102 protein-coding genes and 3 pseudogenes (1 of these 105 running past the window's edge) are annotated in these 112,871 nt (G+C 71.5%); 67 read left to right on the top strand and 38 right to left on the bottom strand.

What is annotated here, in order from left to right:
- Positions 1-329 precede the first annotated feature (329 nt).
- A complete protein-coding gene (locus tag AMY39116_RS46155; protein WP_020418839.1) occupies positions 330-491 on the top strand; it encodes a hypothetical protein in 162 nt (53 codons plus the stop codon).
- 7 nt (positions 492-498) lie between these two features.
- Here the strand turns inward: AMY39116_RS46155 and AMY39116_RS0317050 are convergent, their stop codons facing one another.
- Entirely contained in the window at positions 499-945 is a 447-nt protein-coding gene (locus AMY39116_RS0317050) for a sigma factor-like helix-turn-helix DNA-binding protein (RefSeq protein WP_020418840.1), read from the bottom strand.
- Positions 946-1,009: 64 nt separating this feature from the next.
- Between AMY39116_RS0317050 and AMY39116_RS0317055 the strand changes: the two genes are divergently transcribed.
- Entirely contained in the window at positions 1,010-1,837 is an 828-nt protein-coding gene (locus AMY39116_RS0317055; protein ID WP_020418841.1) for an endonuclease/exonuclease/phosphatase family protein, read from the top strand.
- Positions 1,838-2,287: 450 nt separating this feature from the next.
- Here the strand turns inward: AMY39116_RS0317055 and AMY39116_RS0317070 are convergent, their stop codons facing one another.
- Positions 2,288-2,965: an HAD family phosphatase gene (locus tag AMY39116_RS0317070; protein WP_020418844.1), complete on the bottom strand. Its 678-nt coding sequence runs from the start codon at positions 2,963-2,965 to the stop codon at positions 2,288-2,290.
- A gap of 161 nt (positions 2,966-3,126) precedes the next feature.
- On the opposite strand from AMY39116_RS0317070, the gene AMY39116_RS43030 reads away from it, so the two are divergent.
- The 8 genes from AMY39116_RS43030 to AMY39116_RS0317110 all read left to right on the top strand — a co-directional run bounded on the left by AMY39116_RS43030 (position 3,127) and on the right by AMY39116_RS0317110 (position 12,249).
- Complete coding sequence (locus AMY39116_RS43030) at positions 3,127-4,485, top strand: MFS transporter (protein ID WP_020418845.1); 1,359 nt, start codon at positions 3,127-3,129, stop codon at positions 4,483-4,485.
- A gap of 673 nt (positions 4,486-5,158) precedes the next feature.
- Complete coding sequence (locus tag AMY39116_RS43035) at positions 5,159-7,528, top strand: PEP-utilizing enzyme (RefSeq protein WP_020418846.1); 2,370 nt, start codon at positions 5,159-5,161, stop codon at positions 7,526-7,528.
- Positions 7,525-8,031, top strand: a complete 507-nt coding sequence (locus AMY39116_RS43040; protein ID WP_020418847.1) for an adenylyl-sulfate kinase — start codon at positions 7,525-7,527, stop codon at positions 8,029-8,031. Before AMY39116_RS43035 ends, AMY39116_RS43040 begins: the two co-directional genes overlap by 4 nt.
- 2 nt (positions 8,032-8,033) lie before the next feature.
- The gene (locus AMY39116_RS45490) at positions 8,034-8,726 is read left to right on the top strand and encodes a gamma-glutamyl-gamma-aminobutyrate hydrolase family protein (protein ID WP_084506111.1); all 693 of its coding nucleotides are present in this window, start codon (positions 8,034-8,036) and stop codon (positions 8,724-8,726) included.
- The gene (locus tag AMY39116_RS43050; RefSeq protein ID WP_020418849.1) at positions 8,662-9,369 is read left to right on the top strand and encodes an NTP transferase domain-containing protein; all 708 of its coding nucleotides are present in this window, start codon (positions 8,662-8,664) and stop codon (positions 9,367-9,369) included. The genes AMY39116_RS45490 and AMY39116_RS43050 overlap by 65 nt, the downstream gene beginning before the upstream one ends.
- Entirely contained in the window at positions 9,366-10,628 is a 1,263-nt protein-coding gene (locus AMY39116_RS0317100) for an MFS transporter (RefSeq protein ID WP_020418850.1), read from the top strand. The genes AMY39116_RS43050 and AMY39116_RS0317100 overlap by 4 nt, the downstream gene beginning before the upstream one ends.
- Positions 10,625-11,476 (top strand): sulfotransferase domain-containing protein, encoded by an 852-nt coding sequence (locus AMY39116_RS0317105; protein ID WP_157358582.1) that lies wholly within the window; start codon positions 10,625-10,627, stop codon positions 11,474-11,476. Before AMY39116_RS0317100 ends, AMY39116_RS0317105 begins: the two co-directional genes overlap by 4 nt.
- Positions 11,473-12,249: a class I SAM-dependent methyltransferase gene (locus AMY39116_RS0317110; protein WP_020418852.1), complete on the top strand. Its 777-nt coding sequence runs from the start codon at positions 11,473-11,475 to the stop codon at positions 12,247-12,249. Before AMY39116_RS0317105 ends, AMY39116_RS0317110 begins: the two co-directional genes overlap by 4 nt.
- Here AMY39116_RS0317110 and AMY39116_RS0317115 read toward each other — a convergent pair.
- Entirely contained in the window at positions 12,246-12,977 is a 732-nt protein-coding gene (locus AMY39116_RS0317115) for an Asp/Glu racemase (RefSeq protein WP_020418853.1), read from the bottom strand. The genes AMY39116_RS0317110 and AMY39116_RS0317115 overlap by 4 nt on opposite strands.
- Positions 12,978-13,015: 38 nt before the next feature.
- On the opposite strand from AMY39116_RS0317115, the gene AMY39116_RS0317120 reads away from it, so the two are divergent.
- Positions 13,016-13,894: a MurR/RpiR family transcriptional regulator gene (locus tag AMY39116_RS0317120; RefSeq protein ID WP_020418854.1), complete on the top strand. Its 879-nt coding sequence runs from the start codon at positions 13,016-13,018 to the stop codon at positions 13,892-13,894.
- 270 nt (positions 13,895-14,164) lie between these two features.
- Here AMY39116_RS0317120 and AMY39116_RS0317130 read toward each other — a convergent pair whose 3' ends face one another.
- Positions 14,165-15,166: a LacI family DNA-binding transcriptional regulator gene (locus AMY39116_RS0317130; RefSeq protein ID WP_027935995.1), complete on the bottom strand. Its 1,002-nt coding sequence runs from the start codon at positions 15,164-15,166 to the stop codon at positions 14,165-14,167.
- A 215-nt stretch (positions 15,167-15,381) separates the two neighbouring features.
- Between AMY39116_RS0317130 and AMY39116_RS0317135 the strand changes: the two genes are divergently transcribed.
- Genes AMY39116_RS0317135 through AMY39116_RS0317195 form a run of 13 tightly spaced genes read left to right on the top strand, consistent with a single transcriptional unit; the run spans position 15,382 to position 29,498 of the window.
- The gene (locus AMY39116_RS0317135; protein ID WP_027935996.1) at positions 15,382-16,899 is read left to right on the top strand and encodes a sugar ABC transporter ATP-binding protein; all 1,518 of its coding nucleotides are present in this window, start codon (positions 15,382-15,384) and stop codon (positions 16,897-16,899) included.
- Entirely contained in the window at positions 16,896-17,936 is a 1,041-nt protein-coding gene (locus AMY39116_RS0317140; protein WP_020418858.1) for an ATPase, read from the top strand. The genes AMY39116_RS0317135 and AMY39116_RS0317140 overlap by 4 nt, the downstream gene beginning before the upstream one ends.
- Entirely contained in the window at positions 17,929-18,915 is a 987-nt protein-coding gene (locus tag AMY39116_RS0317145) for an ABC transporter permease (protein WP_020418859.1), read from the top strand. Before AMY39116_RS0317140 ends, AMY39116_RS0317145 begins: the two co-directional genes overlap by 8 nt.
- 15 nt (positions 18,916-18,930) lie before the next feature.
- Positions 18,931-19,998, top strand: coding sequence for a rhamnose ABC transporter substrate-binding protein (gene rhaS, locus AMY39116_RS0317150; RefSeq protein WP_027931380.1), 1,068 nt, complete (start codon positions 18,931-18,933; stop codon positions 19,996-19,998).
- A gap of 57 nt (positions 19,999-20,055) precedes the next feature.
- Positions 20,056-20,382, top strand: coding sequence for an L-rhamnose mutarotase (locus AMY39116_RS0317155; protein ID WP_027935997.1), 327 nt, complete (start codon positions 20,056-20,058; stop codon positions 20,380-20,382).
- Positions 20,379-21,554, top strand: coding sequence for an L-rhamnose isomerase (gene rhaI / locus AMY39116_RS0317160; protein ID WP_020418862.1), 1,176 nt, complete (start codon positions 20,379-20,381; stop codon positions 21,552-21,554). Before AMY39116_RS0317155 ends, rhaI begins: the two co-directional genes overlap by 4 nt.
- A 6-nt stretch (positions 21,555-21,560) precedes the next feature.
- The gene (locus tag AMY39116_RS0317165; protein WP_020418863.1) at positions 21,561-23,597 is read left to right on the top strand and encodes a bifunctional rhamnulose-1-phosphate aldolase/short-chain dehydrogenase; all 2,037 of its coding nucleotides are present in this window, start codon (positions 21,561-21,563) and stop codon (positions 23,595-23,597) included.
- Positions 23,598-23,617: 20 nt separating this feature from the next.
- A complete protein-coding gene (locus AMY39116_RS0317170) occupies positions 23,618-25,039 on the top strand; it encodes an L-fucose/L-arabinose isomerase family protein (RefSeq protein WP_020418864.1) in 1,422 nt (473 codons plus the stop codon).
- Positions 25,039-26,508, top strand: a complete 1,470-nt coding sequence (locus AMY39116_RS0317175) for a rhamnulokinase family protein (RefSeq protein WP_020418865.1) — start codon at positions 25,039-25,041, stop codon at positions 26,506-26,508. The genes AMY39116_RS0317170 and AMY39116_RS0317175 overlap by 1 nt, the downstream gene beginning before the upstream one ends.
- Complete coding sequence (locus AMY39116_RS0317180) at positions 26,505-27,239, top strand: (Fe-S)-binding protein (RefSeq protein WP_020418866.1); 735 nt, start codon at positions 26,505-26,507, stop codon at positions 27,237-27,239. The genes AMY39116_RS0317175 and AMY39116_RS0317180 overlap by 4 nt, the downstream gene beginning before the upstream one ends.
- Complete coding sequence (locus AMY39116_RS0317185; protein WP_027935999.1) at positions 27,236-28,696, top strand: lactate utilization protein B; 1,461 nt, start codon at positions 27,236-27,238, stop codon at positions 28,694-28,696. The genes AMY39116_RS0317180 and AMY39116_RS0317185 overlap by 4 nt, the downstream gene beginning before the upstream one ends.
- Entirely contained in the window at positions 28,693-29,289 is a 597-nt protein-coding gene (locus tag AMY39116_RS0317190; RefSeq protein WP_027936000.1) for a lactate utilization protein C, read from the top strand. The genes AMY39116_RS0317185 and AMY39116_RS0317190 overlap by 4 nt, the downstream gene beginning before the upstream one ends.
- Positions 29,286-29,498: a LuxR C-terminal-related transcriptional regulator gene (locus tag AMY39116_RS0317195; protein ID WP_020418869.1), complete on the top strand. Its 213-nt coding sequence runs from the start codon at positions 29,286-29,288 to the stop codon at positions 29,496-29,498. The genes AMY39116_RS0317190 and AMY39116_RS0317195 overlap by 4 nt, the downstream gene beginning before the upstream one ends.
- Before the next feature lie 22 nt (positions 29,499-29,520).
- Here AMY39116_RS0317195 and AMY39116_RS0317200 read toward each other — a convergent pair whose 3' ends face one another.
- The gene (locus tag AMY39116_RS0317200; protein ID WP_157358583.1) at positions 29,521-29,802 is read right to left on the bottom strand and encodes a hypothetical protein; all 282 of its coding nucleotides are present in this window, start codon (positions 29,800-29,802) and stop codon (positions 29,521-29,523) included.
- 256 nt (positions 29,803-30,058) lie between these two features.
- Between AMY39116_RS0317200 and AMY39116_RS0317205 the strand changes: the two genes are divergently transcribed.
- The 16 genes and pseudogenes from AMY39116_RS0317205 (at position 30,059) to AMY39116_RS0317275 (ending at position 51,581) form a co-directional block, all read left to right on the top strand.
- A complete protein-coding gene (locus AMY39116_RS0317205) occupies positions 30,059-33,340 on the top strand; it encodes a family 78 glycoside hydrolase catalytic domain (RefSeq protein WP_020418871.1) in 3,282 nt (1,093 codons plus the stop codon).
- A 12-nt stretch (positions 33,341-33,352) separates the two neighbouring features.
- Positions 33,353-36,676 carry a glycosyl hydrolase gene (locus AMY39116_RS0317210; protein ID WP_027936001.1) on the top strand — a complete coding sequence of 1,108 codons (3,324 nt, stop codon included), beginning with the start codon at positions 33,353-33,355 and terminating at the stop codon, positions 36,674-36,676.
- A gap of 302 nt (positions 36,677-36,978) precedes the next feature.
- Positions 36,979-39,888: a glycosyl hydrolase gene (locus AMY39116_RS0317215; protein WP_020418873.1), complete on the top strand. Its 2,910-nt coding sequence runs from the start codon at positions 36,979-36,981 to the stop codon at positions 39,886-39,888.
- Positions 39,885-41,456, top strand: a pseudogene (locus tag AMY39116_RS48135) (beta-L-arabinofuranosidase domain-containing protein); the annotation flags it as partial. The gene AMY39116_RS0317215 and the pseudogene AMY39116_RS48135, both read left to right, overlap by 4 nt.
- 646 nt (positions 41,457-42,102) lie before the next feature.
- Positions 42,103-42,327 carry a LamG-like jellyroll fold domain-containing protein gene (locus tag AMY39116_RS48140; protein WP_369794323.1) on the top strand — a complete coding sequence of 75 codons (225 nt, stop codon included), beginning with the start codon at positions 42,103-42,105 and terminating at the stop codon, positions 42,325-42,327.
- A gap of 135 nt (positions 42,328-42,462) precedes the next feature.
- Entirely contained in the window at positions 42,463-42,864 is a 402-nt protein-coding gene (locus tag AMY39116_RS0317225) for a DUF1203 domain-containing protein (RefSeq protein ID WP_235716157.1), read from the top strand.
- A 39-nt stretch (positions 42,865-42,903) separates the two neighbouring features.
- Positions 42,904-43,698 carry an SDR family NAD(P)-dependent oxidoreductase gene (locus AMY39116_RS0317230; protein WP_020418875.1) on the top strand — a complete coding sequence of 265 codons (795 nt, stop codon included), beginning with the start codon at positions 42,904-42,906 and terminating at the stop codon, positions 43,696-43,698.
- An 18-nt stretch (positions 43,699-43,716) separates the two neighbouring features.
- A complete protein-coding gene (locus AMY39116_RS0317235; protein ID WP_020418876.1) occupies positions 43,717-45,006 on the top strand; it encodes an NAD(P)/FAD-dependent oxidoreductase in 1,290 nt (429 codons plus the stop codon).
- A gap of 88 nt (positions 45,007-45,094) precedes the next feature.
- Positions 45,095-45,798: pseudogene (locus tag AMY39116_RS43060) on the top strand (restriction endonuclease); the annotation flags it as partial.
- A gap of 177 nt (positions 45,799-45,975) precedes the next feature.
- On the top strand, positions 45,976-46,485 hold the full coding sequence (locus tag AMY39116_RS0317245; RefSeq protein WP_020418877.1) for a DoxX family protein: 510 nt from the start codon (positions 45,976-45,978) through the stop codon (positions 46,483-46,485).
- A 3-nt stretch (positions 46,486-46,488) separates the two neighbouring features.
- A complete protein-coding gene (locus AMY39116_RS0317250) occupies positions 46,489-47,928 on the top strand; it encodes an amidohydrolase family protein (RefSeq protein ID WP_020418878.1) in 1,440 nt (479 codons plus the stop codon).
- Positions 47,929-47,933: 5 nt separating this feature from the next.
- A complete protein-coding gene (locus AMY39116_RS0317255) occupies positions 47,934-49,076 on the top strand; it encodes a CaiB/BaiF CoA-transferase family protein (protein WP_039791590.1) in 1,143 nt (380 codons plus the stop codon).
- Positions 49,069-49,863, top strand: a complete 795-nt coding sequence (locus AMY39116_RS0317260) for a citryl-CoA lyase (RefSeq protein ID WP_020418880.1) — start codon at positions 49,069-49,071, stop codon at positions 49,861-49,863. The genes AMY39116_RS0317255 and AMY39116_RS0317260 overlap by 8 nt, the downstream gene beginning before the upstream one ends.
- The gene (locus AMY39116_RS0317265; RefSeq protein ID WP_020418881.1) at positions 49,856-50,716 is read left to right on the top strand and encodes an extradiol ring-cleavage dioxygenase; all 861 of its coding nucleotides are present in this window, start codon (positions 49,856-49,858) and stop codon (positions 50,714-50,716) included. The genes AMY39116_RS0317260 and AMY39116_RS0317265 overlap by 8 nt, the downstream gene beginning before the upstream one ends.
- Complete coding sequence (locus AMY39116_RS0317270; RefSeq protein WP_020418882.1) at positions 50,713-51,072, top strand: hypothetical protein; 360 nt, start codon at positions 50,713-50,715, stop codon at positions 51,070-51,072. Before AMY39116_RS0317265 ends, AMY39116_RS0317270 begins: the two co-directional genes overlap by 4 nt.
- A 134-nt stretch (positions 51,073-51,206) precedes the next feature.
- On the top strand, positions 51,207-51,581 hold the full coding sequence (locus AMY39116_RS0317275) for a VOC family protein (RefSeq protein ID WP_020418883.1): 375 nt from the start codon (positions 51,207-51,209) through the stop codon (positions 51,579-51,581).
- A 36-nt stretch (positions 51,582-51,617) separates the two neighbouring features.
- Here the strand turns inward: AMY39116_RS0317275 and AMY39116_RS0317280 are convergent, their stop codons facing one another.
- Complete coding sequence (locus AMY39116_RS0317280) at positions 51,618-52,415, bottom strand: IclR family transcriptional regulator C-terminal domain-containing protein (RefSeq protein ID WP_020418884.1); 798 nt, start codon at positions 52,413-52,415, stop codon at positions 51,618-51,620.
- A 47-nt stretch (positions 52,416-52,462) separates the two neighbouring features.
- On the opposite strand from AMY39116_RS0317280, the gene AMY39116_RS0317285 reads away from it, so the two are divergent.
- Positions 52,463-53,077, top strand: coding sequence for a class I SAM-dependent methyltransferase (locus AMY39116_RS0317285; RefSeq protein WP_027936003.1), 615 nt, complete (start codon positions 52,463-52,465; stop codon positions 53,075-53,077).
- Here AMY39116_RS0317285 and AMY39116_RS0317290 read toward each other — a convergent pair.
- Entirely contained in the window at positions 53,074-53,949 is an 876-nt protein-coding gene (locus AMY39116_RS0317290; RefSeq protein ID WP_020418886.1) for an NAD-dependent protein deacetylase, read from the bottom strand. The genes AMY39116_RS0317285 and AMY39116_RS0317290 overlap by 4 nt on opposite strands.
- A 63-nt stretch (positions 53,950-54,012) precedes the next feature.
- Between AMY39116_RS0317290 and AMY39116_RS0317295 the strand changes: the two genes are divergently transcribed.
- The gene (locus AMY39116_RS0317295) at positions 54,013-54,519 is read left to right on the top strand and encodes a DinB family protein (protein ID WP_039791591.1); all 507 of its coding nucleotides are present in this window, start codon (positions 54,013-54,015) and stop codon (positions 54,517-54,519) included.
- Here AMY39116_RS0317295 and AMY39116_RS0317300 read toward each other — a convergent pair.
- Positions 54,501-54,878 carry a MerR family transcriptional regulator gene (locus AMY39116_RS0317300; protein ID WP_020418888.1) on the bottom strand — a complete coding sequence of 126 codons (378 nt, stop codon included), beginning with the start codon at positions 54,876-54,878 and terminating at the stop codon, positions 54,501-54,503. The two genes, AMY39116_RS0317295 and AMY39116_RS0317300, sit on opposite strands and share 19 nt — an antisense overlap.
- A 59-nt stretch (positions 54,879-54,937) precedes the next feature.
- Between AMY39116_RS0317300 and AMY39116_RS0317305 the strand changes: the two genes are divergently transcribed.
- Entirely contained in the window at positions 54,938-56,098 is a 1,161-nt protein-coding gene (locus AMY39116_RS0317305; protein ID WP_020418889.1) for an MFS transporter, read from the top strand.
- Here the strand turns inward: AMY39116_RS0317305 and AMY39116_RS0317310 are convergent.
- Together AMY39116_RS0317310 and mftD are read right to left on the bottom strand one after the other, a co-directional pair.
- On the bottom strand, positions 56,088-57,956 hold the full coding sequence (locus AMY39116_RS0317310) for an MFS transporter (RefSeq protein ID WP_020418890.1): 1,869 nt from the start codon (positions 57,954-57,956) through the stop codon (positions 56,088-56,090). The genes AMY39116_RS0317305 and AMY39116_RS0317310 overlap by 11 nt on opposite strands.
- A 138-nt stretch (positions 57,957-58,094) precedes the next feature.
- Positions 58,095-59,276: a pre-mycofactocin synthase MftD gene (mftD, locus tag AMY39116_RS0317315; protein ID WP_020418891.1), complete on the bottom strand. Its 1,182-nt coding sequence runs from the start codon at positions 59,274-59,276 to the stop codon at positions 58,095-58,097.
- A gap of 123 nt (positions 59,277-59,399) precedes the next feature.
- Between mftD and AMY39116_RS0317320 the strand changes: the two genes are divergently transcribed.
- Complete coding sequence (locus AMY39116_RS0317320; RefSeq protein ID WP_020418892.1) at positions 59,400-59,759, top strand: STAS domain-containing protein; 360 nt, start codon at positions 59,400-59,402, stop codon at positions 59,757-59,759.
- On the opposite strand, the gene AMY39116_RS0317325 is transcribed toward AMY39116_RS0317320, so the two are convergent.
- Together AMY39116_RS0317325 and AMY39116_RS0317330 are read right to left on the bottom strand one after the other, a co-directional pair.
- Positions 59,728-60,138 (bottom strand): DUF6463 family protein, encoded by a 411-nt coding sequence (locus AMY39116_RS0317325; RefSeq protein WP_020418893.1) that lies wholly within the window; start codon positions 60,136-60,138, stop codon positions 59,728-59,730. The genes AMY39116_RS0317320 and AMY39116_RS0317325 overlap by 32 nt on opposite strands.
- Positions 60,123-60,704, bottom strand: a complete 582-nt coding sequence (locus AMY39116_RS0317330) for a DUF2867 domain-containing protein (RefSeq protein ID WP_020418894.1) — start codon at positions 60,702-60,704, stop codon at positions 60,123-60,125. Before AMY39116_RS0317330 ends, AMY39116_RS0317325 begins: the two co-directional genes overlap by 16 nt.
- 166 nt (positions 60,705-60,870) lie before the next feature.
- Here AMY39116_RS0317330 and AMY39116_RS0317335 point away from each other — a divergent pair, with 166 nt between their 5' ends.
- Positions 60,871-61,323 (top strand): TetR/AcrR family transcriptional regulator, encoded by a 453-nt coding sequence (locus AMY39116_RS0317335; RefSeq protein ID WP_020418895.1) that lies wholly within the window; start codon positions 60,871-60,873, stop codon positions 61,321-61,323.
- 234 nt (positions 61,324-61,557) lie between these two features.
- Here AMY39116_RS0317335 and AMY39116_RS0317340 read toward each other — a convergent pair whose 3' ends face one another.
- Both AMY39116_RS0317340 and tsrT read right to left on the bottom strand, forming a co-directional pair.
- Complete coding sequence (locus tag AMY39116_RS0317340) at positions 61,558-61,839, bottom strand: DUF6191 domain-containing protein (RefSeq protein WP_020418896.1); 282 nt, start codon at positions 61,837-61,839, stop codon at positions 61,558-61,560.
- A gap of 36 nt (positions 61,840-61,875) precedes the next feature.
- Positions 61,876-63,528, bottom strand: a complete 1,653-nt coding sequence (gene tsrT, locus AMY39116_RS0317345) for a tryptophan 2-C-methyltransferase (RefSeq protein WP_020418897.1) — start codon at positions 63,526-63,528, stop codon at positions 61,876-61,878.
- Between the two features lie 53 nt (positions 63,529-63,581).
- On the opposite strand from tsrT, the gene AMY39116_RS0317350 reads away from it, so the two are divergent.
- Positions 63,582-64,802, top strand: coding sequence for an AraC family transcriptional regulator (locus tag AMY39116_RS0317350; RefSeq protein WP_084506109.1), 1,221 nt, complete (start codon positions 63,582-63,584; stop codon positions 64,800-64,802).
- Between the two features lie 36 nt (positions 64,803-64,838).
- Positions 64,839-65,018: pseudogene (locus tag AMY39116_RS47835) on the top strand (hypothetical protein); the annotation flags it as partial.
- Between the two features lie 144 nt (positions 65,019-65,162).
- Here the strand turns inward: AMY39116_RS47835 and AMY39116_RS0317355 are convergent.
- Positions 65,163-65,498 (bottom strand): helix-turn-helix transcriptional regulator, encoded by a 336-nt coding sequence (locus tag AMY39116_RS0317355; RefSeq protein ID WP_020418899.1) that lies wholly within the window; start codon positions 65,496-65,498, stop codon positions 65,163-65,165.
- Positions 65,482-66,822, bottom strand: coding sequence for a hypothetical protein (locus tag AMY39116_RS0317360; protein ID WP_020418900.1), 1,341 nt, complete (start codon positions 66,820-66,822; stop codon positions 65,482-65,484). The genes AMY39116_RS0317355 and AMY39116_RS0317360 overlap by 17 nt, the downstream gene beginning before the upstream one ends.
- A gap of 368 nt (positions 66,823-67,190) precedes the next feature.
- On the opposite strand from AMY39116_RS0317360, the gene AMY39116_RS0317365 reads away from it, so the two are divergent.
- The 7 genes from AMY39116_RS0317365 to AMY39116_RS0317395 all read left to right on the top strand — a co-directional run bounded on the left by AMY39116_RS0317365 (position 67,191) and on the right by AMY39116_RS0317395 (position 72,357).
- Positions 67,191-67,901: a hypothetical protein gene (locus AMY39116_RS0317365; RefSeq protein ID WP_020418901.1), complete on the top strand. Its 711-nt coding sequence runs from the start codon at positions 67,191-67,193 to the stop codon at positions 67,899-67,901.
- A complete protein-coding gene (locus tag AMY39116_RS0317370) occupies positions 67,898-68,344 on the top strand; it encodes a thioesterase family protein (protein WP_020418902.1) in 447 nt (148 codons plus the stop codon). The genes AMY39116_RS0317365 and AMY39116_RS0317370 overlap by 4 nt, the downstream gene beginning before the upstream one ends.
- A gap of 99 nt (positions 68,345-68,443) precedes the next feature.
- Positions 68,444-69,157, top strand: coding sequence for an SDR family NAD(P)-dependent oxidoreductase (locus tag AMY39116_RS0317375; RefSeq protein WP_027936006.1), 714 nt, complete (start codon positions 68,444-68,446; stop codon positions 69,155-69,157).
- 29 nt (positions 69,158-69,186) lie between these two features.
- The gene (locus AMY39116_RS0317380) at positions 69,187-69,963 is read left to right on the top strand and encodes an enoyl-CoA hydratase/isomerase family protein (protein ID WP_027936007.1); all 777 of its coding nucleotides are present in this window, start codon (positions 69,187-69,189) and stop codon (positions 69,961-69,963) included.
- A complete protein-coding gene (locus tag AMY39116_RS0317385; protein ID WP_020418905.1) occupies positions 69,960-71,012 on the top strand; it encodes a 3-oxoacyl-ACP synthase III family protein in 1,053 nt (350 codons plus the stop codon). The genes AMY39116_RS0317380 and AMY39116_RS0317385 overlap by 4 nt, the downstream gene beginning before the upstream one ends.
- Positions 71,012-72,103: a beta-ketoacyl-ACP synthase 3 gene (locus AMY39116_RS43065; protein ID WP_084506110.1), complete on the top strand. Its 1,092-nt coding sequence runs from the start codon at positions 71,012-71,014 to the stop codon at positions 72,101-72,103. The genes AMY39116_RS0317385 and AMY39116_RS43065 overlap by 1 nt, the downstream gene beginning before the upstream one ends.
- A gap of 23 nt (positions 72,104-72,126) precedes the next feature.
- Positions 72,127-72,357, top strand: coding sequence for an acyl carrier protein (locus AMY39116_RS0317395; RefSeq protein WP_020418907.1), 231 nt, complete (start codon positions 72,127-72,129; stop codon positions 72,355-72,357).
- A gap of 23 nt (positions 72,358-72,380) precedes the next feature.
- On the opposite strand, the gene AMY39116_RS0317400 is transcribed toward AMY39116_RS0317395, so the two are convergent.
- From AMY39116_RS0317400 to AMY39116_RS0317425, 6 genes are read right to left on the bottom strand one after another with little or no spacing between them, the layout of a single operon-like run.
- A complete protein-coding gene (locus AMY39116_RS0317400; protein ID WP_020418908.1) occupies positions 72,381-73,049 on the bottom strand; it encodes a TetR/AcrR family transcriptional regulator in 669 nt (222 codons plus the stop codon).
- A 55-nt stretch (positions 73,050-73,104) separates the two neighbouring features.
- Positions 73,105-74,652: a sugar ABC transporter ATP-binding protein gene (locus tag AMY39116_RS0317405; protein ID WP_020418909.1), complete on the bottom strand. Its 1,548-nt coding sequence runs from the start codon at positions 74,650-74,652 to the stop codon at positions 73,105-73,107.
- Positions 74,649-75,770: an SMP-30/gluconolactonase/LRE family protein gene (locus tag AMY39116_RS0317410; protein WP_020418910.1), complete on the bottom strand. Its 1,122-nt coding sequence runs from the start codon at positions 75,768-75,770 to the stop codon at positions 74,649-74,651. Before AMY39116_RS0317410 ends, AMY39116_RS0317405 begins: the two co-directional genes overlap by 4 nt.
- A gap of 9 nt (positions 75,771-75,779) precedes the next feature.
- Entirely contained in the window at positions 75,780-77,981 is a 2,202-nt protein-coding gene (locus AMY39116_RS0317415) for an SMP-30/gluconolactonase/LRE family protein (protein WP_157358584.1), read from the bottom strand.
- Between the two features lie 25 nt (positions 77,982-78,006).
- Positions 78,007-79,083, bottom strand: coding sequence for a sugar ABC transporter substrate-binding protein (locus AMY39116_RS43070; protein ID WP_020418912.1), 1,077 nt, complete (start codon positions 79,081-79,083; stop codon positions 78,007-78,009).
- Between the two features lie 40 nt (positions 79,084-79,123).
- Positions 79,124-80,062, bottom strand: a complete 939-nt coding sequence (locus AMY39116_RS0317425; protein ID WP_020418913.1) for an ABC transporter permease — start codon at positions 80,060-80,062, stop codon at positions 79,124-79,126.
- A gap of 541 nt (positions 80,063-80,603) precedes the next feature.
- Between AMY39116_RS0317425 and AMY39116_RS43075 the strand changes: the two genes are divergently transcribed.
- Complete coding sequence (locus tag AMY39116_RS43075; protein ID WP_020418914.1) at positions 80,604-81,545, top strand: nitronate monooxygenase family protein; 942 nt, start codon at positions 80,604-80,606, stop codon at positions 81,543-81,545.
- On the top strand, positions 81,545-83,110 hold the full coding sequence (locus tag AMY39116_RS0317435) for an AMP-binding protein (RefSeq protein WP_020418915.1): 1,566 nt from the start codon (positions 81,545-81,547) through the stop codon (positions 83,108-83,110). Before AMY39116_RS43075 ends, AMY39116_RS0317435 begins: the two co-directional genes overlap by 1 nt.
- 4 nt (positions 83,111-83,114) lie before the next feature.
- Here the strand turns inward: AMY39116_RS0317435 and AMY39116_RS0317440 are convergent, their stop codons facing one another.
- Positions 83,115-83,999 carry a hypothetical protein gene (locus tag AMY39116_RS0317440; RefSeq protein WP_020418916.1) on the bottom strand — a complete coding sequence of 295 codons (885 nt, stop codon included), beginning with the start codon at positions 83,997-83,999 and terminating at the stop codon, positions 83,115-83,117.
- On the bottom strand, positions 83,992-84,477 hold the full coding sequence (locus AMY39116_RS0317445; protein ID WP_027936012.1) for a hypothetical protein: 486 nt from the start codon (positions 84,475-84,477) through the stop codon (positions 83,992-83,994). The genes AMY39116_RS0317440 and AMY39116_RS0317445 overlap by 8 nt, the downstream gene beginning before the upstream one ends.
- Before the next feature lie 552 nt (positions 84,478-85,029).
- Here AMY39116_RS0317445 and AMY39116_RS0317450 point away from each other — a divergent pair.
- Both AMY39116_RS0317450 and AMY39116_RS0317455 read left to right on the top strand, forming a co-directional pair.
- Positions 85,030-86,367: an MFS transporter gene (locus AMY39116_RS0317450; protein WP_020418918.1), complete on the top strand. Its 1,338-nt coding sequence runs from the start codon at positions 85,030-85,032 to the stop codon at positions 86,365-86,367.
- Complete coding sequence (locus AMY39116_RS0317455) at positions 86,364-87,110, top strand: N-acyl homoserine lactonase family protein (RefSeq protein WP_020418919.1); 747 nt, start codon at positions 86,364-86,366, stop codon at positions 87,108-87,110. Before AMY39116_RS0317450 ends, AMY39116_RS0317455 begins: the two co-directional genes overlap by 4 nt.
- A gap of 20 nt (positions 87,111-87,130) precedes the next feature.
- Here the strand turns inward: AMY39116_RS0317455 and AMY39116_RS0317460 are convergent, their stop codons facing one another.
- Positions 87,131-88,306: an NAD(P)/FAD-dependent oxidoreductase gene (locus tag AMY39116_RS0317460; protein WP_020418920.1), complete on the bottom strand. Its 1,176-nt coding sequence runs from the start codon at positions 88,304-88,306 to the stop codon at positions 87,131-87,133.
- A 239-nt stretch (positions 88,307-88,545) separates the two neighbouring features.
- Positions 88,546-88,668: a hypothetical protein gene (locus AMY39116_RS47840; RefSeq protein WP_020418921.1), complete on the bottom strand. Its 123-nt coding sequence runs from the start codon at positions 88,666-88,668 to the stop codon at positions 88,546-88,548.
- A gap of 98 nt (positions 88,669-88,766) precedes the next feature.
- On the opposite strand from AMY39116_RS47840, the gene AMY39116_RS0317470 reads away from it, so the two are divergent.
- Both AMY39116_RS0317470 and AMY39116_RS43080 read left to right on the top strand, forming a co-directional pair.
- On the top strand, positions 88,767-89,690 hold the full coding sequence (locus AMY39116_RS0317470; protein ID WP_020418922.1) for an alpha/beta hydrolase: 924 nt from the start codon (positions 88,767-88,769) through the stop codon (positions 89,688-89,690).
- The gene (locus tag AMY39116_RS43080; protein ID WP_039791581.1) at positions 89,687-91,009 is read left to right on the top strand and encodes a S9 family peptidase; all 1,323 of its coding nucleotides are present in this window, start codon (positions 89,687-89,689) and stop codon (positions 91,007-91,009) included. The genes AMY39116_RS0317470 and AMY39116_RS43080 overlap by 4 nt, the downstream gene beginning before the upstream one ends.
- Here AMY39116_RS43080 and AMY39116_RS0317480 read toward each other — a convergent pair.
- From AMY39116_RS0317480 to AMY39116_RS0317515, 8 genes are all read right to left on the bottom strand, one after another.
- Positions 90,981-92,426, bottom strand: a complete 1,446-nt coding sequence (locus tag AMY39116_RS0317480; RefSeq protein ID WP_235716158.1) for an MDR family MFS transporter — start codon at positions 92,424-92,426, stop codon at positions 90,981-90,983. The genes AMY39116_RS43080 and AMY39116_RS0317480 overlap by 29 nt on opposite strands.
- 289 nt (positions 92,427-92,715) lie before the next feature.
- Positions 92,716-93,945: a 2-hydroxyacyl-CoA dehydratase family protein gene (locus tag AMY39116_RS0317485; RefSeq protein WP_020418925.1), complete on the bottom strand. Its 1,230-nt coding sequence runs from the start codon at positions 93,943-93,945 to the stop codon at positions 92,716-92,718.
- Complete coding sequence (locus AMY39116_RS0317490) at positions 93,942-94,955, bottom strand: 2-hydroxyacyl-CoA dehydratase family protein (RefSeq protein ID WP_020418926.1); 1,014 nt, start codon at positions 94,953-94,955, stop codon at positions 93,942-93,944. Before AMY39116_RS0317490 ends, AMY39116_RS0317485 begins: the two co-directional genes overlap by 4 nt.
- The gene (locus AMY39116_RS0317495; RefSeq protein ID WP_020418927.1) at positions 94,955-96,193 is read right to left on the bottom strand and encodes a CaiB/BaiF CoA-transferase family protein; all 1,239 of its coding nucleotides are present in this window, start codon (positions 96,191-96,193) and stop codon (positions 94,955-94,957) included. The genes AMY39116_RS0317490 and AMY39116_RS0317495 overlap by 1 nt, the downstream gene beginning before the upstream one ends.
- Positions 96,190-97,329 carry a CapA family protein gene (locus AMY39116_RS0317500; RefSeq protein ID WP_020418928.1) on the bottom strand — a complete coding sequence of 380 codons (1,140 nt, stop codon included), beginning with the start codon at positions 97,327-97,329 and terminating at the stop codon, positions 96,190-96,192. Before AMY39116_RS0317500 ends, AMY39116_RS0317495 begins: the two co-directional genes overlap by 4 nt.
- The gene (locus AMY39116_RS0317505; protein ID WP_020418929.1) at positions 97,326-98,111 is read right to left on the bottom strand and encodes an amino acid ABC transporter ATP-binding protein; all 786 of its coding nucleotides are present in this window, start codon (positions 98,109-98,111) and stop codon (positions 97,326-97,328) included. Before AMY39116_RS0317505 ends, AMY39116_RS0317500 begins: the two co-directional genes overlap by 4 nt.
- Positions 98,108-98,968: an amino acid ABC transporter permease gene (locus AMY39116_RS0317510; RefSeq protein ID WP_020418930.1), complete on the bottom strand. Its 861-nt coding sequence runs from the start codon at positions 98,966-98,968 to the stop codon at positions 98,108-98,110. The genes AMY39116_RS0317505 and AMY39116_RS0317510 overlap by 4 nt, the downstream gene beginning before the upstream one ends.
- 13 nt (positions 98,969-98,981) lie before the next feature.
- On the bottom strand, positions 98,982-99,884 hold the full coding sequence (locus AMY39116_RS0317515) for a transporter substrate-binding domain-containing protein (protein ID WP_020418931.1): 903 nt from the start codon (positions 99,882-99,884) through the stop codon (positions 98,982-98,984).
- 117 nt (positions 99,885-100,001) lie between these two features.
- On the opposite strand from AMY39116_RS0317515, the gene AMY39116_RS0317520 reads away from it, so the two are divergent.
- The 3 genes from AMY39116_RS0317520 to AMY39116_RS0317535 all read left to right on the top strand — a co-directional run bounded on the left by AMY39116_RS0317520 (position 100,002) and on the right by AMY39116_RS0317535 (position 103,768).
- The gene (locus AMY39116_RS0317520) at positions 100,002-100,997 is read left to right on the top strand and encodes a PaaX family transcriptional regulator C-terminal domain-containing protein (protein ID WP_020418932.1); all 996 of its coding nucleotides are present in this window, start codon (positions 100,002-100,004) and stop codon (positions 100,995-100,997) included.
- 545 nt (positions 100,998-101,542) lie between these two features.
- Entirely contained in the window at positions 101,543-102,307 is a 765-nt protein-coding gene (locus AMY39116_RS0317530; protein WP_020418934.1) for an SDR family oxidoreductase, read from the top strand.
- Positions 102,308-102,400: 93 nt separating this feature from the next.
- Positions 102,401-103,768 carry a M14 family zinc carboxypeptidase gene (locus AMY39116_RS0317535; protein ID WP_020418935.1) on the top strand — a complete coding sequence of 456 codons (1,368 nt, stop codon included), beginning with the start codon at positions 102,401-102,403 and terminating at the stop codon, positions 103,766-103,768.
- 24 nt (positions 103,769-103,792) lie between these two features.
- Here the strand turns inward: AMY39116_RS0317535 and catC are convergent, their stop codons facing one another.
- The 4 genes from catC to AMY39116_RS0317555 are packed head-to-tail and all read right to left on the bottom strand — an operon-like array spanning position 103,793 to position 106,980.
- Positions 103,793-104,074, bottom strand: coding sequence for a muconolactone Delta-isomerase (gene catC, locus AMY39116_RS0317540; RefSeq protein WP_020418936.1), 282 nt, complete (start codon positions 104,072-104,074; stop codon positions 103,793-103,795).
- 21 nt (positions 104,075-104,095) lie between these two features.
- Positions 104,096-104,941, bottom strand: a complete 846-nt coding sequence (gene catA / locus AMY39116_RS0317545; protein ID WP_020418937.1) for a catechol 1,2-dioxygenase — start codon at positions 104,939-104,941, stop codon at positions 104,096-104,098.
- Positions 104,942-104,977: 36 nt separating this feature from the next.
- A complete protein-coding gene (locus tag AMY39116_RS0317550) occupies positions 104,978-106,081 on the bottom strand; it encodes an enolase C-terminal domain-like protein (RefSeq protein ID WP_020418938.1) in 1,104 nt (367 codons plus the stop codon).
- A complete protein-coding gene (locus tag AMY39116_RS0317555) occupies positions 106,078-106,980 on the bottom strand; it encodes a LysR substrate-binding domain-containing protein (protein ID WP_020418939.1) in 903 nt (300 codons plus the stop codon). The genes AMY39116_RS0317550 and AMY39116_RS0317555 overlap by 4 nt, the downstream gene beginning before the upstream one ends.
- Before the next feature lie 222 nt (positions 106,981-107,202).
- Between AMY39116_RS0317555 and benA the strand changes: the two genes are divergently transcribed.
- The 4 genes in view from benA to AMY39116_RS0317575 are tightly spaced (at most 58 nt apart) and all read left to right on the top strand, a layout consistent with a single transcriptional unit that may run on beyond the window.
- Entirely contained in the window at positions 107,203-108,552 is a 1,350-nt protein-coding gene (gene benA, locus AMY39116_RS0317560) for a benzoate 1,2-dioxygenase large subunit (RefSeq protein ID WP_020418940.1), read from the top strand.
- Positions 108,549-109,055 (top strand): benzoate 1,2-dioxygenase small subunit, encoded by a 507-nt coding sequence (gene benB / locus AMY39116_RS0317565; RefSeq protein ID WP_020418941.1) that lies wholly within the window; start codon positions 108,549-108,551, stop codon positions 109,053-109,055. The genes benA and benB overlap by 4 nt, the downstream gene beginning before the upstream one ends.
- Before the next feature lie 10 nt (positions 109,056-109,065).
- Positions 109,066-111,756: a benzoate 1,2-dioxygenase electron transfer component BenC gene (gene benC / locus AMY39116_RS0317570; protein ID WP_020418942.1), complete on the top strand. Its 2,691-nt coding sequence runs from the start codon at positions 109,066-109,068 to the stop codon at positions 111,754-111,756.
- Positions 111,757-111,814: 58 nt separating this feature from the next.
- Positions 111,815-112,871, top strand: the 5' portion of a protein-coding gene (locus AMY39116_RS0317575; RefSeq protein WP_020418943.1) for an MFS transporter. 254 nt of this gene lie beyond the right edge of the window; only the first 1,057 of its 1,311 coding nucleotides appear in the window; it begins with the start codon at positions 111,815-111,817; the stop codon falls past the right edge of the window.

A 112,871-nucleotide genomic window follows, 5' to 3' on the forward strand; every position in this document is an offset into this window, starting at 1 on the left:
GCCGCGCCTGCCGCTGCGGGCCGCCGTTCTCGGCAGCAGCCAGCTCGCCGTGCGCACCGCCGCTCCCGGCGGCGCGGTCCGCCGCCGTGCGCACCGCCCTGCCGCCGCCACCCGCTACGCCGTCCCGATCGCCCCGCCGCCGTGCGCACCGCCCTGCCGCCGCAGCCCGCTACGCCGTCCCCATCACCCCGCCGCCGTGCGCACCACCCCGGGGAGCATTCCCTCACCCCCCACGCAGGGGCCGGGCACGTCACCCGCCGGTTGCACTTCGAGGGTGATTCCTCCTCTCCGTGGTGCGGCGCGCGCCACCGAGGAGGATGGTGGAACCCATGGCGGAGCCGAACGTGACGGGATGGGCCGCGGCCGGCGGCGTCCTCATCCTGGCGATCATCGCGTCCGCCGCCCTCGGTGACGCGTGGTACTTCCTCGCCGGTGTGATGGCGGGCCTCGGCCTGCTGGCCGGCATGCGGTCGAGCACGCCCTCGAACTGAGGCGGCATCACCCGAGCGTCGCCCGGAGGCGGTTGAGCGCTCGGTGCTGCACCACGCGCACCTGGTTCACCGACAAGCCCAGCGCCGCCGCGGTCTCCTCCGCCGTCAGACCCGCCGCCACGCGCAGCAGCACGATCTCCCGCTCCACGCCGGGCAGCACCAGCACCGGTGAATCGGCCTCGGGGGAGCGTGCCCCGGCCACTGTCTGCGCCGTCAGTTCGTACACGAGCGCGGGGAAGGAGCCCGTCCAGCCGGGCAGCGCGTGCAGGATCGCGAGGCACGCTTCCTGCGCCACCTCGTCCGCGCCCCGGCTCAGTCGCGCCCGGCAGTACCGCACCACGACGGGCGTCACCGCGGCGACCAGTTCCCCGATCGCCCCCGTCTCGCCACCGGCGGCGGCCGCCACCAGGTCCGCGCCGGGAAGCCGCGCGCTCATCACGTCCTGCGCCGCCATCGCGCTCCCCCTCCTCGACAACTCCCACGCGCGAACCGCCCGCCTGGTTGCCTCCGCCGCTAAGGTGATCATCATGCGGCTCGCAGTGGCGGTCATCGCGGCGGTTCTGGCCCTCGGCGCGGCTCCGGCTGCCGCGGCGCCCCGGCCGCTCACCGTCGCCAGCTACAACATCCACGCGGGCGCCGGGCAGGACGGCGTCTTCGACCTCGCCCGCACCGCCGCCGCGATCCGCGACCTGCACGCGGACGTCGTGGGGCTGCAGGAGGTCGACGTCCACTGGGACGCGCGCAGCGAGTACCGCGACGAGGCCACCGAACTCGCACGCGCTCTGAAGATGCACGTGTTCTTCGCGCCGATCTACGACCTCGACCCGCCCGCCCCCGGTGCGCCGCGCCGCCAGTACGGCGTCGCCGTGCTGAGCCGCTTCCCGATCGTCGCCGCGCGGAACCTCGAGATCACCCGGTTGTCGACGCTCACCCCGGACGCCGCCCCAGCCCCCGCGCCGGGTTTCGCGGAGGTCACCGTCGCCGCGCACGGCGGGCCGGTCCGCGTCTACGCCACCCACCTGGACTACCGCGCCGATCCGTCGGTGCGGCAGGCGCAGGTCGCCGACATGCTCGCGGTCCTCGACCGGCTGCCCGGCCCGGAGATCCTCACCGGCGACTTCAACGCCGAACCCGCCGCACCCGAACTCGCTCCACTGTGGACCGGCCTGGCCGACGCCGACCCGCGCGCGGGGACCTACCCGGCCGCGGAACCGGTGAAGCGCATCGACTTCGTGACCGCGTCCCCGCACTTCGGGATCCGTTCCGCGCGGGCGGTCGCGACGACGGCGTCCGACCACCGGCCGGTGGTCGCCGAGCTGGACCGGATGCGGCCGGTCTCGTCGTAGCGCGCAGCGGTCACGGGGAGTTCACCCGCGGGCAACCCGAGTGCTGCCCGCGTCTCATCCGCGGAAGCGACGGTGCCTGGGTGTCCCCGGAAAGCTAGGAGTTCCCGATGGCCGAGTTCTTCGCCGCCGTGATCGCCAAGATCGGCGTCAGCCTGCTCGAGTCCCTCATCGCGCGGATCGCGCAGGCGCTGTTCACGGACTCGTTCGCGCCCGCCAACGCCTGATCACGCGTGCAGGAGGTGCGGCAGGACGGCGGGGTCGTCCAGCGCTGTCACGTAGAGTGCCGACCGGCCGGAAACCGGCCAGCGCAATGGTGTGCGGCCGGGCCACGCGCTGTTCGTCACCACGACCACCGACAGTCCGGCTGCCTGTGCCGCCGGCCATGGCCTCAGATCACGGGCCGGTGGTGGCCGAGCTGGAACGGGTTCGTTCGCGCCCGCCAACGCCTGATCACGCGTGCAGGAGGTGTGGCAGGACGGCGGGGTCGTTCAGCGCTGTCACGTAGAGCGCCGACCGGCCCGAAAGCGGCCAGCGCAACGGTGTTCGGCCGGGCCAGGCGCTGTTCGTCACCACGACCACTGACAGTCCGGCCGCCTGCGCTGCCGTCGCGCCTGCTGCTGAGTCTTCCAGCGCGACCGAGCTCCGCGGGTCGGCCCCGAGTCTTCGGCAGGCGGCCCGGTAGACGTCCGGCGCCGGTTTGGGCGCCGCCACCTCGTCGGCGCTGACGACCGCCCGGAACGCCGGCCGCAGACCGGCCCCGCTCAGCACCTCCGACAGCACCCCGGCCGGCGCGTTCGACGCCACCGCCAGCGGAACCCGCCCGGCCAGCGTGGAAACGAGTTCCAGCGCCCCCGGCAGTGCGGCGGGCGGTCGGAGCTCCACCGCTGTCCGCAGCGCCTCGTCCAGCATCTTCGCGACCCGGCCGGTCTCCCCGGACTGGCCGGCCCACAGGGCGATCCGCGCGGCCGCCGCCCCCACCGACGCCCCGGCCAGCGTCGCGAACTGCCGGTCGCTCAGCTCCAGCTCCAGGGCCTGCGCCCCGGTCCGGAACGCGGTGTACCAGGCCGCCGCCGTGTCCAGCAGCAGGCCGTCGCAGTCGAAGACCACGGCACGGCGGATCGCGGACATGGGCACCTGACCCTTCCCGTGGTCGGAACATCTTTCCGAAGTGTAGGGCGAAACCGAACTGTTTTCCAGAGTTCATCCGGAAGAGGTCCCATCCGGAGGTTTGAGCGCCTATCCTTCACCTGTTGAATCCCTGCTTCCGCACAATGAAACGGACAGCGATCATGACGGAAACCTCCGCAGCCCCACCCGACGAGCGCACCGTCCGCCGTGCCGTGGCCGGCGCGGCCATGGGCAACGCCGTGGAATGGTTCGACTACGGCATCTACGCCTACCTCGCGACGAGCATCGGCCTGAACTTCTTCCCGGACGCCGACGAGACCGCCCGGTTGCTGCTGGTCTTCGCCGGGATCGCGATCCCGTTCGTGCTGCGGCCGTTCGGCGGCATCATCCTGGGCCCGCTGGGCGACCGGTTCGGCCGTCGTCGCGTGCTGTCGTTCACGATCATCATGATGTCGGCCGCGACGTTCGTCATCGGGCTCATCCCGAACTACCAGACGATCGGGGTGGCGGCGCCGATCCTGCTGCTGCTGGCCAGGCTGGCGCAGGGCTTCTCGACTGGCGGCGAATACGGTGGGGCGGCGACGTTCATCGCCGAGTACGCGCCGGACAAGCGGCGCGGGTTCTACGGTTCGTTCCTGGAGTTCGGCACGCTGATCGGCAACGTCGCGGGCGCCCTGCTCGCCACGGCTGTCCAGTTGGGACTGTCGGAGGCGGCGCTGAACAGCTGGGGCTGGCGCATCCCGTTCCTCGTGGCGGGTCCGTTGGGGCTGGTCGGCTGGTACCTGCGCACGAAGTTGGCCGACACGCCCGCGTTCGAGAAGGCGGAACGGGCCGGCGCCACGTCGCGGGTACCGTTGAAGGAGACGTTCACCAAGATGTGGCCGCAGCTGCTCAACCTGATCGGGTTCGTGATCCTGCTCAACGTGGCGATGTACACGCTGATCGCCTACATGCCGACGTATTTGACGGAGGTGCTCGAACTCGGCGACACGGCGTCGCTGCTGATCCCGCTCGGGCTCATGATCGGGATGCTGTTCGTCATCAACGCGGTGGGAGCGTTGTCGGACCGGGTGGGCCGCAAGCCGCTGTTGCTGACGGCCGCGATCGGTTTCCTGGTGGTGAGCTGGCCGGCGATCGCCCTGCTGGAGAGCCGTTCGGTGCTCGGTGCGGTGGCGGGCATGGCGATGCTTTCGGTGCTGCTGGTGCTGATGCTCGGCACGATCGGCTCGGCGCTGCCCGCGATGTTCCCCACCCGCAACCGGTACAGCGGCTTCGCCATCGGCTATTCGACCTCCACCGCGGCGTTCGGCAGCACGGCGCCACTGGTGATCACCGCGCTGATCGACGGCACCGGCAACACGGCGATCCCGGCGTTCTACCTGATGGCCGCCGCCGCGATCGCCATCGTGCCCATCATGCTGATGCCGGAGACCGCCGGAGTACCCATCAACCACCCGACGCGCATCCCCGGCAGGACGCCGGTCGCCAACGCAGAGGAAGAGGCACTAGCCCCCTCCTGACCAAAAAGCAGGGCCGGGCCGACGCGAAAGCGAGGCCCGGCCCTGTCTTCTTTTTCCAGCAACCGTCGCCCGGCAACGAAAAGCAGGCGACTACCCCAACCAGACCTCCCCCGCCCCCGATCCACAGCCGATCTTTAGTCGCCGACCAGCGGGGTCAAGGCACGCTTTCCCGCCTTGACGCCGTTGCTCGGCGACTGAAACACAATCAGCCATCGGGGGCGGGGGTGGTCGGAAGGTGACCGTTCGAGCGCCGTGAGGCGCATTTTCCGCGCGTCAGCGCGGGTTTTAAAGATCAAAAGAGTCCTCGCCGGACGGGCAGGCTCCGGGATGACCAGGGGGTGGGTGCCTCGTCCCACCTTCTCGAGGTGGTCGCTGGGTGGTCATCCCGTCGCCTTCCGGTTTGTGCATATCACCTTGAGCCAGGGCCGCAAGGTTGGCATGTTCGGCCGCCGGAAAGCACGCAGGTTGCGGCCCTGGCTCAAGGTGATCGTCACGTGTCAGGCGACGGGATGACCACCCAGCTACTTTGGGTTCAAAGATCAAGTGCATGCTCTTTGCGCTCCCTGGCAAAGATCGCCCCCGATGGTTCGGCTTCTTCCGGCGTTACCTTGGCGGGTACGTCGCGGCGAGGTCGGTGTCGCGGCGTTGTCATCGAACCGTGAGGGAGCGGCCCATGCACGCGCCTGTTTCCGCGGCGACGGAGCCCTTCGCGTTCGGCACCAAGGCCGAAACGCTCGCCAGGCTCGCGCCGTTGGTCCGGTCGGCCGTTGTGCTGCCGATGGAGGCCTTCACCGTCGACCGGTGGCGGGCTGATCCGCTGGGCGTGCTGGACCGGGTGCGCGGGCACAGCTGGTCGAGTGCGCCGCTGATCGTGCGCAGCAGCAGCCGGGACGAGGACCAGGCCGGCTTTTCCAACGCGGGGCGCTACCTGTCACTGTCCGATGTGCACGGTTGGCAGGAGCTGAGGCGCGCGATCGACATCGTGGTCCGGTCCTTCGACGACCACCCGGACAACCAGGTGCTGGTCCAGCCGCAGCTGCGCGATCCGGTGGCGAGCGGCGTCGTCTCCTCGTGCGAGCCCAGCGGTGGCGCGCCCTACCGCGTGGTGAACTGGACCGAGAGCGCCGACACCGCCGAGGTCACCTCCGGCCGGGCCGGGGTGCGCACCTGGTACTTCCTGCCCGGCCCCGACCCGCTGCCCCCGACGCCGCTGCTCGCCGGGCTGCCCGCGTTGATCGCCGAGCTCGAACAGCTCAGCGGGGACGAGCCGTTCGAGTTCGAGTTCGGCGTCGCCGGGGACGGGCGGCTCGTGTTGTTCCAGGTCCGGCCACTGGCGACCGCCCGGCTGCCGCTGTCCCGGCGACGGCACCGGGCCGCCGTCGCCGCATGCCAGGCCCAGGTCGCGACCCTGCAGAGCGCCGGCCCGCCCGCGCTGAGCCGCGACACCGTCCTCGGCGTCATGCCCGACTGGAACCCCGCCGAGATGATCGGCGTCCGGCCCCGCCCGCTCGCGCTGTCGCTCTACCGCCGCCTCATCACCGACCGCATCTGGGCCGACTCCCGGTTCCGCTACGGCTACCGCGACCTGCGCGGCACCCCGCTGCTGGTCGACCTCGGCGGGCTCGCCTACATCGACACCCGCGCCAGCTTCAGCTCACTCGTGCCCGCCGCGCTCGACGACCGCACCGCCACCCGGCTGGTCCGCCACTACCTGACGCGGCTGCGGGCGAACCCGCGGCTGCACGACAAGGTCGAGTTCGAGATCGCCCTGTCGTCGTTCCACTTCGGCACCCCCGGCGACGCGGCCCGGCTGTGCGAGGCGAACGTGCTCGACCACGCCGAGGCCGCCGCGCTGGTGCGGGCCCTGCGCGTGCTGACCGTGCGCATGATGAGCCCATCCGGCCCGTTCACCCGCGACCTGGCGGAACTGGACCAGCTGTCCCGGTGGCAGGTGCGGCGCCCGCCCCGCTGGTCGCCGGACCGCATCGGCGAGCTCGTCCGCCTCTGCCGCACCCAGGGCACCCTGCCCTTCGCCGGCGCCGCCCGCGCCGCGTTCGCCGCGACGGCGCTGGTGCGCAGCCTGGTCGACGCCGGCGCGCTGTCCCCGGCGGACGCCGACGCCCTGCTCGGCAGCGCCACCACGGTCAGCGCCGAGATGCAGCGCGACTTCTGCACCGTCGACCGCCGCACCTTCCTCGACCGCTACGGCCACCTCCGCCCCGGCACCTACGACATCCTCTCCGCCCGCTACGACGAAGAGCCCGACCGCTACTTCGACTGGTCGGTCCGCGACGCCCCGCCGCGCCCGCCGGTCTTCCACCCCACCGCGGCGCAGGCGCGGGACGTGCGCGAACTGCTGGCCGCCCACCGCATGCCCGGCACCGAGCGCGACCTGTTCCGCTTCGTCACCGCCGCGGTGTCCGCCCGCGAGTACGGCAAACTCCAGTTCTCCCGCGTCCTCAGCGAAATCCTGGTCGAGGCGCGCCGCGCGGGCGAGCGGCTCGGGTTCACCCCCGACGACCTGTCCTACGCCACCGTCGACGCACTGTCCCAGCTCACCGGCTCGGCGCGGACCGACTCGGCCGTCCTGCACGAGGCCATCGAACGCGGCAGCTTCCGGCACGCGCTGACCGAATCGCTGTGCGCGCCCGCGGTGATCACCGGCGCGGCCGAGCTGGCGTCGTTCGTCGCGCTGCCCGGCGAAGCGAACTTCGTGACCCAGTCCCGGGTCGCGGCGCGTGTCGCGGACGTGGGCGCCGGGGACGACCCCACCGGGGCGATCGCGATGATCATGGCGGCCGACCCCGGCTACGACTGGATCTTCACCAAGGGCATCGCCGGGCTGGTCACCGCGTTCGGCGGGGCCAACTCGCACATGGCGATCCGCGCGCTGGAACTCGGCATCCCGGCCGCGATCGGCGTCGGCGAGACCCAGTTCCGCGACTGGCTGCGCGCCGGGGCGCTGGAAGTCGACGCGGCCGCGAAGCTGGTGCGCCCGGTCCCCGTCGCGGGACGGCCCGAGCCGGAAGCGCGGGCGTCGTGACGGGCGGGGTCGTGTGGATCACCGGCCTGTCCGGCGCCGGCAAGTCGGCGGTGGCGGTGCAGCTGGTCGAGCGGCTCCGGCGCGCGGGGGTGCGGCCGGTGCTGCTCGACGGCGACGCGGTCCGCGCCGCGCTGGACGCCCGGTCCTTCGGCACGGAAGCACGCAGGCAGCTGGCGGTCACCTACGGGCGGCTGTGCCGGCTGCTGGCCGAACAGGGGCACATCGTGGTGTGCGCGACGATCTCGCTGCGGCACGAGGTGCACCAGTGGAACCGGCGTCACCTTGCCCGGTACGCGGAGGTGTTCCTGGACGTGCCGCTGGAGGAGCTCCGCCGCCGCGATCCGAAGGGGATCTACGCGGACGGCGCCGAGGTGGTCGGCGCGGGGCAGGCCGCCGAGTTCCCCGTGGCCCCCGACCTGCGGATCACCAACTACGGGTCCACCTCGTCGCGCGCCGCCGCCGAGCAGATCTACACCTACTGCGCCCGGACGGGGTTGTGGTGACGATGTCCGGACTGCTCGCGGTGACCCAGCGGCTGCTGCCCGCCAACGAACACGGCGAGGTACGGCTCGCCCTCGACGTGCGGTGGTGGTCGTTCCTCGCCGAATGCGGGTTCGACGGCGTGCCGATGCCGCTCGACCCGGCCGCCGCGGCGAAGCTGCTGTGGCGGACCGGGTGCCGCGGACTGGTGCTGACCGGCGGCAACGACCTGGGCTCGGCCCCCGAGCGGGACGCCCTCGAACGCTACCTGCTGCGCCGCGCCCTGGAACGCGGCCTGCCGGTGATCGGGGTGTGCCGCGGGATGCAGCTGGTGCTCGACGCGTTCGGCGCCCGGCTGCGGCGGGTGCGCGGGCACGTGGCGGTCGAACACCGGGTGACCGGGCCGCGCGGCGAGCGGACCGTCAACAGCTACCACGACTGGGCGGTGCTGCAGGCGCCGCCCGAGTTCGAGGTGACCGCGCGGTGCGGGCCGGTGGTGGAGGCGGTGCGGCACCGCTCGCTGCCGCTGGCCGGGATCATGTGGCACCCCGAGCGCGCGGACCCGGTGCACGACGAGGACGTCGAACTGTTCAGCGAGGTGTTCGGAGGTCGGAATGCGGGCGGTGATCCTGGCCGCGGGACGCGGATCCCGGATGGGCGCGGCGACCGGCGACCGGCCGAAGTGCCTCGTCGAACTGGCGGGCCGCACGCTGCTTGACCGCCAGGTCTCCGCGCTGGCGCTGGCCGGGGTGCGGGACGTCGCGGTGGTGACCGGGTGGTGCTCGTGGCAGTTCGAGCGGGTGCCGCTGACCCGCTTCCACAACGCGGCGTGGGCGGAGTCGTCCATGGTGGACTCGCTGGCCTGCGCCCGGGAATGGCTCGAAGCCGGCCCGGTCGTGGTGGCCTACGGCGACATCGTGTTCACCCCGGCCGCGGTGACCGCGGTGGCGTCGGCGCCGGGGCCGCTGGTGGTCGGGTACGACCCGGACTGGCTCACGCAGTGGTCCCGCCGCTTCGGCGACCCCCTGATCGACGCGGAGACGTTCGCGGTGACCGGCGGCAGGCTGACCGACATCGGCGGCACACCGTCCACTGTGGAGGAGGTGGCCGGTCAGTACCTGGGGTTGCTCAAGCTGGAGCCGGTGGGGTGGGCCGAGCTGTCCGCGGAGCTGTCGCGTTCGGACACCCGTCGCGACACGACCGGTCTGCTGCGGCGGCTGATCGCGCGGGAGTTCACCGTGCGGGCCGTTCCGGTGCCGGGGCCGTGGCACGAGTTCGACTCCGCGCGGGACTGCGTGGTGGGGGAGCCGGTGCTGCGGGAGCTGGACGAGGTGCTGTCCGGCGCGGAGGTGGCGTCGTGACGCTCGTGCACGCGCCCGGCCGTACGGTCGTGGTGGCGATCGTGTTGTCGCTGACCAACTTCGTCGCGGTGTTCGACGGGCTCGTCGTCGCCGTGGCGCTGCCCGCGATCCAGGCCGACTTCGGGCTCCGGCCGGTCGACGGGCAGTGGGTGCTGACCGCCTACGCCGTCGCGCTCGGCGGGACCCTGCTCACCGGCGGCCGCTGCGGGGACGCGTTCGGGCGGCGCCGGATGCTGGTCGCCGGGCTGGCCGTGTTCGTCGCCGGCCTGCTGCTCGCCGGCGTCGCCTGGGACGCGTGGGTGCTGTTCGCGGCGCGGGCCGTGCAGGGGTTCGGCGCGGCCTTTGCCGTGCCCAACGCGTTCGCCACCATCAGCGCCCTGCGCCCGGAAGGGGTGCGCGACCGGGTGTTCGCCGCGGTCGCCGTCGCGGGCGGGCTCGGCGCGGCGGGCGGCGCGATCACCGGCGGGCTCATCACGCAGGGCCTCGGCTGGCGCTTCCTGTTCCTGCTGACCGCGCCGGTCGTCGCGGCCGCGGCGATCACCGCCGCGCGGGTCCTCGACGAGGACCGCCGCCGCGGCGCGCCCCGGCCCCGGCTGCTCGGCGCTGCCCTGGCCGTCACCGCGGCCGCGTTGCTGGTGTACGCGATCACCAACCATGAACTGGCCGTCGCCGCCGTCGGGCTCGTGCTCGTCGTGCCGGTCGTGCGGCTCCTGCCGCGCGGGGTCGTGCGGGACCGGTCGCTGCGCGCCGCGGTGGCCGGGCTGCCCGGGTTCGTCTTCGCGTACGACGGCACGGTCTTCGTCGGGCTCCTGTTCCTGCAGCAGGACCTCAGCCCGTTGCAGGCCGGGCTCACCTTCACCTCGCTCGGCATCGCCGTCCTCGTCGGCGCGCCACTGGCCGCGCGGCTGCTCAACCGTCGCGTGTGGACGACGGTCTTCGGTGGGGCGCAGGCGTTCTGCGCGGCCGGGCTCGTCCTGCTCGCGCTGGAGCACGTCCTGCCCGGGCTGGTGCTCGTCGGCCTCGGCGCGGCCGTCTCCGCGGTCACGCTCAACGGCGTCGCCGGGCGGCACGCCGAGCCCGCGGACCGCGGCAGCGCCTACGGCTGCTACGAGACGGCGAAGTACCTTTGCGGCGCGCTGGTCGTCGCAGTGCTCGCGACCGCGCTGGAGCGCGGCCACGAGTTCGCCTTCCTGCTCGCCGCCGCGGTCGCGGTGCTCGGCGGGCTCGCCGGGTGCGCGCTGGGGTGGCGGGCGACATGACGGAGAAGGTGTTCTACCTGCTGCACGGCCTGCAGGACCGCTACAACGCGCTGTACCAGGACAACATCGCCCGGCTCGGCCCGCGGGACGTGCTCGTCGCCAGCATCGGCAGCTCCGGGCAGTCCTACCTGGGCGGCATCCTCGCCGAACTGGGCCTCAACTACGCCGACGCCTACACCGAGGCCCTGTTGGAGGACGGCGACAGCGAACCCGTCCCCGCCTACGACGACTACCGCGAGCGCCTGGCGACCCCGGACAAGCCGCGGGAGCCCTGGCCCCGGTTCGTCAAGACCCACCTCACGCCGCGGTTCTTCACCGGCCGCCCGCTGCTCGGCGTGTGGATCCTGGTGCGCGATCCCCGCGACGCGCTGTACTCGTGGTACCGCTTCCGCACCGAGTTCGTGCGGGACCCGCTCGACCGGCTGGCCACTTCGTTCGAGGACTGGCTGTGCCGCCCCGGCCCGACCGGTCTCGACCGGCTCGACGACTGGGCGGACTTCTACCGCCGCTGGGTCTGCGACGCCGGCCGCCTGCCCCGGTCGGCGATCACCACGTTCGAAGACCTGAAACGCGATCCGCTGCCCACGTTGCGCGCCGGGTTGCGCGCGTTCGGACTGTCCATTCCGGACCGGGAGATCGCCGCGGCGGTGCTGCGCAGCGACTTCCAGACGGTGCGCCGCCGCGAACGCGACCAGGGCGGCGACGGTCCCGGCATCCTCCGGCGGGGACAGCCGGAGGAATGGCGGACGTGGATGAGCCCGTCCACCGCGGACCTCTTCGGACGGGCGCACGTCGCCGCGCTCGCCCGCCGCTTCGGTTACCACCTCGGAGAAAGGGCACGATCATGACCCTGGCGCAGGGTGACTTCACCACGCTCGCGGAAAGCTACTCGCGCTACCGCGAGGGCTACTCGCCCGCGGTGCGGGACGCGATCCTCGGCCTGTGCGCGCGCCCGGTGTGCAGCCTCGACGTGGCCGACGTCGGCGCGGGCACCGGCATCTGGAGCCGGATGCTGGCCGCGCGGCGGCCCGCGTCGCTGACCGCCGTCGAACCCAACGAAGCGATGCGGGAGCAGGGCGTCGAGGACAGCCACGGGCTGCGGATCACCTGGCGCGCGGGCAGCGGGGAACACACCGGGCTGGACGACGCGTCGGCCGACCTGCTGAGCATGGCGTCGTCGTTCCACTGGGTCGACTTCGACGCCGGGCTGCGGGAGTTCCGGCGCGTGCTGCGGCCGGGCGGGTGGTTCGCCGCGCTGTGGAACCCGCGCGAGGTCGAGGCGAACCCGCTGCTCGCCGGGATCGAAGGCGAGATCCGGCGGCTGAAGCCCGGCCTGCGGCGGGTGTCCTCGGGGCGATCCGGCATCACCGCGACGCTAACCGCGCGGCTGGCGGCCGAGCCCGGTTACGGCCCGCCGCTCTACCTGGAGGGCCGCCACGTGGTGCGGCAAACGGTCGAGCACTACCTCGGCGCGTGGCGCTCGGCGAACGACGTGCAGGCCCAGCTCGGCCCCGAGGCGTTCGCGAAGTTCCTCGACCACGCGCGCGAGGCGCTCGCCGAGCACGACGTGGTGGAGACGACGTACCTGACCCGGGCGTGGGCGGTGCAGCGGCTGGCTTAGAGGTTGAGCAGCGTCTGGTCCGGCCCGGTCGCGTTCAGGTCCAGCGCGTGCAGCGCCGCCCACACCGTCGCCTGGTTGGCGGTCACGATCGGCTTGCCGAGCTCCGCTTCCAGGGGCGCGATGAGGTCGTAGGTCGGCAGCGCGGTGCAGCTGACGAAGATCGCGTCGGCGTCCGGGCGGTCGCCGGCGCGGATGAGCTCCGCCACCTCGGCGTAGCCGGCGCTCAGCACGTCGCGCACCGGGATGCCCAGCGGCGTGCACGCGACGACGTCGAACCCGGCCGTGCACAGGAAGTCGCGCAGGCGGTTGCCCACCGGGCGCTCGTAGGGGTGCACGACCGCGACCCGCTGCGCCTTGACGGTGCGCAGCGCGGACACCGCCGCCCCCGACGTGGTCAGCGCGCGGGGCGCGCCGGCGTCCAGCATGGCCTGGCGCAGCGCGGCCTCGCCGAGCGTGCCGCCGACGAAACTGCACGCGGTGCAGGCGTAGATGACGACCTCGGCGCCGACCGCGCACACCTCACGGGTGGGGCGCCGGACGGTGGCGGGCCGGTTGAGCGCCGACACCGAGTCGAGGTTGTCGCCCTCGGGTGAGCCGCCGGTGCGGGCGATGAACAGGCTCACGGTCGGCGGCACCCACCGCCACAGCTCGCGGTCACGGGCGAAGTCGTAGGGCGCGACGATGCCGACGCCCGTCTGGGGTTCCGGCCCCTGAACGTGGCGTTTCATACGCGCAGGGTACCCGAACCGTCCCGTATCCTGCGCCCGTGACCGGCGGAATCGACGAGGCGGCCCGGGTGCCCGGGTCGGTGGCCGAGCGGGCGCGGGCCGCGTTGCGGTCCCTGCCGCCGAGCGAGGCGCGGGCCGCGCAGGTGCTGCTGGAACGCGGGTCCGACGTGGTGCGGATGTCGGTCAGCGAGATCGCCGCCGCGGCGGGCACCGGAGTCGGGACCGTGGTGCGGGCGTGCCAGAGCCTGGGGTTCAAGGGGTTCCAGGACGCGAAGATCGCGCTCGCGCAGGACCTCGCGCCGCTGGCCGGGGACTCCTCGCCGGAGCACATCGACCGCGGCGATTCTCCTGCCGAGGTGCTGGCGAAGCTGGCCGCGAGCAGTGCCGACGCGCTGCAGCGGGCCCGGTCGAGCGTGGACGCGGCGGCGCTGGAGCGGGCGGTCGGGTTGCTGACCGCGGCGCCGCGGGTGCTGGTGCTTGGGGTCGGGACGAGCGCGCCGCTCGCGCAGGACGCCGCCTACCGGCTGCTGACGCTGGGCATCGCGGCCGAGGCCCCGGCCGACGTGCACGTCCAGCACGTGCGCGCGGGGTTGCTGCGGCCGGGGGACGTGGTGGTGGCGGTGAGCCACACCGGGGCGACCCGGGAGACGGTGAGCGCGGCCCGGCGGGCGAAGGAGTCCGGCGCGGCGGTGGTCGCGGTGACCAGCTTCGCGACGACGCCGCTGACGGAGGTCGCCGACGCCGCCCTGGTCGCGGGCGGGCTGGAGACGAGGTACCGCGTGGAGGCGATGACGAGCAGGCTGGCGCATCTCGTGGTGCTGGACGCTTTGTTCGTGAGCCTGCTGCTCGCCGAGCCCGACCGGTCTGCTGCGGCGCAGGCTTTGGTGGCGGATGTGCTGAGCGAGCACCGGTTCTGAGGCAGGCGTCAGGCGCCGTGGCGCGTCGACGCTCGTACCACCAGCTCTGGGTGGGCGCCAGCTGGTGGTGCTGGACGCTTCGTTCGTGAGCCTGCTGCTCGCCGAGCCCGATCGGTCGGCTGCGGCGCAGGCTTTGGTGGTGGATGTGCTGAGCGAGCACCGGTTCTGAGCGGGGGCCGGCTCGTGGTGGTGGGGGAGGAGCGCGCCGGGCATCAGGTGCGGTGGCGGGTGGAGGACCGCGTCGAGGGGGCGGGGAGGGGTGCCCCGGGATCAGGCGCCGTGGCGCGTCGACGCTCGTACCACCAGTTCGGGGGTGAACACCACCTGCTGGTGCTCGTGGCCGGGGTCGGTCGTCTCCTGCAGCAGCAGCTCCGCCGCCGTCCGGCCTAGCTGCCTGCGTGGCTGCCGCACCGAAGTCAGCGGCACGGCCGCCGCCGCGGCGAAGTCGATGTCGTCGTAACCCACGATGGCCAGGTCGTCCGGCACCCGCAGCCGCAGGCTGACGCACGTCTGCAGCAACCCCAGAGCCAGCAGATCATTGGCGCAGAACGCAGCCGTCGGCCGCAACGAAGACGGCAACCCGGCCAAGCGCTGCCCGGCGGTCCGGCCCTCCGCGACCGTCAACGCGGACGTGCTCAGGTCGACCAGGTCCTCCGGCCCCAGCCCGGCCTCCTTCATCGCCCGCAGCGCGCCCTCGCGCCGGTCGCGCACCTGGCCGAGCGAATCGGGGCCGCCGATGAACGCCACCCGCCGGTGCCCCAGCTCCAGCAGGTGCTGCACCGCGAGCCGCCCGCCCAGCACGTCGTCCACGGCCACCGAGCAGTGGTCGCCCGACTGCCCGGTCCGGTCCACGATCACCAGCGGGATCCCGTGCGCCGCCGTCTCCGCGAGCACCGGCGCGTCCGGGTCGACCGGCGTGATCAGGATGCCCTGCACCCGCTGCTGCTCCAGCCGGCTCAGGTAGTCGCGCTCGCGCTCGGCGCGGTTCGCGCTGTTGCACAGGAACAACGACAGATCGGCTTCGTCGGCCGCGTCCTCCACACCCTCGGCCACGTCGGTGAAGAACGGGTTGCTCCCGTCGAGCATCACGTACGCCAGGATCCGGCTGCGCCCCGCCCGCAGCTGCCGCGCCGTCTCGTTGCGCACGAACTTCAGCTCGGCCATCGCCGCCTCGACCTTCGCGCGCGTGCGCGGGCTGACGCGATCCGGCCGGTTGAGCACGTTCGACACGGTCCCCAGTGACACGCCCGCCGCCGCCGCGACGTCCTTGATCCCCGCCGCCCGGGGCTCCGGAACAGCAGCCCCACCCGTGGTCGTGCGTGCCACGTGACCCTCCCGTTGAAACGTGTAACAAGCACCGATGTTATCGGATCGCGACCGAGAAAACCCGCCTGAACTGGGCGAAAAACTCGTCGTTGACTTCGTGATCCAGCGCATAGTAGCGTCAGCGCGCCAGGTTTGTGAAACCGTTCATTTCGGAGGTCGCGATGGTGCGGCAGGACCCGGGCAGCGTGCCCTTGCTGGAGGTCCGCGGCGTCACGAAGTCGTTCGGCGCGGTGGCCGCCGTGCAGGGGGTGTCGTTCCCCCTGCACTCCGGTGAGGCCCACGCGCTGGTGGGTGAGAACGGCGCGGGCAAGTCGACCATCGTCAAGATGCTCGCCGGGGTCCACCGCCCGGACACCGGAACGCTGCTGGTCGACGGGCGGCCCGTCGAGTTCTCCTCCCCGGCCGACGCCAAGGCCGCCGGGATCGCGGTGATCTACCAGGAACCCACGCTGTTCCCCGACCTCACGGTCGAGGAGAACATCGTGATGGGCCGCCACCCGCGCAAGCGGCTGGGCATGATCGACCGCGGCGCGATCCGGGCCGAGGCGGAGAAGCTGTTCGCCCGCCTGGGCGTGCGGATCGACCCGGGCCGCCCGGCCCGCGGCCTGTCGATCGCCGACCAGCAGATCGTGGAGATCGCCAAGGCGCTGTCCGCCGACGCGCGTGTGCTGATCATGGACGAGCCGACCGCGGCGCTGTCGCTGGTCGAGGTCGAGCGCCTGTTCTCGGTCGCGCGCAATCTGCGTGACGAGGGTGCGGCGATCATGTTCATCTCGCACCGCTTCGAGGAGATCACCGAGTTGTGCCAGCGCGTGACGATCATGCGCGACGGCAAGCACGTCTCCACGGACCCGATGGACGACCTGACGGTCGACGAGATGGTCCGCCGCATGGTCGGCCGCGAGCTGGACGCGTTGTTCCCCAAGCAGGACGTCACCCCGGGCGAGGTCGTGCTCGAGGTCGAGGGCCTGTCCCGCGAGGGCGTCTTCCGGGACGTCTCGTTCGAGGTCCGGGCGGGCGAGATCGTCGCGTTCGCCGGGCTGGTCGGCAGTGGACGGTCCGAAGTGGTCCAGGCGGTGTTCGGAGTGGACGAACGCGACGCGGGAACCGTGAAGCTGCGCGGGAAGAAGCTCAAGCCGGGCTCGCCGCGCGCCGCGATGGCCGCGGGCATGGCCCTGGTGCCGGAGGACCGTCGCCAGCAGGGCCTGGTCATGGACCTCTCCATCGAGCGGAACGTGACCCTGCCGCGCTCAGGCGCGCTGGCGAAGCTGGGTTTCCTGTTCGGCGGCGGCGAGCGCAAGGAAGCCCTGCGCTGGACCGAGCGCCTGCAGACCAAGTACGGCCGGCTCAGCGACGCCGTCGGCACGCTGTCCGGCGGCAACCAGCAGAAGGTCGTGCTGGCCAAGTGGCTGTCGATGGCGCCGAGCGTGCTGATCGTCGACGAGCCGACGCGGGGCATCGACGTCGGCACGAAGGCCGAGGTGCACCGGCTGATGTCGTCGCTGGCCGCGGAGGGCGTCGCCGTGATCATGGTGTCCTCCGAGCTGCCCGAGGTGCTCGGCATGGCCGACCGCGTGCTGGTGATGCGCGAGGGACGGATCGTCGCGGAGATCTCCCGCGAGGACGCGAGTGAGGACTCGGTGATGTTCGCAGCGATGGGTCAGGGAGCGGCGGCGTGAACGCGACGAAGGTGGTGGCTCCCACGACGACGAGCCGGTCGGTGCCACGGAAGTTCTCCGTCGGCGGCCTGTTCAAGGCGCGTGAGGCGGGCATCGTCCTCGCGTTGATCGCGCTGGTCGCGTTCACGGCGACGCAGAACTCGCGGTTCCTGTCCGCGCAGAGCATCCGCGACATCCTGCTCGGCACCGCGATCCTGGCCGTGCTCGCGGTCGGCCAGGCGACGGTGATGATCACCCGCAACATCGACCTGTCGGTCGGCTCGGTGCTCGGCCTGTCCGCGTTCGCGGTGGGCTCGCTGCTGCAGGCCAACCAGGGCATGCCGGTGATCGTCGCGCTGGTCGTCGGCGTCGCGGTCGGCGCCGCGTGTGGTGTCGTCAACGGGTTCCTGGTCCGGTTCGGCCAGGTGCCCGCGCTGGTGGTCACCCTCGGCACGCTCTACGCCTTCCGCGGCGCGGCCTACTTCTGGGCGGGCGGCGAGCAGATCAACGCCGACGAGCTGCCCGGGCACTTCCTCAAGTTCGGCAACTCCTCGATCCTGGGCATCCCGTGGCTGGTGCTGATCGCGGTGATCGTGCTGGTCGTGGCCGGGGTCGTGCTGCGCAACTACCGCGCCGGGCGCGAGCTGTACGCGATGGGGTCGAGCCCGCAGGCCGCCGAGCTGGCCGGCATCAAGGTCGGCCGCAACACCATCGCCGCGTTCCTGGTGAGCGGCGCGCTGGCCGGTGTCGCCGGTGTCCTGTTCGCCGCGCGGTTCGGCACGATCGACGCGGCCGCGGGCAACGGTTACGAGCTGAACGTGGTCGCCGCCGCGGTGGTCGGCGGGGTCGCGGTGTTCGGCGGCAGCGGCACCGTGTGGGGCGCGGGCCTGGGCGCCCTGCTGCTCACGGTCATCGGCAGCTCCCTGGCGGTCCTCGACATCAACCAGTTCTGGCAGCAGGCCATCGTCGGCGCGCTGATCCTGCTCGCGATCGGGGCCGACCGCCTGGTCGCGGTGCGGGTGGCCAAGTCACTGAAGAAGAGGGATTCCCATGTCTGACAAGCGGCCGGCCTGGCTGTCCCGCCTGGCGAGCTGGGACGCCGCCGTCATCGTGATCACGGTGCTGGTGCTGCTCATCGCCTCCGGCGTGGTGGAGAACTTCGGCAGCAGCCGCAACTTCACGTTCCTGCTGCTGGACCTGCTGCCCATCGCGCTGATCGCGCTGCCGATGACGTTCGTGATCGTGACCGGCGAGATCGACCTGTCGGTGGCGAGCACGCTCGGCCTCACCTCGGCAGTGATGGGCGACCTGTGGAACCGCGGCCTGCCCATCGAGACGATCATCCCGTTGTGCCTGGTGCTCGGTGCGGTGCTGGGCGCGCTCAACGGGTTCTTCGTGACCGTGCTGAAACTGCCGTCACTGGCGGTCACCATCGGCACGCTCGCGCTCTACCGCGGCCTGGCGTTCGTGGTGCTCGGCGACGGCGCGGTGGCCGACTTCCCGCGTGCCTACACCTCGTGGGTGACCGGCACGATCGGCGACGGCCCGATCCCGAACGTGCTGATCCCGCTGGTGGTGCTCGCCGTGGTGTTCGGCCTGGTGCTGCACGCGACGCCGGTCGGCCGCTCGGTGTACGCCGCCGGCGCCAGCGAGCAGGCCGCGCGCTTCGCCGGCATCCGCGTGGCGCGGCTGAAGTTCTGGCTCTACGTCGTCAGCGGTCTCGTCGCCGGCCTGGCCGGCGTGCTGTGGACGCTGCGGTACTCCAGCGCCCGCGCCGACAACGGCCTCGGCATGGAACTCGCCGTCGTGGCGGCGGTCCTGCTCGGCGGCGTCTCCATCTTCGGCGGCAAGGGCACCCTGCCGGGTGTGCTCGCCGGGGTGGTCCTGCTGGCCACGCTGCAGAACGCGCTGCGGCTGCAGGACGTGTCGAACGAGGCGCTCAACATCGTCACCGGGGTGCTGCTGATCATCTCGGTGCTCCTGCCCAACATCGTGATCAGGTTCCGGGCTGCCCTGCGGCGCCGGGCGACCACATAGAAAGGCGAAACGCCCATGAAGAGACGACTCCTCGCCGGTGCGGTGTCGGCAGCGCTCGTGCTGACGGTGTCCGCGTGCGGTGGCACCACGAAGAACGACAGCAGCTCGTCCGGCGGCGGTGGCGCCCAGTCGACCGCGCAGGCCGACCCGAACGCCGCCACCAAGGAAGGCGTCAAGATGGCCTTCCTGCCCAAGCAGCTCAACAACCCGTACTCGGACATCGAGGTGGGCGGCGGCAAGACCGCGCTGGACGAGCTCAAGGGCGAGTACAAGCTGGTCGGCCCGAACGACGCCAGTGCGTCCTCGCAGGTCAGCTACATCAACACGCTGATCCAGCAGCAGCAGGACGTCATCGGCATCGCGGCGAACGACCCGAACGCGGTGTGCCCGTCGCTGAACCAGGCACGCAGCTCCGGCATCAAGGTCGTGGCCTTCGACTCCGACGCGGCCAAGGACTGCCGCGACGTGTTCATCAACCAGGCCACCACCGAGGGCATCGGCGAGCAGCTGGCGAAAATGGCCAGCGAGCTGGCCGGCGGTTCGGGTGAGATCGCGATCCTGTCGGCGACCCCGAACGCCACCAACCAGAACGCCTGGATCGAGGTGTTCAAGCAGCAGCTCACCAAGCCCGAGTACGCGAACCTGAAGCTGGTGAAGGTCGCCTACGGCAACGACGACGACCAGAAGTCGTTCCAGGAGGCCCAGGGCCTGCTGCAGTCCTACCCGAACCTGAAGGCCATCGTCGCGCCGACCACCGTCGGCATCGCCGCGGCCGCCCGCTACATCAGCTCCTCCAGCTACAAGGGCAAGGTCGCGGTGACCGGCCTCGGCACGCCGAACCAGATGCGCGAGTACATCAAGGACGGCACCGTCACCAAGTTCGCCCTGTGGAACCCGGCCGACATCGGCTACCTGGCCGCCTACGCGGGTGTCGCACTGGCCTCCGGCCAGATCACCGGCGTCGAGGGCCAGAAGTTCAAGGCGGGCAAGCTCGGCGAGTACACGATCGGCAAGGACGGCGAGATCGTCCTCGGCCCGCCGACGGTGTTCGACGCGAGCAACATCGACCAGTACAACTTCTGACAGCCTCCCGGCCGGGCCGCACCGGCGGCCCGGCCGGGGCTCCACCGAGGACGGATCGTGGCCCGATACTGCTTCTGCCTGCAGGTGAAGCCTGACCGGATGGCCGAGTACGCCGAGCGGCACCGCGCCGTGTGGCCGGAGATGCGGCAGGCGCTGACGGACACCGGATGGCGCAACTACTCGCTGTTCCTCCGGGACGACGGCCTGCTGATCGGCTACGTCGAGGCCGACGACCTCGACGCCGCGCAGGCGGCCATGGCCCGCACCGAGGTCAACGCCCGCTGGCAGGCCGAGATGGCCGAATTCTTCACGGGCCTGGACGGGCGCGGCCCCGACGAGGGGTTCCAGTTGCTCACCGAGGTCTTCCACCTGGAAGGAAAGTGATCCTGTTGTCCGACCTGACCGCCGTGAAAGCAGCCCTGCGCGCTCAGCGGATCGAGACGCCTTCGTGGGCCTACGCCAACTCCGGCACCCGCTTCAAGGTGTTCCCGCAGCCCGGGGTGCCCCGCACGCCGGAGGAGAAGATCGCCGACGCGGCGAAGGTGCACGAGCTGACCGGCATCGCGCCGAGCGTGGCGCTGCACATCCCGTGGGACCGGGTCGACGACTACGGCGCCCTCACCAAGTACGCGCACGACCTGGGCATCGAGATCGGCGCCATCAACACCAACGTCTTCCAGGACGAGGACTACAAGCTGGGCTCGGTCACCAACCCCGACCCGCGGATCCGCCGCAAGGCCACCGATCAGCTGCTCGAGGCGATCGACATCATGGACGCCACGGGCAGCAAGGACCTGAAGTTCTGGTTCTCCGACGGCATCAACTACCCGGGCCAGGACGACCTGCGCACCCGGCAGGACCGGCTGGCCGCCGCGCTGCGCGAGGCCTACGACCGGCTCGGCGACGACCAGCGGATCCTGCTGGAGTACAAGCTGTTCGAGCCCGCCTTCTACGCCACCGACGTGCCGGACTGGGGCACCTCGTACGCGCACTGCGTCGAGCTCGGTCCGAAGGCGACGGTGTGCATCGACACCGGCCACCACGCGCCGGGCACCAACATCGAGTTCATCGTCGCGTTCCTGCTGCGCCAGGGCAAGCTCGGCGCGTTCGACTTCAACTCGCGCTTCTACGCCGACGACGACCTGATGGCCGGTGCCGCCGACCCGTTCCAGCTGTTCCGCATCATGTGGGAGATCGTGCGCGCCGACGCGCTGGACCCGTCCTACGGCATCAACTTCATGCTCGACCAGTGCCACAACATCGAGGCGAAGATCCCGGCGATCATCCGCTCGGTGCTCAACGTGCAGGAGGCCACCGCGAAGGCCCTGCTGGTCGACAAGGACGCCTTGTTCGCCGCGCAGCAGAACGGGGACGTGCTCGGTGCCAACGCCGTGCTGATGGACGCCTACAACACCGACGTGCGGCCGCTGCTGGCCGAGCTGCGCGAGGAGGCCGGGCTGGACCCGGACCCGATCGCCGCCTACCACCGCAGCGGTTACCAGGAAAAGATCGTCGCCGAACGAGCCGACGGCCGGCAGGCCGGTTGGGGAGCCTGAACCACCATGACGAACAATCCCGCCGCCGAACTCATCCAGCGCAGCAACGCCCTCGGCGCCGACCCGCGCAACACCAACTATGCCGGGGGCAACACCTCGGCCAAGGGCAGCGAGACCGACCCGGTCACCGGGCAGCCGGCGGAACTGCTGTGGGTCAAGGGATCCGGAGGTGACCTGGGCACGCTCACCGAGGCCGGACTGGCCGTGCTGCGGCTGGACCGCCTGCGCGCGCTGGTGGACGTCTACCCGGGTGTCGAGCGCGAGGACGAGATGGTCGCTGCGTTCGACTACTGCCTGCACGGCCGCGGCGGCGCCGCGCCGTCGATCGACACCGCGATGCACGGCCTGGTCGAGGCCACGCACGTCGACCACCTGCACCCGGACTCGGGCATCGCGCTGGCCACCGCGGCCGACGGACCGGCGCTGACCAAGGAGTGCTTCGGCGACCGCGTGGTGTGGGTGGACTGGCGCCGCCCCGGGTTCCAGCTGGGCTTGGACATCGCCGCGGTGAAGAAGGCCAACCCGCAGGCGATCGGCGTGATCCTGGGCGGGCACGGCATCACCGCGTGGGGCGAGACGTCGGAGGAGTGCCGGCGGAACTCGCTGGAGATCATCCGGACCGCGGAGAAGTTCCTCGCCGAGCGGGGCTCCGCGGAGCCCTTCGGCGCGGTCGTGCCCGGGTTCGAGCCGCTGCCGGAGGAGGAGCGGCGGAAGCGGGCCGCCGCGCTGGCGCCGGTGATCCGCGGGCTGGCGTCGACCGACCAGCGCCAGGTGGGCCACTACAACGACAGCGATGTGGTGCTGGAGTTCCTGTCCCGGGAGAAGCTGCAGCCGCTCGCCGCGCTCGGCACGTCGTGCCCGGACCACTTCTTGCGCACCAAGGTCCGCCCGCTCGTGGTCGACCTGCCCGCGACCGCCCCGCTGGAGGACGTCGTCGCGCGGCTGGCGGAACTGCACGAGGCCTACCGCGCGGACTACCGCGCCTACTACGAGCGGCACGCGACCCCGGACAGCCCGGCGATGCGCGGCGCGGACCCGGCGATCGTGCTGGTGCCCGGTGTCGGCATGTTCTCCTTCGGCAAGGACAAGCAGACCGCGCGCGTGGCCGGCGAGTTCTACGTCAACGCGATCAACGTGATGCGCGGCGCCGAGGCGGTCTCCCGCTACGCGCCGATCCCGGAGAGCGAGAAGTTCCGCATCGAGTACTGGGCGCTGGAGGAGGCCAAGCTCCAGCGCATGCCCAAGCCGAAGCCGCTGGCCGGGCGCGTTGCCCTGGTGACCGGCGCCGGGTCGGGCATCGGGCGCGCCATCGCCGAACGGCTCGCCGCCGAGGGCGCGTGCGTGGCGATCGCGGACCTGAACGGTGACGCCGCCGAGGAGGTCACGCGCTCCATCGGGAACACCGACAAGGCGGTTTCCGTGGTCGCGAACGTCGTCGACGCCGATGCGGTCGCCGCCGCGGTGGACGCGACCGTGCTGGCGTTCGGCGGCATCGACCTGGTCGTCAACAACGCCGGCCTGTCGATCTCCAAGCCGCTGCTGGAGACCACCGAGAAGGACTGGGACCTGCAGCACGACGTGATGGCCAAGGGCTCATTCCTGGTCTCGCAGGCCGCGGCGAAGGCGATGATCGCGCAGGGCCTCGGCGGCGACATCGTCTACATCTCGTCGAAGAACTCGGTGTTCGCCGGCCCCAACAACGTCGCCTACGGCGCGGCCAAGGCCGACCAGGCGCACCAGGTCCGGCTGCTGGCCGCCGAACTCGGCGAGCACGGCATCCGGGTCAATGGCGTCAACCCGGACGGTGTGGTGCGCGGTTCCGGCATCTTCGCCGGAGGCTGGGGCGCGCAACGCGCCGCGGTCTACGGCGTGCCGGAGGAGGACCTGGGCAAGTTCTACGCCCAGCGCACCATCCTCAAGCGCGAGGTGCTGCCCGAGCACGTCGCCGCGGCGGTGTTCGCGCTCACCGGCGGCGACCTGACGCACACGACCGGCCTGCACGTGCCCGTTGACGCGGGTGTCGCGGCCGCTTTCCTCCGCTGAAGCAGGAAGGGACCTTCACCATGGACCTGGAGCGGATCACCCCGAGGCGCACCCGCGTCGGCCTCGTCGCAGGCGGGCTCGGGGCGTACTGGCCACAGTTCCCGGAGCTGCTGCCGCAACTCCAGGCCTCCGCGCGGCGGGTGGCCGAGCGACTGTCCGGAATGGACTGCGAGGTGGTGGACGCCGGGTTCGTCTCGGACGAGCGGGAGGGCGCGGCCGCCGCGGAGAAGCTGCGGGTCGCCGACTGCGACCTGATCATCGGCTTCCTCACCACCTACCTCACGTCCAGCATGCTCGCGCCGGTCGCGCAGCGCAGCGGAGCGCCGGTGCTGCTGCTCAACCTGCAGCCCACCGAGGCGATGGACCACGCGAACTTCGACACCGGCGCCTGGCTCGCCTACTGCGGCGCCTGCCCGCTGCCGGAGATGGCCAACGCCTTCCGCCGCGTCGGCGTCGAGTTCCGGTCGGTGTCCGGGTACCTGGAGGACGAGCGGGCCTGGACCCGCATCGAGCGCTGGATCAAGGCCGCCGGGGTGCGCGCCGCGTTCCGGCACGGGCGGCACGGCCTGCTCGGCCACCTCTACCCGGGCATGATGGACGTCTCGACCGATCCGACGCTGGTGACCGCGCAGCTCGGCGGGCACGTGGAGATCCTGGAGATCGACGACCTGCGGGTGCGGGTCGAGAAGGTCACCGACGACGAGACCGCCGCGCGGATGGATCTCGCGCGGAAGGTGTTCGACCTGGACGACTCGGTCGTCGAGGAGGACTTCGCGTGGGGCGCTCGCGTCTCGGTGGCGCTGGACCGGCTGGTCGAGGACTTCTCCCTGGACACGCTGGCCTACTACCACCGCGGCCTGGACGGCGAGACCCACGAGCGGGTCGGCGCCGGGTTCATCCTCGGCGCCTCGCTGCTCACCGCGCGCGGCATCCCGGCGGCGGGGGAGTTCGAGCTGCGCAACTCGCTGGCCATGCTGGTGATGGACCGGCTCGGCGCGGGCGGCTCGTTCACCGAGCTGCAGGCGCTCAACTTCCGGGACAACGTGGTCGAGATGGGCCACGACGGCCCGGCGCACCTGGCGATCAGCGCGCGGCGGCCGCTGCTGCGCGGCCTGGGCGTCTACCACGGCAAGCGCGGCTGGGGCGTGTCCGTCGAGTTCGACGTCAAGCACGGTCCGGTGACGCTGCTCGGCCTCGGTCAGGAACGCGACGGGCGGTTCACGCTCGTCGCGTCCGAGGGCGAGGTCGTGCCCGGCCCGCTGCTGGAGATCGGCAACACCACCTCCCGCGTCGACTTCGGCGGCAACCCCGGCGAGTGGACCGACGCGTGGTCGGCCGCCGGGGTCAACCACCACTGGGCGCTGGGCACCGGGCACCGCGTCGCGGAGCTGGAGGCGGTGGCCGACCTGCTCGGTCTCGAACTGCGCGTGGTGCGGGTGTGATGCGACTGGCGGCCGTCGACCTGGGCGCGTCCAGTGGGCGCGTCATGGCCGGGACGGTGGGGCCCGGCGTGCTGTCGGTGCAGGAGGTGCACCGGTTCCCCAACGGCGGCGTCCGGGTCGCCCACGCGGGTGGATCGACCCTGCACTGGGACATCCTCGGCCTCTACCGCGAGCTGCTGACCGGGGTGCAGGCCGCGCACAAGGCCGGTGCGCTGGACGGTCTCGGCATAGACTCCTGGGCCGTGGACTACGGGTTGCTCGACGCCTCCGGGGCGCTGCTGGGCAACCCGGTCAACTACCGCGACGCACGCACCGAGGGCGTGGCCGAGCGGGTCCTGGAGTCCGTGCCGGCGCGGGAGCTGTTCGACGTCACCGGCCTGCAGCAGCTGCCGTTCAACACGCTCTACCAGCTGCTGGCCGAGCGTGACCTGAGCGCGGCCGAAACGATGCTGCTGATCCCGGACCTGCTGAACTACTGGCTGACCGGGGTGCGCGGCGCCGAGCGCACCAACGCCTCCACCACGCAGCTCTACGACGTGCGGTCGCGGGAGTGGGCAGTGGACCTGGCCACCCGCGTCGGCATCCCGCCGCGGTTGCTGCCGCCGTTGCGCGACCCGGGCACGGTGGTCGGCACGCTGCTGCCGGACCTGGCCGCCGAGCTGGCGCTGCCGGAGCTGCCGGTGGTCGCGGTCGGCTCGCACGACACCGCGTCCGCCGTGGTGGGGGTGCCCGCCGAGCCGGGCGCGAACTTCGCCTACATCTCCTCGGGCACCTGGTCGCTGGTCGGACTGGAGCTCGACGAGCCGGAGCTGGGCGACGCCGCGCTGGCGGCCAACTTCACGAACGAAGGCGGTGTCGACGGCACGATCCGGTTCCTGCGGAACGTGATGGGCCTGTGGGTGCTGTCCGAGTCGCTGCGCACGTGGGAGGCGCAGGGCACGCCGGTCGCGCTGCCGTCGGTGCTGGCGCAGGCCGCGGAGGTGCCCGCGTTGTCCGCGGTGGTGGACATCGACGCGCCGGTGTTCCTGCCGCCGGGCGACATGCCGTCCCGGATCCGGCAGGCCTGCGCCGAGACCGGGCAGCGGGTCCCGGAGACGCCGGGGGAGATCGTCCGGTGCGTGCTGGACAGCCTCGCGCTGGCCTATCGTCGGACCGTGCGCCAGGCATCGGAGCTGACCGGACGGCCGATCGACGTCGTGCACGTGGTCGGCGGCGGGGTCCGCAACGAACTGCTGTGCCAGCTCACCGCCGACGCGTGCGGCGTGCCGGTGCTGGCCGGCCCGGTCGAGGCCGCGGCGCTGGGCAACGTGCTCGTGCAGGCCCGCGCGCTGGGCGCGGACCTGCCGGACCTGGCCGCGATGCGGGCGCTGATCCGGGACACGCACGAGCTGCGCCGCTACGAACCGTCCGGCCGGGAGGCCGACTGGGCGCGGGCGGCCGCGCGGATCGATCCGAGGGTGGTGGCATGAAGGTCGCCGTGCAGGTCACCTGCATCAACGACGCGATGTTCCCGGACACCGGCAAGGCGGTGTTCACGCTGCTGCGTCGGCTCGGCGTGGCGGCGGACTTCCCCGCGGCGCAGACGTGCTGCGCCCAGCCGATGGTCAACACCGGCTACCTCGACGAGGCCGTGCCGGTGGTGCGCAACTTCGTCGACGCGTTCGCCGGGTACGACGCGATCGTGACGCCGTCCGGGTCGTGCGCGGGATCGGTGCGGCACCAGCACTCGATCGTGGCGCGGCGCAGCGGGGACGACCGGCTGGCCGCGGCCGTGGCCGAGACCTCGCCGAAGGTGTACGAGCTGACCGAGTTCCTGGTCGACGTGCTCGGCGTGACCGACGTCGGGGCGTACTTCCCGCACCGCGTCACCTACCACCCGACCTGCCACTCGCTGCGGATGCTCGGCGTCGGCGACCGGCCGCTGCGCCTGCTGCGCGAGGTGCGCGGGCTGGACCTGGTGGAGCTGCCCGCCGCGGACGAGTGCTGCGGTTTCGGTGGCACGTTCGCGGTGAAGAACGCGGAGACCTCGACCGCGATGGGCGCGGACAAGGCGCGGCACGTGCTGGACACCGGCGCCGAGGTGCTGGTGGCCGGGGACAACTCGTGCCTGCTGCACATCGGCGGGCTGCTGTCGCGGCAGCGCACCGGGGTGCGCGTGATGCATCTGGCCGAAGTGCTCGCCGGGACGGAGGACGCATGAGCGCCACTTTCGTTGGGATGCCTGCTTTTCCGGCGGCGGCCCGGGAGGCGTTGTCGGACACGCAGTTGCGCCGCAACCTCGCGCACGCGACCGGCACGATCCGGGCCAAGCGCGCGGCGGTCGTCGGCGAGGTCGGCGAGTGGGAGGAGCTGCGCCTGGCCGGCGCGGCGATCAAGGACAACACGCTGCGGCACCTCGACCAGCACCTGCTGCGGCTGGAGAAGTCCCTGACCGACCGGGGCGCGACCGTGCACTGGGCGCGGGACGCGGCCGAGGCGTGCGAGATCGTCGCCGGGATCGCGAAGCAGCACGCCGTCGACGAGGTCGTCAAGGTCAAGTCGATGGCGACGCAGGAGATCGGGCTCAACGAGGCGCTGGCCGCCCGTGGCATCACCGCGTGGGAGACCGACCTGGCCGAGCTGATCGTGCAGCTCGGCGACGACCTGCCCTCGCACATCCTGGTGCCGGCGATCCACCGCAACCGCGCGGAGATCCGGGAGATCTTCCGCGACAAGATGGCCGCCGCCGGGCGGCCGGCGCCCGACGACCTGTCGGACCGGCCGGCGGAGCTCGCCGGCGCGGCGCGGCTGCACCTGCGGGAGAAGTTCCTGCGGGCGCGGATGGCCGTGTCCGGGGCGAACTTCGCGGTCGCCGAGACCGGGACCCTGGTCGTCGTCGAGTCCGAGGGCAACGGGCGGATGTGCCTGACGCTGCCCGAGGTGCTGGTGTCGGTGGTCGGGATCGAGAAGATCGTGCCCACCTGGTCCGATCTGGACGTGTTCCTGCAGCTGCTGCCGCGCTCCAGCACGGGGGAGCGGATGAACCCCTACACCTCGACGTGGTCGGGCGCGACCGAGGGCCAGGAGGCGCACGTGGTGCTGCTGGACAACGGTCGCACCCGCGCGCTGGCCGACGAGGTCGGGCGGCAGGCGCTGCGCTGCATCCGGTGCTCGGCCTGCCTGAACGTGTGCCCGGTGTACGAGCGCACCGGCGGGCACGCCTACGGCTCGGTGTACCCGGGGCCGATCGGGGCGATCCTGAACCCGCTGCTGCGCGGCACCGGCGTCGACGACCAGGTGGACTCGCTGCCCTACGCGTCCAGCCTGTGCGGCGCGTGCTTCGAAGCGTGCCCGGTGCGGATCGACATCCCCGAGGTGCTGGTGCACCTGCGGTCCAAAGTGGTCGACGCGCACCGGTCGGCGCCGAAGGCCGAGGCGGTGGCGATGAAGTCGGCGTCCTGGGTGCTGGCGGACTCGAAGCGCCTGGGCCTGGCCGAGCGCGGAATGGGTGTCGCCGGGCGGTTGCTGGGGCGGTTCGGGCGCAAGGTGATGCCCGGCGGACGGCGTGCCCTGGGCCGGTTGCCGTGGCCGGGTTCGTTGTGGAGCAACGCGCGGGACGTGCCGGCGCCACCGGTGGAGTCGTTCCGGTCGTGGTGGCGGCGGGAGGGACGGCGATGAGCGCGCGGGAGGAGATCCTCGGCCGGGTGCGGTCCGCGCTGGCCGCGGCGGACCCGTCGGAGGCGCCGGTGCCGCGCGGCTACCGTTCGGTGGTTCCGGCCGGTGACGTGGTGGAGCTGTTCGCCGAGCGGCTGGTCGACTACCGGGCCGAGCTGACGCGGTGCGCGGAGGACACGCTGCCCGCGGCGCTCGCTGACGCGCTGGGTTCCGCGGAGTCCGTGCTGGTGCCGGACGGTTTCCCGTGGCAGGTCCCCGGCGCGGTGCCGGACACCGGGCAGTCCGCGGCGGAGCTGGACCGGCTGGACGCGGTGGTGACGCTGGCGGCGCTGGCGATCGCGACGACGGGCACGATCGTGCTGGACCACGGGCCGGGGCAGGGGCGCCGGGCGGTGAACCTGGTGCCGGACCGGCACGTGTGCGTGCTGCGGACGGACCAGATCGTGCCCGGCGTGCCGCAGGCCGTGGCGGCGCTGTCCCCGGACCGCCCGCAGACGTGGATCAGCGGCCCCAGCGCGACGAGCGACATCGAGCTGAACCGGGTCGAGGGCGTGCACGGGCCGCGGACGCTGCACGTGCTGCTGGTGTCGCCGTGACGACCGCGCAGCGGCCGGACACGTTGCCGCGGGCGGACCTGAAGCTGTTGGAACTGCTCGCGGACGGCCTCCCGCTGGACGCCATCGCCCGCCGCCTGGACCTGTCGGAGCGCACCGTGCGACGCCGGCTGCGGGCGATCTGCGACCGCCTCGGCTTCGCCGCGCCCATCCAGGCCGTGGTGTGGGCCGCCCGGCGGGGACTGCTGTGAGTTCCCCGCCGGAGGCACGCCGCTAGCTGACCATCCGGAGTTCGAGGAGCCAGCCGGGGCTGTCGTAGCTGCACCGGTAGTCGACGACCGCGCCGACGCCGATCATGTCCCGGCCCTGCTGCCGGCACTTTTCGTAGGTGGCGTAGACCTTCCACGGGACCCACACGTCCTGGGTCGTCACCGTCCCGGTGTCCGTGGGGGCGGGACTGGCGCCCGCCAAGGCGGTGGTGGCCGTCCAGCCGGTGAACGTCACCGCGACCGCCAGCGCCGACACCGTGGCCAGCCTTCTCAAGCTTCGTTGCATGATGAACCTCCCAGTGGTGAAAAACCATCGTGGCGCAGCTGTGTGTCGTGAACCTGGCACGAACAGAAGTGCGCAAGCAGGCGGTACCGGGCGCGGCTACGGGTTTCCTACGGCCCCCGCGTGAGGGACGTGATGACCGGATTCGGACACCGATCTTGTTCCGGACGTGAAGTCCCCGTAACGTTCCCTCAGGTTTGAAACGATTCACCGTCGAATCAGCGGCCGTCTCCCCACCGGCCGAGGAGGAGCAGCACCGATGCGCTCTCGTTCTCGTCTCCGCAGAATCCTGATCCCGGTCACCGTCGCCGCGGCGCTGGTGTCCGGGGTCGCCCCACCGGGCGTCGCGCAGGGCGGGCTCGTCTCCGTCACCGATCTGCGCACCGCGCACCAGGACCGTCCACTCGGGACCGATGACACCACTCCCGTCCTGTCCTGGCAGAACACCGCTCAAGCCCGTCACCGCGAACAGTCCGCCTACCAGATCCAGGCCGCCACCTCGCGCGAAGCCCTCGACCGCGGCCGCGCCGACCTGTGGGACACCGGCCGCGTCACCAGCACCGACGTCGAAGCGACCTACGCCGGCCAGCCCCTCAGCAGCCGCCAGCGCGTCTACTGGCGCGTGCGCACCTGGTCCGGCCCCGCGCCCTCGGCGTGGAGCGAGCCGACCTGGTTCGAAACCGGCCTCACCGACCAGGAGGACTGGACCGCGGGCTGGATCACCAACCACGACTGGCAGCTCAGCCGCAAGCCGGCGCAGCCCGTGGTCGTCACCCTCCCCGCGCGGACCGCGCGCTACGTCCGCCTCGACGTCACCAAGCTCGGCCTCCCGCTCGCCGAGCAGCCCATCGACAGCAACAACCGCCTCGTCACCACCGGCACCCCGCGCCGCTTCCCGGACCTGACCTACCGGCTGCAGCTCGCCGAGGTGCAGGTGCGCGACTCCGCGAACCCGTCGGTCAACTTCGCCGCCGGGCGCGAAAAGTTCGTCACCGCCTCGGAGACCGAGACCATCCGCAAGGAGTGGGAGCCCGGCCTGATCGCCGACGGCCTCACCACCTCCAACCCGGAGGAGGCGAGCAACGCCGGCTACCAGAGCGCGGCGCACGACAACCCGAACGCGCCGGTGTGGGTGACGATCGACCTCGGCGCCGACCGCACCTTCGACCAGGTCGTGCTCTACCCGCGCACCGACACCCTCACCGCCGACGGCAGGACCCCCAACTTCCCCGTCGACTACACCATCCAGACCGCGACGACCGCGACCGGCCCGTTCACCGTCGCCGCTGCCGTCAAGGACCAGCCCACGCCGGAGAACTGGCTGCCCGAGGCCCTGCCGCTGTTCGCGAAGGACTTCACCGTCCAGGGCCGCGTGCAGCAGGCCCGCCTGTACGTCAGCGGCCTCGGCGTGTACGTGCCGAGCCTCAACGGCGCCCGGGTCGGCGACGCCGTGCTCGAACCCGGCAACACCGACTACGCCGACCGCGTCACCTACGCGGCTTACGACGTGACCGGCCAGCTCCGCGGCGGCGCGAACACCATCGGCATCGCGGTCGGCAACGGCACCGCGGACGCGCTGCACACCTCCGGCCGCTACCGCAAGTTCGCCCGCACCGCCAGCGACCCGCAGGTGATCGCGCAGCTCGAGCTGACCATGGCCGACGGCAGTGTGCAGCCCATCGTCACGGACCCGTCGTGGCGCACCGCGCTCGGCCCGACGACGGCGTCCAACTGGTACGGCGGCGAGGACTACGACGCCCGCCGCGAGATCCCGGGCTGGGACGCGCCGGGCGCCAACCGCGCCGCGTGGGCGCCTGCCACCGCCGTCGCCCCGCCCGCGCCGACCACCAAGCTCACCGCGCGCAGCGGCGAGCCGGTCCGCGTCGTCGAGCAGCTGCCCGGCGCGGAGGTGTCCCGGCCCGCGCTCGGCGTGCGGGTGTTCGACCTCGGCCGCAACATCGCCGGCATCCCGCAGATCACGCTGACCGCCCCGGCGGGCACCACGGTCCGCGTCTTCCCGGCCGAGGCGTTGCGCAACGGGCGGGTCGACCAGTCGAAGTCCAACGTCGGCGCGCCCATCTGGGACAGCTTCACCGGCAAGGGCGGCACCCAGACCTGGCACCCCGAGTTCTCCTACCACGGCTTCCGCTACCTGGAGGTCGTCGGCGTCCCCGACGACGCGCGGTTGTCGGTCACCGGCCTGCGCATCATGGCCGACAACGACTCCGCGGGCGAGTTCACCACGTCCGACGAGATCGTCAACGGCATCCACCGCCTCACCCGCCACGCGCTGGAGAACAACATGCAGAGCGTGCTCACCGACTGCCCGAGCCGGGAGAAGCTGGGCTGGCTGGAGCAGGACCACCTGGCGTTCGACACGATCGCCCGCAACTACGACGTCGAGGCCTACCTCGGCAAGATCGTGCAGGACATCGCCGACGGCCAGGAGGCCTCCGGCATGGTGCCGAGCACCGTCCCGGACTACGTGACGCTGGCAGGCAGTTACCGCGACGACCCGAACTGGGGCGGCGCCCTGGTCCTGCTGCCGCTCAAGGCCTACCGCACCTACGGCGACGACGAGCTGCTGCGCACCTACTACCCGGCGATGCAGCGGTACCTGTCCTATCTGGAGGGACAGGCCGCGCGCTGGATCGACGGCGGGGTCTACGACTACAGCCTCGGCGACTGGATCACCACGGAGAAGCCCGTGATGCCGCGTGCGATCACCGGCACGTTCGGGGTGTGGGCCATCGCCGACGGGCTCGCGCAGGTCGCCAAGGCGCTCGGCCGTGACGCCGACGCGGCCGCCTACCGCGCCCGCGCCGACGACCTCGCCCGGAAGGTGTGGGTGAAGTACTACAACCCGGCCACCGGCCTGTTCGGCGGCGGCGGGCAGGGCGCGACCGCACTGGCACTGGACATGGGCGCGGTGCCCGCGGACCTGCGGGCCGCGCAGGTGCAGCACCTCGTGGACAGCATCCAGGCCACCGGCTGGCACCTGATCATGGGTGAGATCTCGTTCCCGTCCGTGCTGCGCGTGCTGTCCGCGGCCGGGCGCGACGACGTCGTCTACCTGATCGCGACCCAGACCACCAGCCCCAGCCTCGGTTTCCAGGTCAAGGCCGGGCTGACCGCGCTCGGCGAGACCTGGGACGGCGGCAGCGGCCAGTCGCAGAACCACTTCATGCTCGGCGCGATGGACGGCTGGCTGCAGACGCGGCTGACCGGCATCGAGCAGACGGCCGATTCCACCGGCTTCCGGCGCCTGCTGATCGACCCGGCGGTGGTCGGCGACCTGACCTCGGCGTCGGGCAAGTACGAGAGCACCTACGGCGAGGTCCGCACCTCCTGGACGCGCACCGGCGGCGAGTACCGGCTGGAGGTCACCGTCCCGGTGGGCGCCACTGCCGAGGTGCACGTGCCGTTCGCCGGTCACGTCCCGCCGGTCGCCGACGGCGCCCGCTTCGTCCGCGTGGACGGCGGCGAAGCCGTGTTCGAGGCCGGCTCCGGCTCCTGGACCTTCCGCTCGCGAGTGTCCTGAGAGGACGACACCATGAGAAGACTCGTCTCCGTCCTGCTCGCGGCTGTGACGGCGGCCGGACTGGCCGCCGCGCCCGCCGTGGCCCAAACCCCCGATCGCCCGCCCGCCGCGACCACCGACCTGTCCCGTTTCGACCCGGCCGCCTTCGCGAACCCGCCGAAGGACAGCCGCCCGAGCGTCTACTGGTACTGGAACAACACGATCACGCCGGAGATCACCGACCGGCAGATGGCCGAGATGCGGGACAAGGGCATCTACGAGGCCGTGGTCTTCCCGTACGGCGGCGCGTCGATGCAGCCGGCCTTCCTCACCGAGGAGTGGTTCACGCTCATCGAGCACGTCCTGCGTGAAGCGCAGCGCACGGGCATGAAGATGTGGCTGTTCAACGACAACAACTTCCCGAGCGGCCGGGCCGGCCTGAAGGTCGCCGAAGAGCACCCGGAGCTGCGGCTCAAGGGGCTGCTGCGGTCCAGCCGGGTGGTTACCGGACCGGCGACGGTGACCCTCGCCGAGACCACCGGACTGGCCGTGGACACCGGGAAGCTCGTCGTCGACCCGGCGACCAAGCCGGGCGGCGCGGCGATCACGACCGGCGCCGGCTGGACCGACTACACGGTCACCGGCAAGGTCACGCTCACCACCGGCGGCACCCAGCTGATGGTGCGCAGCGACGGCACGAACGGCTACCTGGTCGACGTGGACGTCAAGGGCAACACGAGCGTGTGGCGGGTCGACGGGGACCGGCGCACCCGCCTCACCACCGGCATCCCGACGCCAGGGTTCTCCGCGACCCGCGCGCAGACGGTCACGGTGACGGTCTCCGGGAACACGATCACGCCGAAGATCAACAACACCGTGCAGCCCGCTGCCACCGATGCCACGTATGCCACCGGCTCGGTCGCGGTGTCGGCCGAGGGCACCCAGCGGTCGCAGTGGGACAACCTGTCGGTGACCGCGCCCGGCGGCACGGCGTTGTGGTCGTCCAACTTCGACGACGCCCGGGTGCTCGCGGACTTCCCGGCGACCCGGGTCAACCTGGCCGGGATCACCGCCGCGGCGGCGCGCCCGGCGGGCACGGCCGACCACCGGACCGCGGTCGAGCTGGACCCGGCGAAGGGCACCTGGCAGGTCCCGGCCGGCCAGTGGCAGGTCGACGTGTACTCGCAGGCGCTGCTGCGCGACGACTCCAGCGGTTACGTGCGCGGCTACCTGGACCTGCTCGACCCGGCGGCCACGGACGCGTTCATGGACACCGTGCCCGGCGAGTACGTGCGGCGGTTCCCGTGGGCGATGGGCACCGTGGTGCCCGGGTTCTGGGACGACGAGCCGTTCATCGCCTCCGCGCAGCCGCACCCGTTCAAGCGGCTGCCCGCCTCGCCGGGCCTGGCTCAGGCGATCGTCGCCGCGGGCGGCACGCCCGGTGTCGCCTACATGGGCGCGGCGGACGGTCTGGATCCCACCGCCGACCCGGCCGCCGGGTACTACTGGCGCGCGGTGAACAACCTGTTCGCCACGAACTACTACCAGCGCGAGGCCGAGTGGATGGCGCGGCACGGCCTGCAGCTGCTGACCAACCCGCTGCTGGACGAGGAGGGCCCGCAGCAGCGCATGCACTCCACCGGTGACCTGAGCAAGGACAACCAGTGGGCGCAGGTGCCGGGCAGCGACATGATCACCGGCGACTACACGCTCGGCGAGCAGACCATGCTGGGCCGCAACGCCGCGTCCGCCGCGCACCAGAGCGGCGCGCCGCGCGTGGTGATGGAGACGTTCGGCAACTCGGGCTGGCAGGTGGCGCCGGAGTTCATGCACGCCACGACGGGTGCGCTCGCGGCGCGCGGCGTGAATCTGACGTTCCTGCACGCCATGTGGACGGACGAGAACTCGGTGAACTTCCCGCCGCCGTTCGGTCCGCGCAGCACGTTCTGGGCGGACATGCCCGCGGTCGACGAGTGGATCGGCCGCGTGATGGAGCTGGGCCGCGGCGAGAACCTGGCGCGGACCGTGCTCGTGCAGCCGCAGCGGGCGGCCGAGCAGACCCGGGTGGCCGACGCCGAGCACTCGCTGGACGGGCAGTTCGCGGATGCCGCGTACGCGCTGGAGCGGGGTCAGGTCGACTTCGACCTGGTGAGTGACTCGTCGTTGTCCGGCGATCCGGTGGCGCGGTTCCAGGCCGTGGCACGCGCCGGCCAGCTGCACGTCGGCGAGGCGTCCTACCAGCTGGTGGTACTGCCGGAGACGCCGGTGCTGGACGTGGAGACGGTGCGCACGCTGGCGCGGTTCGTGCAGGTCGGCGGGCACGTGGCCGCGGTCGGCCCGCTGCCGGCGCGGGAGGCGCGCGGCCGGGACGCCGAGCTGGCGGGCGAGCTGCGCCGCCTGTTCGGTGACGCGGGTGTTGAGTGGCAGCGTCGCGGCGCCGGCTCGGTCGCGGTCGTCGGTGATGCCGAAGCGTTGCCGGGGCTGGCCCGGGCGTACGCGGCGGCTCGCTTGGAGCCGGCGGTGCCGAGCGTGCGGGTCTCGCGGACCGCGCGGGGCAAGGACGTCGCGTACCTGCTGAACAACGAGAGCGACCAGGTCGTGACGACGACGGCGACGTTCCCCAGCGGGGGCGTCCCGGAGATCTGGGACCCGCGCACCGGATCGACCCGCACGGCGACGGCGTACCGGGCGGAGCGGGACGGCGTGGCGGTGCCGGTGCGGCTGCAGCCGTACGAGACGCTCGCGGTGGTCTTCCGCCACGGCGTCCGGGAAACCGCGCACCTGACCGACGGCACGCTGCCTGCGGAGGTGGTCACGGTGGACGGACGGTCGTTGCAGGCCACGGTGATCGCCGACAAGCCCGGCGATTACCGCCTGTCGGGCGCGGCGAACGGCCGGAGCTACGGCGGGGTGGCGACCGTGACGGACGCGCTGACCCCGATCCCGCTGGCGGGCTCGTGGCGGGTGCGGCTGGAGAAGCCTGGCGCCGTGGAGGCGGAGCGGCCACTAGGTTCGTGGACGGCCTTCGACCCGACGTTCTCCGGCAGCGCCGTCTACTCGACGACGGTGTCCCTGACCGCGCAGGACCTGGCGAACCGCCGCCTGGTCCTGGACTTGGGCGAGGTGCACGACCTGGCCACGGTGACCGTGAACGGCTCCGCGCTGCCCACAGCGCTGTGGCGACCGTACACAGTGGACGCGACAGCGTGGTTGAAGCCCGGCGAGAACACGATCGCGGTGTGGGTGACCAACACGCTGGCCAATTCGCGCAACAAGATCCTGCCGTCGGGTCTGGTCGGCCCGGTGGTGCTGCGGCCGCAGGCCGTAGTGACCGCGCGCCTGGACCAGGGCCGCTGAGGCCCCGGTGCTGCCCTCGGCGTTGTTCGGGGGCAGCACCGGCTCGATTTCCCCATTCCCCGAGTTTCCCCGGAGTCTCCCCATGACCGGACTCACCCGCCGCACCTCTACACAGTGGACGCCACACCGTTGAAGCCTGGCGAGAACACGATCCTGTCGCCTGACCTGGTCGGCCCATAGTGCTGCGGCCGCAAGCCGTGGTGACCGCGCGCCTGGACCAGGGCCGCTGAGGCCCCGGTGCTGCCCTCGGCGTCGGGGGCAGCACCGGCGCCTCCTTCGATCCCCAACCCCCGGAGTGCCCCATGACCAGACTCACCCGCCGCACCTTCCTCGGCGCCAGCGCCGCCTTCGGGCTCGCCGCGGCGCTTCCCTCCATCCCGCCCGCGCTGGCCGCGCCCGGCAGACCGTTCGCGCAGCGCTTCGCCACCCCCGGCACCGACACGGCCGCCAAGTTCCGCTGGTGGTGGCCGCACGGCCTGGTCGACCTAGGCGAGATCGCCCGCGAGGTCGACCAGATCGCCGACGCCGGTTTCGGCGGCGTCGAGATCCAGGACGTGCACCACAGCGTCCGCGCCGACCTCGACCCCGCCGGCCATGGCTGGGGCACCCCGGCCTGGCTCGCCGCCGTGGAGACCGCCCTGCGCCGCGCCAAGGACCGCCACCTGCGCGTCGATCTGGCGCTCGGCCCGTGCTGGCCGACCGCCGTCCCCACCATCACCCCCGACGACCCGGCCGCCTGCAAGGAACTCGCCCACGGCGTGACCTACGTGCAGGGCGGCACCGTCTACTCCGGACCGCCGCCGGCCGCCGTCGAGCCGCCCGAGGAGGGCGTGCACAAGCAGGACCTCCTCGCCGTCCAGGTCGCCAAGGTCATCGGGTCCACCACGGCCGCCACCGTCACCCTCGACCCCGCGACCGTCCGCACCCTCGGCGACGGCGAGACCTGGACCGCGCCCGAGGGCACCTGGGCCGTCATCGCCTACTGGTTGCGGGGCTCCGCGCAGCAACCGGAAGCCGGCCCGCACACGGAGCCGGCGTCCTACGTCGTCGACCACTTCAGCCGCGCCGGCGTGCAGGCCGTGATCGACGTGTGGAACTCGGTCATCCTCACCCCGGCCATCCGCCGCCTGCTCCGCGAGACCGGCGGCGACCTGTTCGAGGACTCGCTGGAGATCGAGACCGAGGCGACCCCCTGGACGCCCGATCACCTCGCCGAGTTCCGCCGCCGCGCCGGCTACGACCTGCTGCCGTACCTGCCGGTCATCGTGCAGCGCAACGAGAAGTACCCGTTCACCTTCGACGCCGAGACGACCAACCACGTCCGCGACGACCACAACCAGGTCCTGTCCGACCTCTACCACGACAACCACTTGCTCCCGCTGCGCGACTTCGCGCACAGCCTCGGCATGACCCTGCGCGTGCAGCCCTACGGCCTGCCCACCGACGCGATCCGCAGCGCCGCGCTGCTCGACGTGCCGGAGAGCGAGTCGCTGGGCTTCAAGAACCTCGACGACTACCGCGTGCTCGCCTCCGGCCGCGACATGGGCGGGCGGCAGCTGCTGTCCTGCGAGTCCGCCGCCTACGCCAACGGCGCCTACAGCACGACCTGGGACAAGGTGCTGCAGACCATGGGCAGCGTCTTCGCCGGTGGCGTCAACCAGGCCGTCCTGCACGGGTTCTCCTACGCGTCGGCGCCGGGCGCGGCGTGGCCGGGCTTCGCGGCGTTCTCGCCGTACAACGGCAACGGCATCGGCTACGCCGAGGCGTGGGGCCCCCGCCAGCCGACGTGGGGCCACGTGCCCGACATCGCGGGCTGGTTCGCCCGCACGCAACTGGTGCTGCGCGCCGGTGTGCAGAAGACCGACATCGCGTTCTTCCGGCAGAAGGGCTGGACGTCCACCGGCATCGGCGCGCCGTGGGCGACCAACGACGGCATTCCGGTCGGCTGGACCCACGGCTTCCTCAGCGAGGCGATGCTCGACCTGCCCAGCGCGGTCGTGCGCGACGGCCGCCTCGCCCCCGACGGTCCCGCGTACAAGGCGCTGGTCCTCGACGGCGACATCTTCCGCAACAAGGAACACACCCTGTCCGTGCACGCCGCGCGGCGGTTGCTCGACCTCGCCCGCGCCGGCCTGCCGATCGTGGTGGTCGGCAGCTGGACCGACGTGCACGCGGCCGGCATCGCCCTGCCCGGCGAGAACGACCAGCTCCGGACCCTGCTGGCCCAGCTCGCCGCCCTGCCGCGGGTGCGGGTGGCCGCGGACGCCAACGGCATTCCCGGCGCGCTCGCCGACCTCGGCGTGACCCGCGACGTCGAGTACGACCGGTCGACGATCATGACCGTGCACCGGGTCGAGGACGGCGTGGACTACTACTACGTCGCCAATGCCCGGCACGCCGAGAACCGCCGGATCACGGCCGTGGACCAGGACGTCTGGCTCACCTCCCGCGACCGCTCGGCGGTGCCGTACCTGCTCGACGCGTGGACGGGGCGCGTCGAGCGCATCGGCCGGTTCGAGCGCGCCGGAGACAAGGTGCGGGTGCGGGTCGCCCTCAACCCGGGGCAGTCGATGCTGATCGGCTTCGGCCCGAGCGACCGCGCCCCGCACGCCACCGCCTCCGACGGCGACGTCCGGTTCGACGGCGGCAAGCTGGTCCTGCGCGCCACCGCGGCCGGCGCCTACTCGACCACGTTGTCCACCGGTCGTGTCGTCCGCACCACCGTGGACGCGGTGCCCGCGCCCGTGCCGCTCACCGCGTGGGACCTCGAGGTCGAGGACTGGCAGCCCGGCGCGACGCCCACCGAGACGGTCAAGACGACGCACCGGCTCAGCCTGACCGCCCTGGCCGCGTGGTCGGCGATCCCGGAACTGCAGGACGTCTCCGGTGTCGGCCGCTACCGCACGACGGTCGACCTCGGCTCGTGGCGTCCCGGCCTCGGCGCCTACCTCGAACTCGGCGAGGTGTTCGACACCTACCGCGTCAAGGTCAACGGCCGCGCCCTCCCGCCGGCCGATGTGCTCGACCCGGTGGTGGACGTCGGGCCGTGGTTGCGCCCCGGCCGCAACAGCATCGAGGTCGAGGTCGCCACGACGCTGCTCAACCGGCTGCGCGTGAGCAACCCCGCGGTGTTCGGCATCGCCACCCGCCAGGCCTACGGGCTGGTCGGGCCCGCCCGGCTGGTGCCGTACCGCCAGGAGGAGCTCCGATGACGGCCTTCACCCGGCGCGGTGTCTTCGGGCTGGCTGCGGCGGCGGGGCTGGTCGCGGCGCTGCCACCGGCCACCGCGGTCGCGGACACCGCCCGGCCGCGCCCGCTCGAACTCGGCCGCGTCCGCCTGCTCGACTCGCGCTACCGGCAGAACATGGAGCGGACCGTCGCGTACCTGCGGTTCGTCGACGCCGACCGGCTGCTGCACATGTTCCGGGTCACCGCGGGCCTGCCCAGCACGGCCGAACCGTGTGGCGGCTGGGAGGCGCCCGACATCCAGCTGCGCGGCCACACCACTGGCCACCTGCTGTCCGGTCTCGCGCTGGCGGCCGCCAACACCGGCGACACCGAGCTGGCCGCCAAGGGTGCGAGCATCGTCGCCGCGCTGGCCGAATGCCAGGCCGCCGCGCCCGCCGCCGGGTTCACCGAGGGCTACCTTTCGGCGTTCCCCGAGCGGGCCTTCGCCGATCTCGAAGCGGGCAAGGTCGTGTGGGCGCCCTACTACACGATCCACAAGATCATGGCCGGGCTGCTCGACCAGTACCGCCTGCTCGGCAACCGGCAGGCGCTCGACGTGCTGCTCGGCATGGCGCGGTGGGCCCGCGCCCGCATGGCGAACCTGACGCGCGAGGCGCAGCAGAAGGTGCTGCACACCGAGTTCGGCGGCATGAACGAGACCCTGGCGAGCCTCGCCCTGGTCACCGGCGACCGGCAGCACCTGGAGACGGCGAAGCTGTTCGACCACGACGAGATCTTCGTGCCGCTGTCCCAGCGGCGGGACACGCTCGCCGGGCGGCACGCCAACACCGACATCGCCAAGATCGTCGGCGCCGCGGTCGAATGGGACGCCACCGGGGAGGAGTACTACCGCACGATCGCGACCTACTTCTGGGACCAGGTCGTGCACCACCACACCTACGTCATCGGCGGCAACGCCAACGCCGAGTTCTTCGGCCCGCCGGACCAGATCGTCAGCCAGCTCGGCGAGAACACCTGCGAGAACTGCAACAGCTACAACATGCTCAAGCTGAGCCGTCTGCTGTTCCTGCGGGATCCGTCGCGCACCGACTACCTGGACTACTCGGAGTGGACCCTGCTCAACCAGATGCTGGGGGAGCAGGACCCGGACTCCGCGCACGGGTTCGTCACCTACTACACCGGCCTCGTCCCCGGCGCGCAGCGCAAGGGCAAGGAAGGCGTGGTGTCGGACCCCGGCACGTACTCCAGTGACTACGGCAACTTCACCTGCGACCACGGCACCGGCCTGGAGACGCACGTGAAGTACGCCGAGAACATCTACTACGCCGCCGACGACGGGCTGTGGGTCAACCAGTTCATACCGTCCGAAGTGGACTACGGCGGTGTCCGGATCCGACTGGAGACCGAGTACCCCTACGACGAAACCGTGCGGCTGCACGTTTCCGGCGCCGGTGCTTTCGCGCTGCGGGTGCGGATCCCGTCTTGGGCGACGCACGCGAGGCTGTTCGTCAACGGCGAGGCGATGCGCGCCGAGCCCGGCCGGTTCGCCGTGGTGGGGCGGCGGTGGCGCGACGGTGACGTGGTGGAGCTGCGGCTGCCGATGACCGTTCAGTGGCGGCCGGCGCCGGACAACCCCGCTGTGCACGCCCTCACCTACGGCCCGCTGGTGCTCGCCGCCCGCCACGGCGACTCCGTGCCCGCGGTGATCCCCACGGTCGACCCGCGGTCGCTGCGGCGCGAGCCGGGGCGGGCGGAGTTCAGCGTGCAGGCCGGGGACCGGCGGCTGCGGCTGAGCCCGTTCCTGGACGTGCACCACGAGCACTACAGCGTGTACTTCGCGTTGCCGCCGTCGCGTCCCGCGCCGCGGACGGTCGCCGTGTTCCCGCTGCGCGACGCGCGGGAGAGCACCGGCCGGTGGCCGGACGCGGAGCTCGCCGGCGGCGCGGTGTTCGGCGATCGCGGCGTGGAACTCGACGGCGCCGGCGCGCACGTGCGGCTGCCCGCCGGACTGTTCGCGAACCTCACCGCGGCGACGATCGCGATGTGGGTGCGGGCCGACACCATAGTGAACTCCACGCGCGTGTTCGACCTCGGGTTCAACGCCCAGTCCTACGCCTTCCTCACGCCGCGCACCGGCCTCGGTCGGGCCCGATTCGCGATGAAGCTGGCCGGCATGGAGGGCGAGGACTTCGCTGACGCCGCGGTGCCCTTTCGCCGGGGTGTGGACGCACGTCGCGGTGACGCTGGGCGAGCGGATCCGGCTGTACTTCGACGGCGAGCTGACCGGGGAGAACCCGGCGCCCCGCATGAGCCCGCTGCTGCTCGGCGCGACGCAGCTGAACTACCTGGGCCGCTCGCAGAACGTCAAACACCCCTACCTGGACGGCGCGGTCGCGGACTTCCGCCTGTACGGCCGCGAGCTGACCGCCGCCGAGATCCGGGAGGTGGCCGCGGCGAGCTGACGCGACGTCGGAAAACCGCCAGCCTGGCCGTTCCCGTGCGGCCAGGCTGGTGCCATGACCACTGCTGCTGTCCGGTTCCGGGTCCACCCGATCGACCCCGGCGAGCTGAACTGCGTGCGCGCCGGCGGACTCGACGTGTCGGGTCGCCCGGTCGAGCGAATCTACGCCGACGGCGGGGAACCGCTGCGGTGCTGCCTGCGCGACGCCAGGACGGGTGAACGCTGCCTGCTGTTCGGGTACGAGCCGCGGCTGCCCGGGAAAGCGAGCCCCTACCGCGAGATCGGCGCCGTGTTCGTGCACGCCAGGGACTGCGGCGGGCCCGCGCGCACGGACGAGTACCCGCGGGAGTGGCTGGGCCGGCCGCAGGTGCTGCGCGCGTACGACCACCGCGGCTGGATCCACCCCGCGACGACGGTGCACGACGGCACCGACCCGGTCGCCGCGCTCGGCGAGGTGCTGGCCGCGCCCGGGGTGGTCGAGGTGCACAGCCGCAACGTCGCTTACGGCTGCTTCATGTTCGCCGCGACCGCCGGGTGAAGCCCTGCGGCCCCGGCCCGCCGCCCATACCATCGCTGCATGCGTCTCGATCTGAGCGGGAAGACGGCACTGGTCACCGGTTCGACGCAGGGCATCGGCACGGCGATCGCGCTCGGGCTGGCGCGGGCGGGCGCCCGGGTCGCCGTCAACGGCCGCAGCGCGGACAAGGTGACGAAGGCGATCGAGCAGCTGACCGCCGAGGTGCCTGACGCCCAGGTGGTGCCGGTGGTCGCCGACATCGCGAGCGAGCAGGGCGCGCGCGACGCGCTGGACCAGCTGCCGCGCGCCGACATCCTGGTCAACAACCTGGGCATCTTCGGGTCCGCCGATCCGTTGGAGATCAGCGACGACGAGTGGCGCCGGTACTTCGAGGTGAACGTGCTCGCCGCGGTTCGGCTCACCCGCGCCTACCTGCCCGGCATGACCGAGCGGGGCTGGGGCCGCGTCCAGTACATCGCGAGCGACTCGGCGATCGTCATCCCGGCCGAGATGATCCACTACGGCATGTCGAAAACGGCGCTGCTGGGCGTTTCCCGCGGATTCGCGAAGGCCGCCGCGGGCACCGGGGTGACCGTGAACGCCGTGATCGCCGGGCCGACGCACACCGGCGGCGTGGAGGACTTCGTGTACCAGCTCGTCGACCGCGACCTGCCGTGGGACGAGGCGCAGAAGGAGTTCATGCGCGTGCACCGGCCGCAGTCGTTGCTGCAGCGCCTGATCGAGCCGGAGGAGATCGCGAACATGGTGGTCTACCTCAGCTCGCCGCAGGCGTCGGCGACGACCGGGGCGGCAGTGCGCGTGGACGGCGGATACGTGGATTCGATCGTGCCCTGACCGGACGGGGGAGGCGTCATGACCAAGCGCATCGTGATCGTCGGCGGTGGTTTCGCCGGCTTCTCGGCGGCCCGTGCACTGCTCAAGACCCTCCCGCCGGATTCCGGCACGGAGATCGTGCTGGTCAACCGCACCGACTACTTCCTGTACCTGCCGCTGCTGCCCGAGGTCGCGGCGGCGGTGATCGACCCGCGGCGCGTCACTGTGTCGCTGCCCGCCGCGCTGCCCGGAATCCGGCTCGCGCTCGGCGAGGTGACGGCGCTGGCGCTGGACGACCGCAAGCTGACGTACGTGGACCCGGAGGGCACGTCGCGCGGGCTCGAGTACGACCGCCTGATCATCGCGGTCGGCAGCGTCAACAAGCTGCTGCCGATCCCCGGCATCGCCGAGCACGCGCACGGGTTCCGCAGCGTGTCGGAGGCGTTGTTCCTGCGTGATCACGTGATCCGGCAGGTCGAGCTGGCGGCCGCGGCGGACGACCCGGCGGAGCGGGACGCGCGCTGCACCTTCGTCGTGGTCGGCGCCGGTTACACCGGGACCGAGGTGGCCGCGCAGGGGCCGCTGTTCACCAGCGCCATCGCGCGGCACCACCGCGAGCTGGACGGGCAGCGGATGCGGTGGCTGCTGCTGGACCTGGCGCCCAAGGTGCTGCCCGAGCTGGACCGCAGGCTGTCGCGCGCCGCGGACCGGGTGCTGCGGCGGCGGGGCGTGGAGATCATGACGGAGACGTCAGTGAAGGAGGCCACGACCGACGGCGTCCTGTTGACGACCGGTGATTTCGTGCCCACCCGGACGCTCGCGTGGTGCGTCGGTGTGCGCCCCGACCCGCTGGTGGAGTCCGCGGGTGTCGCGACCCAGCGGGGGCGGCTCTGCGTCGAGCCCACGCTGGTCGTGCCCGGCCACCCGGACGTGTTCGCCTGCGGCGACGCCGCGGCAGTGCCGGACCTGACCCGGCCGGGCGAGGTGACGGCGATGACGGCCCAGCACGCCACGCGGCAGGGCACCCTGGCCGGGCTCAACGTGGCGGCGACCCTCGGGTACGGCGAGGTGCGCCAGTACAAGCACCACGACCTCGGTTTCGTGGTCGACCTGGGCGGCGCCCAGGCGGCGGCCAACCCGTTGCACGTCCCGCTGTCCGGCCTGCCGGCGAAGGCGGTGACACGCGGCTACCACCTGATGGCGATGCCGGGAAACCGCATCCGGACCGCGGTGGACTGGGCGCTGGACGCGACGATCGGCCGCCAGACGGTGCAGCTCGGGCTGGTGCGCTCGGACGAGGTGCCGCTGGAGACGTCGCAGGTGCGTTGACCGTCTTCTTTGGACTCTGGGACTCGGTCCCGGTCGACTGGGATTGCGGGCACCGGCAAACCGGACCATCAAAGTGCTGGTGGAGGCCAATGGTCAGGTCCAGGTGCTCATCGAGGCCAAGAAGATCAACGATCCCTTGCGCATCGAGCACGCACCGCAGCTCTTCCGGTACTTCGCGGTCACGAACGCGCGGATCGCCATTCTGACCAACGGTGAGGTCTACGAGTTCTACACCGACCTCGACGCGCCCAACCACATGGACTCCAAGCCCTTCCTGGTGCTGAACTTCTCGGACATCGACGAGACCCTCCTGCCGGAGCTCGCCAAGCTGGCGAAGGACTCCTTCAACCTCGAATCGGTCATCAGCGCCGCCGGTGAATTGAAGTACATCGGCCAGTTGAAGCGCGTGTTGGCGGCTCAGTTCAAACAGCCGGAGGACGAATGGGTGCGTTTCCTGACCACCCGGGTCTACGACGGCTCCTTCACTCAGCGGGTCCGCGACCAGTTCGTGCCGTTGGTCGACAAGGCCATGCGGCAGTTCCTCAACGAGCAGGCGTCCTGCTCGACGACAACAACCGCAAGCCCGTCGCGCGGCTCTGGTTCAACCGCAGCCAGAAGTACCTCGGCGTGTTCGACGAGAACAAGGTCGAGACGCGCATTCCCATCGAATCGTCCGAGGACATCTACCAGCACGCGGACCATCTGCGGACGACGGTGCGCCGGTATCTGGGCCGCCCTGTGGCGGTTGTGGAGCCGGGCGCCGGCGCCAGTCCGGTTCCCCTGCAGGCCTGAGGCGTTCGCAAGCGCCTCCCCGCGGCGGTTCCCCGCTGCGCGCATCCGCGCGAATGCCGGTGTGCCTGAATGTGCACGCCCTCCAACCCGTTGACGCCCGCGCCCTTGACTTCCGCGCCACCCGGGACCAAGCTGTCCGTCAGGCGGACACTGGTCCGAAAGTGAAGAGGTGCGGTGATGGACCTCGGTCTGGCGCTGCTGCGGCTCCTACTCGCCGCGCTGCTGTTCGGCCACAGCACGCAGAAGCTGCTGGGCTGGTTCCACGGCGCCGGCCGCGCGGGCACCGCCCAGGTCTTCGAACAGTGGGGCTTCGTCCCGGGGCGCCGGCTCGTCGTCGTCGCGGCACTGGCCGAGCTCGCGGGCGCCGGGAGCTTCGCGCTGGGGCTGCTCACCCCCGGCGGCGCCGCGGTGATCATCGGGACCATGGCCGTCGCCGCGGTCGCCACCGCTCCCAACGGCTTCTGGGCGCAGCGGGGCGGCTGCGAGGTGCCCTTCTGCTACGGCGCGCTCGCCCTCGTCCTCGCGTTCACCGGTCCCGGCGCCTGGTCCCTGGACCACGCCCTGAACCTGCACTTCGGCCCGTGGTGGGGCCTCGGCGCGCTCGCGCTCGGGCTGCTCGCCGCCGCCGTCCCCCTCACCGCCCGCGCCCGCGTGCTGCGCGCGCGGGCCACGACCACCACGAGGTGACCCATGACCGGCCCCATCCTGTTCCGCGACGCCACGATCCTGTCCATGGACCCGGCGATCGGCGACCTCGACGGCGGCGACCTCCTCGTCCGCGGCGACCGCATCGAGCAGGTCGGGCACAACCTGGAAGCACCGCCCGGAACAACCGTCGTCGACGCGCGAGGCGGCATCCTCCTGCCCGGCATGGTCGACACCCACCGGCACATGTGGCAGACCGCCCTGCGCGGCCTCGGCGCCGACTGGACCCTGTCCCAGTACTTCGTCTTCTACTACCTGAACTGGGGCAAGATCTTCCGCCCCGAGGACATCCACGCAGGCAACCTGCTGTCCGCCATCGAGGCACTCGACGCCGGCGTCACCACCACCGTCGACTGGTCCCACGGCCTGCAGACCCCAGAACACGGGGACGCCGCCGTCGAGGCCCTGCGCGCGGTGCCCGGCCGCTTCGTCCTCGCCTACGGCAACCTCCTCGGCGCGCCCTGGGAATGGGCCAACTCCACGGAGTTCCGCGCGTTCGTCGACCGCCACTTCACCTCCCGCGACGACATGCTCGGCATGCAGCTGGCCTTCGACGTCACCGGCGACGCGGCGTTCCCCGAGAAGGGCGCCTTCGAGGCCGCCCGCGAACTCGACCTGCGCGTCACCACGCACGCCGGCGTCTGGGGCGCCACCGGCGACGACGGCATCCGCCTCATGTGGGACAACGGCTTCTGCACGCCCGGCGTCACCTACGTGCACGCGGCGACCCTGAGCGAGGACTCCTACCAGCGCATCGCGGCCTCCGGCGGCACCGCGTCGGTCTCCACCGAGAGCGAGCAGAGCGCCGGCCAGGGCTACCCGCCCACCTGGCAGCTGCGCAGGCACGGCATCCCGGTGTCCCTGTCGATGGACACCAGCGTGTGGTGGAGCGGCGACCTGTTCTCCGCCATGCGCGCGACGCTGTCCGCGGACCGGTCGCGCGAGCACCTCGAAGCCCACGCGGCGGGCGAAACCGTGGTGCACAACAAACTCCGCGCCCGCGACGTCGTCGAGTGGGCCACCATCGGCGGCGCCCGCGCCCTCGGCCTGGACGACCGGATCGGCTCGCTCACCCCGGGCAAGAAGGCCGACGTCGTGCTCATCAAGAACGACCGCTCACCGGTGATGTTCCCCGTCCTGCACCCCTACGGACACGTCGTCTACCAGGCCGGGCGCGGCGACGTGCACACCGTGCTGGTCAACGGGACCGTCGTCAAACGCGACCACCAGCTCGTCGTCCCGGGCCTGGACCGGGCACGGGCCGCGGTCGAGGCGACCGTGTCCTACGCGCGGTCCACCATGGGCGAGGAGGCGTGGCAGCAGGCCCGCGAGCCGGAGATCCCGGCGACCGAGGTGATCCCCAATCCCTACACCTACACGGACTACACGGGCGACGGCGTCGCCGTGCAGCACGCGGACGCATGACGGACATGAGTCCGAACAGCGGCCCGCTCTCGGGTGTCCTGATCGCGGACTTCTCCCGGATCCTGGCGGGCCCGTACGCCACCATGCTCCTCGCCGACCTGGGCGCGGACGTGGTCAAGGTGGAGGGCCCGGCCGGGGACGACACGCGCTCGTGGATGCCGCCGGTTCGTGACGGCGTGTCGACTTATTACCTGGGCATCAACCGGGGCAAGCGGTCGATCGCGCTGGACCTTCGCGACGAGGCGGACGCCGGCGTGGCGCGGGAGCTGGCGCGCCGGGCCGACGTGCTGATCGAGAACTTCAAGCCGGGCGGGCTGGGCAAGTACGGCCTGGACTTCGAGGCCGTGCGGCAGGGCAACCCGGGCATCGTCTACGCCTCGATCAGCGGCTTCGGCTCCGGCGCCGGCCGGGACGTGCCGGGTTACGACCTGATGGTGCAGGCGATCTCCGGTCTGATGTCGCTGACCGGCGATCCGGACGGGCCGCCGTACCGGGCGGGCATCTCGGTGTTCGACGTGATGGCGGGCAACCACGCGGTGATCGGGATCCTGGCGGCGCTGCGACACCGGGAGGCGACCGGGCAGGGACAGCACGTCGAGGTGAACCTGTTGTCCTCGGCGCTGACCGGGCTGGTCAACCACAGTTCCGCGTACGTGGCGGGCGGCACCGTGCCGTACCGGATGGGCAACGCGCACCCGAGCGTGTTCCCGTACGAACCGCTGCCGACGGCGGACAACGACCTGATCGTGGCGGCGGGCAACGACGCGCAGTTCGTCAAGCTCTGCCAGGTCCTGGGCATCCCGGAGATCGCGGAGGACGAGAGGTTCGCCCGCAACGCCGACCGCACCGCCAACCGCGAGGAGCTGCGGCCGATCCTCGTGGACCGGCTCAAGCACCGTGGCGCGGTGGAATGGTTCGACCTGCTGGTGGCGGCCGGGGTGCCGTGCGGGCCGATCAACACCATCGACGGCGGGTTCGCGATGGCCGAGCGGTTCGAGCTGGACCCGGTCGTGACGGTCGGCGGCATCCCCACGACACGGCACCCGATCCGGTTCTCGCGGACCCCGGTGTCCTACCGCCTGCCGCCGCCGGAGCTGGACGAGCACGGCGCGGAGATCCGCAAGTGGCTGGAGGAGGAAGGTGCCTGAGTATGCGCCAGCCCAGTACCCCACAGCACTGGGTGCGTCGTCGCTGGAGAAGATCACGTTGCTGGGCCAGGACCTGGCGCGGGACGTGATGGGCGAGGTCGGCTTCGGCGAGCTGGCGTTCTGGCTGGCCACCCAGCGGCGGCCCAGCAAGGGCGAGACGCGGGTGTTCGAGGCCGTGCTCGCCGCGCTGGCCGATCACGGGTTCACCCCGACCGCGATCGTGACGCGGCTGACGTATCTGTCGGCGCCCGATTCGATCCAGGGCGCGCTGGCCGCCGGACTGCTCGGCGGCGGCTCCCGGTTCCTCGGCGTGACCGAGGATTGCGGCCGGTTCCTGCACCACGCACTGTCCACAACAGACCGGCCGGTCGACGACGAGCTGGCGCTGGAGATCGTGCGGGCCGAGCGTGCGGCGGGCCGGTTCATCCCGGGGCTCGGCCACCACGTCCACAAGAACGGCGATCCCCGCACCCCGCGGCTGTTCGAGATCGCCCGCGAGGAGGGCAAGTTCGGGCCGCACCTCGCGTTGTTCGAGGCCATCGGGCGCGTGCACCCGCAGGTGCTCGGGAAGACGTTGCCGCTCAACGGAGCCGGCGCGTGCGGCGCGGCGCTGGCCGACCTCGGGCTGCCGCTGGAACTGCTGCGTGGGTTCGCCCTGCTGGCCCGCGCCGCGGGGCTCATCGGGCAGCTCGCCGAGGAACTGCGCACGCCCGTCGCGAACGAGATCTTCCTGTCCGTCGACCTCAACAACCGGCCCGTCCCACCGGCAGGAGGCAACCATGGCTGAACTGGTCGCGGTGATCGCGTCCACGCACCACCCGTTCTACTACCGGGCCAGCACGGCCACCGGCGCGGACCGCCCGGACTTCGCGGACGAGTGGGTCCGCAAGGTCGAGGCGTTCCGCGAGACCCTGACCCGGGCCCGGCCGGACGTGCTCGTGATGGTCGGCTCGGACCACTTCCACCAGCTGTGGCTGGACAACATGCCGCAGTTCCTGGTCGGCAAGGCGCCCTTCTACGACGCGAACTTCTACAACGAGGAACGCGAGTTCGGGCTGCCGCGGATGCTGTTGAAGGGGCAGGAGGACCTGTCCGCGTACGTGCTGCGGGAAGGTCTCGACGCCGGTTTCGACCTCGCGTTCTCCAACGAACTGCGCATCGACCACTCGATCACGTGCCCGATCATCACGCTGCGGCCGCAGAACGACCTGCCGATCGTCCCGATCTACACCAACATCTTCGCGCCGCCGCTGCCGCAGCCGAAGCGGTTCGTCCAACTGGGACGGACGATCCGGCAGCTGATCGAGTCGTGGCCGTCGGACCAGCGGGTCGCCGTCATCGGCACCGGGCACCTCTCGCTCGAACTGGGCGGTCCGCGGCAGTTCGGGCCGCACGGGCCGGATCCGGAGTTCGACCGCAAGGCCGTCGACTGGATCGCCAACGGCGACATCGAGAAGTGCCTGGGCGAGGTCACGCTGGAAAGCCTGCACCTGCCCGGCAACGCCACGCACGGGTTCATGGACTTCATGCTGATGATGGGTGTGGCGGGGGAGGGGCAGCGGGTCGACTACGTCGACACCTACGACCTGTTCCACACGATGGAGGCCTACTTCACCTGGTACCCGGGAGGTCCGCGGTGAGCAAGTACCTGCTGGACAAGTTCCTGTTCACCGTCGACCGCGACCCGGAGCTGGTCGAGCGCTACCGCGAGGACCCGGCCGGGACGGTCGAGTGGTGGGAGGAGACGCAGGCGAACCGGATCCTGAACTGCGTGGGCGCCGAATCCTCGACGTGGCTGGCGTTCGAGGAGGAGGAGCGCGCGGCGCTGGCCGGGCACGACTACGTGAAGCTCTTCGAGCTGGGCGCGCACCCGTTCCTGACGCTGACGCTGTTCATCGGGATGTTCGAGCGGGACCACGGGCCGCTGGAGTTCCAGAAGGAGTACGCGCGGCGGCTGGCGCACTTCTCGTTGCCATATCCGGACATCACCACGTAGGCTGACGGCGTGATCACCGGAACGGCCTCGCGCCACACACGGGAAGGCGATCCGGTGACGGTCTGATCGGCGCGCGTGGACCGCCGGGAGCATCCGCTTCCGCGCTGTCCACCCAACCGATCGAAAGGACTTCCTTGACCGTCACCTTCAACCACACCATCATCGCCGCCAAGGACCGCCACGAGTCGGCCCGCTTCTTCCGTGAAATGCTGGAAGTCGCCGAGGCCCCGTCGTGGGGGCCGTTCGTCAACGTCATGCTCGACGGGGGCGTGCTGCTGCAGTTCGCCGAACCGCCGGTCGATATCCAGATGCAGCACTACGCCTTCCTCGTCGACGACGAGCTGTTCGACCGCGCCTACGCGCGGCTCGTCGAGCGGGGCATCGAGCACTGGGCGGATCCGCAGACCACGCGGCCCGGCGAGATCAACCACGGGCACGGCGGCCGTGGGGTCTACTTCAAGGACCCCGCGGGGCACGCGATCGAGCTGATCACGCGGCCCTACCTGTAGTGGATGTGCTGTGGCGGCTCGCTCGGCGAACGTCGCCTAGGAAACCGTCTTGATGGGGCGGGCGTGCCAGGCGTCCCAGTCGGAGCCGATCGCGCCCGCCGTCTTCAGCAGCAGCGGCAGGTGGTGGCCGATCAGCGTGTCCATCGTCGTCTCGGCGGCGTGCGCGTTCACGTTGACCGCGGCCACCACCCGGCCGTCCCCGTCGCGGATGGGCGCCGCCACCGAGCGGATGCCCAGCGCCAGCTGCTGATCGGTGGCCGCCCAGCCCTTCGTGCGCACGTCGCGCAGCAGGGCGTCGATCTCGTCGCGGCCCGGCTGCCAGCGGGGTTCGACGCCGGACCGGCTCGGCTCGGCCAGCACCCGGTCCAGCTCGTCCGGCGTCAGCGCGGCGAGCAGGACCTTGCCCAGCGACGTCTGCACGGCAGGGAACCGCGTGCCGATCGTGACGGCCAGCGCGACCAGCTTCGGCACCGCCACCCGCGCCACGTACACGATGTCGGACCCGTCGAGCTGCGCGATCGAGCACGACTCGTTCGTCCGGGCGACCAGGTCCTCCAGGTGCGGGCGGGCGAGGTCCCACAGGTTCGCCGAACCGATGTAGGCCATGCCGAGGTCGAGCACGCGCGGGGTGAGCGAGAAGCCGCGCTCGCCGCCGCGCACGTAACCGAGCTGTTCGAGGGTGATGAGGATGCGCCGCGCTGTCGGGCGGGCCAGCCCGGTCGCGGTGGCGACCTCGGACAGCGTCATCACCGGGCGGCCGGGCCGGAAGGCGCACAGGACGTCCAGGCCGCGGGCCAGGGCCTCGATGAAGTCCGGATTGCCGTCTCGACGCATACCAGCAGGTTAGCCGCCACGGCCCCGCGTCGCGGACAATGGCGTCCATGGGCGTCTACGCGAACCGCATCCGGCCACGACTCGTCAACGCTGCCTGCGGGGCCGCGCAGGCGCACCCGCACCGGGAACGCACCTGCGCCGGGCTGCGCGGCCGGGTGCTGGAGATCGGCTTCGGCTCCGGCCTGAACGTGCCCTTCTACCCGGCGGCGGTCACGGAGGTCGTCGCCATCGAGCCGTCGGACGCGGCCTGGCGGCTGGCGCGCGGACGGCTGGCCGCGTCCGCCGTGCCGGTCGAGCGCGCCGGCCTGGACGGGCAGTCGCTGCCGGTGCCCGCGGACAGCTGCGACACCGCGCTGACGACCTGGACGCTGTGCGCCATCCCGGACCCCGCCGCCGCGGTGCGGGAGATCCGGCGGGTCCTCAAACCCGGCGGCACGCTGCACTTCGCCGAGCACGGGCTCGCGCCGGACGCGGGCGTCCGGCGGTGGCAGCGCCGGCTGAACCCGCTGCAGCGCGCGGTGTTCGGCTGCCGCCTCACCAACCCCGTCGCGGACCTGCTGACCGCGGCCGGGTTCGCCATCCGGGAGCTCGACGTGTTCTACGAGGCCGGCGCGCCGCGGCCGTTCGGCGCGCAGTCGGTCGGGGTCGCCGTCGCGCCCTAGACAGCCAGGCGCGCGACCAGCTCGGTGAGCGCGCGGCCCAGCGGCAGGTCCACCCGCACGTCCGCGTACTTGTCGCCGCGGGTGGGGCCCTGGTTGATGATCGCCACCGGCTTGCCCGCCTCGGCCGCGCGGCGGACGAACCGCAGCCCGGACATGACCGTCAGGGACGAGCCGAGCACCAGCAGCGCGGACGCCTCGTCCACCAGCCGGAAGCAACGGTCCACACGGGACGGTTCGACGTTCTCGCCGAAGAACACCACGTCCGGCTTCAGCACGCCCGCGCAGGCGGTGCACGGCACGACGCGGAAGCCCCGCACGTCGTCGTCGGCCAGTTCCACGTCGCCGTCCGGGTTGACGCGCGTCGCGGTCGCCGTGAAGTGCGGGTTCGCCTCGCGCAGGCGGCGGTCCAGCTCCTCGCGGGGTGACAACGCGCGACAGGACAGGCACACGACCCGGTCCAGGCTGCCGTGCAACTCGACCGCGTCCGGCGTGCCCGCCGCCTGGTGCAAGCCGTCGACGTTCTGCGTGATCACGCCGCCGACCACGCCCGCGTCCCGCAGCGCCGTCACCGCGCGGTGGCCGTCGTTGGGGCGCGCCCGCGCGATCGTGCGCCAGCCGAGGTGGCTGCGCGCCCAGTACCGGCGCCGCGCGTGCTCGGCCGCCACGAACTCCTGGTACGTCATCGGCGTGTGGCGCCGCAGGCTGCCGGTCGCGCCCCGGTAGTCCGGGATCCCGGATTCGGTCGACAGCCCGGCGCCACTCAGCACGACCACGCCGCCCCCGTCGGCGATGCGGACCACCTCGTCCAGGCTGGTCGTCCGGGGCAGCGGCTCACCGGCCGGCGTCCAGCTCAGGGTCGGTCGCGTCCGCACCCCACGAGTGTACGTGCGGAAATCCGGTTGGCCGCCGGGCACGGGCGCTGCGATCATCCGGCCGTGTCCCTCCTGCGCTGGCAGTTCGACCTGACCTGGTCGCTGGCCGACCTCCACCTGAGCGCCCTCACCCCGGCGGACTTCCGCTGGGAGCCGGGCCCGCTGACCTGGCACGTCCGTGAGGCCGGGGACGGCTGGACGATCGACTGGGCGGACACCGAGCCGGACCCGGTGCCGGTGCCCACCATCGCCTGGATCGCCTGGCACGTCGGCTGGTGGTGGAGCGTCACGCTGAACCACGCGCACGGCCGCCGGCCCCGCGAGCGCGAGTCGGTCGGCTGGCCCGGCGACGAGAACGCCGTGGCCTGGCTGCGCGAGCTGGCCGCCGACTGGGGCGGCGTCCTCGACCGACTGTCCGATCCGGACGCTCCCGCCGCCTTCCCGTGGCCGGCCGAGGCCGGGCTCACGGTGGCGCACCAGGCCGCCTGGGTGAACGCGGAGCTGATGAAGAACGCGGCCGAGATCGGGCAGCTGCGCCTGCTGCGGGCGGCTCAGGCCACGTCGGGCTGAAGGCCCTGCCGCACGATGTCCAGGTATTCGCTGATCGCGTCCCGGTTGCGGGTGAGGCAGTCGATGCGCCGCGTCATCCGGTCGCGTTCGCGTTCCAGCGTCGCCAGCATCTCCGGCGTGGCGTCGGGGAAGTAGATCGTGCGCGGCTTGTCCAGGCACGGCAGGATCTGCTTGATGATGCGCGTGGGCAGGCCCGCGTCGAGCAGGCCGCGGATCTGCAGCACCCGGTCGACGTTGTACTCGTCGTAGTCGCGGTAGCCGTTGGGCAGGCGCCGGGACACGATGAGCCCCTGCTCTTCGTAGTAGCGCAGCAGGCGGCGGGGCGTTTCGGTGCGTTCCGACAGCTCCCCGATGCGCATGTGGTCCCCCTCACAGCGGTTTGACCCTCACATCTGTGTGATGGTTTCAGCATAACGCCGTGATCGATGTGCTGACCCCTCCCAGACTCCGGCTGCGGTCCCTGCTCGCGTTGACGACCGCGGCGTTCATCACCGTCCTCACCGAAGCCCTGCCCGCCGGCGTGCTGCCCGCGATGAGCGCCGACCTGCGCGTCGGCGAGTCCACGATGGGGCAGGCCGTCACGATCTACGCGATCGGCACCGCGCTCGCGGCGATCCCGCTGTCCGCGGCGACCGCGGGCTGGCGCCGCAAGCGCCTGCTCCTCGCCGGGGTGGCCGGGTTCGCCGTCGCCAACACCGTCACCGCGGTGTCCGGCGCCTACGTGCTGACCATGGTCGGCCGGTTCGCCGCAGGCGTGGCGGCCGGCGTGGTGTGGGCGCTGCTCGCGGGGTACGCGCGGCGGCTGGCGCCGGAACACCTGCAGGGCAAGGCGATCGCGGTCGTGATGGCCGGCATCCCGCTCGCGTTGTCGCTCGGCGTCCCGGCGGGCACGTTCCTCGGCGAGGTCGTCGGGTGGCGCGTGACGTTCGGCGTGATGTCGGTGATCGCCGTCGTGCTGATCGCCTGGATCGTCGCGGCCGTGCCGGACCAGCCGGGGCAGCGCGACGGCGGCCGGATCCCGGTGCGGCGCGCGGTCGCCGTCCCGGGCGTCGCGCCGGTCCTGGTCGTCACGCTCGTCTTCGTGCTGGCCCACAACGTCCTCTACACCTACCTGGCCACGTTCCTGCACGGCGTCCGGATCGACGTGGTGCTGCTGGTGTTCGGCGTCGCGTCGGTGCTGAGCATCGCGATCGTCGGCGCGCGCATCGACCGGCAGCTGCGGGCGCTGACCGTCGTCGCGACGCTGCTGGTCGCCGTGGCCGCGGTGATCCTGGCCGTGCTGTCCGGCAACGCGGTGCTCGTCTACGCCGGGGCCGCGCTGTGGGGGCTGGGCTGGGGCGGGGTGCCGACGCTGCTGCAGACGGCCGCCGGGAAGGCGGGCGGCGACGCGGCGGACCTCGCGCAGGCCGCGCTGGTGACGTTGTGGAACGCGGCCATGGCGGGCGGCGGCGTGGTCGGCGGGGTCCTGCTCGAGGCGTTCGGGCCCGGCGTGTTCCCGTGGACCGTGCTGGTGCTGCTCGTGCCGGTGCTGGCCGTCGTGCTCGGCGCCCGGCGGCACGGCTTCCCGGCTAGTTCGTGACCGTGGCGTCCTCGGGGACGAGGACGAGTTCGCAGCGCACCGGGCCGTCGCCGACCCGCACCGGAACGGCGGCGGTCCGGTAGCCGTGCCTGGCCACGGCGAGCGCGTAGCGGCCGGGGAGCAGGCCGGGCAGCTGGAACGAGCCGTCCGCGCGGGAGGTGACGCTGCCCGCGACCTCGCCGCGCTCGTCGGTGGCGATCAGCAGCGCGCCGCCCACCCCGACGGTGCCGGTGATGGCGCCGGTGGCCGAGAGCGTGAAGTCCACTTCGCCCGGACCGCTCACCGGCGCCGCCTCCGGCTGGAAGCCGGCCGCGGAGCAGACCAGGACGTGCTCGCCGTCCGGGACGTTCAACGAGTACCGGCCGCTCGCGTCGGTCGCGGTGGTGCCGGTCTGCTGCCCGTCCTTGCTGATCAGGGTCACCACCGCGCCTTCGAGCACGCCGCGCGGCGAGCGCACGACGCCCAGCAGCAGGGTCTCCGCCGGGCGCGCGCGGCCGGGGATGAAGAACGCGACGAGCAGCGCGACCACGCAGGCGGCGCAGCCGATCAGGAACGTCGTGCGGAACCCGTCGAGGCTGGGCACCGGGGTGCCGCCGAAGTCGATCGTCATGCCGGCGAGCACCATGCCGACCACGGCGCTCGACGACGACGTGCCGATCGAGCGCATCAGCGTGTTGAGGCCGTTGGCCGCGGCGGTCTCGGTGGCCGGGACCGCGCTCATGATCAGGCTGGGCATGGCGGCGTAGGCGAGCCCGACGCCCGCGCCCGCCATCGCCGAGAAGATCGCCATCTGCCAGCCCGCGCCCATCAGCGTCAGGCCGAGCCCGTAACCGGCGCCGAGCACGGTGATGCCGCACAGCAGCGAGACCTTCGGGCCGCGGGCGGCGATCAGGCGGGCCGCGAGCGGGGACATCGCCATCATCAGCAGCCCCGACGGCGCGACGCACAACCCGGCGACGACCATCGACAGCCCGAGCCCGTAGCCGGTCGCGGACGGCAGCTGCAGCAGCTGCGGCGGCACCAGCTGCGTCGCGTACAAGGCGAAGCCGACCATGATCGAGGTCAGGTTGGTGAGCAGGACCGGCCTGCGGGCGGTGGTGCGCAGGTCGACCAGCGGTTCGGCGGTGCGCAGCTGCAGGAACCCCCACGCCACGAACAGCACCACCGCCGCGCCGCCGAAGCCGAGGGTGCGGGTGCTGCCCCAGCCCCAGTCGCCGCCCTTGGAGATCGCCAGCAGCAGGCACACCAGCGCCGCGGACAGCCCGATCGCGCCGGGCAGGTCGAAGCGGCCGGGGGAGCGGACCGCGGACTCGGGCACCACGAGCACGATCAGCACCAGGCTGACGAGCCCGAGCGCGGCCGCGCCGAGGAACAGGATGTGCCAGTTGAAGTGCTCGGCCACCAGCGCGGCGACCGGGAGCGCGAAGGCGCCGCCGATGCCCAGCGACGAGCTCATCAGGCCGACCGCGCCGCCGAGGCGTTCCGGCGGCAGCTCGTCGCGCATGATGCTGATGCCCAGCGGGATCGCGCCGATGGCGAAGCCCTGCAGCCCGCGGCCGATCATCATGGGCAGCAGCGCGGTCGTCAGGCCGCACACCAGGGAACCCGCGACCTGCGACGACAGCGCGACGAGCATCATGCGGCGCTTGCCGTACATGTCGCCGAGGCGGCCCAGCACCGGGGTGGCGACCGCGCCGGTGAGCAGGGTGATCGTGATGACCCAGGCGGTGTCGGAGCTGTCGCTGTGCAGCAGCGACGGCAGGTCGGCCAGCAGCGGCACCATGAGGGTCTGCATGACGGCGACGACGACACCGGCCAGCGCGAGAACCGCCGTGAGGCGGCCGGGAGACGAGGACATGCGGCTCCGGAGTTCGTGCACGGATGGTTGCCTTGTGAAAGTACCTTCCGGAACGTCCGGTGCCGAGTGAGTTGTCCCGAAGCTCACTGGAAACCCCGGCGGCGGGCTCGTCCGCTCGAAGCCCGCCGCCGGGGTGGCTCAGCTCTTCGGCACGCCGAGGGCGCGCTCGAAGCCCGGCGGAATCACCACGTCGTCGCGGGTGAGGTCGTGGATCGACGTCTTGCCGAGGCCCAGGACGGCCGAGTCGATGCCGCCGCGGAGGATGTCCAGCACGTTCTCCACCCCGGCCTGCCCGTTGGCCGCCAGGCCCCACAGGTACGCGCGCCCGATGAGCACGGCCTTCGCGCCGAGGGCGATCGCCTTGACGACGTCGCTGCCGCGCCGGATGCCGCCGTCCAGCAGCACCTCGACGTCGCCGCCCACGGCGTCCGCGATCGCGGGCAGCGCGCGGATCGGGGCCGGGGTGCCGTCGAGGTTGTTGCCGCCGTGGTTGGACACCGAGATCGCGGTGACGCCGGCGTCCACGGCCCGCTTGGCGTCGTCCACCCGCATGACGCCCTTGAGCATGAACGGCCCGCCCCACTGCTCCCGCAGCCACGCGACGTCCTCCCACGTCGGCAGCGGCGTCTGCATCCACTCGCCGTAGGCGCCGAAGAACGTCGGGGCCGTGCCGCCCGGCGGGGTCAGGTTCGGGGTGGTCAGGTCGGGAAGCTTGCGTGTCTTCGCGAAGTCCCACAGCCACTTCGGCCGCGTGATGCCTTCCGGCGCGAACCGCATCATCGCCTTCAGGTCCAGCTTCTCCGGGATGACCGGGCTGCCCCAGTCGCGGCCGGTGGAGAACGACCAGTCCAGCGTCATGATCAGCCCGACCGCGCCGGCGGCCCTGGCGCGCTCCATGCGCTGCACGAGCACGTCCCGGCTGCCGACCCAGTACATCTGGAAGAAGGTCTGCGGGTTGGCCGCCGCGACCTCCTCGATGGACTTGCTGGCGAACGAGCTCAGGCCCATCGCGGTGCCGCGCGCGGCCGCGGCGCGGGCGACGGCCACCTCGCCGTCGGGGTGCACGGCCTGGACGCCGGTGGGGGAGATGACGACGGGCAGCGAGATCGGCTGGCCCATCACGGTGGTGCCCAGTTCGCGCTTGTCGGACAGCCCGGCGACGTGCGGGGCGAAGCCGAGTTCGGCGAACGCCGCGATGTTGTCGTCGACCGTGATCCCGCGTTCGGAACCCGCCACCAGTGCGCCGTAGACCGACTTCGGCAGCCGTTTCCTGGCCCGCCGCTGAGCTTCGGCCACCGTCTCGAACCAACCGTTGGACATCTCGCCACTCCGCCTCGCCGATGAGGGACACCATTTTGGCACTTGATGCCATATTAGGCCACACGGGTTCGCCGGACGCAAGACCGGCTTTGCGCGGTCGGCCGGTCGCGGTTAGATCGAACGGTGTCCTCCTTCCAGCCGAACGAGCCCGTCGCGCACGTGGACGTGCACGTGGAGCACCTGCCCGGCGCGACGCTGGTGCGCGTCGCAGGCGAACTCGACCACCTGACCGCGCCCGCGTTCGAGGCCGTCGCCCTGCCCGCGGCGCGCGCGTGCCCGCGGCGCCTGGTGATCGACCTGAGCGAGGTGAGCTTCCTGGCCTCGGCCGGGATCGCGGTCGTGCTGGCCGCGGGCACCGAGGCGCCGGGGAAGGTGCACGTGGTGGTCGGATCGGGCTTCACCCGGCGGCCGCTGGAGATCACCGGGGCCGACGCGATCGTGCGGCTCTGCACTACGCGCGAGGAGGCCCTGGCTGAGGGGTGACGTCGCGCGCCGCCGCGACGATGAGCGCGCCCGCGACGACTCCGGCGACGAACGGCGACGGCACGAGCAGCAGCCCGCCGACCGCGCACCAGGCCGCGACGGCCCAGCCTAGCCAGGCGGGTGGCGGTGTCCCCCGGCCGGCCAGGTGCCAGGTCAGGCAACCGAGGAGCACCAGCGGGACGCCGAAACTCCCGGGGCCGGCCCAGAAGGCGAGGCCGTTCCGGGTCTCGTCCAGCAGCGGGACGGCCGCCCACACCCCGCGGTCCACCCAGCCGGCGAAGTCGGTCCAGGCGAGGGTTCCGATGAGGGCCAGGTGCCCCGCGCCGAGGGCGACCATGATCCCGCTCGCGCAGCGCAGGCGCGTCACCGAGCCAGCCACGCGCGCTCCCACTGCCGCGTCAGCGCCGGGTAGACCACGAGGTACCGGAACGGCGCGATCACGGTCAGGTAGAGCCGGCCGAACCAGCCGTTGGGCTTGACGAGCACCGCCATCCGCAGCTCGTGGTCGCCGTTCCCGCCGCGGGTCCAGGCGAGGTGCATCACCGTGTGGACGGTCTTGTTCGCCAGCTCGCGCGCGGCTTCCGTGCCCGTCTCGTAGACCGCCTTGAGCGGCATCCCGTCGCTGTCCGGGCCGCGCGGGGCGTCGCGGAGGTCGGCGGGCAGGCGGTGGCGCAGCGAGGCGACGCGGCGGCCGACTCCCGCGGCGGGTGTGTCCCAGCCCAGGAGCGCGCCGATCCGCCAGCGCAGGGCGAACAGGAACCGCACCGCTCGCGGCTGGTGCGTGAGGCTGCCCGCGGTGCGCATCGCGGCGAGCATCGCCGGGAAGTCGTCCGGGCCGGCGCCGGGGGTGCGGAACGACCACACGTCCTCGACCGCGAAGTCGCCGGTGAACTCGTGAATCCGCCACGGGTGCCCGGTGTGGGCGGATTCGGCCAGTCGGGGCATGGGCCACCTCTTTTGTACGGTGCCGTATGGTTCATTTGTACGGTACCGTACACGAAAACGCTGGAGGTGCCAGATTCCCGCCGTCGCCCGCACGACCCGTGCCCGCTGGATCGAGGCCGGCCTGGAAGCGCTTTCCGAGGGCGGGCCGGACGCGGTCCGCGTCGAGGTGCTGGCCGCCCGGCTCGGCGTGACGAAGGGCGGGTTCTACGGCCACTTCGACGGCCGTCCCGCGTTGCTGGCCGAGATGCTCGACGAGTGGGAACGCCGGTGCACCGGGGAAATCCTCGCCGCGGTGGCCGGTGAGGACGTGGTCGAGCGGTTCCGGCGGGTGGGGCAGCTGAGCTTCAGCGAGGACCTGCACCGGATCGACCTGGCGGTGCGCGCGTGGGCCCGCCACGACGCCGCGGTCGCCGAGCGGCTGCGGCGGATCGACAACGAGCGGATGGATTTCCTGCGCGGGGTGTTCGGCAGTTTCCTGACCGACCCGGACGAGATCGAGGCACGCAGCACGCTCGCGTTCGCGCTCGCCATCGGCAGGCACTTCATCGCCGCCGACCACCCGGGCCGCACGAAGCGCGAGGCGATCCACCTGGCGGGCGAACACCTCCTGCGGCGGTGATCCCCAGTCCCGCGGTAGCGAGCCCCAGTCCCGCGGTGGCGAGCCCAGTCCCGCGGCGCTGAGCCCTAGTTCCGCCGCGGCCAGCCCCAGTCCCGACGGCGGTGAGCTCCAGTCCCGCGGTAGCGAGCTCCCAGTCCCGTGGCGGTGAGCCCTAGCCCCGCGGTCGCGAGCTCCGGTCCCGCCGTGGTGCGCGCCAGTCCCGCCGTGGTGAGCCCAGTCCCGCGGCGGTGAGCCCTAGTCCCGCCGCAGGCGGATGACACCCCGCTCGAGGTCGAGCGCCGGGGGAGCGCCCTGGGCGTCCTCCTCACGCATCATCGACATCGAGTCGCGGTGCTCCAGCTCGAGGCGCTTGGTGCCGTAGAACATGGCCGTCACCTCATCGGCGTACGTGGCGGCCAGCGGGGTGCCCGTCCGCTTGCCCCGCTTCTTGCGGATCAGCTCCACGGTCCCCACGGCGACCAGCAGCAACGTCCCGCCGGGAATCCCCCACGCGATCACGGTCTCGACCGGGTCCACGAGGCCTACAACGAGCGACCACGCGACGCGGTTCCGTCACGCGGGCACCCCCTCCATGATCTCGTACCGCTTGGGCCAGTGGGACCAGTACGCCCCGGTGTAGCCCAGTTCGGTCAGCCGCAGGAGGAACGGGTTGTCCGCGTAGTTGTTGTCCTCCGGGCTGAGACCGGGACGGGTCGGGAGCATGACCCGGAGCCGGTCACGCTGCGGGACGCGCTCCCACAACAGCGCCAGCGCGTGGTCGTACCGCTGGCCGGGGCCCCGCTCGTCCTCGCCGAGGAGGTGTGGCGAGAAGTAGTAGACGGGCCGGAACCGGCCCTGGCGGTCGAACATGAACTGTCGTTCATAGCTCACCGTGTCCGCACTGTCCCCCAGCGGAGTCAGCACGATCGGCTCCTCGGCGTCGTTGGACTGCAGGCCGGGCACCGCCACCTCGCCGCCGCTCGCGGCAGCCAGCTCGCGTCCCAGCGGTGAGTACGGGAACACCCGGATACCGAGCGTGTAACCGACAACCGTCGCGTCCAGGGACTGGAAGTCGTCGACGCACGCCAGCATCGTCTCCGGAGTTTCACCGGGCATGCCGAGCAGCGCCTCGACCATCGTGGCGATGCCGTGCTCGGAGGCCCAGCGGCACACGTTCCGGACGTCTTCGAAGGTGTAGAACCGGGTGCCACCCGAGCTCACCTTCCAGCCGTCGAGCAGTTCGGGCCGCGAATGGTCCGGGGCGACGTTGATGCCCGCGCACCCGGCTTCCGCGAGCAGCGCCGCGTACTCGGCGTCGAAGGGAGCCGGCTGGACGTAGACCCACAAGCGCAGGTCATGCAACGGCGAGGAGGAGTCCCGCGACCTGCGCCGCACGATCTCCCGCAGGACGGCCTTGCTGTGCGCGATGTTCAGGTTGAACTCGCTGTCGGTCGTGTGCAAGTCGTGAATGCCCTGAGCCAGCAGGGTCTCCATCTCGTCCACCACCGCGGTCTCCGTCCGGCGGGCGAACCGGTTGCCCTTGGCATCCGGCTCGACGCAGTGCGTGCAGGCGAAGGCGCATCCGTTCTTGGTGAGGATGTTGCCCAGTCCGCCGCGACGGAAATAGGTGAGGTTGTCGACGCGGTCGGGGCGGCCGGAATGCCGGCGGTAAGGCGTGACCCGCTGGACAAGCGGTACCCGGCCGGCCGCGACGACAGGATCCGGGTGGGGGACGCGGTGCACACCCGCTGCGCCGTGGTTGACGATCAGGCCGGGGACGGTTTCCGGTCGCCTCCCGCCTGCGAGGGCTTCGGCGAGTTGCACCAGCGTGACTTCTCCTGGCCCCTTGACGCCGTAGTCGATTCCGAGGTAATCGACCAGCGCGTAGGGCATCGACGAGAAGCCGACACCCCCTGCCACGACAGGTGAACCCGTGCGGGCGCGCACGCGGTCGATGATCTCCTTGTGGGAGCCGAGGAAAACGCGTTGTTCCTGGGGGTAGATCGTGTCGGTGTTGCGGATGGTGACTCCGATCAGCATCGGCTGCCTGCGACCGAAGTACTCGTCCACGACCTCCGTCCAGTTCGTCCGCGAGAACGTGAGATCCAGGACTTCGACGTCGAATCCGGCGTCCTCCAGCGAGGTCGTCAGGATGTCCAGTGCGTACGGTGTGATCGGCGGGTGCACCAGATTCGGGTTGACGAGCGTGATCAATCCCTTGCTCACTGTTCCCCCAGTTTCTTGGTACTGCTGGTATTTGTCTCCCCGGCAGACTCAGGATGCAGAAAAATCCGCACTACCGGGTAGGGGCCAGCAGTTCGCTGTTGTCGGCCGAACAGGTGAACTGTTCCCGACACCCCGAGTGGATCGCCCGGGCGCGTCGCGGTGCGGCTGATCGCTCGGTACCGTCGTTCCTGGGGGTCAGCGTGGATCCACGAGATCAGGTGGTTCACGCCTGCGAGGAACCGATGGATGAGTTGCCACTCAAGCGATTCGAGTACTACCACACCACGAGGGTCGACGAATCCCGGGACAAGACCGCCCGGATGATGCGATCCCATCGCCTGGTGCCGCTGGATCGTCGCGCCAGCGGGTTCGAGGCGCGCCACCACGTCGCGCCGGTAGGGAAGGCGTCCCTGCACTACGTCAGCTACGGAGCGGAGGACGTCCACGTCATCCCCGGACCGCTGGAGACCTTCTACGTCCTGCTGATTCCCCACACCGGACGTTGCCTGGTCAACACGGGCGGGCAGAGCCGGGTGATCGCACCGGGAACGGCCGCGCTGGTCTCCCCGGACGACGAGCTGGACATGGTGTGGGAGCGGGGTTGCGGGCAGCTTATGGTGAAGTTGCCGCGAGATGTCGTGATGGCGAGGGTCGAGTCGCTCATCCACCGGCAGATCGGGTCGCCGCCGCGGTTCGACCCCTTCGTCGACCTCCGAAGCGGGACGGGCAAGCAGATCCGGGATCTCACCCACGGCATCGCCGAGGGCTTGAGCGCGGGAAACTCGCTCCTGATGCAGCAGGGCGTCCTCACGGCGGTCGAGCAGTTGCTCACCACCGCCGTCGTCTACGCCCAGCCGCACACCTACTCCCACGAGCTCACACGGGCCGAAGCACCGGTGGCGTCGAGAGTCGTGCGTAAGGTGACGGACTACATCGAACAGGTTCCGTCCTTGCCGGCCTCCGCGGCCGAACTGGCCGCGTTCGCCGGGGTGAGCGAACGGTCCCTGCAACGTGCCTTCCGCGAACAACTGGGTGTGTCCCCGATGAGGTACGTGAGCGACGTTCGATTGCGGCGGGTGCACACGGAACTGGCTCGCGCCGGCCGGTCCGGCAACGAGACCGTGACCCAGATCGCATCACGGGAAGGGGTGTCGAATTTCGGACGTTTCGCGCGCCTCTACCGAGAGAGGTTCGGCGAACTCCCGTCGGAGACGAAGCGGCGAGCCGCGCTGACCTCGTTGGCGGAAAGTGGACAAGAACCTGGCGGCAAGTGAATAGGTATGGTCTTGTCACGTTCCTAACTTGGTGTGGTGACCACCCAACTCCACACGACGGAAATCCGGGACCCGCGCACCGCTGCCGGATCGCTGATCCGGGCCGCTCGACTGCGCATGGGGTACAGCCAGTACACGTTGGCGGCCGAACTTCTCCGGATTTCGGGTAATTCCGCGATCACCCGCGAGCAGGTCGCGCGGTGGGAGCGCGGCAAACGGATACCGCGGCCCTACTGGAGGAGATGGCTGGCGGAGGTTCTGCACTTGCCGGAGGCGCTGCTCGACGGTGAAGCCCGTCTGGCCCACCGCGCTCGCGCTGCTCAGCCGACAGCGCCGGTGGCCGCCGCATCGCACGACCCGTCAGCGCCGGTGCAACGTGGCCGAGGGGAGCTCGTCGTAGTGGCTGCGGTACCAGGCGGCGAAGCGCCCGCAGTGACGCACGCCCCAGCGGCTGGTCACCGCCTCGACCGTGCAGCCCGCTTCCGGATCTCCGGCGAGGAGGTCTTCGTGGATTCGCCGCAGCCGGGTCAGCCGGATGTAGGCGTTGGGCGAGACACCGAGCTCCTCCTGGAACCGCCGCTGGAGCCAGCGCACGCTCACCCGTGCGTACCTCGCGAGCTCCGGTACGGAGAGCCTTTTGTCGGCGTGCTCGTCGATGAGCGTGATGACAGCGGCCAGATCAGGCCCGGACGGCATCGTCGTTTCCACCTTCCAACGTGAACGCCGCCGGTTGACGACGGCGCTGTCGCAGCTCGAGCAGCAGCAGGTCGGACGACGGCCGACCCCGGAACCTCGAGAGCTGCCGGATCAGGTCGTCGAGTGCGGCGTCCACCCGGGCCGAGGTCAGCCAGACGTGATCGTCCAGCAGCTCGCGAACGGCCTCCTGCGCCTTGTCGATCTGTCCAGTCCGGATCCGCAGGCCGGCCAGCCGCGCGGTGGTCAGCGCGCGTGAGCGGCGCTCGGCCGCAGCGCGTTGCTTCACCGAAACCGCTAGTGCGCGCTGCGATGCGGCAAGCTCACCGGCGTATTCCAGCACGATGGCCCGCTGATACGTGAAGGTCGCGCTGTCGGTTCCGGTTCCGGAGAGGACGTGTTCGGCCGCGGCCAGCGCGTCGCGCGCGTCGGCCCTGCGGTTCGACGCGGCACGGGTGATGGCCGCGTGGCCCAGGAATTCCGCCAGCTGGTCCCGCCGCACGGCGCGCTCGCCCACCGCGAGAGCGGCTTCCGCTAGCCGGTTCGCGTTTCCGGCATCGCCCAGCGTCCACGCCTGGAGACTGATGTTCCGCAGGATGGCCGCGTAGAGAGCCGGGTCGCCGGACTCGATCGCCAGCCGCACGGCGATGCGGAAGTAGGCCAGTGCGAGACCGTGGAAATGGCTGTCGAAAGACATGAACCCCGCGAGGTCGCAGGCAGTGGCGGCGGCCGCGCACAATGCTCGGCGGGTCCTACCCGGGGTTGCGCGGCCCGCGACGTCGACGACGTCCTCGGCCAGGTAGGCGACGAGTGCCACGCGCGCGTGGCCGCCGCCGAAGCGGCGATCGACCGATTCGAAGGTGGAGATCATGGTCCCGAGGGCCTCACCTGCCGGTGGAAGCCGGTCTGGAGTGGAGTAGCCGGGCAGCCCGTCCGGCCAGCCGGGTACTTCGAGGTCCGTTCGCCGGTAGATGCGTCTCTCCTGGGATCCGGTCCAGATCGAGGAGAGGTCCGCCCGGGCGAGGTGCCGGAGCGCGGCGAAAGCGTCCGTGCCGGTGGTGCTCTTTCGAGTCGCCGGACCCGTGAAGCCGGCTTCGTCCGGGGTGACGACCCGCCCCAGCCGTCGCGAGAGGGCTTCGGCGATGTACAAGGGCGTTTCTGCCCTTGGTGTCGCTCCCCGCAGCCAGTGCGAGACCGAGGTCCGGTCGTAGGTCAGTGTCCGGCCGGATTCGGCGGCGACGGCGTTGACGGCCCGTGCCAGGCCTTCCCGCGTCCAGTCGGCCACCGCCAGCAGCTGCCGCAACTTTTCGTTCGGATCCCGTGACATCCTGCACGCCTCCCACTGGCGGACACCGCGCCCGTGACGGCTCGTACACCTTCATATCGCCGATCGAGATGCGACAGGCAGGGGCCAATCCTTGGCCGCCGCCCTGCCGTTCAACACGTTCAACATCCGACTGCGCCGGAACACTGGCGTGCCGTGTTGATCGCCGCTTACATGGATGACGTAGGTGGCACGGTCACGCGAATCGTCCTGTTACTACGGAAGTACGAGGCGGATCAGCTGGCCCCTATGCGGAGAGGATCTTCGTGGAAGTCGGTTCCGTGGGCGCGGCTCACGGACGGCGAACAGGTCACTCGTCCCGTGCGGAAGCCCGGCCCGATGCAGAGCCGGCGCAAATCTGGACCGCTCTGGTGGACGACCTGTGCCTGATGTCGTTCGTGGCCCGGACCCAGCAGGACGAGGCCGGTCCCGTCAGGGCTCGTGGTCTCGATGTGATCAGCAGGAACAACCTCTTGCACGCGCAGGAGATCGCGACCGCCTGTGGTGGCAGCGGGATGCCCGACCGAATCCGGTTGACCCGCCGTCCACCTCGTGAGTGGTGGCCCAGCGGTCTGTTCCACACAACCGACCAGTCGTGGCCCTCGGTCGTCGCCCGGGGTCTCGTCCTGGCAGCCGGCCTGGTGGTGCTGGCCCGGTCGCATCTCGCGGACGCGACCGCGCCCGGCTGGCGCACGGCGCTCGCGCTCGTCGAGCGTGGCCAGTCCAGGCAGTTCGGTCAGTGGCGGATGTCGGCAGGCCAGCTCATAGCCGAGCAGGACCGGCGTCCGGAATTCGAGCAGGCGTTCCGGGCGACGCTGGCGCGCTCGGGTGACTTGTACCGGGCAGGCGAGGGCGGTGCGTGCGAAGTGGGCGACGTGCAAGCCCACTACGCACTTCCCGTCGTACTGCGCCGATCGGGGCTGCCGCGGCCGTGGCTGGACACGTGGTGCGACTACCCGCGTCGCCGGCGCAACGCCACCGCGAGCCGCGCGGCGACCCGGCTGATCGACGAAATGCGGGTACGCCGTGATTGGCCGCAGCGTGCACGAGCACGAAGAGCGGCGAAGGAAGTGGGGTCATGAGCAGATTCCGGTACCACTGCGCGATGCGGTGGTCCGATTTGGACTCCTTGGGACACGTAGCCGACACGTCCTACCTGCGGTACCTCGGAGAATGCCGGCTGGAACTGATCCACCGGCTGTTGCCCCGGTACGAGGCACAGGATCTGGCGCGCGGCAGTGTGGTCACCCGGCAGTCCATGACCTACCTCCGGCCGTTGTGTTACCGGACGGAACCGATCACGGTGGAAACCTGGGTGACGGACATCAAGGCGGCTGTCGTGCGCTTCGCCTACCTCGTCCGGGACGACGCGTACGGCTACCTGGAGGGCGAGGCCGATCTCGTCCCGGTCGACCTCCGGTACGGCACGCCGCGCCGGCTCACCGAAAACGAGCGCACTCATTTCGGCGCGTACCGGGAGGCGACGAGCCTCTCGCTCGCGGCACCGACGCACAACGGAGGTTGAGTGGTGAGTAGTGACAGCGGCACGGCCCTCGCGTCGTCCGCGATCCAGTCCAACGGGGACCGGGCGAGGAGAGGGAGGCTCGCCGGGAACGTGGCGATCGTGACCGGCGGCACGCGTGGTCTCGGCCTCGCCATGGCGGGCGCATTTCTCCAAGAGGGAGCGAGCGTCATCTGCGCTGCCCGGAGGGAAGCTCCTCTCGCCGAACTCCGGGCGGCACATGGCGACCGGGTGAGCGTCACCACCGTCGACGTCTGCTCGGCGGACTCGGTCCGGTCGCTCATGGACGCGGCGATGCGGCGGTTCGGGCGCGTGGACATCCTCGTCTCGAACGCGGGAGTCAGCCGCAACGGCAAGATCGTGGACCTCGGAGAACGAGAATGGCGAGAGGTGCTGGACACCAACCTGACGGGCGCTTTCCACTGCACGAAGTACGTGGTTCCGTGCATGGAGGCGGCCGGGGGCGGGCGCATCATCAACATCTCGGCCGGCATGTCGACACGCGTCGCGCCCGGCGCTGCCGCGTACTCGGCTTCGAAGGCCGCGCTCGAGATGTTCACCCGGGCATCCGCCGTGGAGCTGGCGAAAAAGGGAATCCTCGTGAACTGCATCGCCCCTGGATTCGTCAACACGGGGATGTACGAACCCCTGCGCGACGACGAGCGGCTGCGTTCCCGGTACGAACGCATGATGGTGTCCGGCCGTCCCGGTGAGCCGTCGGAGGTCGCGGCCGCCGCCGTGTTCCTCGCCAGTGCGGAGGGCTCCTACGTCAACGGGCACGTCCTGGAGGTCAACGGGGGTCTTCTGTGGTCCTGACCAAGCGAACCGACAGTAGGGAGAACACCGTGTACGTCGACGTGGCGGTCGAGGGTGCCGTGGCCACGGTCCGGATGGACCGGCCGCCGCTCAACGTCCTGAACCTCGAGTTGCTGAACTCGCTGCGGAAGGTGGCCGAGGAAATCGCAGGCAGACTCGACATCAAGGCCGTCGTTCTGTACGGAGGGCCGAAGGCGTTCTCCGCCGGAGCCGACATCCACGAGCTCGAGCAGCTCGCCGACGAGGATGCGCGGGAACACGCCAAGGCGATGCAGGACGCGGTGATGTCGGTGGCGCACATACCGGTGCCCGTGATCGCGGCCATCCGTGGAGCGGCTGTGGGTGGAGGGTGCGAGCTCGCGCTCGCCGCCGACTTCCGGGTCTGCGCGGACAACAGCGTGATCGGACTGCCCGAGATCCTGCTCGGGGTCATCCCCACCGGCGGTGGCACCCAGCGCCTGACCGCTGTGGTCGGTCTTCCACGCGCCAAGGAGATCGTCTACTCGGGACGGGCGCTCGCCGCCGCGGAAGCCGGGCAGATCGGGCTGGCCGATCTGGTGGTGCCCGACGGTGAAGTGCTCACCGAGGCGAAGAGCTGGGCAGCGCGTTACGCCGGCAGCTCCGCGACGGGGCTGCGGGCGGCCAAAGCCGCGCTCGAGTACGGACAGGACGACGGCCTCGCCGTCGAACTGGAGAACTTCGTCGAATCCTTCAACGCGCCCGATCGGAAGATCGGGATGCGCAGTTTCTTCGAGCACGGGCCAGGCCGGGCGGTGTTCGGCAAGGGCACGGAGGGGAAGTCATGAACACGAACGTGGGGATCATCGGCCTGGGCCGGTACCTGCCGAGCGAGATGCGGACGAACGAGGACGTCGCCGCTCGCACTCCCGGTGTGAACGCGGAGTGGGTCGGACGCCGGACGGGAGTGCTCACCCGGCACGTCGCCGCACCCGGGGAAGCCGCTTCGGACCTGGCCACACCCGCTGCCGAGGCTGCCTTGTCGGCCGCGGAGCTCGACCCCGCGCAGGTGTCGCTGCTCGTCGTGGCGACAACGACGGCCGACGAGCCCAGCCCGGCGACGGCCTGCCGGGTGCAAGCCGCGCTGGGAGCGGTCAACGCGGTGTCCTTCGACGTCAACGGGGCCTGCGCCGGCTGGCTGTTCGCGGTCAAGATCGCGCGCGACTGGCTGCGGGACAACCCGACGGGTGGGTACGCGGTCGTGATCGGCGTTGAGGTGTTCTCCCGGTTCCTGGATCCGGACGACCGTGCCACCGCTGTCATCTTCGGCGACGGTGCCGCCGCGACGGTGCTCGGACCGGTTCCCGACGGGACGGGGTTCGACGAGATCTGTCTCGGCACCGAGAGCGACCTGGCGGACGCCGTCGTGGTGCCGGGTGGCGGTAGCCGTCTTCCGGCCAGCCTGTCCACTGTAGAACGCCGTGAGCACACCATCCGGATGGACGGAAGGGCGGTCACCCAGTTCTTCCGGTCCAAGTTCCCGCAGCTGCTGCACGATCTGCTGGCCGACAACGACCTGAAACTGGACGAAATCGACGCTTTCGCCTGCCACCAGGCGAACCCGGTGCTGTTGAAGGCAGTGGCCGCCGAGCACGGGATCGACCAGGAGCGGCTCATCGTGGTGGCCGACCGCATCGGCAACATCGGGTCCGGATGCACACCCTACGCGATCGCAGAGGCGGTGGCCCGGGGACGTTTGCGGCCGGGCTCCCGGGTGGTCCTCGTCGCGTTCGGCGCCGGCATGACGTGGGGCAGTGCGTTGCTGACCTGGGCGCCGGGCGTTCGGCTGCTGGACGCCACCCCCGCCCCTGCCGCCCGTGCCAAGGAGAGTGTGTGATGACTACTTCCGGTCTCATCGGGCTGGGTATGAGCCTTCCGCCCGACATCGTGCCGAACGACAGGTTGATCCAGGACAACGGGCTCGATTCGAGTGACGAGTGGATCCGGACGCGCACCGGGATCAGTGCGCGGCGGATGGCCGACGAGTACACGAGCACCGGCGATCTCGGCGTCGCCGCTGGTGCCGCGGCCCTCGCCTCCGCCCGGTTCGTGACGGGGGGCGACGTCCGCCCGGACATGGTGATCCTGGCTACGACCACGCCGGATCACCGGTGCCCGTCGACCGCGCCGCACATCGCGCACCGCCTGGGCCTCAAGGACATCGCCGCGGTCGACGTCTCCGCCGCCTGTTCGGGGTTCGTGTACGCGCTCTCCCTGGCCCATGCGCTCGTCGTGGCGGGAACGTACCGGCAGGTCCTCGTGGTCGCCGCGGAGACCTACACGACGACGTTGATCGACCCACACGACCGGGACACCGCGATCCTGTTCGGCGACGGGGCAGGGGCGGTCGTGGTGGCCCCCGCGGCGCCAGGAGACCCGGGTGCGATCGAGTCGATCCAGCTGGGCAGCGACGGCACCGGGCTGGAGGTTTTCCACGTGCCGGCCGGCGGGTCGAGGTCGCCGTTCCGGATGAGCCAGGGCCCGGTCGAGGAGCTGTACGTCAGGATGAACGGGCGCGCGCTCTACACCAGCGCCGTCCGCCGGATGACCGCGACCGCCAGGGCCGCGCTGAGCGGAGCGGGCTGGTCGGTCGAAGAGGTCGACGTGTTCATCGGCCACCAGGCGAACCAGCGGATCCTCGACAGCGTCGCCGAGCACCTCGGTCTTCCACCCGGCCGGCAGCAGGGGAATCTGCGCGAACTGGGGAACACGGCCGCCGCGTCGGTGCCACTGGCTGTCGCGGACGCCGCGCTTCGCGGGGCTGCCGGCCCTGGCGACCGCACCCTTCTCGCCGCGTTCGGCGCCGGCTTCACGTGGGGTTCGGTGGCACTGCGGTTCCCGGCCGCCGTGCCCTACAGCCTCGCCCCGCACGCCGCCGGAGCGCCGGAACCCGCGGCGCCCGGCCGCCGGGTCGCCACCCACGCTTGATCACAGTTCCAGGAGAGGAAGCGATGACCGAACGCTACGAGCAGTTGACCCGGACCCTGGTCGAGAAGTTCTCGGCCGACCCGGAGCAAATCGACCCCGGCGCCACCCTGGCCGAACTCGGCCTGGATTCGCTCGCGGTAGCCGAGTTGTTCATGAACCTCCAGGACGAGTGGGATGTGCCGTTGCAGGACGACATCGATTCGATGGAGCTGACCCTCGAGCAGGTGCTGAAGCTGGCCGAGTCGGCGGGATGACGGGGGTTCCCGGCCGGTGGACCTCACCGGCCGGGAACACCCTCCAGGTGCTTCGGGCGCTCGTGGACCCCCACGCTCATCAACGCGATGTCGACGTAGCGCCGGGCGACCTCTTCGGGTGTCATCGGGCCCGTGGGGTGGTACCAGCGCGCGATGGACTGGCACATGCCGAGCAGGGCGCGGGCCGTCTCGGCGGGCTGCGTCACCGTGAAGATGCCCTGCACCGTGCCGTCGGTGACGACGCGGACCAGCAGGTCTTCCACTTCCTTGCGGATGGCCGCGTAGCGCTTGCGGTTCGGGGCCGACAGGTAGCGCAGTTCGACGTCCAGGGTGGCCAGCTTGACGCGGTGCGTCATGTACAGCACGACCGCCTCGATCATGTTCACGAACTGCAGGTCGGGGCGGTCGCCGGCGTCGTCCACCGCCGCCCGCGCCCGCCACGCCACCTCGAGCGTGCCCTTCTCCAGCAGCGCGACGAACACGCCCTCCTTGTTCTCGTGGTGGTAGTACAGCGACGGCACCGTCTGGCCGACCCTGCGGGCGATGTCCCGCACGGACGTGCCGTAGAACCCGCGCTCGTAGAACGCCTGGAGCGCCGCGGCCAGCAGGGGGGTCAGGTCGAGCGGCTCGAAATTGCGCCAGTCGCCCTGCCCGCCCCGCGCGGGGCGGGTCTTCCTCGCTGCTGCTTTCACGCCTGTCCACCCGACTTTCGTCCGTTGCCGGTGCCTGCCAAGGTTACGCCCCGCCTCAGTAGATCGCGGCGTACATGATCTTCTCCTGCGTCGCCTCCGCGCGGCTGAACTCCGCGACCGCGCGGCCGAACCTGGTGACCAGGATGCGGTCGGACACGGCGAGGATCTCCGGCAGGTACGAGGAGATGACGATAACGGCCTTGCCCTCGTCGGCGAGCGTGCGGATCAGGTGGTGGATCTCGTCGATGGCGCCGACGTCGACGCCGCGCGTGGGCTCGTCGAAGATGACCACCTCGGGCTCGGCGACCAGCGACTTGCCGACCACGACCTTCTGCTGGTTCCCGCCGGACAGCTCGATGATCTTCGCGTCCGCGTTGATCGCCTTGATGCGCAGCTTCGCCGACCACTCGCCGGCGATGCGCTTGCGCTGCGAGCCGGACAACAGCCACTGCCTGCGGCCCCGGCGCGAGGCGAGGTAACCGAGGTAGATGTTGTCGGCGACGGTCATCGTCTCGAAGAAGCCGTCGAGCTTGCGGTCCTCGGTGATGTAGACGATGCCGTCGTCGATCGCCTGCTTCGGCACCCGGTAGCGCACCGGTTTGCCGTTGAGGAGCACCCGCCCGCCGTGGATCCGGTTGCGTTTCAGTGCGCCGGTGACGATCTTCGCCGTCTCCGTCCGGCCGCTGCCGATCAGCCCGGCGATGCCGAGCACCTCCCCGGCGTAGGCCGAGAACGACATGTTCTTCACGACGTTGCCGAGGATCAGGTTCTCGACTTCCAGCACCCGGCGGCGCCGGACGTGGCCCTCGCGCGCGGCGGGCCGGTTCCGCGCCGCCCCGTCGAGCGGCCTGCCCACCATGTACTTGACGATCTCGTCCCGCGACGTCTGCTTCGCGTCCAGGCAGGCCACCCGCTTGCCGTCGCGCAGGACGGTGACGCGGTTGGCGATCGCGAGCGATTCCTCCAGCGCGTGGGACACGTAGATGATGCCCAGGCCGGCGTCGCGGAGGTCCTCGATCACGTTGAACAGGTGCAGGGTCTCCTCGGGGGTCAGGCTCGCGGTCGGCTCGTCGAAGATGACGATCCGGGCGCCGGTCCGCAGCGCCCGCGCGATCTCCACCATCTGCTTCTTCGCCGCGCCGAGGTTGGACACGTAGGCCGTCGGATCGACGTGGAAGTTCATCGACTGCAGCAGCTGCTGGGCCCCGATGTTGAGCGAGCGGAAACGGGTCAGCAGCTTTTCGTGGCCGAGCTCGATGTTCTGCGCCGCGGTCATCGTCGGCACCAGGCTCGTCTCCTGGTAGACCATCGCGATGCCGTGGTCGAGCGCCTCGTGCGGCCGCCGGAACGAGACCTCCTCGCCGCTGATGCGCACCACCCCGCTCGAGTGCTGCACCGCGCCGGCGAGGATCTTGCACAGCGTCGACTTGCCCGCGCCGTTCTCGCCGACCAGCGCGTGCACCTCGCCGGCGCGCAGGTCGAAGTCGACCTCGGAGATGGCGTGCACCCCGCGGTAGGTCTTGGTCACCTTCGCCATGTCGACGAGCAGCGTGCCGTCGCCTGCCGGATCGATGTCCAGCTGCTCCACCAGTGACTGGCTCATCGCGCGTCACCCGCCCTCGTGATCAGGACCTCGTCGGCGCCGCGGACCGCGACGAACAACCGGTTGCCGTACTGCTTCACCGACGTCACCCCGTGCCGCCGCCCGCCGCCGCGGCTGTGCATGCTGCGGATCGGGTAGCCGTCCGGGTCCAGCCGGGTCACCAGCCCGTAGGACCGGGGCGGCGCCCACGGTTTGATCACGCCGAGCTTGCGGATCTGGCCGCCCTGCAACGGTTCCAGGCCAGAGTCGAGGCCACGCAACGCGGGGCGGATCCACAGGTCCGGTTCGATCGTCCGCATCATCTCCTCGACGTAGTCGCGCTGGGTGAGCACGAACTCGACCAGCTGGGTGCGCAGCGCGAACATCGCGAGCCAGTACCCGCCGCCCGAGGCCGGGCTGATCCGCCCCGGATAGCCGGGCAGGTTGTCCCGCAGCACCTCCGGCCGGCCCGGATCCGCCAGCGGGTACCGCACGAGCCGGTGCGACCACGCCTCGCTGACGACGAGCGAGCTCTCGTCGGCGGTGAGCGTCACTCCGCTCGGATGGGCGAGGCCACGGGCCAGCACCGTGGTGCGCCGGGTCCGCGGGTCGTGCCGCAGGAGCCGGCCCAGTGCGTTCTGCTCCATCAGGTCGCGGACCCAGTCCCCGCCGTGGTGGCGCGACGAGCCGTCGGTCAGGTAGATCGTCCCGTCGCCGGCCACCACGACGTCGGTCAGGCAGTGGGTCGGCACCCCGTCGGCGTCGGCGTCGACGAGGACCTCGGTGCCGCCACCCTGGTCGATGCGGACGAGCCCGAGACCCGCCACGCACACCAGCAGCCCGCCCTCGTGGTCGACGGTGATCGCGCCGGCGTCGCCGGGCACGGTGGCGGCGATCTCGTGGTGGGCGAAGTTCAGCCCGTACCGCCGCACCACCTTGTCGGCCGTGGTCACGTAGAGCGATCCGAACGCGTCGCGCACCATGTCGTCGGGTTCGGGCAGCTCGTCGATCGACTCCTCGATGCGGTCCAGCTCGTCGTTCGGGGTGAGCCCGCCGTCCAGCGGCGGGATGGCCCTGGCGCCGGACCGGCCGGGGAACAGGAACTCCTTGACCAGTTCCCACGCTTCTGCTCGTGGCACGGTTCCTCCTCAGCTCACCGACGCGTGGTGCGTCTCGCGTGCCTCGCCGGCGGCCGCGGCGGGCGCCTCGCGCAGCTTGATCCGGCCGATGCGGTTGTTCTCCAGCCCGCCGATGTACAGGTAGCCGTCGTGCTCGCGCATCGACGTGATGGTGGAGTGCTTCTTCCCGCCGGGGTCCCAGTAGGTGTCGAGCACCTCGCCCCGCTCCGACACCCGCACCACGCAGCCGTGGTTCATGCTCGGGTAGAGCCATTCGTCGCGGGGGATGCGTTTCATCATGCGGCGGCGGAACTTCGGCATGCGCATCGCCAGGTCGTAGGCGGGGGAGCGCATGCCGCAGATCGCGACCCAGTACGCGCCGCCGGAGGCGCGGTTGATGTTGTCCACGTACCCGGGGAAGTTGTCCATGAACACCTCGAGCCGGCCCTTCTTCGGGCCGCTGTGCCAGTACCGCAGGATGCGGCACAGCCAGGTCTGGGCGATCAGCACCGATTCGCCGTCGTGGGCGCAGCACACGCCGTTGGGGAAGACGAGGTCCGGCACCGCGGTGCGGGTCTTGCCCGTGACCGGGTCGTAGCACAGCAGACGCCCGTTGGGCCGCCCCTCGATGCCGTCGAGGACCCAGTCGGCCATCTCGAACCGGTTGGTGGCCTCGCTGAAGTAGATCTTGCCGTCCGGAGCGATGTCGAGGTCATCGGGCAGGCGCAGCCTCGAGTCGTCGCGCAACCGGGTCCACGTCCGGTTGGTCTCGTCGGAGAGCTTGCGGTGCTTGCCGTCGGGCGAGACCGAGTACAGGCCCATCCCGCCGACGCAGACGATCAGGTTGCCCGCCGCGTCGAAGGCCAGGCCGAGCGGATGCCCGCCGATGCGCGCGAACACCTCGCGTTCGCGGTAGCCCTCCCCGGAGAACCGCAGGATCCAGCCCTGCCGGGTGCCGCAGTAGATCCGGCCCTGGTCGTCGAGGATGACGTCCTCGGGGCCCTCGACCTCGCCGAGGCCGATCTCCTCGGCGTCCCCGAGCCGGTCGTTGATCTCGTACGGGCTGCCCGAGCCCCGCCGCACGTCCGGCGGGGTGCCGTACTCGACCAGCGTCGGGTTGACGTAGGTCTTCTGGATCGCCTTGCCGCGGTTCTTGCCCCACTTGGTGTCGAGCCCGACGGCGATGATCAGCACGATGGCCAGCGCCGTCTGCAGGACCTCACCGCCGACGTCCATCAGCAGCAGCCCCTTGCCGAGCAGGCTGATCGTGGCCGCGCCGATGAACGCCCGCCACACCGTGCCCTTGCCGCCGGACAGGCTGATGCCGCCGAGGATCACCGCGGTCAGCACGCTGAGCTCCATGCCTTCGCCGACGCGGGCGCTCGCACTGCCCAGGCGCGCGGCGTAGAAGACACCGGCGAGCGCGCACAGCGCGCCGGAGATGACGTAACCCAGCAGCAGGACGCGTTCCACGCGGATGCCGGCGTGCCGGGCGGCCCGCCTGCTCGCGCCCACGGCGGTGACGTGCCAGCCGAACCGGGACCGGCTGAGCAGGATGTGACCGGCGACGAGCACCACGAGCAGCGTGACGAAGCTGAACGGGATGCCGGCCACCTTGCCCGTGCTGAACCAGTCCCACACCGGGTCCATCAGGAACACCGTGGCGGTCTGCGCCGAGTAGTGCAGGTCCAGCAGGTTGAGCACACCGCGGAAGATGATCAGCGTGACGAGCGTGGTGAGGAACGGCCGCGCCTTGAGGTAGGCCACGATCGACCCGTTCACCGAGCCGAGTACCGCGCCGACGACGATCGTCAGCAGGATCGCCGGCACCACGGGCACACCCACGACGGTGATCAGCAGGAGCACCACGATGTTGCACAGCCCGAACATCGAGCCGACGGACAGGTCGATCCCGCCGGAGATCATCACGATCGCCATGCCGAGGCAGACGAGCGAGATCTCGGCGAGCTCGGTCGCCGAGGACAGCAGGTTCGCCGTGGTGGCGAAACCCGGTGCGGCGAAGGAGAAGAAGACGATCACACCGACCAGGATCGCCAGCGGGATCGCGGGTTCCATCCACCGCTTCTCGAAGAGCTCGGCGAACACCTGCTGCGGGGAGAACCGGTATCGCAGGTGCCGCAACCGGGTGCCCAGGTTCTCGTTCTCCAGAACGTTGCGCTCCGGTGGCCGGCGCCGGGCGGGCACGGGCCGGACTTCCGTACTTGCCGTCATGGCGGTCCCTCTCGGTGGCGGCGGGTCAGGAAACGGTGAGCCCGTCGCTCTTGCCGTCGTAACACATGTTCGGCTGGTTCCAGTTGGACTTGTCGATCTTCACCAGCGGCGTGTAATCGGCGATCCGGGCCGTGCCGGGCGCCTGGCCGGACTGCAGGAGGTACTTGGCGATGGCGACGATGTCCGTGCCCTGCGTGGGCACCGAGTACCCGTAGGACTGGTGGAACATCCCGTCGCGGATGCCCTCGCAGGTGATCGAGCTGTGGTCGGAGGTGAACACCTTGACCTGCCCGAGCTTCCCGGCCTCCTTGATGGCCGCCGCCGATCCGTACTGCATCTGGTCCCAGAAACCCCAGCTGGCGCACAGGTTCGGGTGCTGCTGGATCACCGTCGCGGTGATGTCGTGCGCCTTGGTGCGGTCCCAGTTCGCCGCCTGCGTGGAGACGATCTTGATCTCCGGGTGCTGGTCGAAGACCTCCTTCGCGCCCGCCATGACGTCGAGCGTGAACCCGGAGGTCGCGTCACCCTGCACGATCTGCACCTCGTGCGAGGTGGGGGTGTGCGCGCCGCACTCGCTGACGATGTCGGTGGCGATCCGGCGGCCGAGGTCGATGGTGTCGGCGCCGACGAAGGCGTCGGACTTGTAGTTGCTCACCATGTTGATCTGGATGACGTAGATCCCGGCCTGCTCGGCCTGCTGGATGAGCTTGGCGAGGATCTGCACGTCGAAGTTGTGCACCACCAGCACCGCGGGCTTCTCGTTGATCAGCGACTGCACGGCTTCGGCCTGCTTCGCGGTGTCCCAGTTGGGATCGCGCAGGACGTAGTTCAGCCCGGCGGCCTTGAAGCCGCTCTCCATCTGCCGGTTCCACTCCTCCATCAGCGGAGTGCCCAGTCCCACCGGGACGAACGCGACGGTCTTGCCCTCGATGCTCTGCAGGGCGTGGTTGCGGAGCTCGCCGGCGGACGCCGTCGGCGGGACCTGGCCTGCCGCGGCCGACGTCGAGTTCGCCCTGGTGCCGGTGGAACAGCCGGTCGCGATCAGCATCGCGGCGGCGCCGAGTGCGAGTGCGCGGACCGCGCGAGTGCGAAGTGGACGCATGGGAGGACCTCCTTGTCCTTCGGTGGATGTCCGGGGGCGGTCAGTCGCCCTGGCGAACGGTCTCTTCGTCGCGCGGGTGCAGCCGGTTGTCCAGCACCAGCGCCGCCAGCAGGATGAGACCCTTGACGATGTCCTGCTCGTGGGTGTTCATGTTCATGATCGTCATGCCGTTGAGCATGATCCCGATCAACGCGGTGCCTGCCACCACGCTCGCGACGCTGCCGCGGCCGCCGACGAGGCTGATCCCGCCGACCACCACGACGAGCAGGACGTCGTAGATCAGCGAGCCGTCGATGACCTGGGTGTTGAGCCCGCCGACCGCGCCCGCCGTGACCAGGCCGCCGACGAACCCGATCGCGGCGCTGGCGGTGTATTCGAACACGGTCAGCGGCCGCACCGCGATGCCGGTGATCGCGGCCGCGCCGGCGTTGTCCCCGTGCGCGTAGATGAAGCGTCCCCCTCGGGTCCGGGAGAGCATCAGCTGGGCGAGCACGGCGACGACGGCGAACACGATGATGGGGACCGGGATCCCGACGACGGTGCCCTGACCCAGTGCCAGGACGAACTCGCGGTCACCCGGCAGCTCCGCGATCAGTCCGTCGAGGACGGTGGTGCGGGCGAGACCGTACACCAGCAGACCGGAGGCCAGCGTCGCGAACAGGGCCGGGATCTCGACGAAGGCGATCAGGAACCCGTTGAGCAGCCCCATGATGACGACGATGCCGAGCCCGACGAGCAGGGCGACCGGTGTGCTGACCGGGGTGCGCATCAGCTGGATCGCGACCGCGGTGGCCACGCCCATCGACGCGATGAGGGAGAGGTCCATCCCCCTGGCGATCACCACGACCGCCATGGCCACCCCGAAGATCCCCAGCGAGGAGACGCTGCGGACCAGGTTGACCAGGTTGTCGACGTTGAGGAACCCGTCGAGGGTCAGGCTGAAGGCCACGAACAGGGCCACGACCACGAAGAGGACCACCCGTTCCTGGGAAATCCGGTTCCGGAATGACGGTCGCGACCTCGGTAGAACTGCGCTCATCGCTACTCCATTGTCCGATGCGCGAGGTGCTTAGCGAGCACTAGATAGGATTGACGGAAAAGATACACGGGTTCGTTTTTCAGACAAGTCCCCGTGGTCCACGGGAGCGGGTTACCACCCGTTGGGGTGAGGTGGGCCGGGGCGGCCGGCGGCGTGATTGGGTAACGCTTCGGTCTCGGGGGCCGCCGCCGAGTGGCACCGTGAGCCGACGTCTCAGTGACTAGATCCGTTGCTGCGCTGGGAAGTTTCAGTCCTGAATGGTCAAAGGTTCAACCGTGTTGCCGCGGCCGGGCGGGTTGTCCGCAGGGCGAACTTGACAAACGGAGCGGTGCGTGCCCTACTTATCGGGCGTTAGATAGCCAGTGGTGTTCACGGACGCGACAGGGAGCGGTGTGACGCATTCACCGTCGCGCTGATTTTCTTTTGCCGAATTCGTCGATTTCGTTTTCCTGCCGGTCACCGTTGCCTCGGAGAAAACCGCATGCTTCCCTCTTCCTGGGCCCCGCGGCTGCGCCTGCCGCTGATCGCGGCGCCCATGACGGCCGTCTCGGGTCCCGCTCTCGTCGTCGCCGCCTGCCGGCACGGCGTCATCGGCTCGTTCCCGACGCACAACGCGCGCAACCCCGCCGAGCTCGACCGGTGGCTGTCCCTGATCCGTGCGGCGCTGCCCGCCGCGGCCGCGCCGGTCGCGCCCAACCTGGTCGTGCACCGGTCGAACACCCGGCTGCGGGAGGATGTGGACTGCCTCGTGCGGCATGGCGTCGAGGTGGTGATCACCAGCGTCGGTTCCCCGGAGCCGGTGGTGGGGCCGCTGCACGACGCCGGAGCGCTGGTGTTCGCCGATGTCGCCACCCTGCGCCACGTGGACCGCGCGCTCGCCGCCGGAGCGGACGGTCTCGTGCTGCTGACGTCGGGGGCCGGCGGGCAGACGGGGTGGAACAACCCGTTCTCCTTCGTCCGCGCGGTGCGGGAGCGCTACGCCGGGCCCGTCGTCCTCGCCGGTGGTGTCGGTGACGGTGTCGCACTGCTCGCCGCCCGCCTGCTCGGCGCGGATCTGGTCTACATGGGCACCAGGTTCATCGCGACGGAGGAGAGCCTGGCAGGTGACGACTACCGGCAGGCGCTCGTGGACGCCTCGCTCGACGACATCGTCCAGTCGCGGGGCCCGAGCGGGCTGCCCGCCAACTTCCTCGCCGCTTCGCTGGCTGCCGCCGGCGACGGCAAGGATCGCACCGGGTTCGACTTCCGGACCCTGCTCGAGCAGCCGCGCGCCTGGCCGGCCGGCCAGAGCGCGCACGGTGTGCGCCGCGTGCAGAGCGTCGCCGACCTGGTCGAGTCGGTCCGGGCGGAATACACCTCGGCCCTCCGGGCCGTTCCCGTCGATCCCCTCGCCGAGGCCTGTGCGGCCGGAAAGGAGTCCTGATGTCGTTGTGGGGAACGCTGCCGAGCGTCCTGGACCGCGCCTGCGCGTACTACCCGGACCGGGTGGCCATCGTGGACGGTGGCCGCCGGATCCGGTACCGGGAGCTGCGGGAGTGGTCCGACCGCGTCGGCAACGGCCTGCACGAGCTCGGGGTGCGCAAGGGGGACCGCGTCGGGCTGCTGATGCCGAACTGCCTGGAGTTCATCCCGACGCAGCACGGGATCTGGAAGGCCGGCGCGGCGACGGTGCAGATGCCGGCCAGGGCCTCGGCCGAGGACCTCGCCTACTTCCTGGAACAGTCGGAGGCGTCGGCACTGGTCTACCACGCACAGTTCGAGCCCGTGGTCGGGAAGTTCCGCACGCGGCTGCCGGGAATCCGGCGCTACGTCCGCCTGGGCGGCGGGGAGGACGTGGCGGACACGTGGGACTACGGGATGGTGTTCAGCGCGGCGCCGACGGAGACACCGGTCCCCGAGCCGGCGCCGGACGACCTCGCCTACGTCGCGTTCACCTCGGGCACGACGGGCACCCCGAAGGGGGTCGTCTACACGCACGAGGCCTGGTCGCACTACATCGTGACCGCCGGTCTGGAGATCGCCGACACCCGGCCCGGCGAGGTGTTCGCCCACGGCGCGCCGCTCACGCACTTCACCGGGGCGTTCGTGCTGCCGACGTTCATGCGCGGCGGGACGAACGTCATGCTGCCCTCCCTCGACGTGGACCTGCTGCTGGAGACCGTGGCGAAGGAGCGCGTCACCGCGACCGCGGTGGTGCCGACCGCGCTGTACCTGATGCTCGACCACCCGCGCCTGGCCGACATGGACCTCTCGTCGCTGCGCACGGTCGTCTACGCCGGGTCCCCGATCGCGCCGGAACGCCTGCGCCAGGCGCTGGCCGCGCTCGGGCCGATCTTCGTGCAGACCTACGCCGGTCACGAGCCCGGGTTCATGACCACGCTGCGCAAGGAGGACCACCGGCTCGGCACGCCGGAGGAGGCCGCGCGGCTGGCGTCGGCCGGGCGCCCGATGTTCCACGTCGAGATGAGCATCCAGGACGAGTCCGACCGGATCCTGCCGGTCGGGGACGTGGGCGAGGTCTGCACCCGGCAGGAGGGGCAGATGGTCGGTTACCTCGACCCGGCGCTCGACAGCGAGGCGATCCGCGACGGCTGGGTGCACTCCGGGGACATCGGCTACCTCGACGACGACGGGTACCTCTACCTCGTCGACCGGAAGAAGGACATGATCGTGACGGGCGGGTTCAACGTCTTCCCGAGGCAGGTGGAGGACGTCCTGGCGCAGCACCCCGCGGTCGCGCAGTGCGCGGTGTTCGGCGTGCCCGACCCGAAGTGGGGTGAGGCGGTCAAGGCGGTCGTGGTGCCGAAACCCGGGTCCGATGTCGGTGCTGAGGAGCTGATCGCTCTGGTCAAGGAGCACAAGGGCAGCGTGTGGGCGCCCAAGTCGGTGGACTTCGTGTCCGCGTTGCCCCTGAACGCGTCGGGCAAGGTGGACAAGAAGTCGCTGCGCGCGCCGTACTGGGCCGGGCAGGGCAGGCGCATCGGCTGAGGCGTCAGCAGCCGGCGGCGGGGGTGCCCGGCGGGCTGAACTGCAGCCACACCGTGTTCGTTCGGGGGAGCAGGTACGTGGCGTCCTCGGGGCGGCGCCAGCCGTCCGGGACCAGGACGTACTGGCCGCCCGACTGGAGCAGCAGCTTCAGCCCGGGGTAGCGGTACTGGAACGCGCCGTCCGGGGCGGGGCAGTGCACTTCGCCCGGGAGGTTGAGCCGCTGGGTGCTGAAGAGGACCACCGCGGGGCGGGCGGGCAGCGCCTGCTCCGTTTCGAAGGCGCGGCGGACGCCGACCTGGCCCGCGTAGTCGGCGACCGCCCAGAACAGGCCGAACGTCACCAGCGCGTAAGCCACCAGCCACTCCGCCACCCCGAGCGCGCTGCCTGCGGGCGCGGTCCACCGGCGCCACGCGAAGATCAGCAGCACCACGGCGAGCGCGAAACCCAGGCCGGGCAGCGCGGTGAACCGCCGGTAGGGCACCGGGTCCAGCGCGATCGCGAACGTCACCGCGAGCAGCGCCGCCCCCAGCACCGCGGCCACCGGCGTCGCCCGGCGCAGGAGGGTCTGCCACGCCCGCCGCGACAGCCGGAACCGCAGGAAGCGGATCACCCCGAGCACCAGGAACACCGCCGCGGCGATCTCGGCGATCGGCAGCAGCAGGCCGTCCACGCCGCGCGCCAGGATCTCCGGCGTGGTCTGGCCGAGGAGTGTGTAGTGCACGCGGAAGTAGCTGAAGAACACCTGTGTGGTCAGGAAACCGAAGTAGTACAGCAGGCCGGTCAGCAGCGTCGCGTTCGCGGCCAGGGTGCCGACGACGCGCAGCGCTCTGGCCGGTCCGGTCTGCGGCGTTGTCCGGGGGCGGGGTGGTGACAGCCGGGTCCTAGCCACCGGTGCTGTCCGAAGTGGACTGCTCCGAAGAGGACTCCTCGGTGGACTCCTCAGTGGTGGTTTCCTCTGTGGTCTCACAGGGTTTCGCCGTGATGGTGATCGTTCCGCCCGGGTACACCGGGTCCGGCGAGATGTCCGTCGCGCAGTCGCCGGAACCGACGATCCGCACCCGCACACCGCACCGGTCCGGCCCGCAGAACTCCGCGAGCTCGCGGAGGATCGCGCCTTGGGCGCTGGTCGGCCCGGCCGCGCGTACCGTGCTGTCGTAGTTGATCGGGCTGCCCGGCACCCCGGGCGGAGCGCTCTTCTTCGAGGTCCGCGTGCGCTCAGTGGTGTCCGTCGTGCCGGTGGTCGTCTCGCTCGCCGTGGTGCTCTCGGGCGGGCTGTCCGCGGTCTGCTCGCCGGGGATCGGCGACCCGCCCGCGCACCCCGCGAGAGCCGCGCCGATCAGCAACGCTGCTGCTTGATACCTCCGCATGGTTCACCGTCCCGGAGGGAGTTCTTGCTTACAGGACGCACCCGGGGCGCGACCTGATACAGCAGTTGACTAGTCCCTTCGGGTGAATCGGCGGGGTTGCGGTGAGGTGCGCGCCGCCCAGTTCGATTTCGCCGCCTTCGGCGTAGGTCGCGAACACCCGCCCGGCCGGCCGCCGGGGCTCCGGCGAGCCCGGCCAGCAGCGGGACGTGGATCCAGAACGACCGGACGTCGTCCGCTCTCGTCGTCCAGGGTGCGGACGCGAGCGGGGTCGTGAACAACCAGTTCCTGTTCGTAGACCTTGAAGCGCTGGGCGGTGCTGAGTTTGATCACCGCGGCGTCGCGGGATTGCCGGTCCGAACCGGCGACCGTGAAGACCGGCAACCCGGTGCACACCACCGCGACGGCCGCCGCTCGCCAAATCGGGCCACGCAGCCGCGCCACATGATCCCAAGTTACCGGCGCGCATCTGTGACCGGAGCCACTTTGACAACCCCGCCGCGGCTACCTGAGTATCTGCAATTAACCATCTGGTCCATTGAGAAGGAGCACGACGTGGTGGCTCAGCCGGGTGCCGACAGGGCGCGCTCGCGGAAGGCGGCACTCGCCGCCTGGGTCGGCAGCGCTCTCGAGTACTACGACTTCTTCATCTACGGCACGGCGGCCGCGCTGGTGTTCGGCAAGATCTTCTTCCCGGCCTCGGATCCGTCGACCGGCACGTTGCTGGCCCTGTCCACGTTCGGCGTCGGCTACGTGTCGCGGCCGCTCGGCGCCATCCTGCTCGGCCACCTCGGCGACCGGTTCGGGCGCAAGCGCGTGCTCGTCCTCACCCTGCTCCTGATGGGCGTCTCGACGGTGCTCGTCGGCTGTCTGCCCAGCTACCAGACCGCCGGGGTCGCCGCCCCGATCATGCTCGTCGCGCTCCGGCTGCTGCAGGGGCTGTCCGCGGGCGGCGAGCAGGCGAGCGCCAACTCGATGTCGCTGGAGCACGCGCCGGAGAACCAGCGCGCCTACTACACCAGCTTCACCCTCAGCGGCACCCAGGCCGGGCAGATCGTCGCCACCGCCGTGTTCCTCCCGGTCGCCGCGCTGCCGCAGGACGCGCTGCTGTCCTGGGGCTGGCGCGTGCCGTTCTGGGGCAGCGCCCTGATGGTCCTCGTCGGCTACCTGGTGCGCCGCACGGTCGAGGAGACCCCGGTGTTCGAGCAGGAGGTCAGCGCAGGCGAGGTCTCCAAGCTGCCGCTGGTCGTGCTGCTCCGCGAGCACTGGGCCGACGTGCTCCGGGTGATCGTCGCCGCGCTGATCGCCTCCGTCAGCACCATCTTCACCGTCTACGCCCTGTCCTACGCGGTCAACACCGTCGGCCTGAGCAAGACACCGATGCTGTGGGTCGGGGTCCTCGCCAACATCGCCGCCGTCGTCTCGATCCCGCTGTGGGCGAAGCTCGCCGACCGCGTCGGGCGCAAACCGCTGTTCATCGCCGGGTCGCTGGGCTGCGCGGTGCTGATCTTCGCCTACCTCGGCGCCATCGCGGCGGGCAGCTGGGTGCTGATCTTCGCCGTCGGCATCGTCCTGTTCGGCGTCGTCTACACCGCCACCAGCGCCGTCTGGCCCGCCTTCTACGGCGAGATGTTCCCGGCGCGGGTGCGGTTGTCCGGCACCGCGATCGGCACCCAGATCGGCTTCGCCATCAGCGGGTTCCTGCCGACGGTCGCCGCCGCGGTCGCCGGCGACGGGGCCGGCGCGTGGCTCGGCGTGTCGATCTTCACCGCGGGGCTGTGCCTGGTCAACGTGATCGCGGTGGCCACCGCGCGCGAGACCTACCGCGTGCCGACCGCGCGGCTCGGCCTCAAGGAAACCGCCGCGCCGGAGCCGGTGGGCGCCGCGCGGTGAGCCGGTACGAGGTCCACGCCCTCTGCTACGGCCGCCGCGAGGGCACCCGGGGACAGCACTTCCTCGGGTGCGCCGCGGGGGAGGCCGACCAGCCGCACCCGACCGCGTACTACGTGTGGCTGGCGCGGTCGGCCCAGCACACCGTCCTGATCGACGCCGGCATCCACCCGACGCGAGTGCCGCCCGGCCTCGACTACCGGCGTCCGGCCGAGCTGCTGGACTCGATCGGCGTCGCGGCCGGGGACGTGGACCTCGTGGTGCTCACGCACCTGCACTACGACCACGCCGGGACGGTCGCGGACTTCCCCGGCGCCCGCTATGTCGTGCAGCGCGCGGAACTGGCCTACTGGACGGGACCGTGGGCGAAGCGCATCCGGCGCGAGCACTGGCTGCTCGACGAGGACGCGCTCGGCCACGTCCGCGGCGACCGGCTGTCCGAAGTGGACGGCGACGTGGAGGTCCTGCCCGGGCTGAGTGTCCACGTCGTCGGCGGGCACACGGCCGGGATGCAGATCGTCCGCGTCGCGACCGCCGCCGGGCCGGTCGTGGTGGCTTCGGACGCCAGCCACTTCTACGAAAACCTCGACGACGACCGCCCGGCGCCGCTGCTGCACTCGATGCCCGGCGTCTACGGCGCGTTCGACCGGATCCGCGAGCTGAGCGGCATCGTGCTGCCCGGCCACGACCCGGAGGTGCTGGAGCGGTACCCGGCCGCGGGACGGGACGTCGTCCGCGTCGCCTGAGCCGGGCACCGCTTCCCGCGTCAAGCCGCCCGGTCCGTGACGGCCGGCGCCTGGTCCCGCACCAGTTCGCGGCGCTTCTCGTCCTTGGCCCACCACTGCCGCTTGCCCGGGTGGCGCGCCTCGTAGCCCAGCTGCCACACGATGCTCCGGCAGATGACCTCCTTCACCAGCGCGCCGAGCCTGCCGCCGATGAAGTTCGCCTTCGCGGTGTCGTCCTTCGTCGAGAACTGGAAGATGCCGTGCCGGCGGCCGAGGCTGATGCACATCCCGGCGAACCCGACGTCGATCGGCGCGGGCTCCTCGCCCGCGATCCGGGCCAGGACCGTCCGCGCGGCCTGCGGGCCGACCTGGACGGCGGCCTGGCAGCTCATCCGCACCGGCAGCCCCGACGGCGCCGCCGAATCCCCGGCCGCGACGATGCGCTCGTCGTCCACGCTGGTCAGGGTCTCGTCGGTGAGCAGGCGGCCCAGCGCGTCGGTGGTCAGGCCGCTGCGGGCGGCGAGGTCAGGGACGCCGAACCCGGCGGTCCAGATGGTCACCCCGGACAGCAGCGCGCGGCCGTCGCTGAGTTCGACGGCGTCCCGCGTCACGGCCGTCACCGTGGGCCCGTCGAGCACGGTCACGCCCAGCTTTTCCAGGCGCCGGGCGACCGAGCGCCGCCCCTTCGGGTGCAGGTACGGGCCGAGTTCACCGCCGCAGACCAGCGTCACGGCGCGACCCCGCCCGGCCAGCTCGGCGGCGGTTTCGATGCCGGTCGGCCCGCCTCCCACGATCGTCACGGTCGACGCCGCGTCGAGGAGTGGCCGCACGCGCTCGGCTTCCTCCAGGGAGGCGATGGGGTGGGCGAATTCGGCCGCGCCGGGCACGCCCGGGTCCGCGCTGCCGCTGCCCACCGCGTAGACCAGGTAGTCGTAGCCGAGGGTGTCGCCGCCGGCCAGCGTCACGCGCCGCGCGGCGGCGTCGATGCGGGTCGCGGTGTCCACCACCAGCCGCACGCCCGCGGCCAGGACTTTCCGGTAGTCCACGACCGCCGGGCCGGTGCCGCCGGCCAGCTGGTGCAGGCGGATCCGGTCGACGAACTCCGGGCGCGGGTTGACGAGGGTGACGGTCACGTCGCCGCGCTGCGTCAGCCGGTTCGCCGCCATGACTCCGGCGTAACCGCCGCCGATCACGATCACTTCGGTGTTGCCGCTCATGGTGTCTCCTTCGCAGAGGGTCGACCATCTGACAAAGCGGCTCCCCGGGGCGTGACAACGCGTGACCCGGATCACTCCCGTGCCCGCAGGATCTAGCCGGCGACTCCTCGGCGGCGGGCCGGGATCCGTGACGGCGCCGTCCGCGGCGTCGCCAGGCTACACAGTGATGTCCGATCGGGCTCTGAGGTGTCGCCTGTCGTGAGGAAGTCCGCGTAGGACTGGCGCAGCTCGTCGAGATCTCAGGCGCGCAACGGCTTCCCTGCCGACGTGGTGACCAGGCGACGGGCCGCGCGCCAGAACCAGTAGTCGCCGAGCAGGGTGCCCAGCAGGCGCTGCGAGTGCTGCGGGGCGGGTCCGGTCATGGCCGGAGTCTAGAGGCCTTCCACTGAGTGACAGTGCCGTTGACGGTCGTCGTGCTAAATGACCACAGTGAGGTCCCCCAACGAAGGGAAGGCGTCCTGTGAAGCAGTTCGTGTGGAAGGTCCTGGCGGCCGCCGCGGCGGCCGTGGCCCTCACCGGTGTGACGGTGGGCCTGGCATCGGGAACGACTCCGGAGACGGCAAACCGGCCGGCGATGGAGCAGTTCCACCCCGTCGTCCGCGAGGCGGCCGCCAACACGCGGGGCCTGGCCGTCGAGTACACGGTGTACCGGCCGGCGGACCTGGACGAGATCCACGGCAGGCTGCCCGTGGTCGTCATCGGCAACGGCGCGTGCCGCCACCTCGGCAACAACGAGCTGCTCGCCACGGAGATGCTGGTGGCCGCACACGGTTTCGTCGTGGTCGCGGTCGGCGCGGTCGACCAGCCGGCGAACGACGAGAACGGCACCCCGCGCCCGGAGGTCATCACCGACGGCATCACCTGGGCCGAGCGGGAGAACGACCGCAAGGGCAGCGACCTGCGCAACCGGCTCGACCTGAACCGCGTGGCGGTGGCCGGGCACTCCTGCGGCGGGCTCGAAGCACTGGTCGCGGGCGCGGATCCGCGGGTGAAGTCGGTGGCCTCGCTCGACAGCGGCTTCTTCGCCGACGGGCGGTACGGGTACGGCCGGGAGGAGCTGGCGAAGCTGCACACCCCGGCGTTGTTCCTCGACGGCGGACCGTCCGACGTGGCCCACGAGAACAGCCTCGCCAACTACGACCTGGCGACCGTGCCCGCCGTGCGGGCGACCAACCCGGGCGCCGGGCACAGCGGGTTCTGGTACGGCCTGCGCGACGGGCAGGTCGACGCCGCCATGCGTGAGGAGGCCGTTTCGGTGCTGGTGAACTGGCTGGACTTCACCCTCAACGGCAACCCGGTGGCACGCGACTACTTCCTCGGCTCGTGCACGCTGTGCGCGACGCCGGGGTGGGAGGTCGCCGCGAAGAACTTCCCGGTCCGATGAGGCGGCTCGCGCGTGCCCTGGTGGCCGCACTCCTGCTCACCGCCGGGACCGCGGTGCCCGCGTCGGCGGCGGGCCAGTGCCTCGCCGGCGCGTCCTGTCTCGACGGCCGCCTCGCCGACGGCACGCCGTACCTGTTCGTCAAGCCGGACCACTGGCAGGGCACGGTGATCGTCGGGCTCGACTTCGCCTCCGGCGGGCTCGCCGATCCGCTGACCGTCCGGCTCGTGGACCGCGGGATCGCCGTCGGCGGGACCACCCGCACGGTCACCGGGTGGAACATCGCGCGGGCGATCGACAACCAGGCCGAGGCGCTGTCCCGCTTCGAGGCGGCCTCCGGCCCCGCGAAGTGGGCCATCGCGTCCGGCGAGTCCATGGGCGGGTTCGTCTCCGCCGGGGCGGCGCAGGTGCACCCGGAGGTCTTCGACGCCGCGGTGCCGTTCTGCGGTGGCCTCGGCGGCGCGGTCGGGCAGTGGAACCAGAAGCTGGACACCGTGTTCACGCTGAAGACGCTGCTGTTCCCGGACCGCGACCTGCCGGTGACCGGCATCCCCGCGGACGTGCCGGGCACGCAGCAGGCCTGGATCTCGGCGCTCGCCGGGGCACAGGCGACGCCGGAGGGCCGGGCGCGGATCGCCCTCGCCGGCGCGATCGGGCAGCTCCCGGAGTGGGGTCTCGCGGCCGACGGCTCCGAGACGCCGCTGCCCCGCACCGTGACCGAGCGCCAGGAGGGCACGTACCTCGCGCTGGCCGGCGGCCCGTTGCCCTACATCGGACAGGCGATGAGCAGCCGCAGGCAGATCGAGCAGCTGGCCGGTGGCAACCCGTCGTGGAACACCGGGGTGGACTACGCCAGGCAGCTTGGCGACGACCCGGCGGTGCGGGAGCTGTACCGGCGGGCCGGGCTGGACCTCGCCGCGGACCTCGCGCGGCTGGCGGCGGCGCCGCGCATCGCCGCCGACCCGTCCGCGGTGGCCTACCTCAGCCGCGGCATCGTGTTCGACGGCGAGCTGGACATCCCGGTGCTGACCGTCAACGCGACCGGCGACCAGATCTCGACGGTGGCGCAGCAGCAGTCCTACGGCGCGGTGGTGCGGTCGGCGGGCAACGGCCCGCTGCTGCGGCAGACGTACGTGCAGACCGCGGGGCACTGCACCTTCACCGCGGACGAGCAGGTGAGGGCCATCGAGGTGATGCTGGACCGGTTGCGGACCGGGCACTGGCCGTCCACCTCGCCGCGGGTGATGGGCGGCCGGTACGTGCCGTTCACGCCGCCGGTGTTCAACCGGCCGTTCACCGCAACGGTGTCTCCCGGACGGTGACGACCGCGGCGAAGGCCAGCAGCGCCAACGGGATCGCGGCGAGGAACGCGAGCCGCAGCCCGCTGGTATAGGTCAGGTGCACTGTCTCCGCCAAGGCGGCCGGGAGCCGGGCGATCTGTTCGGGAGTGCCGAGCAGATCGCCCGGCAGCCCCTCGCGGAGGTGGGACGCGATGACCGAGCCGAAGGCCGCCACGCCGACCGCCCCGCCGAGGGAGCGGGCGAACGTGGCGGCCGAACCGGCCACCCCCAGGTCACCGGGACCGACCGCGTTCTGCGCCGCCAGCACCAGAACCTGTTGCGCCATCCCGGTTCCCGCGCCGAGGACCGCCATCGCGGCGGCGAGCCACCACGGGGAGGTGGCGGGCGTCAGCGGGGCGAGCATCACCAGGCCCACCACCAGCAACGCGCACCCCGCCGCGGGGAACACCTTCCAGCGGCCGGACGCGACGATCCGCCGTCCGGTCAGCACGGAGGCCGCGATCATGGTGCCGATCTGGGGCAGCATCAAAAGGCCGGCGCGCACCGCGTCGTGCCCGCGCACCACCTGCAGGTACTGCGGCAGGTAGATGATGCCGCCGAACATCACCGCGCCCAGCAGGAAACTCGCGCCGACCGCCGCGGCGAACGACGGCACGCGGAACAGCCGGGGCGGCAGGATCGGATCCGCGGCCCGCAGCTCCCTGGCGAGGGCCGCGATACCCAGGCCCACGACCACGAGGCCCAGCACGAGGTTCGGCCAGGACAGCCACGGCCAGGCGCTGCCCGCTGCGGACAGCAGCAGCACCAGGCCGCCGAGCGCACCCGTGAGCAGTGCGGCGCCCGCGTAATCCACGGGGGCGCGGGATGTCGGTGGCTGCCGGTGGGGCGCCAGCCGCACGAGAACCGCCGCCACCGCGGCGATCGGCACCACGCCGAGGAAGCACCACCGCCAGCCCCACGCGCCGACCACCAGACCACCGGCCAGCGGCCCCGCGACCGACGCGACGCCGAACGACATGCCGAACCAGCCGGTGTACCGGCCGCGCTCCCGTGCCGGGACCAGCCCGGCCACCAGGGCGTTCGACAGCGCCAGGATCCCGCCCGCGCCGGCGCCCTGCACCGCGCGGCCGGTGATCAGCCAGCCCATCGCCGACGCCGCGCCCGCGATGAGCGAACCGGCCACGAACACCGCGATCGCCGCCAGCAGCAGCGGCCGCGGGCCCCGCCGGTCGGCGCCCTTGCCCCACAACGGGGTCGCGGCCGTCATGGTAAGCAGCGCGGCGCTCGCCACCCACGCCACTTTGTCCTGCCCGCCCAGCTCCCCGGCGATCGTCGGCAGCGCGATGCCGGCGATGGTGTTGGTCAGCGACGCGGCGAACAAGGCGACCAGCGCGCCACCGAGCACGGCGGGCATCGACGGGGGTTCAGGGTTCACCATTCACGCACCAGTGAGCTGATCGCTTCCGGCGACGGCTGCCGCGGGTCGCCGTGGGCGTCGGGGGTGGTTCAGCCCGTCGCGCCCGCCGCGCGCCTGGGGCGCCGCCCGCTGCGCGTCGCCGAGCGCCGTGGGTGTCGAGGGTGGTTCGGCGCACGTCACGGTTCCGCCCCTCGCGCGCGCTGATCGCCTGGGGCGGCGGCTGCCGCATGTCGCCGAGCGCCGTGGACATTGGAGGTTGTGCTGATCGCCTCCGGCGACCGCTGCCGAGCACTGCGGGTATCGGGCTCGTTCAGCACACCTCACGGTCCAGCCAGTCGCGCACCACGGCGCTGATCGTCTCGGGCGAGGCCTGCCGTGCATCGACGTTGTCCGCGTGCAGCTCCAGCACCGGGATCCCCGCCGCCCGCAGGGCGCGTGTCGTGAAGTAGCCGCCGCGCGCGTCGTCGGAGACCAGGTGCACCACGCCGTCCACGCCGTGGTTGCGGGCCTCCTTCACGTACCACTCGGCCGACCACGGCGGCGTGTACAACTGGTCGGAGAACGCGGCGAAACGCGCCGCCAGTGCCCGCAACGGGTCGTCGCCGTAGCGCAGGTACCCGTCCGCCGCGATCGCGAGGTACATCGACCACACGAACACCGCGCCGTGGCTCTCCTGGAACCGGCGGTAGAAATCCAGGTCGAACCACAACCCCCGGCCGATCCACATGAGACGGACGCGCTCGTCCTCGCACACCGCCGCGCCCGCGTCGATGCGCGCCGCGACCTCGTCGTGGAAGGCCCGCGCCGCGTCCCGCGCCCATTCCGTCCCGCGATGCCACTGCGGCACCATGACGCTCGGGATGCTGTCGGTGACCGCGAGCGGGCACGGCCGCGCCGCCGCGATCAGGTCCCTGGTGCGCCGGTTCCACTCCTGCTGCTCGTTGACCAGCGCCATCACCTCCCGGAAGCGGGTCTCGGAGAACACCCGCCCGGTGGTCTGCTCCAGGAACCGGATCAGCCCCTCCAGCTCGCCCACCATCAGGTCGAGCCGGTCGCTGCCGATCGCCTCCTCCCAGCGCCGCGGCATCAGCTCCCACCAGCGCACCGGCACGTCGTCCGCGGCCGCGCTCTCCAGCGGGTAGAACGTGATGCCCGGCTGGGCGTCCCAGACGTCGAAGATCTTGCGCGATGCGTCCCCGGTGGTCTCGGCGAGCACGATCGACGGCCGCGGCAGGCCACCCCACGGCGCGTTCGCCGGATCGGGGTCGAACAGCGAGGCCAGCGACGTCGAGCTGTACTGCTCCACGTAGTCCGGGTAGCCGCGCTCCCGCAGCAGCGCGAGGTAGTCCTGGGTGCGCCGCTTCGCCGCGACGATCGAGGCCCACCACTGGTTCACCACGTACGGGATGCCCATGGCGCGGAAGATCTCCTGCGGCGCGTCGGCGTTGACCAGCGCCAGCGGCCCGTCCTGCGCACGCAGGCCGGCGAACCACTCCTTCTGGTAGGCGGTGGCGGCGGACGCGGAGGCGAGGCGGGTCACGGCAGTTCCTTGATCGCGGTGCGGGCTTCGGGGGTGAGGCCGCCGTACGGCTGCCGTTCCAGCAGGACCGCCGGCAACCCGGTGGCTTCGCGCTGGGCCGGGTAGTCCCACGGCGGCGCGTCGTCGTGCTCGCGGACGTAGGAGATCAGCGCTTCGGCTCCGCACTCCCGCGCCGCGGCGGCGGTGTGCGCGGCCCGGGCGCGGATCGACGCGCGCGGGGCGGACGGCCCGTTGTGCTGGTAGCGCTCGGCCAGCGCCAGCTCGGTCGGCGCGCCCACCCGCCGCTGCCACAGCAGATCACCCCAGTCGTGGTCCTCGCCGACGATCAGCAATCCCGCCTCCTCCAGCGCCTCGTACACCTCCGGGCCGTCGTGCCCGCTGCCGGTGAGGAACACCCGCAGCCCCGGCACCGGGGCGTGCTCCTCCTCGAGCACCGACTCCACCAGCTCGATCGCCGCGGGCACCGGCAACGCCGTCGTCCGGGCCACGATGGACAGTGCTCGCGTCCCGCTCAGCCGTCCGCGCCGGCGCAGGGCCGCCATCTCACCGAGCAGCGCCCGCAACCGGTCCTGGGCGGTGATCGCCTCGGCCAGTGCCGCGTCGGTGATCACGGAGCCCGTCCACGATTCCAGCGTCGCCCGCAGCTGCCGGACCTTCGCCAGCACGTACCGCGTCGTCGTGCGGTGCGGCAGGTGCAGCACGTCGACCAGGTGCACCGGCGGCAGCGCCACCGCCGGCTCCACCCGCCGCAGCTCGCGCAGCGCGTAGAACAACCGCAACGACGCTTCGCAGTCGCGGGACACCACGAGCCCGTCCAGCCTGCCGAACTCCCCGGCCAGCAACCGGGACAGCAACGACCGCGCCGCCGGGTCGAGGCCGCGGCCGAGGTACTTCTCGCCCAGCGTCCGGTCCGCGTCCGGCCGCCCGGCCAGCCGCACGGGACGCGCCCCGGCCGCGGTGATCAGCTCCACCGGGACGTCCGCGCCCACGTATCCGATCACCGCGGCCATCAGATCACCGCGTCGGCGGCCAGTTCCGCGAGCTGTTCGGCGCTGTACCCCAGCCGCTCCCGGTACACCTGGTCGTTGTGCTCGCCGAGCGCGGGCGCCGGGCGGTCGAAACCCGCGCGGGCGCCGGAGAACCGGATGGGGATGCCGGTCGCGGACAGGTCGGCGACCGCGCCGTGCCGTGGGTGCGCGAGCGGCACCACTTCCTCGCGCTGCCGCACGAGCGGATCGCGCACGGCCTCCCGCGGTTCCCGCACCGGCGCCGCGGGCACCCCGTGCGCGGCGAACGCGTCGACCACCTCGGCCACCGGGCGCGACGAGCACCACTCGCGGATCAGGTCGTGCAGCTCGTCGGCGTGCCGGACGCGCTGGTCCCGGCTGTGGAACCGGTCGTCCTCGACCAGGTCCGCGCGTCCCATCGCACGCAGCACGCCGTGCGCGAACGCGTCGGTCGGCGCGCACAGGGCGACGTGACCGTCGGCGGCAGGCAGGATCCCGAAGGGCGCCAGCCGCGGCACCATCGACCCGGTGCGCTGCGGCAGCCCGACCGCCTCGAAGGCGTCGAACGGCTCGCACGCGACCAGCGAGGTCAGCGCGCCGAGCATCGACACGTCGACGTGCTGCCCCTCGCCGGTGTGCTCGGCCTGCATCAGCGCCGACACGGTCCCGATCACCGCGAACAGCGGCGCCAGCATGTCGCCGACCGGCAGCCCGAACCGCACCGGGCCTTCGTCCGGCTCGCCCGCGGTCATCATCACGCCGCTCAGCGCCTGGATGATCGAGTCCATCGCCTTGCCAGAGCCGGGACCGCCCTGCGCGCCGAACCCGCTGATCGAGGTGTAGACCAGGCGCGGGTTCAGCTCCCGCACCGCGGGGTAGTCGATGCCGAGCCGGTGCGTCACGCCCGGGCTGTAGTTCTCCACCAGCACGTCGGCGTCGCGCACCAGGTCGGCGAAGACCGCCTTGGCGCGCGGGTTCTTCAGGTTCAGGGTGACGCTGAGCTTGTTGCGGCCGCGGACGAGCATCGACACCGACATGTCGTCGTCGCCGCGCCGCGTCAGGGAGAGCCCGTCGCGGCCGAGGTAGGGCGCGTTGTTGCGGGAGGAGTCCCCGCCGGTGAACGGGTTCTCCACCTTGATGACCGTGGCGCCGAGCCCGGCGAGCAGGAGCGTCGCGTACGGGCCGGCCAGCGCTGTGGTCAGGTCGATGACGGTGCGCCCGGCGAGCGGCTGGTCGGTCATGACGTCCTTTCGATGTCGTCCAGCAGGACCCGGTCGCCGCGCGGCGTGAACCGCCCGTTCAGCCCGGCCCTGCGGGTGATGTCGTCGATGTAGCCGGTCACCCGGTCGCCGTCGGGCGTGCCGCCGCACGGCACCGGCGCGCCGCGCTCGTCGATCCAGCACGGCACGAACCCGGCTTCGGCGAGCCCGTCGCGGTCGAAGCCGAGCCAGGCGATCGCGGTGTTGCGGCTTTCCGGGTGGAACGGGTAGGCGGGCATCCGCGGGTCGGGCGCGAACCCGTACAGCTCCTTGCGCCGCCGCGACCACGCTTCCAGCTCCGCGCTGGAGTCCGAGCCGGTGCCCGGGGTGAGCGCGTGGGTGACGGTGACGAAGTTGCCGAGCCCGTGGAAGATCGGCTTCCCCCGGTGGGTTTCGACGCCGCGCATGATGTGCGCGTGGTGCCCGAACACCGCGTCGGCGCCCGCGTCGATCGCCGCGCGGGCCACCGGCTTCTCGTACATCGCGACCGCGGCCGGGGTGTGGCCGACGCCCTTGTGCAGCGACACCAGCACGATGTCGGCGTCCGCGCGCAGCGCCCGGATGTCGTCGGCCATCGCGTCCAGGCTGTCCGGGTCGGCGAAGGTGTAGATCTTCGGCGGCCCGCCGGGGCTCGCGTGGTCCAGCTCGTAGTGGGTGAGCACGTGCACGTAGGCGCAGCCGGGTTTCTTCGACGTGGCCCAGGATTCCCGCGGGCCGACGCAGTTGTAGGACAGCACGCCGATCCGCAGCCCGTCGCGCTCGACGATCGCCGGCCTGCGGGCCTCGTCGAGGTTCGCCCCCGCGCCCGTCGGCAGGAGCCCGGCTTCCCGGGAGTGCCTGATGGTGTCGGCCACGCCGACGTCACCGGCGTCGCAGATGTGGTTGCCCGCCAGGGTGACGATGTCGAAACCCGCCTGAGCAAGCGCCTTCAGCGCCGCGGGGTCGGCGGGCGGTGCGGGCACGTCGGTGCTCTGCGAGACCGTCGTCGTGGAGTGCGGGACCTCGACGTGGCCGATCGTCACGTCGGCCGCGCGCAGCAGGTCCGCGGACGGGGCGAGGAACGACGCCGGGTCCGGCTCGTCGAGGATCAGGTCCCCGACCGAGGCGATGGTGATCACGACACACCCTCCATCGTCGCGTTGTGGCGGGCCAGGAAAGCCCGCAGCCGCGGGGTTTTCGGGTCGCCGAACAGCTCCGCGGGCGGCCCGGACTCGACGATCCGCCCCGCCTCCATGAACACGCAGCGGTCGGCGACCTCGCGGGCGAAGGCCATCTCGTGGGTCACCACGACCATGGTCATGCCGTTCGCGGCGAGGTCCCGCATCACGCCGAGCACCTCGCCGACCAGCTCGGGGTCGAGCGCGCTGGTGGGCTCGTCGAACAGCGTGATCCGCGGGTGGGTGGCGACCGCGCGGGCGATCGCCACGCGCTGCTGCTGGCCGCCGGAGAGCTGCCGGGGGTAATGCTCGGTGCGGTCGCTCAGGCCGACCTGCGCCAGCAGCTCCAGCGCCTCCACCCTGGCCTCGGCGCGGTCCCGGCCGTGCACGCGCACCGGCGCTTCGGTGACGTTGCGCAGCACGGTCATGTGGGGGAGGAGGTTGAACTGCTGGAACACCATGCTCATCCGCCGCCGCTGGGCCGCGACGCGCCGCTCGGGCAACGGGCGCAGCCGGGAACCGCGGCGCTCGTAGCCGAGCAGCTCGTCGTCGAGGTAGATCGCGCCGCCGTCGATGCTCTCCAGCTGGTGCACGCACCGCACCAGCGTCGACTTGCCCGACCCGGACGGGCCGATCACCACCACGACCTCGCCCTCGTGCACGTCGAGGCTGACGTCGTCGAGCGCGGTGTGGTCGCCGAAGGACTTGCGCACGTTGCGCACGCGCAGCACCGGATCGCTCATTTCCGCACCCCGTGTCCCCGGCTGAAGTGCCGTTCCAGGCGGCGCTGGCCGATCGTCAGCAACGTGACCACCGCCAGGTACCACAGGCACGCGACGATGAGCATCGGCACGATCTGGTAGGTGCGGTTGTAGATGACCTGGACCGAGTGCAGCAGGTCGGCCATCGCGATCACCGACACCAGCGCGGTGCCCTTGAGCACGCTGATGAACTGGCTGCCCGCGGGCGGGATGATCGTGCGCATCGCCTGCGGCAGCACCACGCGCACGAACGTCTGGCCGGGCGTGAAACCCATCGCCCTGGCCGCGTCGCGCTGCCCGCTGTCCACCCCGAGCAGCCCGGCGCGGATGATTTCGGCCAGATAGGCGGATTCCACCAGCGACAGGCCGATGATCGCCGCGGTGAGCGGGGTGATCACCAGGTTGGCGTCCCAGGAGGCGAACACCGGGCCGAACGGGATGCCGATCGACAGCCGCGGCAGCAGGTAGGCCAGGTTGAACCAGAAGATCAGCTGCACCAGCGGCGGGATGCCGCGAAACACTCCGATGTAGACGGTCGCGGCCCAGCGCAGCGGCGGGAAGTCGCTCAGCTGCGCCGCGGCGAGCAGCCCGCCGACCAGCGAGCCGATCACCATCGCCACCACCGCGAGCAGGACGGTGGTGCCGAGCCCGGCGAGCACGGTCGGGTCGAACAGGTACTCGGCCACGACGTCCCACTGGAAGCGGGAGTTGCCGATGAGGAACCAGGCGAGCTGGGCGGTGACGACCGCCAGGACGATCCCGGCCACCCAGCGCCACGGCCGGAACCGGTGGCGCGCGGTGGCGACGTCGTCGGGCGGCGCCGCGGTGAGGGTTGTCATGGGTTCTCCGTGGTCAGCGGGACGTGGCGACGTTGAGCAGCGGTTTCTCGACCGTCACGTCGGTCAGTCCCCACTTCTGCATGATCTGGCGGTACTCACCGCTGTCGAACAGGGCCTGGAACGCGTCGCGCAGCACCGGGCCGAGGCCGTTGGTCTTCGGCACGAGCAGCGCGAGGTTGTCGGCGGTCGCGCCCTGCGCCTCGGTCTGCGTGACGTAGGTGAAGGCGCCCTTCTGCGCGGTGGTGACGTCGATGGCCGCGGCCTGGGTCATCCCGGCGGCGTCCGCGCGGCCGGACTGGGCGGCCAGCATCGTCGCGTTGGTGTCGGCCAGGCCGATCGTGGTGGTGGGCGCGCGCCCGGCGCCGGTGCAGTACTGGGAGAGCTTGTTCAGCTGCTCCTCGACGATGCTCGCGCTGACCACCGCGACCCGCTTGCCGCACAGGTCGTCCACCGTCTTGATGCCGGCGGTGGAGCCCGCGGGCACGACGTAGGAGGTGCGGGTGGTCATCCAGGTGATCGAGTCGAACTGCTGCTCGCGTTCGGCGGTGGCCTTGACCGGGCCGTTGAAGGCCTCGTAGCGGCCGCTGAGCATGCCCTGCAGGGCGGCCGGGAGGTTGCTGACCACCACGGTCTGCGTGCGGACGCCGAGGACCCGGCCGAGCGCGTCCTGGAAATCCTTGTCGATGCCGGTGACACTGGTGCCGTCGGCGCCGACGGTCCGGTACGGCGGGTGCGAGTCCCCGGCGAATCTGATCACGCCGGAGTCCTTGACCTGCTGCGGCAGGGCGTCGTGCAGGGCTGGCACGGTGGCGGCGCCCGGGCCGGGACCCGAGCCGGACGAGGCCTGGCCGCAGCCGGTGACGGCCAGGACGGCGGCCACCGCGAGGACGAGGGGACGGCGGAGGGTGAGGCGCATGGCGTGTTTCTCCCTGCGTTGGGCCTTGCCAGGCGATCGGAGAGGGTTGCTGTCGAAGTTGAGGACGAGCGTCGCACGAGCTGTCGCCTATTTCAAGACCTGTGCGAGACTGGGCCGGTGACCGCGAAGAAACCGGGGGACGCGTTGCCCCGCCCGCAGAACGGCGCCGAACCCCAGCTGCTGCTCACGTCGCTGCTGGGTGACTTCTGGTACTGGCGGGACGAGCACGTGCCCGCGACCGCGCTGGTCCGGCTGCTGGCGGACTTCGACGTCACGGCCGACGGCGCCCGCGCGGCGATGCGGCGGCTCGCGGCGCGCGGGCTGCTCACGGCGTCCCGGCAGGGCCGGACGACCGCGTACGGGATCCCGCCGCGCACGTCAGAGGTGATCGTCGAGCGCACGCACCGCATGCTGACGTTCGGCTCGACCGCCCCGAAGTGGGACGGCCGCTGGACGGTCGTCGCGTTCTCCGTCCCCGAACAGGACCGGACGCTGCGCAACAACCTGCGCTCACGGCTGCGGGTCCTGCGCTTCGCCGCGCTGTACGACGGGGTGTGGGTGTCGCCGCACGACCTGGGCGGACAGGCCCTGGAGGTGCTGCGCGAGCTTGGGATCACGACAGCGACCGTGCTGCGGTCGACCGAGGTGCCGGGCGGGCCGGTCAGCCCGGTCGCCGCGTTCGACCTGGAGCCGCTGGCGAAGGAGTACCGCGAGTTCGCCGACCGGTACGAGCCGATGCTGCAGAGCCTCGACGACGGGCTCATCGGGCCGAAGCAGGCGCTGCGGATGCGGACCGAGCTGCGCGTGGACTGGCGGCACTTCCCGGAGACGGACCCGGACCTGCCCGCCGAACTGCTGCCGGCGGGCTGGGACCGGGCGCGGGCGCAGCGGGTGTTCGTGCAGATCTACGACCGGCTCGGCCCGCTCGCGGAGATCCGGTTCCGGCAGATCCTCGGGTCGGTGGCGCCGGACCTGGCCGAACACGCGTCGCACCACGACTCGGCGACGGTCGCGGAGCTGTTCGCCACCCTCGGGGACCGCCGTGCGCACGGTGACACGCCGTTCGAGCAGGCGGCCGCCGCGCGACGCATCGCGGAGGCGGAGCGGGGCTAGGTGGGGTTGGTTGCGCGCCCGGCGGGGTCGTGGCAGCCGATTTGGTGTGGGTTCGGTGGCGGGCCGCGACGCAGCCGCTCCGATGCCGTGCTCGGTGCGCGGCGCCGCCACCCGCGCGTCCACTCCCGGCGAGGTGCGGCGCGGGCGGCGTCCGATCCGGTGCTGCACATCTCGAGGGAGAGACCCCGTGCCCAGGTGGTCACGAACCGTTGCCGTCGCCTGCTCGGCGATTCTGCTCGCAGCCGCGCCGTGCCCGCGGTGGCGTACCCGCCGCGGATCAAGGTGTTCGTCACGAACACCGGTTCGCGCAACCTGACGCCAACTACAGCGACAACACGGTCACGGTGATCACGCGCTCACCCCTGCTCGTGACCGCCAACGGGGCCGACGCCGTGACCGTCGTGGACGCCGCCGCCACCAACCTGGTCACCGGCACCGTCCCGGTCGGTCCGGCTCGGGCTGGCCAGCAAGCTCATCGTCGAGCAGGGGAGAGCCAAAGGTATACTGAGGCGAGAAATCAACTCAGTCTACTTTCTGGGGGTACCATGAAGACCTGGCTGATCACGGGCGCGTCCGGTGGTTTCGGCACCGCGATCGCCCGGCAGGCGCTCGCCGCGGGGGACGCCGTGGTCGCCACGGCACGGCGTCCGGAGCGCGTCGGGCTCACCGGGGAGCGGTTGCTCGTGCTGCCGCTGGACGTCACCGACGAGGAGGCGGCCCCCGCGGCGGCCGAGCGCGCCGTCGAGCGGTTCGGCCGCATCGACGTCCTGGTGAACAACGCGGGCCGCGGGTTGTTCGGCGCGGTGGAGGAGACGTCACCGGCGGAAGCGCGAACCCTGTTCGACACCAACGTGTTCGGGGTGCTGGCGGTGACCCGCGCCGTGCTGCCGGTGATGCGTGCCCAGCGGAGCGGGCACCTGCTGGCGATCAGCTCGATGGGCGGCTTCTCGGCCGGCGCCGGGTTCGGGGTGTACGCGGCGAGCAAGTTCGCCGTCGAGGCGCTGCACGAAGCTCTGCGCGAAGAGCTGGCGCCGTTCGGGGTGCGGGTGACGATTGTCGAGCCGGGGGTGTTCGGCACGGGTTTCAGCGGCGCGTCGGCCCAGGTCGCGCAGAAGATCGACGCGTACGCCGCACCCGACTACACCGACGACGACGGTGACCCGCCGGGCGACCCGGCCGACGCGGCGGCGGCGATCGTCGCGGTGGCCGGGGCCGCGGACGCGCCGTTGCGGCTCCCGCTCGGCGCGGACGCGGTCGCCCGCATCCGCGCGAAGCTGGACCAGGTGGCCGGCGACCTCGGAACCACGTGACGCTCCACTCGTTTCGCCTGGTCGGCCCTCGCCCGCCGCGACACATTCGGGTGAACTGGACCGAGCACGGAACGACGGACGAGGAGGGGGCCCGTGGCGCTGCCGGAATGGCTGGTCAAGGAGATCGACGAAGTAGGGGACTACCCGGCGTTCGCGGGCGTCGACGAACTGGAACGCGGGTTGCGCACGCTGGCGGCGGGATACCCGGAGATCACGACGTTGCAGCGGGTCGGCACCTCCCGGCACGGCGAGCCGCTGCTGTGCCTGACGATCGACGGCGAGCCCGGTGATCCGACGGCGCTGGTGTTCGGGCTGCCGCACCCCAACGAGCCGATCGGCGGGCTCACCGCGCTGCACCTGGCCGCGCGGTTGTGCGCCGACCCAGGGCTGCGGGCGCGGCTGCGGCACCGGTGGCGGATCATCGCGTGCATCGACCCGGACGGGCTGCGACTCAACGAGGGCTGGCTGGCCGGCCCGTTCACGCGGGAGCACTACGCGCGGCACTTCTACCGGCCTGCCGGGCCGGACCAGGTGGAGTGGACGTTCCCGCTGGACTACAAGGACGCCTACTTCGACGCGGCGTTGCCGGAGACGCAGGCGCTGATGCGGCTCATCGATTCGGACCGGCCGGATCTGGTGTGCTCGCTGCACAACAGCGAGCTGGGCGGCGTCTACTACTACCTCAACCGCGCCGAGCCGCCGCTGCACCGGGCGCTGCAGGCGCTGCCCGCGCACGTCGGGCTGCCGTTGGACCGCGGTGAGCCGGAGGCGCCCTACATCACGCGGCTCGACGACGCGATCTTCCAGGGCACGTCGATCAGCCGGGCCTACGACTACGTGACCGGGCTCGGCGAGCCGTGGACGAGTTCGGCGGGCGACAACACGGCGTCGTACGCCGGCCGGTACGGCGCGCTCACGCTGGTCACCGAGCTGCCGTACTGGACGTCCGACACGGCGGACGACGACGGCCCGGCGGGCACCGGGTACGCGTCGGCGCTGGCCGCGCACGCCCGGGCGCTGGCGGACCTGTCGTCGCTGATGGCGGACACGATCGAGGCGGTGTCCGGGGCGCTGATGGTGCCGGAGTCGCCGTTCTGGCGGGCGAGCCGGTCTTTCGCGACGATGATGGCGTCGGCAGCGCGCAGCGCGCGTTCGCGCAGCACCTACCCGGAGGCCGACCGGCCGGCCACGGTGGCCGAGGTGTCGTCCCTCGCCGAGGCGACGCACAGTTTCCGGTTGCGCTACGGCGGAATTCTGTTGCGGGCCCTGGACGGTGAGCTGGCGGTGGGCAACACGCGGCCGGCGGTGCGGGCGGCCAGGGAGCGGGTCGCGGCGAGGCACGCGGAGTGGGTCGCCGGAGACGCGCTGCTCGGCGAGTACCGGACGATCCCGATCCGGCAGCTGGTGGCGACGCAGTACGGAGCGGTGCTCGCGGCGGCGGAACACGTGGTGGGGCGCTGACGAGCGCCCCACCGGGCGTGACGGTCAGTCCTGGACCTTCGACGGATGCGTAGCCAACGCCATCACACGAATGTCCATGTACGGGAACAACGGCAACCCCGACAGCAACTCGTGCAGTTCATCGTTCGACTCCACGTCGAAGATCGAGATGTTCGAGTACTCACCCACGATGCGCCACAGGTGCGGCCACTTCCCCTCCCGTTGCAGCTTCTGGCTGTACGCCTTCTCCCGGGCCACGATGTCGGCCCGCACCGACGGGTCCATATCGGACGGCAGCCGCACATCCATCCGGACGTGGAACAACATGGGTGAGTCCTCCAGTAAGAATCAAGCCGGGTCGAGCACGAAGTCGTAGGTCACCGTCTCGCCGCCGTCGGACGGCTTCGGGTCCAGGACCAGTTCCGGCTTGACCGCCGAGGCGATGTCGTCGTCGTTGTGCTCGTCGCCGGGGAAGTACAGCTGCGCGGTCAGCAGCTCGTGGCCCGGGGCGGACACCTTGACGTGCAGGTGCGCCGGGCGCCAGGCGTGCCAGCCGGCCGCCGCGATCAGCTTGCCGCACGCGCCGTCGGTCGGGATCTGGTACGGCGCGGGCCGCACGGTGTGGATCTCGAACGAGCCGTCCTCCTCGACCGAGAAGGTGCCGCGCAGGTTCCACTCCGGGATGCCGGGCGCGAACTGCGAGTACAGGCCGTCGGCGTCGGCGTGCCACAGCTCGACCTTCGCGTCCTTCAGCGGGGTGCCGTCGACGGAGGTCACGCGGCCCGTCCACACCAGCGGCGTGCCGCCCTCGCCCTCACGCATCGGCACCGACCCGCGCGAGCCCTGCTCCGGCGCGCCGGGCACGTAGTACGGGCCCTCGATGGTGCCCTTGTTGCCCTTGCGGTGCGAGGTGGCGACCTCCTCGACCACGTGCTCGACCCACACGTCCAGGAACAGCGGCCACTCGCCGTCCTCGCCGACCTGGATCAGCCACGCCTTCAGCGCGTTGTACTCGTCGTAGGTGACCTTGTGCTTGCGGATGGTCTCGTGCACGGCCGAGAGCACCTCGCGGGCCAGCAGCGACACCCGCTCCTTCGGGGTGTCGGCGACGGCGGCGAACTTGTCGCTCTTGAACCGGGCCGTGGCACTGGCGCCGGACTCGGCGGCCGCGGGAGCGTGGTGGGTGGCGGTCATGGGATCCTCCTTGATTCCTTGATATCCGGGGGAGTTTCAGCGGTCCTGGCGGTAGCGGTCGAGCTTGGCCGGGTCGATCTCGATCCCGAGCCCGGCGCCGGGACGGATGTGCAGCTCGCCGTCGTGGATCTCCAGCGGTTCGGTGAGCAGGTCGTCGCTCATGTCGAGGAAGTTGGACAGCTCCCCGGCCCGCCGCGACGTGAGCGCGTAGGACGCTCCGAACGCGACAGTGCACGCGGAACCGATCTGGCCGTCGATCTGGTTGCCCATCACGACTTCCAGCCCGAGCCCCTCGGCGAGGTGGTGCACGCGCTGCGAGTGGGTGAAACCGGTCCGCGCGGTCTTGATGCTGATCGCGGTGGCCGAGCCGGCCAGGATCTCGCGGGTCACGTCGGCCGGGGTGACGGCCGACTCGTCGGCGATGAACGGCACGTCCAGCTGTGACACCAGCCAGCGCCTGCCCAGCACGTCGTCGGCCGGGCACAGCTCCTCGGCGAACAGCAGGCCGAGGTCGGTCATCTCCTTCATCGCCATCGCCGACTCCGAGGCGGTCCAGCCCCGGTTGCCGTCGACGTACAGCTCCACGTCGTCGCCCATGCCCTCGCGCAGGGCCCGCACGACGGCGGTGTCCAGCGCGACCGGGCGCCGCCCGACCTTGACCTTGAACGTGGTGATGCCGTGCTCGTCGCGCATGCGCTGCGCCTCGGCGACCATCGCGGCCGGCTCGTCGAACCCGAGCATGTGCGACACGCGCATCCGGTCGGTGTAGCCGCCGAGCAGCTCGGTGACCTGCACGTCCAGCGTGCGGCCCAGCGCGTCCCACACCGCCATGTCGATGGCGGCCTTCGCGGCCGGGTTACCGACGGTGCGGGCCAGCCGGGAGGCCATCGTCTCGCGTTCGAGCAGGGTCAGGCCGACCACCTGCGGTGCGAAGATCTTCTCGATCACCGCGATGATCCCGGCCTGCGTCTCGCCGTAGGTGAACGGCCGGGGCGGCGCCTCCGCGACGCCGACGATCCCGTCGTCGGTGTGCACCCGCACCAGCACGTGCTCGGCCACGTGCACCTCGCCGGAGGCGAACTTGAGCGGTTTGCGGTACGGGATGGCGAACGGGATCGCCTCCACCCGCGTGATCTTCATCGGCTGACCTCGTGTGGTTGGGGGGCGAGTGCGGCCTCGAGCACCTCGAGGACCGACCGGACGAGCGGGGAGTCGTTGTCGCGGCGCCAGGCGAGCGCGAGCTCGACGGTGCCGGCGTCGGCGAGGTCGCGGAACACGACCCCGGCCAGCGGCAGCGCGCGGGCCGACGCGGGCAGCACCGCGATGCCGAGCCCACCGGCCACCAGCGCGAGCAGCACCGCCGTGCCGGCCGCCTCGTGCTCGCGGTGCGGGCTGAACCCGGCGGCCTGGCAGCTGCGCATGACGGCGTCGTTGACCACGGAATCCTTGGCCGCGTAGCTGATGAACCCCTCGGTGCGCAGGTCGGCCACCGACACGACGGGCTCGACCGCGAGCCGGTGGTCGGCGGGCACGGCGAGGATCAGCGGCTCGACCTCCAGCGTGTGCAGGTCGATGTCCTCGCCCTGCGCGGGCGGGCGCAGGACGGCGAGGTCCAGGTCGCCGTTGCGCAGCCCGTCGCACTGGGCCGGGGTGAGCAGGTCGGCGTGCACCTCGACGGCGACGCCGGGCAGGTCCCGCTTGACCGCGCGGGCGATGCGCGGCAGGTGCGAGAAGGCCGAGGTGCCGGTGAACCCGACCCGCACCAGGCCGAGGCGGCCGTCGGCGATGCGGCGCACCCCGCGGACGCTGTCCTCGACCGTGTCCAGCACCCGCTGCGCCTCACCCAGCAGGAACTCACCCGCCGGGGTGAGCCGCACCTGCCGGGTCGTGCGCGTGAACAGGGGCGCGCCCAGTTCGGCCTCCAGCTGCCGGATGGCGTGCGACAGGGCCGGCTGCGCCATGTGCAGGCGCTCGGCGGCCTTCCCGAAGTGGCAGGTTTCGGCGACGGCGGTGAAGTACCGCAGGTGACGCAGCTCCATCGCCGGCCTCCTTCCCGCTCCTCGTCGTCGTGGATTCATTCACCGTAGGTACGGATATTGAGTCAAGACAAGGAGCGATTCAGTCTTGATTGATCGATGCTGTCGATTAATAGCACCCTGGGTCAGGACTAGGTAATCGCCCGGTGTGACTGGGGCCACCACTTGTCAAGGTCAGGGGAACACCGAAGCCGAGCAGTGCCGCTGAGGCCGTTGGAGGTTTCCATGACCGAGACCCTGGACCACGTGTCGGAGGTGCTCGCCGACGCCGTCGTGGAGGACCGCGACGCCGGGATCTACCGGGCGAACCGCCGGATCTTCACCGACGAGGAGATCTTCGAACTCGAGATGAAGCACATCTTCGAGGGCAACTGGATCTACCTGGCGCACGAGAGCCAGGTCCCGAACCCGGGTGACTACTTCACCACCTACATCGGACGCCAGCCGGTGGTGATCACGCGTGACTCCGGCGGCGAGCTGCACTGCCTGATCAACGCGTGCGCGCACCGGGGCGCGATGGTCTGCCGCCGCAAGACCGACAACCGGATGACCCTGACCTGCCCGTTCCACGGCTGGACCTTCCGCAACGACGGCAAGCTGCTCAAGGTCAAGGACCCCGACGGCGCCGGCTACCCGCCCTCGTTCAACACCGGCGGCTCGCACGACATGACCCGTGTCGCCCGGTTCGACAGCTACCGCGGGTTCCTGTTCGGCAGCCTCAACGCCGACGTGCTGCCGCTGGAGGAGCACCTCGGCGACACCACGAAGATCATCGACATGCTGGTGGACCAGTCCCCGGAGGGGCTGGAGGTGCTGCGCGGCTCGTCCACCTACACCTACGACGGCAACTGGAAGGTGCAGGCCGAGAACGGCGCGGACGGCTACCACGTCACCGCGACGCACTGGAACTACGCGGCCACCACCGCCCGGCGCAACACCGGCGAGTCCAAGAACGACACCAAGACCCTCGACGCGGGCAGCTGGGGCAAGTCCGGCGGCGGCTACTGGTCGTTCCCGCACGGGCACCTGTGCCTGTGGACGTGGGCGGCCAACCCGCAGGACCGTCCACTGTGGAGCCGGATGGACGAGCTGAAGGAACAGTTCGGCGACGCCAAGGGCGAGTTCATGGTCAAGGGGTCGCGCAACCTGTGCCTGTACCCCAACGTGTACCTGATGGACCAGTTCTCCACCCAGATCCGGCACTTCCGGCCGATCGCGCCGGACAAGACCGAGGTGACGATCTACTGCATCGCCCCGAAGGGGGAGAGCGCGCAGGCCCGCGCCTGGCGGATCCGGCAGTACGAGGACTTCTTCAACGCCTCCGGCATGGCCACCCCGGACGACCTGGAGGAGTTCCGCTCCTGCCAGCTCACCTTCCGCGCCACCGCCGCGCCGTGGAACGACATGAGCCGCGGCGCCGAGCACTGGCTCACCGGCCCGGACGAGGTCGCGCTGGCGCTGGACATGAAGGGCGTCATCTCGGCGGGGCGGAAGAACGAGGACGAGGGCCTGTACCCGGTGCAGCACGGCTACTGGCGGGACACCCTCCGCAAGGCGATCGGAGCGGCGGAATGACCAGCGCGACCAAGACCATCACGCAGACCGACATCGAGCAGTTCCTCTACCGCGAGGCGCGTTACCTCGACGACCGCGAGTTCGAGAAGTGGCTCGACTGCTACGCCGACGACGTGGTGTTCTGGATGCCCTCCTGGGGCGACGACGACCTGCTGACCGAGGACCCGCAGAGCCAGATCTCGCTCATCTACTACCCGAACAAGGGCGGGCTGGAGGACCGGGTGTTCCGGATCCGCACCGAGCGCTCCAGCGCCACGTCGATCCCGGAGCCGCGCACCAGCCACAACATCACGAACGTGGAGCTGATCGAGCGCCGCGGCGACATCGTGGACGTGCGGTTCAACTGGCACACCATGTACTTCCGCTACAAGACCGTCGACCCGTACTACGGCACGTCGTTCTACACGATCGACTTCTCCGGCGAGTCACCCCTGATCCGCCGCAAGACCGTGATCTTGAAGAACGACTACATCCACCACGTCGTCGACGTCTACCACATCTGAGGGAGGCGTCATGGCTTTCCAGGTCGCACTGTCCTTCGAGGACGGTGTCACCCGCTTCATCCAGTGCGAGCCGGACCAAACCGTCGCCGACGCGTCCTACCGGCAGCGCATCAACATCCCGCTGGACTGCCGCGACGGGGCGTGCGGCACGTGCAAGGCGTTCTGCGAGTCCGGTGACTACGACGGCGGCACCTACATCGACGACGCGTTGTCCCCGGACGAAGCTTCCCGGGGTTACGTGCTGCCGTGCAGCATGAAGCCGCGCTCCGACCTGGTGCTGCAGATCGCCAGCACGTCCGCGGTCGCGAAAACCCAGGCGGCGACCTACCCGGCGACGCTGACCGCGCTGGATCGCTTGTCGCCCACCACGGTCGCGCTCACGCTGGAGACGCCGGACCGCGACAAGCTCGCGTTCCTGCCCGGCCAGTACGTCAACATCGAGGTCCCCGGCACGGGCCAGACGCGCTCGTACTCGTTCAGCAACGCGCCGGACGACAAGGAGCTGACGTTCCTGGTGAAGCTCACGCCGGGCGGCGTCATGTCGGACTACCTGACCGAGCGGGCCGCACCCGGCGACGAGCTGCGCTTCACCGGCCCGAACGGCAGCTTCTTCCTGCGCGAGACCGGCCGTCCGGTGCTGCTGCTGGCCGGCGGCACCGGGCTGGCGCCGATCCTGTCGATCCTGCGGGCGATGCGGGCCTGCGGATCGTCGCGCCCGGCGCACCTGGTGTACGGCGTCAGCACCGACGACGACCTGGTCGAGCTGGACACGCTCGCCTCGCTGGCCGCCGAGGTGGAGGGGCTGACGTGGGACTACTGCGTCGCCGACCCGGACTCCAGCGCCCCGAACAAGGGTTATGCGACCAGCCTGATCCGCGACGAGCACCTGCACGGCGGCGACGTCGCCGTGTACCTGTGCGGCCCGCCGCCGATGGTCGAGGCGGTGCGCAAGCACTTCACCGACGCCGGTGTGCAGCCGACGGGCTTCTACTACGAGAAGTTCGCGCTCTCCGCCCCCGCGGGGGAGACGACGGCCGCCCCGGTGGGTGGTGCCGACGTGGCGGGCGCCGCACCGGCCGCTGCCGTGACTGCGGCCACCGCCCCGCCACGCACCGCCGCCGTCCAGACCCCGGCGCCCCCGGCGCCGGAAGCCCCCGCCGTTCCGGTATCCGCGTCCCCTTCGCCGGAGCGCGCGGGGGCGAGCCGGACCGTCGCCGGGCAGGCGATCTTCCCGCGCGCCGAGCTCGCGCCGCTGCGCGGCGGCGCGATCCCCGACGAAGGCCAGGCCCGGCGGGCCATCGCCGGGCAGGTCATCTGGCCCGGCGGCACCGGCGGCACGCTCGACCCCGGTGAGCCAGTGCGGCCAACGGCCTCCCGCGCCATCGCCGGGCAGGAGATGCTGCCGCAGGCCGAAATCGCCCCGCTCACCGAACCCGCGCGGTACGAGATCGGCGAGGAGCACCCGTCGGTGCACGAGTCGGACGCCGTGTTCGAGGCGCGCCAGGCCCTGGAGCTGGGCGCGGTGGAGCTCACGATCGGTCGCCTGTCCTCGCAGCAGCTGGCCGGGTACCGCCTGCTCGCCGAGGCCACTGTGCCCTATGTGGACGGTGACCGGTTCCTCGACGCCGCCGCCTACACCGAAACCAACGCGGCCTTCCACGACTACCTGTTCACCCTGACCGGCAACGAGCACCTCCTGCAGGCCTACCACGCCCTCGGCGTCAAGGGGCACATGACCGAAACCCTGCGCGACGCCACCTGGTGCCACCCCCGTTGCACGCAGGATCACCTGGACATCGTGGCCGCGTTCGAGGCGGGGGACCGGACTGCCGCGCGCCGCCTGGTCGCCGAGCACGCCGAACGCTCGAAGACCACCATGCGCCGCGCGATGGACGACAAGAAGGCCGCGCGGCGGCCGCGGTTCGTCAGCCCCGGCCGGTTCGACGGCAAGGTCGTCGTGGTCACCGGCGCCGCGCAGGGCATCGGGGAGCGGGTGGCGCGGCGGATCAGCGCGGAGGGCGGCACGGTCGTCCTCGCCGACCGCGCCGACCTGGTGAAGGACGTGGCGGACGAGCTGACGGGCGAGGCGCTGCCGGTGCTGTCCGACCTGGAGACCTGGGCGGGCGCGCAGGCGGTGGCCGAGGCGGCGCTGGCCCGGTACGGGCGCATCGACGTGCTGGTCAACAACGTCGGCGGTGCGATCTGGTTCAAGCCGTTCACCGAGTTCACCCCGGACCAGATCGACGCCGAGATCCGCCGGTCGCTGATGACGACCCTGTACTCGTGCCGGGCCGCGTTGCCGTCGATGGCCGCGCGGGGGCAGGGCGTGATCGTCAACGTCTCCTCGGCCGCCACCCGCGGCATCCACCGCATCCCGTACTCGGCGGCCAAGGGCGGCATCAACGCCATCACGGCCTCGCTCGCGCTGGAGTACGCCGACGCCGGGATCCGGGTGGTCGCGACCGCGCCCGGCGGCACCGAGGCGCCGCCGCGCCGCATCAGCCGCGGCGGGTCGGCGCTGGAGACCGAGCAGGAGCGCGCCTGGTTCCAGGCGCACATCGACCAGACCGTGAACTCCTCGCTGATGAAGCGCTACGGCACGCTCGACGAGCAGGCCGCCGCGATCACGTTCCTGGCCTCCGACGAGGCCTCCTACATCACCGGCACCGTCCTGCCGGTGGCCGGGGGCGACCTCGGCTGAACCCGGCCGCCCCGCCCGGGGCCGCCGTTGCCCTCCCCACCCCACACCGGGAGCCATCATGTCCGACACCGACGCAACGAAGCGCCGGCGCACCGTGTCCTGGGTGGTCGCCCTGTCGACGATCGCCCTCGTCTTCGACGGGTACGACCTGGTCGTCTACGGCACCGTCCTGCCCACCCTGCTCGCCGATCCCTCCCAACTCGGCCACATCAGCGCGGGCCAGGCCGGGGCCCTGGGCAGCTACGCCCTGATCGGCGTGCTCGTCGGGGCGCTGGCCGCGGGCAGCCTCGGCGACTGGATCGGCCGACGCAAGATCATGCTGGTCAACCTGGCCTGGTTCTCGATCGGCATGGGGCTGACCGCCCTGACCCAGAACGTCACCGCCTTCGGCTTCGGCCGGTTCTTCACCGGCATCGGCGTCGGCGCACTGGTGGCGACCGTCGGCGCGCTGGTGGCCGAATTCGCGCCCGCCGGGCGGCGCAACCGTCTCAATGCGATCGTCTACAGCGGAGTCCCCGCCGGTGGTGTGCTCGCGTCGCTGCTGGCGATCGTGCTGGCCGACGCCGTCGGCTGGCGCGGGCTGTTCTGGGTCGGCGCGCTGCCGATCGTGCTGGTCCTGCCGCTGGCTGTCGTCAAGCTGCCGGAGTCGGCGAAGTGGCTCGCCGCCCGCGGCCGGGTGGACGAGGCGCGGGCGGTGTCGGAGCGGACCGGTGTGCCGTTGGTCGCCGAGCCGCCGGTGACCGACCGCGTGGGCTTCCCGGCGCTGGCGACCCGCGCGCTGGCCTGGCCGACCGCGCTGCTCGGGCTGATGAGCTTCGCCGGGCTGCTGCTGACCTACGGGCTGAACACGTGGCTGCCGAAGATCATGGCGGACAACGGGTACGGCAAGAGCTACTCGCTGACCTTCCTGCTGGTCCTCAACCTCGGCGCGATCATCGGCGGCATGCTCGCCTCGCTGTGGGCGGACCGGGCCGGCGCGAAGCGGGTCGTGGTCACCACGTTCGTGCTCGCCGCACTCACGCTCGCGCTGCTGCCGCTGGACCTGCCGCTGGGCGCGCTGCTGCTCGCGGTCGCCGTGGCCGGGGTCGGCACCATCGGCACCCAGGTGCTGATCT

Source organism: Amycolatopsis sp. ATCC 39116 (assembly GCF_000231075.2).
Taxonomy (GTDB): domain Bacteria; phylum Actinomycetota; class Actinomycetes; order Mycobacteriales; family Pseudonocardiaceae; genus Amycolatopsis_E; species Amycolatopsis_E tucumanensis.

What these genes read in the sequence shown, in the direction of transcription:
- AMY39116_RS46155 (WP_020418839.1), top strand. Translation starts at nt 330, where the DNA reads ATGGCGGAGCCGAACGTGACGGGATGGGCCGCGGCCGGCGGCGTCCTC.
- AMY39116_RS0317050 (WP_020418840.1), bottom strand. Translation starts at nt 945, where the DNA reads ATGGCGGCGCAGGACGTGATGAGCGCGCGGCTTCCCGGCGCGGACCTG.
- AMY39116_RS0317070 (WP_020418844.1), bottom strand. Translation starts at nt 2,965, where the DNA reads ATGTCCGCGATCCGCCGTGCCGTGGTCTTCGACTGCGACGGCCTGCTG.
- AMY39116_RS43030 (WP_020418845.1), top strand. Translation starts at nt 3,127, where the DNA reads ATGACGGAAACCTCCGCAGCCCCACCCGACGAGCGCACCGTCCGCCGT.
- AMY39116_RS43035 (WP_020418846.1), top strand. Translation starts at nt 5,159, where the DNA reads ATGCACGCGCCTGTTTCCGCGGCGACGGAGCCCTTCGCGTTCGGCACC.
- AMY39116_RS45490 (WP_084506111.1), top strand. Translation starts at nt 8,034, where the DNA reads ATGTCCGGACTGCTCGCGGTGACCCAGCGGCTGCTGCCCGCCAACGAA.
- AMY39116_RS43050 (WP_020418849.1), top strand. Translation starts at nt 8,662, where the DNA reads ATGGGCGCGGCGACCGGCGACCGGCCGAAGTGCCTCGTCGAACTGGCG.
- AMY39116_RS0317105 (WP_157358582.1), top strand. Translation starts at nt 10,625, where the DNA reads ATGACGGAGAAGGTGTTCTACCTGCTGCACGGCCTGCAGGACCGCTAC.
- AMY39116_RS0317110 (WP_020418852.1), top strand. Translation starts at nt 11,473, where the DNA reads ATGACCCTGGCGCAGGGTGACTTCACCACGCTCGCGGAAAGCTACTCG.
- AMY39116_RS0317115 (WP_020418853.1), bottom strand. Translation starts at nt 12,977, where the DNA reads ATGAAACGCCACGTTCAGGGGCCGGAACCCCAGACGGGCGTCGGCATC.
- AMY39116_RS0317135 (WP_027935996.1), top strand. Translation starts at nt 15,382, where the DNA reads ATGGTGCGGCAGGACCCGGGCAGCGTGCCCTTGCTGGAGGTCCGCGGC.
- AMY39116_RS0317145 (WP_020418859.1), top strand. Translation starts at nt 17,929, where the DNA reads ATGTCTGACAAGCGGCCGGCCTGGCTGTCCCGCCTGGCGAGCTGGGAC.
- rhaS (WP_027931380.1), top strand. Translation starts at nt 18,931, where the DNA reads ATGAAGAGACGACTCCTCGCCGGTGCGGTGTCGGCAGCGCTCGTGCTG.
- AMY39116_RS0317165 (WP_020418863.1), top strand. Translation starts at nt 21,561, where the DNA reads ATGACGAACAATCCCGCCGCCGAACTCATCCAGCGCAGCAACGCCCTC.
- AMY39116_RS0317170 (WP_020418864.1), top strand. Translation starts at nt 23,618, where the DNA reads ATGGACCTGGAGCGGATCACCCCGAGGCGCACCCGCGTCGGCCTCGTC.
- AMY39116_RS0317175 (WP_020418865.1), top strand. Translation starts at nt 25,039, where the DNA reads ATGCGACTGGCGGCCGTCGACCTGGGCGCGTCCAGTGGGCGCGTCATG.
- AMY39116_RS0317180 (WP_020418866.1), top strand. Translation starts at nt 26,505, where the DNA reads ATGAAGGTCGCCGTGCAGGTCACCTGCATCAACGACGCGATGTTCCCG.
- AMY39116_RS0317185 (WP_027935999.1), top strand. Translation starts at nt 27,236, where the DNA reads ATGAGCGCCACTTTCGTTGGGATGCCTGCTTTTCCGGCGGCGGCCCGG.
- AMY39116_RS0317190 (WP_027936000.1), top strand. Translation starts at nt 28,693, where the DNA reads ATGAGCGCGCGGGAGGAGATCCTCGGCCGGGTGCGGTCCGCGCTGGCC.
- AMY39116_RS0317200 (WP_157358583.1), bottom strand. Translation starts at nt 29,802, where the DNA reads ATGCAACGAAGCTTGAGAAGGCTGGCCACGGTGTCGGCGCTGGCGGTC.
- AMY39116_RS0317205 (WP_020418871.1), top strand. Translation starts at nt 30,059, where the DNA reads ATGCGCTCTCGTTCTCGTCTCCGCAGAATCCTGATCCCGGTCACCGTC.
- AMY39116_RS0317210 (WP_027936001.1), top strand. Translation starts at nt 33,353, where the DNA reads ATGAGAAGACTCGTCTCCGTCCTGCTCGCGGCTGTGACGGCGGCCGGA.
- AMY39116_RS0317215 (WP_020418873.1), top strand. Translation starts at nt 36,979, where the DNA reads ATGACCAGACTCACCCGCCGCACCTTCCTCGGCGCCAGCGCCGCCTTC.
- AMY39116_RS0317230 (WP_020418875.1), top strand. Translation starts at nt 42,904, where the DNA reads ATGCGTCTCGATCTGAGCGGGAAGACGGCACTGGTCACCGGTTCGACG.
- AMY39116_RS0317235 (WP_020418876.1), top strand. Translation starts at nt 43,717, where the DNA reads ATGACCAAGCGCATCGTGATCGTCGGCGGTGGTTTCGCCGGCTTCTCG.
- AMY39116_RS0317245 (WP_020418877.1), top strand. Translation starts at nt 45,976, where the DNA reads ATGGACCTCGGTCTGGCGCTGCTGCGGCTCCTACTCGCCGCGCTGCTG.
- AMY39116_RS0317250 (WP_020418878.1), top strand. Translation starts at nt 46,489, where the DNA reads ATGACCGGCCCCATCCTGTTCCGCGACGCCACGATCCTGTCCATGGAC.
- AMY39116_RS0317255 (WP_039791590.1), top strand. Translation starts at nt 47,934, where the DNA reads ATGAGTCCGAACAGCGGCCCGCTCTCGGGTGTCCTGATCGCGGACTTC.
- AMY39116_RS0317265 (WP_020418881.1), top strand. Translation starts at nt 49,856, where the DNA reads ATGGCTGAACTGGTCGCGGTGATCGCGTCCACGCACCACCCGTTCTAC.
- AMY39116_RS0317280 (WP_020418884.1), bottom strand. Translation starts at nt 52,415, where the DNA reads ATGCGTCGAGACGGCAATCCGGACTTCATCGAGGCCCTGGCCCGCGGC.
- AMY39116_RS0317285 (WP_027936003.1), top strand. Translation starts at nt 52,463, where the DNA reads ATGGGCGTCTACGCGAACCGCATCCGGCCACGACTCGTCAACGCTGCC.
- AMY39116_RS0317300 (WP_020418888.1), bottom strand. Translation starts at nt 54,878, where the DNA reads ATGCGCATCGGGGAGCTGTCGGAACGCACCGAAACGCCCCGCCGCCTG.
- AMY39116_RS0317310 (WP_020418890.1), bottom strand. Translation starts at nt 57,956, where the DNA reads ATGTCCTCGTCTCCCGGCCGCCTCACGGCGGTTCTCGCGCTGGCCGGT.
- mftD (WP_020418891.1), bottom strand. Translation starts at nt 59,276, where the DNA reads ATGTCCAACGGTTGGTTCGAGACGGTGGCCGAAGCTCAGCGGCGGGCC.
- AMY39116_RS0317330 (WP_020418894.1), bottom strand. Translation starts at nt 60,704, where the DNA reads ATGCCCCGACTGGCCGAATCCGCCCACACCGGGCACCCGTGGCGGATT.
- AMY39116_RS0317350 (WP_084506109.1), top strand. Translation starts at nt 63,582, where the DNA reads ATGCAGAAAAATCCGCACTACCGGGTAGGGGCCAGCAGTTCGCTGTTG.
- AMY39116_RS0317355 (WP_020418899.1), bottom strand. Translation starts at nt 65,498, where the DNA reads ATGCCGTCCGGGCCTGATCTGGCCGCTGTCATCACGCTCATCGACGAG.
- AMY39116_RS0317360 (WP_020418900.1), bottom strand. Translation starts at nt 66,822, where the DNA reads ATGTCACGGGATCCGAACGAAAAGTTGCGGCAGCTGCTGGCGGTGGCC.
- AMY39116_RS0317370 (WP_020418902.1), top strand. Translation starts at nt 67,898, where the DNA reads ATGAGCAGATTCCGGTACCACTGCGCGATGCGGTGGTCCGATTTGGAC.
- AMY39116_RS0317385 (WP_020418905.1), top strand. Translation starts at nt 69,960, where the DNA reads ATGAACACGAACGTGGGGATCATCGGCCTGGGCCGGTACCTGCCGAGC.
- AMY39116_RS43065 (WP_084506110.1), top strand. Translation starts at nt 71,012, where the DNA reads ATGACTACTTCCGGTCTCATCGGGCTGGGTATGAGCCTTCCGCCCGAC.
- AMY39116_RS0317395 (WP_020418907.1), top strand. Translation starts at nt 72,127, where the DNA reads ATGACCGAACGCTACGAGCAGTTGACCCGGACCCTGGTCGAGAAGTTC.
- AMY39116_RS0317405 (WP_020418909.1), bottom strand. Translation starts at nt 74,652, where the DNA reads ATGAGCCAGTCACTGGTGGAGCAGCTGGACATCGATCCGGCAGGCGAC.
- AMY39116_RS0317415 (WP_157358584.1), bottom strand. Translation starts at nt 77,981, where the DNA reads ATGACGGCAAGTACGGAAGTCCGGCCCGTGCCCGCCCGGCGCCGGCCA.
- AMY39116_RS43070 (WP_020418912.1), bottom strand. Translation starts at nt 79,083, where the DNA reads ATGCGTCCACTTCGCACTCGCGCGGTCCGCGCACTCGCACTCGGCGCC.
- AMY39116_RS43075 (WP_020418914.1), top strand. Translation starts at nt 80,604, where the DNA reads ATGCTTCCCTCTTCCTGGGCCCCGCGGCTGCGCCTGCCGCTGATCGCG.
- AMY39116_RS0317435 (WP_020418915.1), top strand. Translation starts at nt 81,545, where the DNA reads ATGTCGTTGTGGGGAACGCTGCCGAGCGTCCTGGACCGCGCCTGCGCG.
- AMY39116_RS0317445 (WP_027936012.1), bottom strand. Translation starts at nt 84,477, where the DNA reads ATGCGGAGGTATCAAGCAGCAGCGTTGCTGATCGGCGCGGCTCTCGCG.
- AMY39116_RS0317460 (WP_020418920.1), bottom strand. Translation starts at nt 88,306, where the DNA reads ATGAGCGGCAACACCGAAGTGATCGTGATCGGCGGCGGTTACGCCGGA.
- AMY39116_RS47840 (WP_020418921.1), bottom strand. Translation starts at nt 88,668, where the DNA reads ATGACCGGACCCGCCCCGCAGCACTCGCAGCGCCTGCTGGGCACCCTG.
- AMY39116_RS43080 (WP_039791581.1), top strand. Translation starts at nt 89,687, where the DNA reads ATGAGGCGGCTCGCGCGTGCCCTGGTGGCCGCACTCCTGCTCACCGCC.
- AMY39116_RS0317480 (WP_235716158.1), bottom strand. Translation starts at nt 92,426, where the DNA reads ATGGTGAACCCTGAACCCCCGTCGATGCCCGCCGTGCTCGGTGGCGCG.
- AMY39116_RS0317490 (WP_020418926.1), bottom strand. Translation starts at nt 94,955, where the DNA reads ATGGCCGCGGTGATCGGATACGTGGGCGCGGACGTCCCGGTGGAGCTG.
- AMY39116_RS0317495 (WP_020418927.1), bottom strand. Translation starts at nt 96,193, where the DNA reads ATGACCGACCAGCCGCTCGCCGGGCGCACCGTCATCGACCTGACCACA.
- AMY39116_RS0317505 (WP_020418929.1), bottom strand. Translation starts at nt 98,111, where the DNA reads ATGAGCGATCCGGTGCTGCGCGTGCGCAACGTGCGCAAGTCCTTCGGC.
- AMY39116_RS0317510 (WP_020418930.1), bottom strand. Translation starts at nt 98,968, where the DNA reads ATGACAACCCTCACCGCGGCGCCGCCCGACGACGTCGCCACCGCGCGC.
- AMY39116_RS0317515 (WP_020418931.1), bottom strand. Translation starts at nt 99,884, where the DNA reads ATGCGCCTCACCCTCCGCCGTCCCCTCGTCCTCGCGGTGGCCGCCGTC.
- AMY39116_RS0317530 (WP_020418934.1), top strand. Translation starts at nt 101,543, where the DNA reads ATGAAGACCTGGCTGATCACGGGCGCGTCCGGTGGTTTCGGCACCGCG.
- catC (WP_020418936.1), bottom strand. Translation starts at nt 104,074, where the DNA reads ATGTTGTTCCACGTCCGGATGGATGTGCGGCTGCCGTCCGATATGGAC.
- catA (WP_020418937.1), bottom strand. Translation starts at nt 104,941, where the DNA reads ATGACCGCCACCCACCACGCTCCCGCGGCCGCCGAGTCCGGCGCCAGT.
- AMY39116_RS0317550 (WP_020418938.1), bottom strand. Translation starts at nt 106,081, where the DNA reads ATGAAGATCACGCGGGTGGAGGCGATCCCGTTCGCCATCCCGTACCGC.
- AMY39116_RS0317555 (WP_020418939.1), bottom strand. Translation starts at nt 106,980, where the DNA reads ATGGAGCTGCGTCACCTGCGGTACTTCACCGCCGTCGCCGAAACCTGC.
- benA (WP_020418940.1), top strand. Translation starts at nt 107,203, where the DNA reads ATGACCGAGACCCTGGACCACGTGTCGGAGGTGCTCGCCGACGCCGTC.
- benB (WP_020418941.1), top strand. Translation starts at nt 108,549, where the DNA reads ATGACCAGCGCGACCAAGACCATCACGCAGACCGACATCGAGCAGTTC.
- benC (WP_020418942.1), top strand. Translation starts at nt 109,066, where the DNA reads ATGGCTTTCCAGGTCGCACTGTCCTTCGAGGACGGTGTCACCCGCTTC.